This is a genomic window from Ellagibacter isourolithinifaciens, from assembly GCF_008831035.1.
GTDB lineage: Bacteria > Actinomycetota > Coriobacteriia > Coriobacteriales > Eggerthellaceae > Ellagibacter > Ellagibacter isourolithinifaciens.
Window position 1 is genome coordinate 1 of record NZ_WAJR01000004.1, and the last position, 115,343, is coordinate 115,343.

A 115,343-nucleotide genomic window follows, 5' to 3' on the forward strand; every position below is an offset into this window, starting at 1 on the left:
GGGCTTGGGGTTGGGGTTTGGGCTTGGAGCTTTGCTCTGGGCCTTGGTCAATTGCTCCAATTCTAGCGCTAACGTGCTGCGCCGTCTTTCGCGGAATGAGCTCAGGCCGCCAAAAGCAGGAGGCGTGCCACAAAAGCCACCCCAACCTGCTACCAATATTCCATTTGTGGTATATCATCGACTAATTCGAAGGCAAGCTCGGCCTTGAGGACCAAAGCCCGTACTGGAAGATGGCCGCCGACTTCGGCAGAAGAAGCCTGCGAATGCACATCGACTGGGCCGAGCACTGCGCCACCGAACCGAGGAGCGCGAAATGAGAATTCTGGCAATCAACGGCAGCCCCAAGGGCAAGCAAAGCAATACCTGGCGCTTGACCAGCTCTTTCATAGAAGGCATTACCGTCCAAGAAGAAAGCTCCCACAAGCAAGCGCCCACAGTCGATGCCTTGAGCGTCGGCGCGCTCGACATCAAGCCCTGCCGGGGATGCTTCTCCTGCTGGAGCAAGACGCCAGGGAAATGCTGCATCCATGATGACATGCAGGAGATTATCGAGAAGATCCTGCAGGCCGACGTCGTCATCTGGAGCTTCCCGCTGTACTACTTCGGGCTGCCCGGCCCGCTGAAGAACCTGATCGATCGGCAGCTTCCCATGGCGCTTCCCTTTATGAGCGCGGAGGCGGAAAACGGCGGGCACCCGTCGCGCTACGACATGAGCGGCAAGCGCACGGTGGTGATTTCGACCTGCGGTTTCTACACCGCGAAGGGCAACTACAGCTGCGTGAGCGACCTGTTCGACCGGCTTTGCGGGAAGGACGGCTACACCGCAATCTTCTGCGGCCAGGGCGAGCTTTTCAGGGTGAACGAGCTGGCCGAGCGCACCAACGAGTACCTTTCCTGGGTCAGAAAGGCCGGGAAGGAGTTCGCATCCAGCGCCATCAGCGAGGAGACCCGCGGCAAGCTTGACCAGAACCTGTTCCCGCGCGACGTCTTCGAGACGATGGCGAACGCGAGCTGGGGAGTCGGCAAGTCCGGCGAGAAGGAAGATCCCAGCCTGGTGTTCACACGTCAGATGGCTGCCCTCTATCGCAGGCAGGCGTGGCCGGAGCGCGACGTCGTGCTCGACATGAACTACACCGACATCGGCAAGACCTACCGCATCGTTCTCGGCGAGGGAGGAAGCCACGTGGAGGAGGAACCCGCCGCAGGCTTTGCCGCGGATTTCACCACGAAGATCAACACGCCTCTAAGCGTTTGGCGCTCGATCGCCAGCGGCGAGGTTGCCGGCGATGAGGCGCTCATGAGGCATATGTACTCGGTCGAGGGTGACTTCGACCTGATGATTCACTGGGATGAGTTCTTCGGGGCAGCGAACGCAGGCGCGGCGGGCAGCACGGGCAACACGGCCGCGGGCGCGGGCGCGGACTCAGCAGGCAACACGGCCGCGGCGGCGCGCGGCAAGAACGAGGTCGAGCCGAAAACCAACATGATGCTGCTTCTCGCCCCCTGGATCGTCTTCTGGATCGCAGCCTCCATCGACGGGTTCTGGGGCAGCCTGGTCAGCGTGGCGGTATGCGTGCTGCTACCCGTATTGATGCATCGAACGAAGGCGACCCTTTACGACCAGATCTCGGGCTTGGGGGTCGGCGCCTGCTCCATCGCGCTTTTGGCAGGAGCCCCTCCCGTCCTGGTGATTCCGGCGTCGTACCTTTTGTTCGGGCTTATGTGGACGCTCTCCTGCTTCGCGAAGGTGCCGTTGACCGCGCATTACTCCAAGAACAATTACAACGGCGACGCGGCGCTGCGCAACCCGATCTTCATGAGGACGAACCGCATCCTAACTGCAGCGTGGGGAATTCTCTACCTGGTCACGCCCATCTGGACGTATCTCATCATGCAGACGGACGCGGCCAGCTTTGTCGGCGCGATTAACTCGGTCCTTCCCGCGCTCATGGGCGTCTTCACCGCGTGGTTCCAAAAGTGGTACCCCCGCCACATCGCCCGAGGATAGCGCCGACATCAAGCGAAACGCGCTAGAATGCTATTACATGAGAAAAGTCGAGCAACAGAGCACACACGCAGAGCAGCAAGGGGCAAACGGCCCCTCGCCAATCGCGCCGTCGCAGCACGGCGAGCGCGAGGCTTCCGCCGCCCTTGGAGGCACGTCGCTTCGCCGTGACGAGCAAGGACTTGCCCTTGTCGGCGACGGGATGGTGCTTCGCGGCGATTTCTCGCAGCTGCTGCCCCGCATCCGGAAAGGCCGCCTCTCAAGCGAGCTGCTCGTTCGCGCGGCGAAGGTCCGAGACTGCGCCGAGCCATGGGCGATCGACGCCACGGCAGGCCTTGGCGAGGACTCGTTTCTCCTGGCAGCTGCCGGGTTCCGCGTAAGCATGTACGAGTCAGACCCCACCGTCGCAGCCCTTGTGCGCGACGCGCTCAACCGCGCACAAGCCAACCCCAATCTCGCTGACATCGCCTGCCGTATGGAGCTTTTCGAGGAAGACAGCATCGAGGCAATGTCGCATCTTGGGGACACGCCCGACGTAATCTATCTTGATCCCATGTTCCCCGAGCGCCGCAAGAGCGCCGCCGTGAAGAAGAAGTTCCAGCTCATCCACCACCTCGAAGCGCCCTGCCAAAACGAAGGGGCGCTCCTCGCCGCAGCCATCTCCGCCGGCCCGCGCAAAGTAGTCGTCAAGCGCCCTGCGAAGGGCCCACATCTCGCAGGCGTGAAGCCGAGCCATTCGCTCGCGGGCAAGGCGGTGCGCTACGACGTCATCATCCCCGCAAGCATAAAGGTACCGCTCGCTTAAGTTCACGCCGCTTCTCCCTTGCACAACCTCCCTCAGCGCGGTAGAAAGGAGATTCGGCGAGTACGCATTTGCATAAATAATGCGAATATGCAGGCGCGCCAAAAACAAACGATCGAAGTATCTGGGGGATTTCGAATGTCGTCGCAAAACACTGCGGAGAAGAAGGCGAACCGCAACAGCATCGATATGCTGCATGGTCCGCTTGTGGGCAAGCTCTTCCTCTTCGCCATTCCGCTGGCCTTCTCAAGCATCTTTCAGCAGCTGTTCAACTCAACCGACGCCATCGTCGCCGGACGCCTTCTCGGCTCCACCGAGCTCGCCGCAATCGGCGGCGTCGCTCCGCTCACTGCGCTGTTCATCAGCTTTTTCGTAGGAGTCTCGATCGGCACGAACGCGACGATCGCTATACGCATCGGACAAGGCGACCGCTCGAAGATCCGCGCCGCCGTGCACACCACCGCGGTGATCGCGATTGTCTCCGCCGTGTTGGTAACCGTGATCGGCATCGCCATCGCAGGCTTCCTCGTCGACAGCGTGGGGATCCCCGACGAAGCGCGCGCCGAATCGGTTAGCTACCTGCGAATCTATTTCGCCGGCGTCGCCTTTTTCCTCGTGTTCAATTTCGGCTCGGCAATCCTGCGTGCAAAGGGCGACACGCGGCGTCCGCTCTATGCGCTCGCCATCTCCGCAGTGGTGAACGCCGTGCTCGACATATTCGCCGTGTCAGTCCTTCACCTGGGCGCCGCAGGTATCGCCGCCGCCACTGTTGCCGCCTACGCGCTCGCCGCGGCGATCGTAATCGTGATGCTCATGCACGAAGAGGAAGATTTCCGCCTGAACGTGCGGGAGCTTCGCGTCGACAAGCGGGCTCTACACCAGATTCTCTATATCGGCGTGCCCTCGGGTTTGCAGGGCGTTGTGTTCGCGGTATCGAACATCATCATTCAGACGTCAATCAACAGCTTCGGCACCGATGCGATCGCGGGATCGACCGCTGCGCTCAACTTCGAGTACTACACCTACTTCATCATCAACGCGTTTTCCCAGGCCGCCATCACCTTTGTCGGGCAGAACTTCGCGGCAGGGAACCTTTCACGCTGCGACAAGATCGTCGCCTGGTCGATGGGCCTCTCCCTTGGGCTTTCCTTTGCGGTATCGGTTGCGCTCGTCAGCCTGGGAAACACGGGCCTGAGCATCTTTACCACCGAGGCGGGCGCCCTCGTTTTCGCGACCGCGAGGCTCTGGCACGTCGAACTGCTCGAATGCCTTCCCAGCACTTACGAGATAACGGCAGGCGCACTGCGCGGCATGGGCTGGTCCATCCTCCCAACGGTCGTGGTCATCATCGGTTCGTGCGTGCTGCGCGTCATCTATGTGTTCACGCTGTTCCCGCTGCTCGGCAGCTTCGAGGCGCTGCTGAACATCTACCCTGTGACCTGGTTCGTCACCGGCACCACGATGATCGCACTCTATCTTTTCGCAAGGAAGCGCACCTACGCGAAGGAGCGCGCAAAGATTGCCGCACGCGAGCAGAAGCGGGCAGCGCGCATCGAAAACGCCGCATAACGGAAGGGGCCGACTCGCTCGAAAGCGAGACCGAAGCTCCCGGGGCCCGAATCAGCTCGCGCTTGCGTCAACGAGCACGCCTCCCGCGTTGACGTGGGGAAATGGGATAACTGAAAGCCCGCAAGATCACCTGCTAGGCAAGACTTCGATGCAGCCAATCGACAAGCATGCAGCAAAAGGCAGGCGCTCGCCTACGCGAACAGCATGAACAGCTTTGCCAGCACGAAGCCTATAACGCCGCATGCGGGGAACGTGATGACCCAGGCAAGCAGCATGTTCTTCGCGATTCCCCAGTTCACGCGCTTGAACGACTTCGAGGCGCCCACGCCCATGATGGCGGAGGTGTTGCAGTGGCTCGTGGAGACGGGCATGCCCGTCAGGCTTGCGAACAGGAGCGTAAACGTGGTCGAGAAATTCGCGGCGACACCCTGGTATTTCTCGAGCTTCACCATGTCCATGCCGACGGATTTGATGATGCGCTTGCCACCGACGACGGTGCCGAGCGAGATGGCGGCCGAGCACACGATCATGATCCACATCGGGAAGCCGCTCGAGTCGGGCGTCGAGCTACCGAAAGACAGGGCAACGCCGAGCATGGCGATGGACATGAACTTCTGGCCGTCTTGCGCACCGTGGAGAAACGAAAGCGCGATAGCGCACAGATCCTGAATGATGATGAACAAGCGGTTCGCATAGATGCGGTTCACACTGCGGAAGAGCGCCTCGATCGCCTTGGTGAACACCCATCCCAAGATGAAGCCAGCGACCAGGGAGAACACCATGCCGTAGATGACTTTCGCCCATTCGACGGGAACCACTCCCGCCCAACCGTTGAGCGCGATGGCGCCGCCGGTGATACCTGCGATAAGCGAGTGGGATTTCGAGCACGGGATACCGAAAATCCAGCAGACGATACCCCATGCAATTGCGCCAATCATAGCTGCTACCAGGGCTAAAAGCGCAGCATTCGTGTCTCCTGAAAAGTCAACCATCCCGAACATCGTCTTCGCGACGGCGGTGGAAATGAACGTCATGCCGACCAAGCCTACAAAGTTGAACACTGCGGCGAGCGCGATCGCGGCATTCGGCGTAAGACAGCGCGTGGAAACTACCGTCGCGATGGCGTTCGGCGCGTCGGTGGCGCCGGAAACGGCGGTCACGCCGATGACGAGGATCAAAATCACGAACAGGATGGGCTGAGCCATCGCTTGGGTGAAGAAATCTACGAACGTAAACGCCACGTGCAACCCCGTCTATGTTGTCGAACACCCTTTCGGGAGTTCGTCTTGGTCCCGTGCGTGTCAAGCGCGAGGAATATCGCCTCATGCAGACCGCTCTTTACACAGCCTTAATAATGTAGTGCATGCTGGGGAGTGCAAGGCTGCAATATCGGCAATGTGCACAAAACCCGCCGACGGCGGAGACTCACAGGCAAACCCTTAACGCCGAGAACCACGGGAAGCGGGAGCGTTCTTGTGCGCGGTCGAGGGTCTTCCCCTTCGAAAAACGAGCAAATATGCCCCGTTTCTGTGCAGCAACTGCACAGCAAAAGAAATTTGCGGGTGCGGCACGTGGGTTGGGGGCATCGTGCCGCAGAGCCGCCTTAGGGTGTTCATCGTCGTGCGGTCTTGCGTTACGCCGTAATCGAACAGCGTTGCATTTCGCCGATACCGCGAGGCTTCGCGCAGACGCTTTCCGCGCGGCCTCCCGTATCGACCTCCCAAAGATACTCGATGCATGTTTCCCGCGCGTTTCATCCAAGTTAAGGTTGGAAAGGGGCGCGTCTTTTCTTCGCATGCCCCGTTTTCGCGACACGGGGCATGCGGACCGCCAGTCTCAAATCACCCTATCACCTCCCTCTTCCAAAAACTTTCCGCAGAGAGGTTGAAGCCTGCCGCTTTCGCGCATACAATGCGTGCTAGATGAATTCTGTTTCAGGGCGGGGTGAGATTCCCCACTGGCGGTAACCAGAAGGCGAGCATGTCAAGCTGGAAGTCCGCGACCCGAGCAGATGAGGCGCCCCAGTGCTTCGTTCGCTTGGCTGATCCGGTGAGAATCCGGGACCAACGGTTACAGTCCGGATGGAAGAGGCAGAGAATCGCAGCGCGCCATGGCATTGCCGAGGCGTGTCGACACTGCGTATTCGCGGGCCCGTATGTAAAAGAATTCATACGGGCCCGCTTTTTTGTGCAGGGTGAGAAGCGGACCCGCAGAAACCCACCTTGCGAGAAGGAGGCTGTCATGTCAGCCACACAAGCAACCAAGCAGGTCGAACTCGAGAACACGAACCGCTGGAGCACACGCCAGCTCGTCACCATGGCGCTCATGTGCGCCATCGCCGCGCTGTTCTCCTTCATCCAGATCCCCCTCCTGCCCGCCGCGCCCTTCCTCACCTACGACCCCTCGCTCATGCCCGCGATGGTCTGCGGCTTCGCCTTCGGCCCGGGCGCGGGCTTCGTCGTCGGCTCCATCGCCGCGGTGATTCACGGCCTTATCCTGGGTGAATGGGTCGGGTCGCTCATGAACATCTGTGCGACGCTGTTCTTCGTCGTCCCCTCAGCGCTCATCTACAAGAAGAAGCACACCCTCAAAGGCGCCATCCTCGGCCTTATCGTGGGCGTCGTGTGTGCGACCGTCGGCGCCATCATCACGAACCTCACGATCGGCGTAGCGTTCTGGTACGGCAGTGTTGACGTCATCATGCCGCTTCTGCTTCCCGCCGTCGTGCCCTTCAACCTGATCAAGACCGTGCTGAACTCGCTTCTGACGCTCATCGTGTACAAGGCGATCTCAAATCTCATCACGCCGAAGAAAAACCAGGTGAAGGGCCGCTAAACCATGACTGGGAAGCCTCTGCCCGAAGAACCCGTCGATAATTCCGCCCCCGCGTCCGCCGAGGTGCCCATCATCTGCATGCGCGACGTCTCGTTCACCTACGACGGCGAGGCGTTCGCGCTCTCGGGCGCAAGCGTGCAGATCGAGCGCGGCGAGTTCGTGTGCATCCTCGGCGGCAACGGATCGGGGAAGTCGACGCTCGCGAAGCATTTGAACGCGCTGCTCGTTCCCGATAAGGGGCAGGTGGAGGTTTGCGGCATGGACACCTCCGAGCGCGAGCACACCTACGCGATTCGCCAAAGCGCCGGCATGGTATTCCAGAACCCGGATGACCAGCTCGTCGCGTCGATTGTGGAAGACGACGTTGCCTTCGGGCCCGAGAACCTCGGCGTTCCCACAGCTGAGCTGCGGCAACGTGTAACGCAGCGCCTCGAAGACGTCGGTCTTTCAGGATTTGAGAAGCACGAGACGCACGCGCTTTCCGGCGGACAGAAGCAGCGCGTCGCCATCGCCGGCGCCCTTGCAATGAACCCGGAGATCCTCATATTGGACGAGGCATCCGCAATGCTCGACCCCCGCGGCCGCAAAGGCCTCATGCGCGTCGTGCGCTCGCTCAACAATCAAGGCATGACCGTCGTCATGATCACCCACTTCATGGAGGAGGCAGCCCTCGCCGACCGCGTCATCGTGCTCGATGAGGGGAAAGTGGCGCGCGTCGGCACGCCGCAGAAAGTGCTTGTCGATGTTGATGCCCTTTCCGCCCTCAACCTGGAGGTTCCCTTCGCAGCCGAGCTTTCCCAGGCGCTGCGTCGAGCAGGGGTGCCCGTGATCGCCGCTGTGACCGAAGAGGCTCTCGCAGAAAGCGTGTTTTCTGTTTTCTCCTCGCACGCAGCTGCCGCAAGCAGTGCGCACGAGAATGCAGCGCCCCAGGGCCCATCGGGAGGAAAAACGCTCACCGAGAAGGCGTCCGCATCGCCTTTTGCACCCAAAGCAAGCACAGCCGCAGGAGCGACCGAATGCGCGAAGTTCCCCGCTTCTCCTGCAGCGTCCACGGACGGCGATGTGCTCATCTGGCTGGAAAACGTATCGTTCACCTACGACGCCGCCGAGGCGCGCCGACAGCGCAAAGCAGGCAAAAAACCTGCACCTAAGCAGGCGAAATGGGGAAACTCCCCCGAGGCGCTCTGGGCGCTTGACAACGTTTCCCTCAAGGTGCGCAATGGCGAGTTCTTAGGCATTGCAGGGCACACCGGATCGGGCAAGTCCACCCTCATCCAGCACATGAACGGCATTCTGCACCCCACAAGCGGCCGCGTCGTCGCCTTCGGGAGCGACATTGCGGAAAAGGGCGCCGCCAACGACGTGCGCGGGCGCGTGGGCGTGGTGTTCCAATACCCGGAAAACCAGCTTTTCGCGGCAACCGTGGCAGAAGACGTCGCCTTCGGGCCGCGCAACCTGGGGCTTTCGGAAGAGGAGGTCTCCAAGCGAGTCGAACGGTCCCTGCGCACCGTAGGGCTCAATCCTGAGGAAATTGCCGCGCGCAGCCCCTTCGAGCTCTCGGGCGGCCAGCAGCGCCGCGTGGCGTTTGCGGGCGTGCTCGCCATGGAGCCCGAGGTGCTCGTGCTCGACGAGCCCGCAGCAGGCCTCGATCCGAAAGCGCGGAAATCCTTTCTTGACATGGTCGCCCGCCTGCATGAGGAGGGGCTCACCGTGGTGATGGTGTCCCATAATATGGACGACCTTGCGAATCTCTGCGACCGCGTCGCCGTGATGAGCGAGGGGAAGCTTCTCATGGAGGGGGCACCTGCCGAGGTGTTCACCCGTGCGGCGGAGTTGACCTCGGTGGGACTTGCAACCACCTCGCCCGAGCATTTCGCGAACCTTTTGCGTGAGGGAGGGCTCCCTATGCCGCATGAGGGGCTCGCCACCGAAGACTCGATCGTCGCCTATCTGCGAGGTCTCATATGATGCGCGGATTCTCTTTCGGAAGCTATGTACCGGGAACAAGTCCCGTCCACAAGCTCGACGCGCGCGCGAAGCTTTTGCTCGGATGCGCGTTCATCGTGATCACCTTGAACGCGAGGTCCTTTCTCGCGCTCATTCCTGTAGCGCTATTCGTCGTGGGAACCTATGCGCTTGCCCGCATTCCCGCAGGCAAAGCGCTCCGATCGCTCGCCCCACTCTTGTTCATCGTCGTGATCGCGTCAATCATGAACCTGTTCGTCGTGCAGGGCGGCCCCGTCTACTTCGAGTGGGCGTTCATCCGCGTTAGCGAGCAGGGTGTCTTCACTTGCCTTTTAATCGCCTGCCGGCTTTTGCTCATGATGGCGGGGATGAGCCTCGTCACGCTTACCACGATGACGCTCGATTTGACGGAGGCCTTTGAGCGGCTGCTGTCCCCCTTCGCGCGCATCGGCGTGCCGGCGCACGAGATCGGCATGATCATGGGCATCGCCCTGCGCTTCATGCCCCAGTTCGCAACCGAGTTCTCGAGCATTCGCGAAGCGCAGCTCGCGCGCGGCGCGGGGCTCAAGACAAGCCCTCTGCGCGGCGTACAGATGCTCTCATCGCTTATGACCCCCCTGTTCACCAGCGTTTTTCGCCATGCAGAGACGCTTTCTGCGGCAATGGAGGCGCGCTGCTACCACGGCAAGGAAGGGCGAACGAGGCTCCATCCGCTAAGCCTCGCCCCTCGCGACGGCGTCGCCTGCGCGCTCGTCGGCGTCCTTCTAGCGTGCGTAATCGCGGTGAACATCCTTCTGTAAGACTGTCGGGGCGGACTTGTATCCATCCCCGCAGATTATTTCGTACCCTATCGTTTAAGAAAGGTACCCCCATGACTGGAAACGAGAAGATTCTGCAGTACTTAAGCGCCGTGCCCGCGTGGTATCTCGCCACGAGCGTGGACGACCAGCCGCACGTGCGTCCCTTCAGCTTCGCCGCCGAACAGGACGGCAAGATCTGGTTTTGCACCGCGACAACCAAAGACGTGTGGGACGAGCTCGTCGCTAATCCGAAGTTCGAGGCAACGGCCTGGTGGCCGGGGCATGGCTGGCTTATCCTCCGCGGGCGCGCGGGGCTTGAGGACAGGGTCAACGACGACATCCGCTACGCCGGCTTCGCGCACTTGAGCGGGCTTGGCGAGACCTACGACGGGCCGAACGACCCCACGCTCACGTTCTTCAGCGTGGAGGAACCGCAGGCTTGGATTTGCAACCATGAGGAATGGGTTCCCGTAGAACTCTAGATGGGTTTTGCGCCGAGCAACCCTAGGCAGTCAGTCGTTTTGTGGCACAATAGCAAAACGAAAATCAACGAAGGAGAACGGCTCATGGCAAACGGCATCGAAACGGGTACACGCCCCGTCAATTTCCGTAAAGTTGGCATCGTGGGATGCGGGTTCGTAGGATCTGCATCCGCGTTCGCGCTGATGCAAAGCGGACTGTTCTCCGAGATGGTGCTGATCGATGTCGACCGCGACCGCGCCGAGGGCGAGGCGCTTGACATCGCACACGGCATGCCGCTCGCATCGCCGGCGAACATCTACGCGGGCGACTATGCCGACATCGCCGACGCCGGCATCGTGATCATCACAGCGGGCGCAAACCAAAAGCCAGGTGAAACGCGCCTTGATCTAGTTAGCAAGAACGTCAGCATCTTCAAATCAATCGTGCCGCAAATCACGCATAGCGGGTTCGACGGCATTCTGCTCGTCGTGTCGAACCCGGTCGATATCCTCACCTACGTGGCGCTCAAACTCTCGGGACTGCCCGCGAACCGCGTCATCGGGTCGGGAACGGTGCTCGACACCGCACGCTTCAAGTACGTGCTCGGCGAGCATCTCGGCGTCGACCCGCGCAATGTCCACGCGCGCATCGTCGGCGAACACGGCGACTCCGAGATCGCCATCTGGAGCCTTGCGAACGTCTCAGGCATCCCGATTGACGTCTTCAGCCGCCTGCGCGGGCGCGAGCACAGCGCCGAGACCATGACAAAAATCGAGAACGACGTGAAAAACTCGGCGTACGAAATCATCGAGAAGAAGCACGCCACCTATTACGGCATCGCCATGTCCGTGAAGCGCATCTGTGAGGCCATCGTGCGCGACGAGAAGCCCATTCTTCCCGTATCGAACCTGATGGAAGGAGAATACGGCATTTCCGACATCGCGCTTTCGATGCCCGCCGTTGTTGGAGCCGAAGGTATCGAATACAAGGTTCCCGCGCCTTTCTCCGATGACGAGCAGGCACGCCTGCGCGCATCCGCCGAGGTGCTCAAGAGCGTCATCGAAAAGCTCGACCTGTAAGGATAGAGGCGGTTTCCTGCAGCTGCAAACAAGTAGCTGCGAATTGCAAAACGAACGCAGCGAGCGCACAGGGGGTACTCGTAAGACGCGCCAAGTTGAGCACGCTTGCAAAACGAACGCGGCTACACCTTCTCTTTTGAAGATGCAGCCGCGTTTTTGGTGACAGTCGCCTCGGTTACGGGCGCGCTATCAGGCTATTTGCCCTTCGCGGGCTCGTCGAAGGCGCCGGTGCAGTGCGGACAGCGCGTCGCGCCCTCCTTCACCTCTTCTAAGCAAAAGGGGCACACGGGCGGCTTCTTTTCTTCTTCCTTTTCCTTGCCCGCGAGCTTATCGGCAGCCTCCTGCGCCTTGTTGACGGCCTTCACCAGCAAAAACACGATGAACGCCACGATAAGGAAGTTGATGACCGCCGAGATGAAGGCGCCGAAGTCGATTTCGGTACCCGGCACCACCAGCCCCGAGAGCTCGCCCGGAGTGCCGCCTGCGATAAACGAGATGAACGGATTGATGATGTTGGTGGTGAGCGCCGTCACGATGGCCGTGAACGCGCCGCCGATGATGACGGCGACGGCCAGATTCATCACGTTGCCGCGGTTGATGAACTCTTTGAACTCTCCCAGGAACTTCTTCATGCCCTCCCCTATCGGTCGAAATGGAAATACGGGAACGTATTGCGAGATACTATAGCAAAAAGTCCCGCACGCCTTCCGTCAAGTACAGCAGTCTGCCTTTCGCCGAACGCAAAGGGGGTCGCCTGTTATTTACGGCTCCCAAGCTCCGCATTGCATTCCGCAAGCGTCGCAACGAAGCGATCGACGTCGTCAGGCGTCGTCGCGCCTGAGAAGCTCACGCGCAGCGTCGTGTTGCCCTGCGAGAGCGGGATGCCCGCCGCTTGGAGCGATAGCGGGTGCTTCTTGCGCCACGTGCCCGCCGCCACATGCTCGTGGTTCGACTCGCACGCCGATGCACGCGATGCATAGACGCCGCGATCGCTCAAGTATGCGACCGACTTCGCGTTGCGCAGCCCGGGTACGCTCACGCTCACGATGAAGGGCGACGCGTCCTCGGGCGAGTTCACGATAGCATCGGGGACAAGGCGCGCGAGCTCAGCGCGGATCTGCGCGCTCAGTGCGCGCACATGCGCGAGGGTTTCCTCATGCTCGGCCTGCGCCAACTCGACGGCACGCGCGAAACCGGCAGCAAGGAACACCGGCTCTGTGCCCGAGCGAAGCCCGCGCTCCTGCCCGCCGCCGAATGCGTTTGTGTGCATCTTCACACCGTCACGCACGTACAGCGCGCCGATACCGCGCGGCCCGCCGATCTTGTGCGAGGCGACAGACGCCAGCTCGGCGTGCCACTCGCGCGGTTTCGGAGAGAGCTTGCCGAACGCCTGAGTGGCATCGACGTGGTAGAGCGCGTCGGGGGCGAGCTCGTCGCGCATGCGGCCGATCTCCGCCGAGGGGAAGATGTAGCCCACTTCGTTCTGCACGTTCATGATAGTGATGAGCGACGTGGGGCTTTCCGTGAGCGCATCGCGCAGTTGCCCCAGGTCGAGCTTGCCATCGATAGCATCGATGTAGGTAACTGGCCAATTCATTTCGCGGCGCATACCGCGCACGCTTCGCGTGACCGACGCATGCTCAAGCGTCGAGGTGATGATCTTGGCAGGGTTGTCGCGTCGCGCCGAGCACACGCCGCGGACGGCAAGGTTGTTCGATTCGGTAGCCCCCGAAGTAAAGTACACCTCGCCAGGCTCGACCCCGAGCGCGCCGGCGATGGTAGCACGACTCTCTTCGAGGACTTCCTTCGCGCGCATTCCCACGGCATGAACCGACGAGGGGTTTCCCCATGCGTCGCGCATCACCTCGTTCATGCGCTCGATGACCTCGGAACGCGTAGGCGTGGTCGCCGCGTTGTCGAGGTAGCTTTCAGCTATATGGCTCATAGCGGTTTCATTCACCTTTTTGCTCTTGCCTTGGTATCTCTCCCGTGCGATACGCCTTGAGCAGTCGCTCAAGATCTGCAATCTCGCGTTTCATCTGCTGTCCCTCGTCGGTATCCCCCATGAGCGTGCGCTTCTTCACCTGCTCCACCATATGTCGGGACGAGTGGATATCGATTTCCTTCTCTATCGCGGCCTGAGCCGATTCCAAAGGCTCATGTGCCGCCAGGATGAACCCGTAAGAGTTAGAGATGAGCGTATAGCCGGCGATTCCCGTGGTCGGCTGGTAGGCCTTCGAGAACCCGCCGTCGATCATGATGACCTTGCCGCCGCATTTCACAGGGTCTTCGCCGTCCTTCACCTTCACGGGCACATGCCCGCAGATGATGTGGGAGGTTTCGGGGTCAAGCCCGAAATCGCGGAAGATGTTCGAGACCACGGCCTCGTCGTCGATCAAGGTGTAGAAGGGGTTCTTCACTTCCTTGCGGGCGGCCTTGTCAGCGATGAGATAAAGCTCGAAGGTGGCCATCTTGCTTTTCGCGAACAACGGGCTGCCCTGCCCGAGCCACAGATACCACAGCATGTCGCGCCCGCGGCGGCGCTCTTCCTCGTCACGGCTGAAGAACGCAGCGCGCACGTGGCGCTCCATCACGTCGTAGAGCACACGGCCCTTGTACGTCTTGCCGTAGACGTCGACTTCTTTGAGAGAGCCGTCAGCATTGAGCGGCACGCAAGCGTGGAAAAGCAGATTGCCGTTGTGAACCTTGTACAGGCTTCCCGCCTCCAGGAAGAACTGCATATGGCGACGGAGCTTCTCGCATCCAGTGAAGGCGGAGACGAGGCGCTCCATCACGTCTTGCTCGGCGGGCGTGAGGGCGTAGGGGTCCTTCGGGTCGATGGTCGGGAACACCTTGTCGGTGAGCTCGTATTCGGTGCCGTCGAGCATCACCGTGCCACGCGCGTAGTCGATCTTGTCCAAAAGCTTGCGGTCGTCGAGGCCGAAAGCCGGGTTCTCGTCGATGAGCTGGCCTTCTACCTTGAACTGGATGATAGCCATCGCCTTTTGAATCTTCACGTTCATCTCGAGCTCGGAGGGGGGAAGATTGGGATTGCCCTTGAGCGCAAAGCCGACGCACGGGTCGTCGGCGTAGGCGTCGAGCGCGAACGTCGCAAGCGGCAGAATGTTGATGCCGTAGGCGTCTTCTAAGATGGAGAGGTTGCCGTAGCGGGCGCAGTTGCGCACCACGTGCGCGATGCAGCCACGCTGCCCAAGCGAGGCGCCCATCCACACGATGTCATGGTTTCCCCATTGGATGTCCACGGAATGGTACGCCATGAGCGTGTCCATGATGGTGTGCGGCGCAGGGCCGCGGTCGTAAATGTCGCCGATGATGTGCAGCTGGTCTACCGCGAGGCGCTGGATCATGGTCGAGAGCGCTTCGATGAGCGCGATGCCGCGGCCCGTGCGCACCGCCGCATCGATGATGGCGCTGTAGTAGGCTTCCTTGTCGACACCGTGGCGATCCTCGGTCAAAAGCTCCTCGACGATGTAGGCGAACTCGCTTGGCACGGCGCGGCGGATTTTGGAGTGCGTGTACTTGCGCGCGGCGCGCTTGCAGACCGCGACGAGGCGCGGCACCGTGACGGCGTACCATGCGTACTCGTCTTCCACCTGCGATAACGCAAGCTTCGCTTTCTCGCGTGGGTAATAGATAAGCGTGGCGAGCGCGCGCTTCTCGGCGTCGGTGAGCGTGTCGCCGAACACGTCGTCGACTTTCAGGCGAATCGAGCCTGAGCCGTTGCGCAGGATATGCGAGAAGGCTTCGAACTCGCCATGGATGTCGGAGGCGAAGAACTCCGTCGATTTAGGGAGATTCAAGATCGCCGACAAGTTGATGACCTCGGCAGATGCCTCGGCGATGGTGGGAAACGATCGGGAAAGCAATTCGAGATAGCGCTTTTCGCCGGCTTCCATGGGCTCCTCCTTCTTGCGTGCGCGTACGGATTTCATGGTACCTGGTTTCTGTGCTCGCAGGAATGAGCGATATAGCAAAGGCAAGATTGCTCGGCGAGTCCCGGGCGCGCGGGAAGGGGTTTCCCTTCCCGCCCGCATGCCCGCTGGCGTGGCGGCGAGCCCTGGAGCACATGGGAAGGGGTCCGAGCAAGGTCGTGTACAAAATCGACGATAAATTGTTCGAGAGCCGTGACATCACGGCAAAGAAAAAGCCCCATTGCTGGGGCTTGATTTCGAGATGGTGGACCGTCGGGGACTCGAACCCCGGACCTTGGGATTAAGAGTCCCCTGCTCTACCAACTAAGCTAACGGTCCAAGAAAACATATGTGAAAGTGCATCTTTGAAATGGTGGACCGTCGGGGACTCGAACCCCGGACCTTGGGATTAAGAGTCCCCTGCTCTACCAACTAAGCTAACGGTCCAAAGTGCATATGTCAAAGATACTGCGCGCGCTGGGGTGGGTGAAGGGATTCGAACCCTCGACCTCCAGAGCCACAATCTGGCGCCCTAACCAACTAGGCCACACCCACCGTGGCGCAAGTTGATATATTAGGGCAAAACAACCCGCAGTGCAAGATAAATTTCTAAATATTTTGCCTTTCACAAAATAACGGTTGCGGCCTGGAGTTTTACCACGACAAAAGCTCGTAGCCGTCGTCGGTCACCACAAGCTGCACTTCCCACTGCGCCGAAGGCTTGCCGTCCGCTGTGCGGATCGTCCAGCCGTTGGGGTCGGACATGTCGATGTCGTGTTCCCCCGCGTTGATCATCGGCTCGATGGTGAAGCACATGCCTGGCACAAGCACCGGGCCCGTTCCCGCTTCGGCAACGTGACTCACGAACGGATCCTCGTGAAACTCGAGGCCGATACCGTGGCCGCCAAACTCCTCGACGACCGAGAAGCCGTTCGCATGTGCGTGCGCGGAAACCGCAGCGCCCACATCGCCCAAGTGCCCCCACGGCTTCACCGCAGCCAAGCCCGCCTCGAGCGCCTCCTTGGTGACGCGCACGAGCTTCTGCTTCTCCTCGTCGACCTCGCCGATCATGAACATGCGCGAGGAGTCGGAGAAGTAGCCGTCGAGAATCGTGGAACAGTCCACGTTCACGATATCGCCCTCTTTGAGCACGTCATCCTCGGAGGGGATGCCGTGACAGACGACTTCGTTGATGGACGTGCATACGCTGTTGGGATACCCCTCGAAGTTGAGGTCGGCCGGCGTTCCGCCGTGCTCGACGGTGTAGTCGTAGATCCACTTGTCGATCTCGGCGGTGTTGACGCCTGCCTTGATGTGCTCGGCCACGTAATCGAGCACGCCGATGTTGATGGCGGCCGACTTCTTGATGCCCTCGATATCGGCAGCGGTCTTCAGAAGCGAGCGATGGGGAACCTCTTCGCCCTGCTCATAGAGCTCCTGCAAACGCTCGTCCAGGTTGAGGTGGCACTTCTTGTATTTCTTCCCGCTGCCGCACCAGCACTCGTCGTTGCGGCCAGGGGACTTCATTCCGTCGAACATGATCTGCCTTTCTACAGGGCGCCTCGCTCAGGCGCCGTTTTGTGTCGCCCTCCATTGTAGCCTTTGGGGAATACGGGAGATGTGGAGAGTTCAAGCAAGATTCTTTCCCAGTGCAACATATCGCTGGCCCGAAACGTGTTAGAGGTGAGACCGGTCGCAAGCGAAACAATATAAAGCCGTGGCGCCTTATGCGGCTATCATCAAGGAAGCAGGGGAAGGAGACGATTGAAAAGGACAGTGAACCATACCCTTGAGCAGACGATCGAGGCTTGGGGTGCCATGGTCTACCGCATTGCGCTCGCGTATTGCGGCAACGCACACGACGCAAGCGATGTTTTCCAGAACACATTCTTGAAGCGACACCTTCACAGCGGCACCTTCACCGATGCCGATCACGAAAAGGCATGGCTCATTCGCGTGGCAATCAACTGCTCGAACGACATCCTGCGACAGCGAGAAAACCGTTTGGCCGAACCACTCGAAAGTCCCGCTGCAGAAGCCAAAGCAGCGTCAGACTCGCTGCAGCAATTTGAATCGGAAAGCGGAACGGCAGCGCAGGACGTAATGCTCGAACGTGCACTTGCGGCACTGTCGCCGAAACAACGAGCCGTAGTGTACTTGTTCTACTACGAGGGATACTCAACAACCGAGATCGCCGAAATCATCGGAGACGCACCCACCACCGTACGCTCCCACCTACATCGTGCCCGCAAAGCACTGCGCATCGAACTGGAGGACACGCAATGAACGAACACGACTTTTTCACCCGCTACGCCGAACTCATGAAAAGCATAGAGCCCAGCGAGGAACTTGTCGCCGCAACGCTCGCCCGCGCGAAGGAGCAGACCACGCACTCGGGACGCAAAACACGATTCCGCAAGCCGCACAAGCCGTATGCAATTGCCGCCTGCTTCGTGGCGGGAGTGTTGATCGTCGGCGGCGTCGGATACGCTGCCTCGACAGCGGGCGAAGCCATCCTTTCGCCGCAGTCAGCAACACAGGCAGCCGCTCGCAGCTTCACCGTTCGCGCCTGGGCGAGCGATGGCGGGACCATCCTCCCTACCGAAGACGGGCAGATTGTCTTCGACCGCACGCACTCCCAATGGACGCAAACTGGCGAAGCCGAAGGGTACTTCACTGGATGCACGTTCACCGTAGAAGGCGAGGGCATCTCCCGTGTGCAGGCGAGCATATCGACGGGCGAGCTGTACCGACAAGATGTCACGACGATTTCCCAGACCAGCGACCCGATCGCCTTCAATCGCGCCGTCAATTGGGACGATCGTTTTCGCGGACTCGACGGTACACTTTCGAGCAGCGACTCGGTAATCGTCGTAAAATGGGACGCCGAGGAAGGCGGAGACCTGAACGGCGAGGAGCCGCGAAGCAACCAGGAAATCCAAGCCGCCCTGTTAAAGCGTTACGGATCGGTAATCGACCTTGCACTTGCAGACGCACCCGGCATCGCAGATGGCACGACGTGCTTCGGCCTGTTCAACCCGGATGCTGAAAGTGACCCCTTATCGCTTTTCGACGGCGCCGCGCTCACCGTAACGGCCACTTTCGAAGACGGAAGCACATCAACCCAAGTCATCACGCTGCATGAAGCGATGTTCCGCGTAGAACCTCGCTATGCCGACAACTCAACTTACTTCGATATGACCTCCGAGATCACAAGCCGCATCGTCGACGCGAACCTGGTCAAAACGCATGCTGTCACCCCTGCCGAAAACGCCGACGGGACCTACTCGCTCGCATCGGTATATGGCGAGATTGCTTCCACCACCAGCGACCCCTTCCCCAGCAGTGACGAAACAGCCAACGAGTTCGCAAGAACGTTGATGCCGAACAGCGTCGATGAAGATGTGAGCTTGGTCGACGAAACTAAACCTATAGGCAAAAGCTCGGGTGAATTGGAAATAATGGGAGCCAATGACTCAGTTGCAGCGCAAACAATCGCCATGTCAAGTGATAAGTATGGCAACCCACATGTGTCCCTTATCGACTGCGACTCCGTTGTCGTTCATGCACCGACCGTCATGTTCGGAAACGAACCGCCGCTCGGCCGAGCAAAGAGCGAGTTCGCTTACTTGAGCGGATTTGGAGGCGATTCGTCTTATGCCGACAAATGGCTCAAGCAACGCTTTGGTATGACGTTCAACGACGACGGAACACTTGCAACGGACGGGTTCACCTTCGCAACAATCACGATCGATGTCGAGAACACCGGCGGCGCCGACGAAGACTTCGTCGGCGGATGTGAAAACCTTGCTACCCTCGTGGTAATCAGCGATGAGGGCAGCGTGTCTCGCATCTCGCGCACATCCTACGAACTCGTCGAAGAGGTAGCGGCGCCATCGCGAGCCGACGATTTCGTTGGATCAATCTATAGCGCTCCCGCAAACAGCCATGTGACCTGCATATTTGCCTATGCAATCCCCTCTAACTTCGCGGCGGACGAAAACGTGTATGTCATGGTGAGCGGCAAGCTCTTCCCCGTTAACGCGTAAAGGGCGCGAGGGAGCTGGCGGTTGAAGGGGATATACTTGGCTTCATGAAGAAGCGGGGCGGCGGGTCTCTTGGGACCCTGGGGATTCCTGGGACCCTCTGGCTCCTGGGGTTCCCCTCGGTGCCCTGGGGCTCTTCGGGGCCCTGAGGCTCGCCAGCCCGAGTTTATGTATGTGGGGGGATTTGCGTGAGAATTGCTGTGAGCGCGTGCCTTTTGGGTGAAACGTGCCGTTATGACGGGCGCTCGAAGCCCTGTGCGCGCGTGCAGGAGCTTGTTGCACTCGGACACGAGCTTGTGCCCATCTGCCCTGAAGTAACGGGCGGCCTTCCCACACCGCGCACCCCCTGCGAAATCGTGCGCGCCCCGCGGATGAAGGGCAAGAAAGCGCACACGGCAAACGAGCACTCTTGGACGATCCTCGACGCGAGCGGAGCCGACCGCACGGCCGCTTACGCCCGCGGCGCGCAGGCCGAGCTTGCACGTGCAAAGGAAGCAGGCTGCGAGCTGGCCATCCTCAAGGCGAAGAGCCCCTCATGCGGATCGGGGGAAGTCTACGACGGCACGTTTTCGGGCACGCTCGTGCCCGGATGGGGCATCGCCGCAGCCGCATTCCGCGACGCGGGCATCGCCGTGATCGACGAAACCGCCGACTTCAGCCGCCTGGCCAACGGCTAGCGAAGCCAGCGCCCCCTCGGCCACTTCTACTCCACCGGGCTCAGCAGGTCGACCAAATCGTCGCGGGAAAGCGAGGCGAGCGACACGCCGGACGCGCCAACGACCTGGTCAGCCAGGTCGCTTTTCGCCTCCTGAAGTGCGAGGATGCGCTCCTCAATCGTTCCCTTCGCAATCACGCGCTCGACGCTCACCACGTGCGTCTGCCCGATGCGGTGCGCACGGTCGGTCGCCTGATCCTGCGCCGCCGCGTTCCACCAGGGGTCGGCATGGATGACGACCGACGCGCCCGTGAGGTTGAGTCCCGTGCCGCCCGCCTTGAGCGAAATCAGGAACACGGGCGTATCGTCGGCGTTGAAACGGTTCACCAGCTCGAGCCGCTCCTCCTTAGGCGTTGCGCCCGTAATCGTGAAGTAGCGCACGCCAGCTGCGTCGAGCTTGTCGGCAATTAGCGACAAGAAGCTTGTGAACTGGGAGAACACGAGCGCCTTCTCGCCGCCGCCCATCGCAGAGTCCACCAAGTCGCAGATGGCGTCGAGCTTCGCCGCAGGTCCCTTATAGTTCTCGTAGAGCAGACGCGGATCGCAGCACAGCTGGCGCAGACGCGTGAGCTCGGCCAAGATCTGCACCTTGCTCTTGTTGAACTCCGCATCCGACATGCCGCTCTTGCGCCCACCGTCCTTGGCAGCCTTGTCGCTCTTCTGGCGGGTGAGCTCCTCGCGAAGTCGCTGCTCATGCGCGGAATACAGCTTCAGCTGCTCGCCGGTCATGGGCGCGTACACCACGCTTTCGAGTTTCTCGGGCAAGTCGGAAAGCACCTGCGTCTTCAGGCGGCGCAGCATGAACGGGCCCACGAGCGCCTGCAACCTGCGCGCGATGTCCTCGTCTCCGCCGACGATCGGCAGCTCAAAACGCTCGCGGAAGCGCGCATAGGGGCCAAGCAGCCCCGGCATCAGGAAATCGAAAATGCTCCAAAGCTCGGAGAGGCGGTTCTCCATCGGAGTGCCCGTGAGCGCGAAACGATGTTCCGCCTCGACGCGCTTCACCGCGCGCGTGACAAGCGCCGCAGGGTTCTTCACGTATTGCGCCTCGTCGAGCGCGCACAGGAAGAAACGCTCCCCCACCCAGTCGTGGATGTCGATGCGGAGCAGGTCGTAGGAGGTCACGAGCACATCGCACGGGTCCGCGGCGGCAGTGCCGTCGGGCGCGGGAAGCGAGAGCGCCCTGATACGTCGGCGCTCGGCTTTCGGGCCCGCGACGGCGCGAACCGCAAGCTCGGGCGCGAAGCGGGCGAATTCCTGCAGCCAGTTGTACACGAGCGACGCCGGGCACACGATAAGGCTCGGCCCCACGCGGCGCGCCTCGTCGCGGCGGGCGAGCAGAAGCGAGATGAGCTGCAGCGACTTGCCCAGGCCCATCTCGTCGGCGAGGATGCCGCCGAACCCCGCATCGCAGCGCGCGGAAAGCCAGCGGAAGCCTTCCTCCTGATAGGGGCGCAGCACGCTCGAGAGCTGGGCGGGCGGCGTGTAGCTCTGCTCGTCGACCGAGCGGAAGTTGTCCACGTAGCTCTTAAAGGATCGATCGCGGTCGAGGTCTTTCTCCTCGTCGAGGTAAAACGCGCGATAGCTCGGCAGCTCGACCTTGCCGCTCGCGAGTTCCTTCAGAGAGATTCCCAGGTCAGACGCGATGCGATCGAGCTCTGCCAAGTCCATATCCTCGAGCGAGAGGTACGCGCCGCCCTTGAGCTTGTGGTAGTGCTTGCGCTTGCGGTAGCTCGACAGCAGCGCAGCGAGCTCGTCGGATTCCAGATCGCCCGCGCTCACCGTAAGATCGATCAGGTTGCCCGCAAGCGACACCCCCATGGAGATGCGCGGCTTGCCGTCGCGGATGAGACGGTCGAAGGCGGGCGTGGTGAAGACCTCGCCGAGCGCGCGGAACTCGGGCAGGCCGCCGAAGAGTAGGTTGCCCACCGCGTCGTCGTCTGCGTTCGGGATGATCGGGTCCCCCAGGCCGAAGTAGCGCTCGACAAGCGTCGTTGCCCGCGCTTCGAGGCGAGCGTCGCGCAAGGGCCCCGGCTCCTCGGCGCTCTCGGTCCTGCTTGTGAGGGCAATACCGCGCGCGGCGGACGCGGCACGTGCGCAGCGAACGGGCGCGGACACGGCGGCAACACCCGAAGCATCGATGAGATGGGCCTCCTCGCCGGCCAAGACGTAGCGGAAGTCGCCGTAGGTCGCCACCGCCTCCACGCGAACGCCCGCGCGGACCTTGTCGAAGTAGAAGGAGATTTCACCGGGTACGGGGCGGAAGCGCTCCACCTCGGGCGGCACGTCCATGTGCAGCGCCTTCTCCACCTGGGGTAACACGGCGGAACAGAAGAGCGGCATGTCCTCCTTCGAGATAAACAGGCGCACATCGGATCCTTCGTAGACCATGTGCAAGAAGTCGGCACAGCGAGCAAGCTTCGGCGAGCAGCGGTACACGACGTCGCCCATCCACAGGTACAAGCGACGGCCCTGCGCGGCAAGCACGACGTCGGAGCCGCGCTCAATGCAGTAACCATCCTCGGTGGATTTCTCGAGCGACACCTTGATCTCGGGATCCGCGTGCACGATGCGCGCCTCGGTGACCGAACGCGTGCCGATGTCGGTACCGCGAATGGTGAACGGCCCTCCGTCGAGCGCGTCGAGCAGCTCGACAACCTCCGCTTCCGAGAGGTTGATATCGCGACCGACGCCAGGCGTCGAGGCGATGCCCCAGCGGGTGGTCTGCACACTCTGCTCGCGCAGGGAGACGGCGCGGTCGAGGAACTCCGCCACGCGACGGCCGCGCTCGGTAAGGAGCGCCGGTGCGTGCGTGAAGGCGAGCTTCTTCCCATAGGAGTAGCGCTCGCCTGCGCGCATGCGCGAAACGAAGTCGGAAATGCTCTTCATGACGTAGGAAGACGTGGGGCTTGCCACCTTGAAGCTCGCCGACCACAGACGGTAGCCGTACGTGAGCGTGCACTCGAGGTCGATCGAGCCTTCCATGTCGCTGTCGTCGGCGAACTGCTCGCCGCGGCGCATGAGCTCGGTGATGCAGGCCGACGTCGCCACACGGCGTTTCGGCGTGTAGCCCATGAACTTCTCGGGAGCGCGGGAGAAGGAGAGCGTGAGCGCCGCGCAGTGCTTGCACAGCCCGTCGTATTCCACCACCGCCGGGCAGGTGCACGACCAGTCCTCGATCGTTTCCTCGTCAGGCGACAGATAGACGGACGCACGATAATGGTCATCCCATCCGCTTGAGCTTGCGACCTGGGCAGACAGCACTGTCTCCCCCACCTCGTAGCGCACGCGCTTCGTCAAGATGTTGCGGTCGCTCGCGGCTATCCGCTCGGCGCGGGCGAACGTACGTGAATTGCAATTGGCAGCTATTTCGCGTTCCGAAATCACATGACTCCTTTTTTTCGTAAACGCTAGTGTAGCACGGCGATGCAAGCGCAAACGCACGCCCCCGCCGCTTGCAACGACGGGCGCACGAGCGGAGCGGCGGGCCCCCGGCGGAGAAGGGCGGCGGTTGCGGGCAAATGGGCGGCGAGGCCCTGCAAAGATGAGCGCACTCAGGCAACGCGCGGTCGGAAGAGAAAGTCAGACGCGCGAAGGGGCCGTGCGGCGCTACAATCAGACGGAGGGAAAGGCAGGGACAACATGGCGATTGAAGACGACATCGCGGCATACGAGCCGGCAAACGAGCAGGAAGAAATCGACAAGCAGGTGATTCTCTCAGTGCTCGGCACACGCGAGAACGCGTTTTCCCGCGAGGCGCTCGCACATATGGCGTGCTCCATCTGGGTCGTGAGCCCCGATTGCGCGCAAACGCTGCTCGTGTTCCACAACATTTACGGCTCGTGGTCGTGGATTGGGGGCCACGCCGACGGCGATCGCGACCTTGCTGCCGTCGCGCTGCGCGAGCTTCAGGAGGAAACGGGCGTGTCACACGCGCGCATGGTGACGCTTCCCGCGGGGAACATCTACTCGCTCGAAGTGCTCACCGTCGACGGGCACGAGAAGCGCGGGAAGTACGTCGGGTCGCACCTGCATTTGAACGTGACGTATCTCGCTGTGGCTTCCCCCGACGAGCCTATCCGCATAAAGCCCGATGAGAACAGTGGTGCGAAATGGGTGCCCACCGAAGACGCCATCGCGCTTTCCACCGAGCCCTGGATCCGCGAGCGCATCTACCGCAAGCTCATCGATAAGTTGGACGACCCTGTTGTGAGAGCGGCAATCGAGGAGATTGGAAGCCAGAAAACTATTCGCTAGAACGAAGGGTTTTTCTTTCGGCATTCGCTTGATAACCGTTCGTTTTCCCGAATAGTTTTGTTACAAGATACCAAAAACCGAACCGCCAAACGAGTCATCGGCCGCGCGTACTAACCGAATGCCGCCGAGCGCACATCTGCTGAACGCTCGGCGGAACTGAATTCCCCTTAGAACGCCTCGAAGCGAGCGCGACGCTGTTCTACCAGGTCATCGGCGGGAACGCTTGCCAGCTTGGCAAGCTCGTGGCGTACGTAGTCGCGCACCACATCGACCGCTGCATCGGGGTTCTCGTGCGCAGGTGCGGGCCCTTCGGAGAGCACGTCGTCCACGATCCCCATTCCGTGCGCCTCGGCGGCGCTCATCTTCATGACGGCAGCGGCCTCGGGGGCACGAGTGCGGTCCTTCCACAAGATGGACGCGAAGCCCTCGGGCGACAGCACGGAGTACACCGCGTGCTCCTGCATGGCGACGCGGTTCGCAACGGCGAGCGCGAGCGCACCGCCCGAGCCGCCCTCGCCCAGAAGCACGCTTACGATAGGAACCTTCATGCCCGCCATGGCGAGCAGGTTGTCCGCGATGGCGTTGCCCTGGCCGCGTTCCTCGGCTTCCATGCCGCAGAACGCGCCCTGCGTGTCGACGAAGCACACGATCGGACGCCCGAACTTCTCCGCCTCGCGCATGAGGCGCAGGCTCTTGCGGTACCCCTCCGGCTGCGGGCACCCGAAATTGCGCTTGATGCGGTCCTTCAGGTCGCAGCCCTTTTCCTCAGCGATCACTGTGACTGCCTGGTTGCCGATCCAGCCGACGCCCGCGACAATCGCGCCGTCGTCGCCGAACCCGCGGTCGCCGTGGAGCTCGATGAACCCGTCAACAATGCGGTCAATGTAATAGCGCGACGTGGGCCTGTGCACGTTGCGCGCAAGCTGCACGCTTTCCCATGCGCTCGAGGTTTGCGCGCCCGCGGCGGCCTGTGCATCGGCATCGGCAGCGGGCTCGGCGGCAGGGGCTCCCGCGGTGGGCGCGCACGCGGCAATCTTCTCGTCCGAGATGTTGCCCGCATGCGCGTCGGCAGCGGCGCGACGGCGATCCGCCTCGCGCTCGAGCTGCCTCGTCTTGCCCCCGAACCATCCGAAGACGGTCTCGGCGAGCGACAGGGGAAGCGAGTCGTCTTCCTCGTCTTCGCGCAGCAGCCCCTCGTCAACGGGGAGCAGGCCGTACGTCACCTTGTTGTAGGTGTCGGTGCCGTGCTCGAGGTTCGACTTCACCGAATCGTACGTGACAATCATGCGCTCCTCGCCCGCAACCGGCTCGCCCTGCGCACGCGTCGCGTAATGGAGCGCGAGCAGCTGCGCAAGCGTCGCGCGCAAATCGGAGCGCGATACGACGGCGTCGATGAGCCCGTGTGAGAGCGCGAACTCGGCGGTTTGGAAGCCCTTGGGGAGCTCTTGCTTGATGGTGTCGCGAATCACGCGCTGGCCCGCGAAGCCGATAAGCGCATGGGGTTCCGCGAGGATGATGTCGCCTTGCATGGCAAACGATGCGGTGACGCCGCCCGTCGTCGGGTCGGTGATGACCGAGATGTAGGGCAGGCCGCGCTCGGCCAGGCGGGAAAGCGCGCAGGACACCTTCGCCATCTGCATGAGCGACGCCAAGCCCTCTTGCATGCGCGCGCCGCCCGAAGCGGTGAACGCCACGACCGGCAGCCCTTCGTCGGCCGCGCGGCGCACGAGGCGCGCCATCTTCTCGCCGACAGCCGTGCCCATCGACCCCATGAGGAAGGTGGACTCCATAACCGCGAACGCCGTGCGGATGCCAGCAATACGGCCTGCACCGGTGCGGATGCCCTCGTCAAGCCCCGTTTTCTCACGCAGCGCCGCCAGCTTCTCGGTATAGCCCGGGAACTCGAGCGGGTCGGGCTCGGGCATATGGGCGTCCCATTCCTCGAAGCTGCCGGAGTCAAGCAAATCGGCGATGCGCTCGTCGGAGGTCATGCGGAAATAGCCGCCGCACGTCGGGCACACGTAGTGCGAGGCGGCGAGGCTTTCCTCGGCGAACTTCAGCCCGCAATGGGGGCATGCGCGCCACTTGTCGACCGCGGGCGCCGCCTTCTCCGTGGTGCACAGCACCCAGCCGAGCGCCGGGGTGTCGTTCTTCAGCGGGCGGAAGACGTTCACGCCGCGCGAGATAGCACGCGAAAGGAAGCCGTCGACCTCGCCGAGCGGCTGCGACTCATCGCACAGGAGCACCGTGCCCGCGCCGCATTCCTTGGCCGCATCGAGCACGGCATGGGCGTTGCAGAACAGGGCGTCGGAGTATTTCTCGCCCAGGCACACCGTGCCCGCCGCCTGGCGCAGATAGGGTTCGAAGCGCTTGTCGGTGGTGAAGGGCAGCCACACCGAGAAGCCGGCGTCGGTGGCAGCCTGCACATATTGCCTGGCCATGCGGCCGCGCGACATGAGCAGCACGCGAGGGCGGGCATCTTCGTCTTCCTTAGCGTCGACCGGGGAGTACGCACTCGCGTCGCCCGAGGGAACGACGTTGTACCCCGACGAATCGGCCGCGTCGACGGCGTTCGGGGCGAGCGCGCCCTCGGCCGCCGCCTCCTCGGCGATCCGCGAGAGGCGGTACGCCACGCCCGCCTCAGGCGCCGACGCCTGACCCTGCTCAGACGCCGAGGCTGCGGGAGCGAACGCCCCGTCTGCGTTAAACGTCACATACCCTTGCTTTGCGATCTTCATGCCAACCCTCTTTGACTACCTGTTTTCCCTGGAAATGGGATTATTCCTCGGAACGTGCAAGCACGTATTTCTGCGTCGCCGTGGCGCATACCTTATCCCCGACGCGCGCTTCGACGTCGGCCACGACCATGCGGCTCGAAGACTTCACGATTCTCGCCGAGAGCGTGAGCACGTCGCCAGGCAGCACCTGGTTGCGGAATTTCGCCTTGTCGATGCCCGCGAAGAAGCCGAGCACTCCCTCGTCCGCGCGGTCGACGAGCGCGCAAAACGATGCCGCCTGCGCGAGCGCCTCCATGATGATGACGCCCGGCAGCACCGGGTGCGTCGGGAAGTGGCCGTGAAACAGCGGCAGGTCGGGGTCGACATCGAGCTCGGCCGTAATCGACTCGCCCGGCGTGCATTCCACCACGCGCGTCATCCACACGAAGGGGTCGCGATGCGGGAGCACCCGCTCGATGTCCTCGCGACCGCAAGGGAACTGAATATCCATCAAGAAGAACCTTTCTCTTTCGCAAGCGCGGGCCGCAAGCCCGAGACAGCGCTGCTCGCGGTTCGCAAATGCGCGAGCAGCGAGCGCCTCTATTCCGCCGCAACCTCGTACGGCGAGATGGCCAGGCACGCGTTGTGCCCGCCGAAGCCGAGCGAGTTCGACAGCGCCACCTTCTGCTTGTAGTTCTCAAGCGGCTCGGCGAGCACGTTGGCGGGAGCCTCGGGGTCGGATGTTTCGAAGCCGGCCGTCGGCGGCACGCAATCGTTCGCGACGGAAAGCGCCGTGACGATCGCCTCGACCGCGCCTGCCGCGCCGAGCGTGTGGCCCGTCGTGCCCTTGACCGAGCACACGGGGACCTTAAGGCCCGCCTCTTCGCCGCACAGTGCGCGCAGCGCCTTGGACTCGGTGAGCTCATTGGCGTGCGTTCCTGTGCCATGCGCGTTGAAATGCCCCAGGTCAGCGGGTGTAAACCCGCCTTCCTCAAGCGCGATTCGCATCGCGCGGACCACACCTTCCCCCTCCGGGTCGGGGGCGGTCATGTGGTAGGCATCGCCCGTCGAGCCGAAGCCGGTGATTTCCGCTAAGGGTTTAGCGCCGCGCGCCAGAGCGTGCTCGAGCGACTCCAAGATAACCGCACCCGCGCCCTCGCCAGCGACGAAGCCCTCGCGGTTGAGGTCGAACGGACGGGAAGCGCGCAGGGGGTCCTCCTCACGCGAAAGAGCACCGAGATTCGCGAAGCCCGCGATGCAGATGGGGTTCACGCTTTCCTCCGCACCACCCGCAAGCGCCACGTCGGTGTAGCCGTGGCGGATGTCGCGCACGGCCTGCCCGATGCAGTGGGCGCCCGTCGCGCACGCGGTGACGACGTTGATGCACTCGCCTTTCATGCCGTAGCGAATCGCCAGGTTGCCTGCGGCGATATTGCCGATCATCGTGGGTACGAACAACGGGCTCACACGCTTAGGACCCTTCTCGAACAGCGTCTTGAATCCGCTCTCGAGCTCGTCGATGCCGCCGATGCCGCTACCGAAGATGACAGACACGCGCGAAGGGTCCTCGTCTTCCATGGAAAGGCCCGCCTGCGCGATCGCCTCGTCCGAGGCGACGATCGCGTACTGCACGAAGCGCTCGAAGCGGCGCGACTCCTTCTTCGTGAGGCCGTGCTCGGTGGCATCGAAGCCGCAGATTTCGCCAGCATTGTGGACCTCGTAGTCGGTCGTGTCGAAGCGCTCGATGGGGCGGATGCAGCATTCACGGCCCATGACCGCCTTCCACAGCGCCTCCACGCCGACGCCTGCGGGCGTGATTGCGCCCATGCCGGTAATCACGACGCGGTTCGATCCGTCGGGTCGTTTGGTGTTCACGGTTGCCTCGCTCATAGCGCCATACCTCCGTCGATGCAGATAACCTGACCGGTAATGTAGCCAGCCTCGTCGCTGGCCAGGAATTTCACGAGATTAGCCACGTCCTCGGGCTGTCCGAGGCGCCCGCATGCGATGCGCGAGGAGATAGCCTCGCGTTGCTTGTCGGAAAGCGCGTCGGTCATGTCGGTCTCGATGAACCCGGGCGCCACGGCGTTCACCGTGACGTTGCGCGGCGCAAGCTCGCAGGAAAGCGACTTCGTGATGCCGATCACGCCCGCCTTCGACGCCGCGTAGTTCGCCTGCCCGGCGTTGCCCGACACGCCCACGACGCTCGACATGTTGACGATACGGCCCGAGCGCTGCTTCATCATGATCTTCGTGGCGGCCTTGCAGCAGTTGAACGTACCCTTCAGGTTCACGTCGATCACCGCGTCGAAGTCCTCTTCCTTCATGCGCGCCACGAGCCCGTCTCGCGTGATGCCCGCGTTGTTCACGAGGACGTCGAGCCGCCCGAAAGCGACGTGCGCAGATTCCACGAGCGTCTGCGCCTCTTCCGCCGAAGCGACGTTCGCCACGAGGGCGAGCGATTTCACGCCGTAGGTGGCCGAAATCTGCGCGGCGAGCTCCTGCGCGGCAGGAAGACTTCTCTCGCTCGAGCAGTTCACGCACACGTTCATGCCCGACTCGGCGAGCGAAAGCGCAATCGCGCGGCCGATACCGCGGCTCGATCCAGTGACGAGCGCTCCTTTGCGCTCGGGTTTAACCTGCTCAGTCATGGGTTTTGCTCACTTCCCAACTAATGGACGGGTGTTTTAACTTGCGTCGGGCGCAAGCGATTCGAGCGCCGCGTCGAAGCTTGCCAGGTCCTGCACGCAGGCCCGCGACGCCTTACGGTCGATTCGCTTGACGAGGTTCTCGAGAACGCCGCCGAAGCCGACTTCCCAAAACGTTGTGTGGCCCTGTTCCTCGAGCGCCTCGACGCTTTGCTGAAAGCGGACCGGATGCGTAAGGTGCTCCGCGAGATGCTCGCGGGCGCAGGCAGCGGAAAGCGGCGACGCGTTGACGTTGCAGATAAGCGGGATGGCGGGCTCGCTGAACTCAACACCCGCCAGGTACTCGGCGAGCTTTTCGGCCGCGTCTGCCATAAGCGGGCTGTGGAAGGCGCCCGACGTGGCAAGGCGCGCGAAACGCTTGCCCGAAGCAGCCCACGCCTCTTCTGCGCGCGAAACGGCATCGGGCGTGCCAGAAATGACAATCTGACCTGGGCTGTTATAGTTTGCAGGAACGAGCACGTCGCCCTGGGCGCACGACTCGCACACAGTTCGGACAGCTTCATCGTCGGCCTTGAGCAGCGCGCTCATGGCGCCCGCATGGGCGCTTGCGGCCTCGGCCATGAATTCGGCACGCGCCTTCACAAAGCGGTAGGTTTCCTCTTCGGAGAGCATGCCGGAGACGGCGAGCGCGGACACCTGACCGAGCGAGAAGCCGAGCACGGCTGCCGGCACCACGCCGCGAGCCATGAGGGCGCGCGCGATACCGACCGAGAGCACGCAAAGTGCAGGCTGCGCGTAGCGCGTGTCGTTGAGCTTTTCGGGGGAAGCCGTTGCCACCAGGTCGGCAAGATCGTATCCGAGCACGTCAGAAGCGCACTCGAACGACGAAGCCACCTCGGGGACGCCCATCAGGTCGGCGCCCATGCCGGGCTTTTGCGACCCTTGGCCGGAGAACAGGAATACGGGGTTCATGCGATCGATACCTTCCTCCACATCGACTACAGGCCCAAGCGACGGCGTTCGGCATTCGCGTCCGCCATCTGCTGGAGCGTGCACCCGCCAAGCGCTTCCGCCTCGCTCATAAGCTCGGAAATGACTTCTTTCGCGCTCTTGCGCTCATGCACCACGGCTGCGATCTGGCCGGACATGATGGTGCCGTTGTCCACATCGCCCTCGACGGCGCGGCGCAGCGAGCCCACGTACATGCGCTCGAGCTCGTCGCCGTTCTTCGCGAGATCGCCCTCGAGCTTTTTCACCGAGCGGGCGAACTTGTTCTTGAGGCAGCGCACCGGATGGCCCGACCCGCGGCCGGTAACGATCGTATCGGAATCCTTCGCGGAGAGAATCTTCTCCTTGTACGCGTCGGCCACGGTGCACTCGTCCACCGTGAGGAAGCGCGTGCCCATCTGCACGCCCTCGGCGCCAAGTGCGAACGCGGCGGCGATGCCGCGGCCGTCGGCTATGCCGCCTGCGCCGATGACGGGGATAGACACCGCGTCAGTCACCGAAGGCAAGAGCGCCATCGTGGTGAGTTCCCCCACATGGCCGCCCGATTCGGTGCCCTCCGCCACGACGGCATCGGCACCGAGCCGCTCCATGCGGACCGCGAGGGCGGTCGACGCAACGACGGGGATGACCTTGATGCCCGCAGCCTTCCACATCTCCATATAGTTCGCAGGGCTGCCGGCGCCCGTGGTGACCACGTCTATCTCCAGGTCGACGAGCAGCTTCGCGAGCTCGGCGGCATTGGGATCCATGAGCATCACGTTCGCGCCAAGCGGCTTCGACGTGATCTTGCGCGCGGCTTCCACCTGGTCGCGCACCCAGTCGAGCGGCGCGCCACCGCAGGCGATGATGCCAAGGCCGCCCGCTTCGCTGACCGCGCCTGCAAGGCTCGCGTCCGCGATGCGCGCCATGGCGCCCTGAATGATAGGCACCTCAATGCCCAGGAGTTCGGTAACACGAGTTTTCACGTTCAAAATTCCTTTCCAAAACTGGGGATATCCCAGTTCGAAGCCGCTTGGATGCGGCAGTTCGATTCTTTGCGTCAGCAGTTCATGGTAAATTTGAGCCCATTTGAATGCAAGCGCCATGCGACCCCTTCACGAGAAGAACGGCCTGCGCGGCCGCAAGAGCCGACTTGCTTTCACACTTGTTAACAGGTGTATAAATAACGTCATAGCGATTCAATTTTACTCCACATTATTCGTAAATTTGGGGAGATGTTCGACCCAAGAAAGCTCCCCGATGAGCGACTGCTGCAAAGGAAGATGCGCCTCTCGTTTCTGCTCCCTAGCCGAAAACCCGCGACGCCCAAGCCCTTCTGGACGGCCATCATGCGCGCTATTGTCGAATCGGAGATGATGCGGTAGTCATCACGGCGGCCCTCCCCTCCGTAAAGCAACTCAAACCAACACATAGCTTTACGAAGCAGCACGCTGCAAGCATTAATTGATGAAGAGGTCCGCAAGGACACCGTCCGACAACGAATCGGGGAGTTTCTGGACAAAAAAGGCCGTTTTAGGGGGGTGTGCCGCTCGGAAAGGGGCCAGGGCGTGCGTTCGGTCGCGCGGGGGGCCTAGGGGCCCTCGCGGGAGGGAGCGACCCCCCTAAAACGGCCTTTTTTGTCCAAGGTTGAGGGATTCTCGTGTCGGCGGCGGCGCAGCGCATGCCGGCCGAGTGGCCCGAGGGGCGGGCGGACGCCGAAGAGGCCGGTCGACAAGAAGAAGGGCGGGCCTCGCGCTCCGCAAGCGCAGGGCCCGCCCTTCCGCAGTGAGGGAGACTACCTCAAGACGCCCAGGTTGAAGGCGCGCATGAGCACGGTCGCCGCGCGCTCGCGGGATGCGTTCTCGCCGGGGGCGAGGCGCTTGCCGGCGGGCTCGTCGTAGCCCTCGACGAGCCCCTTGTCGGCGGCCCACTTGAGGTAGGGGGCGGCCCATCCGCTCGCGTCGGCGCCGTCCACGAAGGCGGACAGGTCGCTGCCCGCGGCCTCGAGCTCGCCGGGCGCGGCGCCGAGGCGGCCGAGGATGGTGGCCAGCTGCTCGAAGGTCACGGGCTCGTCGGCGGCGAAGTCGAGCGCGCCGCCCGGGCGCTCGATGCCGGTGATGACACCTTTCTCGACGGCCCAGTTCGCGGCGGCGGTGTAGAACATGCCGTCCGCGGAGCCCGCGATGCCCGTGGTGTCCTTGGCGGCCGCGGGGTCGTACGCCGCGGCCTCGTCCGGGCAGGCGTTGCGCCAGAGGATCGTGACCAGCTCGCCGCGGGTGAGCGCGCTGCCCACGCCGAAGATCGTCGTGCCCTCGTAGCCCCTCATGAGGCCGCGGCCCGCGACGAAGTCCACGCCGGGCGCGTACCAGGAGTTGTAGTCCACGTCGGTGAAACGCGGCGCAGGCGGGTAGAACACCTCGAGCGCGCCTTCGGCTCCTCCAATAATCTCGTACTTGCTGCCCCAGTTGTTCTCGTCCACCTTGATCTTGGCAATCGGGACGATTCGGTAGGCTCCTGCCTTGTTGCACGCCTCTTCAGCGCTCACCACGTTACCGTCGGCGTCGATCAGCTGGTAGCCATAGGCGTTCTCGAGCACCTCATCCGCCGAATCGCCGTCAGCGAAAGCGGAGTATACCTTGCCGTTGCGAACGAAATCGAGATAGGTCACTGCGATATCGGGAAGCGCATCGCCGATAGTGATCCTCGCGCTGCTGGGCTGAGGCTCAAGAGGTCGCTTAACGACGTTGCCGCCGATGACCACATTGGCGTCATCGGGCGTCGCAGGCTCGGACGTCCCGCCCACGGTGTCGGACAGATACGTCACGTCGATGCGCGCACGCCCTTCCCCGTTCGCTTTGAACGTCACGGTCGAGTTGCTATCCGAATCGGACTGGCCGACAACCGCGAGCACGTCGGAGTCGCTGCTTGTCCAGGTCCAGCTGAAGTTCGCCCCAGGGTTGTCCAGCGTCTTCATAAAGTCGACAACCTCGCCGTAAACCCAGGTCGAGACGCAGGATGCCTCATCGAATCCCGCACGAGCCAACTGTCGCACGGAAAGCGGCGCGGAGCCCATGTAGTTTTTGGCCTCGATGGCGACGTCGTAGCCGCTCGTCTTGAACGCGCTTTCAGAGCTCGCCGCCTTCGAATAGCTGAGCGTTCCATCGTCGGCAACGCTCACGCTATCGAGAACAGTCTCGGTAGTTGCCTTGCCGACCGCCACGATCTTCGCACCGTCAGGCACCTCGCCTTCCGCGAAGAAATCGTTCGCCGTCAGCGTGCCGGAGATCGGACCGTAGCCCTCACCGCGCCAAATCACCTGAATGGCCGGGTCAACGAAGGAAGCTGCGGAAAGCTGCGCCTTGGTGATCTTAGCGCGATCGAACGTGACGCTCGGAGATTCAAGCGTGTACTTGTCGGCATCGGCGCCCGTCAAGGAAAGCTCGAGCGTCACGGTCTTGTCCGTTCCAGCGTCGACGTCGCCATCGGCATAAGGACCAGGGGTCGCCACGATCGAGACGTCGTCATCGCCGCACTTCCCCGCGAAGCCGACAGCGCCGTCAAGGATACCTGCGCCCGTAGTGCCGTCGTAGACCTTCACGACGGTGATATCGGAGAAGTCAAGGTCGCTTAGCTGCTTGGGGCCGATCGTGAACGTCCAGCTCGAATCGGTGAGCGTGGCAGCATTGTAGCTGTCGCACTCCTGAACGTCGAGCTGCACGGTATAGGTGCCCGGATCGACCGCTTCGGTTACCGTGGCGCCGTTGCTAAGGTAGCTTACCGTCTGCGCTCCGTCACAGGAAAGCTTGCCTGCGAACTCGAAGCTTGCCTGCTTGGCACTTCCGTCGTAGGCAAGGTCACTCGGTGCCGCGAACGTGAAATCCGAGGGCGCAAGGGTGCGCCTCACAACGTCGATGTCGATGCTGCCGACCTGCGCCGCGTATTCCTCTGTTGCGAGGAAGTTGAAGATTACCTCGTAGCGGGCGGCCTTCGCGAAGGTGAAGCAATCGGCGGGATTGGTCGGAGTGAGATAGCAGCCGTTGGCTTCGCTCCAAGTGAGGCTCTTAGACCCTGCATAGCAAGAGACGGAACCTTGAAGGTTTTTGACAGGCGCGCCGTCCGCCTTGTAGCTGACCGCGAAGACGACCTCATCGCCGCAGGTGAAGGTCGCATCAGGCGATTCGACGAAAAGTCCGGTGTCCGCGTCCACCGTGCCGGCCTTGATCTCGGTCGCGATGACAGGGGGCGCATAGGCCGCAGGCTCGATCGTGCCGGGGATGACCTTGGTCATACTGGCGCCGCCCGTCTGCAGCGTGACGGTCGCCGTGAAGCTGCCCGCTTCGCCGTCCTGGTTCGCGAAGGTTCCCGCCGTGGCAGCGCGCACGTCGCTCACGGCAACCGAGCTGTTGTCTTCGGTGATGCCCTCGATCTTCCGGATTTCGCCCAACACCCAAGCGGCAAGGCTGCTTTCTTCGTTGGCATCGGTCATCGAGACGGTGAAGGAATCGGGCAAGCTGTCCACAAGTTCGCTCACCACAGGGGCGATGCGGATATGGGGGTACATCCGGTCAATCGGATAAGGATAGCCCTCCACGTAGCGAGACGTCGTGAAGGCGTCTACCTGCACGAGGCCGCTACCCTGGTCCTCATAGAGCTTTTGGGCATTCGAGCTGGGAAGATTGATGGTTTGGACGGGGTTTCTCATCGCAGAGTTATCGCCCCGCGAAACGGCGTCGAGCATCGCCTGCGGCGAGGTGAAGGTCATCGTGTAGCAGAAGGCAAAGGCGCTGTCTGCACTGACCTTCAGCGAGACGTCGCCCTCGAGCGTAAGCGAGGACACGTCGATGCCGAACTCCCCGTATTTGCCAGTCACCGTAACGGTTGCCGAGGTACCCTCGGGCGCATAAATCTTGAGGTTGCCGCTGCCGCCCGCTGAGCCCAGGTCGATGATGCACGGGCCCGTGCCGACGTTCTGGGAGGATTGGAATTTCACGTCGCCGTCAACGCACAGGTTGATATCGCTCTCGGAGTAGAGCAGTTTTTGATTGTACGCGGAGGTTACGACAAGGCCGTCATGCAGGAAGAGGGTACTCGTGGCCTTATCATAGGACGCGAGGCCGTCGCTAAGGATGTCGGCTTCATTTCGCTCGCTCACACGCACGCCGTCAAGCCAGATGTCGTAATACACGGTGTTGTCAACGAACGTCTCACCCGTAGGAATCGGATAGCCGTCGCTGTTCAGCACCCACTTGTTCAGGTTCGGTTCGGCATCCATGTTGTAGAGGTTCTCGTTGAGCGCAGCGAGGAGTTCCCCATCGCTCCCGCCACCGAGGTTGCCTTTACCCGTGAAGTGCGGGACATAAGAGCCCTCGCCTTCTGCGCCGATGTCGTAAAGGCCCGAGCCATCCTCGGCATAACAGCCCTGCACAGCAACGTTCTTGCTATTCATACCTGCAAGGGTCGCCACATAGTTCCGGCTTCCATACTCTTTGATGCCGGAGATATCGCTTGTGGTGTAGCAGTTCTTCATCTTGCCGGGAGCCTCACCAGCAATGCCGCCGATGCGGCTACCGCCATGAAGGTACCCCAGGTTCGCGCAGTTGTAGAATTCGGAGCTGTCCGCCATAGCAGCGATGCCGCCGCTTTGGACGACCGAGGGTTTGGCATTATCGATGTTCATCTCGTTCCAGCAGTTCTTGAAGGTAGCGCCATTCGCGCGTCCCGCGATGCCAGCGAGCGCACCCGAACCCTGAATGGACCCTGAGACATGCACGACGTTGAAACTGTCGCCGCCATAGGACCAGCCAACGATACCGCCAGTGAGATAACAGTTATTTGTAACGGCGATATTGTTCTCACCAGCGCAGTTAGTAAAAGACGTCCTACTGCTTTGTCCTACGAATACACCGATATAACCTTTGTAACTCTGCGGCGCTTGAGATGAGGTGACGTAGCTATTCTTAATGGTAAGGTCCCGAATGTACCCGCTACCTGTAATCCTGCTGATCAAGCCAACCTTCTCTTCGTTGCACTTGATATACATTCCCGAAATCGAATGGCCGTTGCCGTCGATGTGCCAGCTAGCCACGCCCATCGGGAGCCATTCGTTGGGCTGAGATGTTGTCGTGGCCCCCCGCTTCGTGAACGCGCCGCTCTTGTCGAACGTGCCGTCGTTCAAGACGATGTCGTTCGTGAGCTTCACGTAGCAGCTGCCGAGCTCCGCCGCACGAGAGTTATCCGCCAGCAGCTTGAGCTCCGCGCCCGTAGATATGAGGTACGGATCGTCCTCGCTCTTTCCGCCGCCCGTAAGGCTCGAGGCGGTGCTACCATCCCAAACGTCCGGGGTCGCCGCATGGGCAACCGCCGGCAGCAGCGCGATACAAAGTATCGATGCAAGGAGCATGATCAGGGTTTTCTTCTTCATGGGCAAACCTTTCTCATGAATGACGAACGTGGTCATGTCTGACGATCTTGCCGAGCTGCCCTCGGCGGGGCGTTACTCGGTTTCGGCTATAAGCGCTTCGAACCCCGCTTCAGCCTGCTGGATAGTTTTCTGGATGATGCCTTCCGCCATCGAGTGCAAATCCATGCGGAGAATCGCTTCGATGATACATTCGCGCTTCGCCTGGGGCACGTCGTAGAGTTTGAGCGAGCAGTCGAGGAAGCGCCGAATCTTGGCTTCCACCGTGAAATACGGGTCGCACGGCACGGACATGAAACCGCGCATGATGCTCCCGGACGCGATTTCCATCTCGAAGAAGTCCTTCGGCTGCGCGTCAGGCAGATAGTCCGCGAAGATGACCTGTAGCCTCTTTGACGTGGTGCGATAGAGATAATCCGCCGTCGTCGGCAGCGTATACGCCATGACATAGAGCTCGCGCAAGGGCTCGGTCAGCTCCGCGATATGCAGCTGCAACGCCGTCTCCACCGCGTACAGGAATATCGGTTCTTGTCCGTTGTTGTGCTGTTCGGCCAGGTCAAACTGCCCGCCGAACATGCGGCGCACCAATTCGAGAAGAAGCGCTTCTTTACTGGGGAAGACATGGAAAAAAGAACTCTGCCTGATTCCCGCCGCCACTGCGATCTCGGCGGTCGTGGTCTTGGCGTAGCCTTTCTCCAGAAAGAGCGCCACTGCCGCGCGCAGCACCTTCTGCTGAGTCAAAAGGCCGCTGGCCTGTTTCCCCCTCGCCACGTCATCACCTCCTTATCGTGAGGTTCCTTGTCGGGAGTCCTCGTGTTTGGAGTCCGCTTGCGATTACAATCCCTATTTTGCATTGTTTTACGGGGGACCGCAAGAGAAAACTTCGGGAAATGACCATGCGCAAAGATTGTTTTTCGAAATGCGCTGCGATGGGCGGGGCGCGGGCGGGGTCTTCGCGAAAAGACGCTTATCGGCATCGCGGGAAAGAAGAAGGACGCCGCCGCGGACGCCCCGGCTATCGCTTTGAACCCTGAACGACTACGAGCACACGGAACTCGACGCCAAGCCATGAGTGGCGGGCCCCCTGATTTATCGCCTTGAGCTCTGCGCGAGCCGCAGGTCGATCAGGGGAACACGGGGATCGACCGCGAAGAGGACCACGGCTATGCGCTGCCCGAGCCGATAGCGCGCGCCCGTTTCCTCGCCCGTGAGCGTATAGCGCGCCGCGTCGAAGCTAAAATAGTCGTCGCCAAGTGTGCGAACAGGAATAAAGCCTTCAGCGGTTTTATCGAGCCGCGCGTACAGGCCGCCCTGCGAAACGCCCGATACGATGGCGGAAAACGACTGCCCCACGAACCGCTGCAGGTACTCCGCCAACTTGAGCTCCTCGGACTCGCGCTGCGCGTCGTCCGCCTCGCGCTCCATCCCCGACGAGTGCTCGCAGATCCAGCCGAGGTTCGTCGTCATCTGGTCGAACTTCTCGGGGCGCCCGAAGAGCTCGGCTTTCAGCATGCGGTGCACCATAAGGTCGGGATAGCGCCTGATGGGACTTGTGAAGTGGCAGTACGTCGCACTCGCGAGGCCATAGTGGCCGCAGTTCTTCTCGCGGTATACCGCGCGTTTCATCGATCGCAGCACAAGAGACGAGACGAGCTCGCCCTCGGCGCGCCCGCGCGATGCAGAAACCGCCTGCTGGAGCGCATGCTGGCTTCCCGTGAAAAATCCCACGGGATCGATCTTCCCGAACCAGGGGAACTCCTCGAAGATGGGAACGAGCTGCGCAAGCCCCTCTAGGTCGGGTGCCTCATGAACGCGGTAGACGCAGGGAAACTTCGCTCGGGAAAGATGCTCGGCGACGACCTCGTTTGCCCAGATCATCATCTCCTCGACAAGCGATGTCGCAGCGTTCTTCCGGCGAAGTTCCACGCCCTGCGGCCTTCCCGCCTCGTCGAGCTTGACGCGCGCCTCGGGCTGGTCGAAGTCGATGCCGCCCTTGCGCTCGCGCTGCGCATGTCGAAGCGAGGCGAGGCGCGACAGTTGGAGAAGACGCTTTCGAAGGGAAGTCTCCCGTTGTTCCTGAGAATGCGGGGCATACTCCGTGCTCAGACAGTCCTGAGCTCGCGCGAACGTGCCAGAGGGCACGTTCGGCTCGTGCGGAACTGCGCGCGGAGCACGCCCCGCATTCTCAGGAACCGTTGCGCGATAAAGCCCTTCGACAGCGACGGGCTGGTCTTCAATCCCCGAATGAGGGCGGGAAGCGTGCTCCGCGCGCAGTTCCGCACGACGAGAACAGCCCAGTGGGCTGTTCTCCAAAGCAGGACTGTCTGAGCACGGAGCATGCTTCCCGCCCTCAGGTGCCGCAGGTTCGCCTTCCCCTTCGAGCATTTCGAGCGCCTCGCCGTAAGTAAGGCGCGCGTTCGAGCAGATGAGGGCAGGGTAAATCTCATAGCGCGCAAGCTGCGCCCGTTCGTTGACATACAAATCGACCGTCATGGAGCGGCGAACCTCGCCCGGGGCGAGCGAGCACAGCCCGCACGAGAGCTCCTCGGGAATCATCGGGATCACCCGATCGACCAAATACACGCTCGTGGCGCGGCGCCGCGCCGCTAAGTCGAGCGCGCTCCCCCATTCCACGTAATGCGAGACGTCGGCGATGTGCACGCCGATGCGCCAGAGCAAACGGCCCTGGCCTTCCACCTGCTCGATGGAGAGCGCGTCGTCAAAATCCCGTGCATCATCAGGGTCGATAGTGAAAACGAAACGCTCGCGCAAGTCGCGATAGCCCGACGCGAGCGCCCCGACCTCATCAATCGAGGCACCGTGCGCCTCCGCGAGCGCAGCGTCGGAGAACGCAGTCTCAAACTTATGGCGGGCTACGACGGCATCCACCCCCTCGTCGAGCCCATCGACATGCTCGAGCACTTCCTCGATATGCCCCGTTGCCGCGGAATTGCGGGAGGGAAACTGCGCGATGCGGACGCGGACGATCGCGCCGTCTTCCACATCGGGCGCTTCGGAGAGCTGGGTGAAGATGTCGTAGGGAATATGCGGGTCGAGCGGCACGACGACGCCGAACGGCTCGGCCGCCTCGAACCTGCCGACAACGACCTCATGGGCGCGCTCGATCACCGAGACAACGCGCGCGGCGGGCTTATGGCCGTACCGTCCGCCGCCAAAGCCTTCATGCGAGCGGCCCTTCGAGGCATTCGCAGGCAGCGGGGCAACCTCGACCAGATCGCCGTCGAAGGCGCCGCCGAGCTTAGCGTGAGGAACGAAGAACTCTCCTTCTGACGTGCGAACGAAGCCGTAGCCCTCAGGATTCAATTGCATGATGCCACGCGGGCGCGAGCGAGCGACCCGTCGCGTGTGGTTCTTGGAACGGGGCATGCGCCTCTAGGCTTTCTCCTTGTTTTGCGCGGTCTCGACGGCAAGAACGAGCTGCGGGTCGGTGCCGCCTTCGCTTGAGGAGATGGCGATGTCGGGAATCACACCGACACCATCGATGTCGTGGCCGAGCGGGCTTTTGTAGTAGCCGGCGGTGTAGCGAATCGCCCCGCCGAAGGAGAGTTCGTGGACAACCTGCACAGAGCCCTTGCCGATCGTGGTCTCGCCGACAATGGTGGCGCGCTGGTTATCCTGAAGCGCAGCGGCGAGCACCTCGGCAGCGCCTGAGGTATAGCCGTTCGTGAGTACGACGAGGGGCAGGTCAGTAACCGTCTTTCCAGAAGCCGACTTCGGGGAGGTGCCCGTGGAAGTCTGCACCTCGACGATGACGCCTGTCTTGATAAAGAGGTTCGCCACGTCGACCGCTTGCGTAAGATAGCCGCCCGGATTGTCGCGCAAATCCACGACGAACGACGTCGCTCCCTGGTCGATCAGATCGGCAAGCGCTGCGGAGACATTGTCGGCAGTGTCCTGCGTGATCTGGCGCACCCTGATGTAGCCGACCGTGCCGTCAAGCGAGTAGGTGACATTTTGCTCCTTGTACGAAGAGCACGTGAGCGCGGTGGTGTAGGAGGTGCCCGTCTCGGCGCCGACCGAGGAGGGACGCATCCACGTGACCACGACCGTCTCGCCCGCGTTGCGAGAAAGGCCGCTGATGGCCTCGGTGACCGACCAGTCATGCGAGGTGTCGCCGTCGATGCCGATGAGCACGTCGCCCTGCTGGACGCCGGCAGCTTCGGCAGCGGAGCCCGAGAACACATCGGAAACGAGGGCGCGACCGTTGTAGTCCGAGAACAGGACGCCGACGCCGTTGTAGGCACCGTCGGAGCTGTCCTTCACGAAGGACGCATAGCGCGAGGGGTCAAGATACTCGAAGTATTTGTCGTCGCATGCGTTCGAGAAGCCCTTGAAGACCTCCTTGGTCGCCTCGTCGAGGTCGTAGCCGTTGAGGTCGCTCTTCGCGAGGACGTCCTCGACTTCGCTCAAGCGGGCGGAGATAGAGTCATACGGGGACTTCTTCACATCTGTCGACTGGGTGCCAGCTTTCTGAACGCCGGGGATGGAGAACCCGAGCGAGACAAGGAACTGGTCCTGGCTGCGCAGGGCGAACCCGGCGACGAAGGCCACGGCAATTGCCACGACGAAGCACAGCAGGCGCAGGATGCGCTTGTTCCGTCTGTGCTCGCGCTCGGCCATCGCCGCGCGCTGCTTGGTATCACCGTGCTTCGCCATGGGAATCTATCTCGTTTGCGCTTTCTACACCTTAAGGTAACGACGCATCGCGAGCGCCGAGCCGAACAGGCCGATGATCAGGCCCGCAATCACGAGCGCAACGTAGATGATCACGAAAGTGCCTGCGTTCACGTCGATCGCGAGGAACTTGAGCGCGCCCGCGAGCTTCGGAAGAGCCAGGTTGCGCAAAAGCTCGAGCACGCCGACCGCGAACAGCGAGCCGATAATGGCGTGCAGAGAGCCTTCCATGAGGAAGGGCCCGCGAATGAAGCCGTTCGACGCGCCGACGAGACGCATGATGGCGATTTCCTTGCGACGCGCGAGGATAGCCAGGCGAATTGTGTTGTTGATGAACACAAGCGCGATGAAGATGAGCAGCACGATGAGCGCAATGCCGATATAGCGGACGTAGGACGTCAGCTGGAAGAGCTGTGCGACCGACTTCTGACCATATTTAAGCGACTCGGAAGGCGAATCGTAGCCGCAGATGGAAGCGAACGTGGAGTTCTGCTCGATCTGGCTCGCCACATCCTCGACGAGCTTCGGGTCCGAAAGCTCGACCTCGATGGAGGCAGGCAGCGGGTTCTGCCCGTCGAGCGCGTCGACGATGTCGGAGTTCGACGTGGCCTTGAAATTCTCGAGCGCCTGGTCCTTCGTGGTGAAGTCGACCGATGCGACGCCGTCGATGCCGCGGATGAAGTCCTCGACCTTGTCGATGTCAGACTGCGATGCGTCATCGGAGATGAACGCCGAGATGCCGACCTCGTTCTCGACCGACGACATGACGTTGTTCACCACAACGCCGCCCACGAGGAAGATGCCGATGATGAGCAGCGAGAGGAAAATCGTGACGATGGAACCCAAGGTGGTGGAGAGGTTGCGCGTGAACCCGTGCAGCGACTCCTTGAAGAAGTAACCGAGACTACGCATCGAAACCGTACACCCCCCTGTCCTGGTCGCGGGTAAGGCGGCCGCGATCGAGCGCGATGACACGGCGGCGCATGTTGTCGACCATCTCGCGGTCGTGGGTTGCCACGAGCACTGTGGTGCCCGTGCGGTTGATGCGCTCGAGCAGATCCATGATGCCGCGCGAAGTTTGCGGGTCGAGGTTGCCCGTAGGCTCGTCGCAGATGAGCAGCGGCGGGCGGTTCACGATGGCGCGCGCGATGGAAACGCGCTGCTGCTCGCCGCCGGAGAGCTGGTCGGGGCGCTTGTTCAGCTTGTCCTGCAGGCCGACGAGGCGAAGCACCTCGGGCACCTGCGTCTTGATAACGTGGCGCGACTTGCCGATAACCTCGAGCGCGAAGGCAACGTTCTCGAAGACCGTTTTGTTCGGCAGGAGCTTGAAATCCTGGAACACGCATCCGATATTGCGGCGCAGGTACGGCACACGCCAGTTGCGCATGGTCGTCAAGTCCTCGTTTGCGATGTAGATATGGCCTTCCGTAGGCGTGACCTCGTGAATCAGCATGCGGATGAACGTGGTCTTGCCGGATCCCGAATGGCCGACGAGGAAGATGAACTCGCCCGCGTAAATCTGCAGGGAGATGTCGGAAAGTGCCGGCTTGTTCGGCTGCGCCGGGTAGATCTTCGTGACATGGTCGAAGGTGATGACGGGAGACGACGTTTGCTGAGGCGTGTCCGCGACATCGAGTACGGGAAGCGACTGGGAGAGCTGCTGGGTTGCCTGAGCCTGACGGCTGTGCGCGCCCGCCCTCGAACGCGGGCGCGGCGCGCCCGACTGGGCAGCGGGACGCGAGGCGTTCCCGCGGCTGGAAACATCTGTCACAGTTTGCTCCGTTCGAATAGTGATGTACTGAGACAGTCCAATTCTAGTAGTAATGCATCCCGCGCGCCACCGTCCCAGCTCACGCTTGCGCAAAAACCACAAGGGCGCACCTCCTGCTGGAGATGCGCCCTTCTTTCATGAAATGCAATCGGCACCGTGAGAGAACCGCCACCTGTAAAGCTACTTGCGGCCCCGGGCACGCTTCACGGCTTCGACGATCGCCGCGGCATCGAGGTTGAAATAGCCGAGCAGCTCCTCGAACTCGCCGGACTTGCCGAAGCGGTCCTGCACACCCACGAACTCGCAGGGAGCGGGGTTCTTGCGGGCGAGGCACTCCGCCACGGCGGAACCGAGGCCGCCATGCACGCTGTGCTCCTCGGCGACCACGCAGCAACCCGTCTTCGCAACGCTTGCCGTGATCGTGTCCTCGTCGAGCGGCTTCACTGAAAACGCGTCGATTACCTCGATGGACACACCTTCCTCGGCGAGCATGTCGGCCGCCGCGAGCGCCTCGCGGATTTCCACGCCGCAGGCGACGACGGTCGCGTCGGAACCCTCGCGCAGCACGTAGGCGCGCCCGATCTCGAGCTCGACGTCGTCATCGTAGACGCACGGCACGGCAGCGCGGCCCATGCGCACATACACCGGGCCCGGCGTCTTCGCGGCGAGCTTGATGGCAGCGCGCGCAGCGGCATAGTCGGCGGGAACGAGCACGCGCATATTGGGCAGCCCGCGCATGAGCGAGACGTCTTCGAGCATCTGATGCGAGCCGCCGTCGGGGCCGACCGAGACGCCCGCGTGCGTCGGGCAGATCTTCACATCGAGGTTGCTGTAGCACACGGTGTTGCGGATCTGGTCGTAAGCACGGCCGGTGCCGAACACGGCAAACGACCCCGTGTAGGCGACATGCCCCGTAAGGGCAAGGCCCGCCGCGACGTCAATCATGTTCTGCTCGGCGATACCGCAGTTGAAAAGCTTGTCCGCGTTTTCGGGCGCGGCAGCGGCGAACTTCTTGGTAGTGGTGGAACCGGTGAGGTCGGCGTCGACCGCGACGACGGGCACACCCTCCTCCGCGAGTTCGGCGAGCGTCGCACCGAAGGCGGCGCGGGTCGCGAGTTTCTTTTCGGCCATTTCGGCGCTTGCGAGCTTAACCACGGCAAACCTCCTCATCACACGCCGCTTCAAGCTCGGCGAGCGCGGCTTCAAGCTGCTCGGCGGACGGCGCCTTGCCGTGCCAACCAGCCTCGTTCTCCATAAACGACACGCCCTTGCCCTTCACCGTCTCGGCGATGACGGCATGGGGCTTCCCCTCGCGGGAGCTCTTGCAGGCGTTGAGCACCTCGATCAGCGCGTCGATATCGTGGCCGTCAACGTGGCGTACATCCCATCCGAACGCCTCGAACTTCACGCCCAAGTCCTCGGGACTGCACACCTCGGTCACCTTGCCGTCGATCTGCAGGCCGTTATGATCGATGATGGCCGTGAGGTTGTCGAGCTTGCGGTGTGCGGAGAACATGGCCGCCTCCCACACCTGTCCTTCCTCGCATTCGCCGTCGCCGAGGAGCGCGAAGACCGAGCCCTCCTCGCCGTCGAGCGCAAGGCCGCACGCCGTGCCTGCGGCAATGGAGAGGCCCTGGCCCAGCGAGCCAGTGGACACCTCAACGCCCGGGCAGAGGTTGCAGTCGGGATGGCCCTGCAGGCGCGTCCCCAGCTTGCGAAGCGTCATAAGCTCCTCGATGGGGAAATAGCCCGCATGGGCGAGCGCAGCGTAGAGCGCCGGCGCCGCATGGCCCTTTGCCAAAAAGAACCAGTCGCGACCCTCCATCTTGGGATTTTTCGGGTCGTGCTTGAGCACACCGCCGAAGTACAGCGACGTCAAGATGTCAGTACACGACAGCGATCCCCCCGGATGCCCGCTTTTCGCTTCCGCGATCATGCGCAGAATGTCGCAGCGCAGATCTGTCGCCACACGCGTAAGGTCGGTCATTGCAGTCCTTTCTTTATTGCGAAACTCGCCACTTGTGATAACCGATCACGAATTGCTCGATATCGCCCGCGAGCACAGCGTCAACATTGCTCGTCTCAACGCCGCTGCGCAGGTCTTTCACCAGCTGATAAGGATACAACACGTAGTTGCGGATTTGGCTGCCGAACGAGTTTTCCATGCGTTCGCCGCGCAGCTCGTCAATCTGCTCCTCGCGCTTGCGCTGCTCGATTTCGTAGAGCTTGGCGCGCAGCACGCGGAAGGCGGATTCCTTGTTCTGCAGCTGCGATTTCTCGTTTTGGCAGGTCACAACGATTCCTGTGGGAATATGGGTCAGACGCACGGCGGAGTCGGTCGTGTTCACGCACTGCCCGCCGGGGCCGCTTGAGCGGTACACGTCGACGCGCACGTCGGCGGGGTTCAAGTCGACCTCGATGTCGTCGGGAAGGACAGGGAGCACCTCCACGCTCGCGAACGTGGTGTGGCGGCGCTTCTTATCGTCGGTCGGGGAGATGCGCACAAGACGGTGGACACCGTTTTCGCTTGTGAGCATGCCGTAGGCGTTTCGCCCCTCGATCTGGATAGTCGCCTTGTCAAGGCCGATGCCCTCGCCGGGAACCGCGTCGAGCACGGTGACCTTCCAGCCCTTGTCCTCGGCGTAGTGCAGATACATCTTGTAGAGCATCTCAGTCCAGTCCTGCGCCTCGAGCCCGCCCGATCCCGGGTTGACCGACAAAATAGCGTCGCCCGCGTCGAAGCGCCCGGAGAACCACGAGGAGACTTCAAGCCCGTCGAGCTCCTCGTCGAGCTTCGCGAGCAGGGATTTTGCTTCCTCGGCGAACGACTCGTCTTCGTCTGCGAGCTCCGCCGCCGCGCGCACGTCGTCGAGCAGCGCGCAGGCGCCGTCGTATTCGGCGATAACATCGCGCAAGTTCGACGCCTGCTTCGAGACGCTTTGCGCGCGCGACGCATCGTCCCAAAAGCCCGGCGAGGCAATTTGAGCGTCGAGCCTCTGCAGCTCGACCGTCTTGTCGTCGATGTGCAGATACGCATGCGAGTCGGCAACGCGCTGTGCGGCGATGTCAATGTGTTCTATCAATTCTTTGTCAGCCATAGCTTGTTTATGTTACCAGCAAAAACGCCCCACCGTATATGGCGTGGCGCGTCGTGCATAGTTTCTTCGCGGACGGACGCCTGTATGCGGCGGCAGGCGGCACCGCCTCACAGCAGATGCGCCATATACAACGGCAGGCGCACCAGATCGCCCTCCGCCTGCATGGGTTTCGGATGCAGAATATAGCGCACACCCACTCGCGAGCCGAACTTGGCCTTGAACTTCTCGAGCGATTTCGCGCCATAGCGTTTCGTCGACTTCACCTCGATAGGCGAAACGCGCATGCGCCCGGCGGCGTCATCGTAACCAGCCGTGATCAAGAAGTCGATTTCCATGGTGTTTGCGCTGTTCTCGCGGTCGCGCCTCGAATAGAAGTACAACCCATGCCCGTTCGAGGCGAGCTGCTGCGCCACCACGTTTTCCGTGAACATCCCCTCATTGATCTCGAGCTTTCCCAGCAGGATGTCGCGATAAAGCTCGTGAGGGGTCTCGGCGTTGTCAGCGAACAACTGGCAAATCAAAAGCCCCGTATCGGCCATATAGCACTTGAACGTTCCTTCATCAGCGGTTGCCGCAAGGCCCACCGACGGATCGTCGACGCCGATGCACGTGGCGCTTATGCACGCATCCGCCAGCCAGAAGAAGGCGTCCGCATACTCCCTGCTACGTGCGTTGCTGTCGAGCGAGGACAACACAAACTTCTTCTCGTGGCGTGCCAGCTGACCGGGCAAGGTCGAGAACACGCGGCGGATGCGCAGCGCGTCGGTACCGCCGAACTTCTCGATGTCGCCGCGGTACAGCGACAAGATGTCGCGCTTAACCTTATCCACTTTTCCGAAATCCTTTTCGGCAACATATGCGCCAACCACCTGAGGCATGCCTCCAACCAGCATGTATTCGCGGAAAAGCCGTTCCGCTTTGCGATGAATAGCCTCGGGCAGCGGGGCATTCCCCTCAAAGGAAGCACGAATAACCGCAGCAAGCTGATCTTCGCCCTCCGCCCAAAGGAACTCTTCGAAGTTCAGCGGATTCAAGCGAAGTGCAGTCTCCTCGGAAGGAATGACGATGCCCTCGACGTTGCGCCGAATGGATATGAGCGAACCAGTTTCGAGGTAGTCGTACCGACCGTCCGCAACAAGCTGTTTGATGAACTCCCGTGCAGGCGGGAAGCGTTGCACCTCGTCGAACACGATGAGGGAATTTCGACGCGGCAGCGAAACGCCCGTGAATGCCTGCAGGTACATGAAAAAGGAATCCACGTCCGCGCGATAGTCGCGAAACAGCATTTTGAGGTCATCGGACGCTTCGGAGAAGTCTATGACTAGATGAGCGGCGTACTCCCTTTCGGCAAACTTCCTTGCGAGCGTGCTTTTGCCAACGCGACGCGCACCCTCTAAAAGCAGAGCGCGCGCGCCTCTTGACTCGCGCTTCCAGCGAAGAAGATCGTCGTATGCACGGCGTTTGAACATGGTCGCTCCTCGCTCCGATTCATGGCTACATGCCATTCATACACGAATGGCACGGTGTAAGTGGCTCTGAATATACACGGATGGCACGGTCAGAACGCACTATATTATACACGAATGGCACGGTGTAAATGGCTCTGAATATACACGAATGGCACGATCCCGTTGCGATGGCGCGAGAACAGTCTATGCGCAAAGGTACGAAAAAGGCCCACTTCCCTGGGGAAGCGGGCCTGAGCAGGTGGACATGGCAGAGCGTGGCAACCGCTGTATATAGCCTTACGCCAAAATAAGCAATGCCGCGAGAGCGCTAATCCTGGTACATGCCGTGGCACTTCTTGAATTTCTTGCCGCTGCCGCAAGGACAAGGATCGTTGCGACCGACGTTCGCGAAGGGGTCGTCTTTGTCCTTGACATACGTCGTGGGCTTCGGCGCGGCGGGCTTGGGCGCCTCTCCGGCTTGAACCGCCTGCGCCGCGGCCGGCGCCGCCTTGATGTCGGACTCGGTGAGCGCGTCTTCGGGCTTCGAGTAGCTCAAACGGCCCTCGAGCGGATTTCGCTCCTCGGGGATGGGTTCCTGCTTCACGGCAATCTGCAGGCGCAGAAGCGTGCGCAGGTAGTCCTCGTACATGCTGGCGGTCAGGCGCTGGAAGGCGGCGTACGCCTCGTTCTTGTACTCGACGAGCGGGTCGCGCTGGGCGAAGGCACGCAGACCGATGCCGGTTTTCAGGTAGTCCATCTCGGCGAGGTGGGCCATCCAACGCGTGTCGATGATACGCAGCATGACCTGGCTTTCCAGGTTGCGCATCATGTCGGCACCAAGCAGGTTCTCCTTCTCGGCGTAGATGCCCTCGAGGTACTCGGTGAGCGCGTCGGCGACGTTTTCCGGCTCGTCGTCGTGTTCGATCGACGCGACGTGGAAGTCGTTGTTGCCGGTCATGCCGGCGGCCCACGTGTCGACCGCCTTCACGTCCCAGTCGTCGAACGCGGCGCGCTCGGGGCAGTTCTCCTCCACCACAGCGGAGGCGGCGTCGGAGATGATGCCGGGGATGCGACCGTTCATGTCCTTACCGTCCAAGATGGAGTTGCGCTCCTCGTAAATCACCTTGCGCTGCAGGTTCATGACGTCGTCGTATTCGAGGACGTTCTTACGCGCGGCGAAGTGCATCGTCTCGACCTGGCGCTGCGCGCTCTCGATCGCCTTCGATACCATAGACGCCTGAATGGGCTGGTCGTCGGGCATGTTCGTCTTCTCCATCATGCTGGAGATGGAATCCATGCGATTGCCGCCGAACAGGCGCATGAGGTCGTCTTCGAGCGAGAGGTAGAACTGCGTCGTGCCCGGGTCGCCCTGGCGTCCCGCACGGCCGCGCAGCTGGTTGTCGATACGGCGCGACTCGTGGCGCTCGGTGCCGATGACGCACAGGCCGCCCGCGGCGAGCACCTCCTCGTTTTCCTGTTTGCAAATGGTGCGCGCACGAACGAGTGCCTCGTCGCGTTTCTCATCCGACGGCGCAGGGGCTGCGTTCTCGGGGACCTCCTCGCCCTCGGCAGGCTCGTCGCCGATATGGCGCGAGGGATCAAAGCCCCACTCGCGCAGCACGTCCTCGGCGAGCACGTCGGGGTTGCCGCCGAGCAGGATGTCCGTGCCGCGGCCTGCCATGTTGGTCGCGATGGTCACGGCGCCCACGCGGCCGGCCTGCGCGATGATGTGAGCCTCGCGCTCGTGGTTCTTCGCGTTCAGAGTCTCGTGCTTGATGCCGCGCTTGTCCAAAAGGCGGGACAGGCGCTCGGAGCTCTCGATCGAGACCGTGCCGATCAGGCAGGGCTGACCCGCCTCGTGGCGCGCCGCAACGTCGTCGGCGACGGCGTTGAACTTCGCGTCGATCGTGCGATAGACCAGGTCGTTCTCGTCGATACGGGCGACGGGCCTGTTCGGCGGGATGGCGACGACCGGCAGCTTGTAGATTTCGCGGAACTCCTTGTCCTCGGTCATGGCGGTACCGGTCATGCCCGAGAGCTTCTCGTAGAGGCGGAAGTAGTTCTGCAGCGTGATGGTCGCGAGCGTCTGGTTCTCCTCGCGAACGAGCACATGCTCTTTCGCCTCGAGCGCCTGATGGAGGCCCTCGGAGTAGCGGCGGCCCTCCATGATGCGGCCCGTGAACTCGTCGACAATCTTCACTTCCCCGCCGACAACAACGTAATCGACGTCGCGATGGAAGAGGAACTGCGCCTTTAAGGCTTGCTGCAGGTGGTTCGCGAGCAGGCCGGACGGGTCGGCGTAGATGTCGTCGATGCCGAGTGCGGACTCGATCTTCTCAAGGCCGACCTCAGTGGCGTTGATCGTCTTTTTGGCCTCGTCCATCTCGAAGTCCTCGTCGCGCACGAGGTGCGGCATGACGCGGGCGAACTTGTTGTAGGTGTCGGCCGCGCGCGTTCCCGCGCCCGAGATGATGAGCGGCGTTCGCGCCTCGTCGATGAGGATCGAGTCGACCTCGTCGACGATGGCGAAATGGTGGCCGCGCTGCACGCGGGCGGAGGCCCTCGTGACCATGTTGTCGCGCAGGTAGTCGAAGCCGAACTCGGAGTTCGTGCCGTAGGTGACGTCGGCCTTGTAGGCGGGGGTCTTCTGCGCGGGGCGCATGCCGTTTTGGATCAGGCCAACCTCCATGCCGAGGAAGCGGTAGATCTGGCCCATCCACTCGGAGTCGCGGCGGGCGAGGTAATCGTTCACGGTGACGATGTGGACGTTGTCGCCCGAAAGCGCGTTCAGATAGCCCGCAAGGGTGGACACGAGCGTCTTGCCTTCGCCCGTCTTCATCTCGGCAATCTGCCCATCGTTTAGAGCCATGCCACCGATGAGCTGCACGTCGAAGTGGCGCAGCCCTGTCGTGCGCACCGACGCCTCGCGCACCGCGGCGAACGCCTCGGGAAGAAGGGCGGCCGTATCTTCGCCCGCAACCGCGCGCTCGCGCAGGGAGTCGGAGAACGCGCGCAGCTCGGCGTCGGTTTTCGGCTTGATTGAGGCCTCAAGGCCGTTGATGGTATCAACGATGGACTGGTAGCGCTTGAGCTGCTTGCCCTCGCCCATCGTGAGAAGCTTCGATAAGAAACCCATGTATGCCGTCTTTCGTAAGAGCCCTATGTTCGTGAGCACCGTGCGAGAGCACGGCACGCAACCTCCTGTACTCTAGCATAAGGCTTGCATGGGCCTGGGAAATCCACTACACGACCAGATGCTATGATTCTCGCTTAAAAATGATGCTGTTGTGGGGAAATATCGCGAATCGACTACTCGAGCGCCTCCTCGGCCTCTACCGCGCTGCGGTATAAGGCAACGATCGACGGCGACGGGTCGATGCCGAGCTCTTCTGCAAGATACCTTCGGCACGAGAGGTAGGTGTCGATTGCGGCGGCGCGCTGGCCGGCACCGAGCTGCGCCTCCATGAGCGCGGCGCACGCGTCCTCGCGAGAGCGGTCGCGACCGGCCGCCTCGCGCGCGAACCACAGCGCCGCGCGGGGCTCGCCTGACTCCAAAAGCCGCCCCGACGCGCACACAAGCGAGTCGACGAGGTTAATGCGAAGGCGCCTTCGCGCAGCCGCGATGTCATCGTTAACGCTTTCGCTCGGCAGAAGGTCTCCCGAGTACGATCCGTCAATCGCCTCGAGGTGATCCCGCCAGCGCTCAAGGTCGATCTCGCCGAAGCTCAAGGCGCGGCAAATGGAATCGAGCTCGGCAACGTCGCTTCGCAGAAGCCGAGCGTCAAGGCGAACACCGCCCTGGTCGCGAAGGAGATAGGGGCACGTGCCCTCGTAGTCGAGCCCCCGCTTGAGCTGGCTCCACACCGAGTAGAAGTTCTTGATTGCGCAGCCGTGGGGGCTGTCGGGCCAAAGCGTCTCCAGCAGGCGCTCGCGGGAGAGCTCGCGGCCGCGGGCGAGCACGAGAAGCGCAAGGAGCGTCTTCGTTTTCTGCCTGCTGAACGCTTGCATGTCGACTTGCTGCTCGCCGATACGCACGTCGAGCCCGCCGAGGAGCCGCACGTAGAGAATCGGGGCCGAGCTTCCAGGCGCACCCGGCGTCTCCGAGCGGATCGGGCGGGCCTCATAACGATCGCGCGAGGAGCGCTCACGTTCGGCCCGCGCGCGCTCCTCTCGAAGCGAATCACGCCTGTGAGCTGCACATTCGGTGAAGCGGGCAGCCTCTATGGCGCGCGCTGCCGCAAGCGCGTCGGCAGCGGGCGAGAATCGCGTCGGCAAGGAACCCTCCTCAACCGCCCGGGAAAGCGACATCACCAAGAAGGCGCACTGCCAGGACATGGCGGCAGAAGGCGTGCGCGCGGCCAGGTCGCAGGCCCACAGGGCGACGCGCTCGACCGCGGGTGCGTCCTCGGGCGACGCGAAGCCCGGCGTCTTCTTCTGCGCAAGAGCCCAGAACGCCATGGCGGCGGCGAAGACGAGCGGCCCGTCGGGCGCGCCGCGCGAAGCGAGCTCGCCCCACGCCTCCACAAGTGACATCACCCCCTTGCCAACATGTGCCGCGACGAGGGAAAACGCGGGAGCGGGAGCGATTGGACCCCTGACTTTGGCGCGGGCGGCGAACTCGGCTGCCACTGATTCCGCGCGGCGGCGGTCCTCGTCGTCTCCCAAACAGGAGGCAACGAGCAGCAACCGCGAACGCGATTCGGGGTCGATGCTGCGCGAGAAGGCGAACTTGCGCGCGAGGAAAAGCGCACAGGCGGCATCGTCGAGCGCGGCCAAACGCACCGCCTCGTCGGCAGCGAGGAGGATCCTGTTCTGGCGCGCGTTCTTTCCTGCGTAAACAAAGAGCTCGTGAGCAGGCTTGAAGCACGCCGCCGAGAGGAGGTCGGCACCGTGAGCGGCAAGCCAGCTCGCGCAGGCCGGCTTCGTCGCGAAAAAGCGGACGACGGCGCATGCCCGTGCGGCCGCCCCGCGTTCGAGCAGCATCGCCGCAATGCATACCGCAAGCTCGCTCGCGTCCCCGCACGTCGACCCGTCGACGACCCGGTCCACCGCCCGCGAAAAGCCCTGGGCAAGCACGGAAACATCGATGGCAACAGCATCGAAGGAGTCCTCCCGAGCGCAGACGCCGAGGAACGGATAGTCCTCCTCTATCAGGGAAATCGCCTCGTTCGCATGACGCGCGCCCACAAGCGAAACGAGCTCGGAGAGGCTTCCCTTCCCCATCGCCAGCATGAGAAACGCCGCGAGCAGAACGCTTGCAGGCGGCTCTTCGGCGGCCATGCCCGCGACGAGGCGGCCTCCATCGTCCGAGCCCCACGCGACGCACGCCGCGCGGCACTTCGCATGTGGGGAGTCCGTCGCCCGCACAGTATGCTTCATCTCATCGTCAGTAAGCAGAAAGCGGCGCGCTGAGAGCTTCACCCTGTCGCGATGCAAATCGGAATAGGCGTCACAGGTTGGCGTGCACGTTACGAGGACCTCGATTCCCGCCGCGAGCAGCTCGTCTACGACCTCGGAAAACACCTCGACCCGCGAGGCATCCATGCGCGGCAGGTCGTCGAACACCACAAGCGAGCCCGCGCCACCGATTTCGGCCACGCGCGATGCGATGATACCGGCGTCGAGGTCGCGCAGGAAGCACGGGCTTTCGCAGTTGACCCAGAATGTTTGCCTGAACGAGAAGACGACCTGCGCATATTCCGCAGCAACCGTCGATTTGCCGAAGCCTGTTGGAGCGACGAGGAAGCGCGCGACGTCGCGGGAGCGCAGAAGGTCCGCGATGAGATGGGGGCGGGAATGGGTCGCAGAAGAAGCGACGTGCTTGGGGCGGCGGCCCTTGCATGAGCACGACATCAGAAAGTCGGACATTGGTGTCCCTCTCCCAAAAGCAAAAGCCGCAGTAAGCGAGTCTACGCGCCGAACCGATGAGCCGCCATACCGTATGCACGAAAGAGGCCTTCGCGACCGCGGGCGCCTTTCGGCTTTGTGTCCCGAAAAGAACCCTGGCCCATGAGGTCCTGAAAGCAAGAAAAGCCTGCAGCGCGCCTTCTGCCGGCGCACTGCAGGCAACTAAAGCGAATTGGGAAGATACCGAAGGAAACAGCGCACGACCGAGCGCGCTTCAGCAGACGATTGGGCGCGATTTTGCCGCGTTCGCGCCAGACCCCTGTCGCCTGCTCGCCGCGTTCGCGCCGCGATTTCGCCGCCTGTCCGTCGAGTTCTTGCCAGGTTTCAGCCTATTTCTTGGGCAGAAGCTTCGAGATGCGGTCGGAGTACTCGACGTCGCAAAGCCCCGCCTCCTTCGCCAAATCGAGCACGGGGGCGTCGTTCCACAGCTCCTCGAGGCGATAGTACTCGCGCGTCTCGGGCTGGAAGACGTGCACGACGATCTGGCCGTAATCGAGCAGCGACCACGATCCGTCCTGCGTTCCTTCGACATGGAAGGGCTTCACGCCGCCCTTGTCCCGCAAATCTTCCTTGATGGCATCGACGATCGAGTTCACCTGGCGGCTGTTGGACGCCGTGACGATCACGAAAAAGTCGGTCTCGCCGACAAGCTCCGCCACGTCCTGCACGAGGATGTCGGTTGCCTTCTTCTCGTCGGCCGCCTGGGCGGCGATAATCGCGAGCTCTCGCGAGGTTTTCTGTTCGTTAGCGCTCACTTGCGCTCCTTTCGTTTTGCGTTTATGTACGGTTTCTCGTTTTTCACCGCGTAGGCGTTCCAAATATCTACCGTGCGCGGATGCAGCGTCTTTCCTTGCTCGATGATGAGAATCGTCCAGTACCCGAGCACTGCAACGTAGAGCTCCTCGAGCGTCACGCGGCCGATTTGGGCACGCAACTCGTCAACGCGCCCGAAACGTCGGTTCGGCTCAAGCGCATCGGCACAGTAGAGTACCATATCGAGCGGCGTCATATCGATCTCGCCCGTGGTATGGCGCTCGATTGCCTGCAGGATGCCTGCGGGAATAGCGGGGTACTCCCGCCCGAGCGCGGCGGCGGCAGTCGGACCGTGTAGAAGGCGCGGCTGGTGCTCCAGAATCCACGGGTTCACCCGAAGTCCCAGCTCGCGGACGCGTTCGCGAATCTCCTCGTCATCGTAGGCCTTGTCCCAGTCGTGCAAAAGCCCCGCAAGCCGGGCCTCGCGCACATCGACCCCGTAGGCTCGCGCGAGAATCTCGGCCTCCTCGACCACGCCCATCACATGGGTAAAGCGCTTCTTGCTGACGCGCTGTTCGAGCTCCGCCTTGCGTTCTTTGAAGAACGCCTCGCCGAGCACCTCGGCGGAATCGCCGCCGCTTTCCTTCCCCACCGTTTAACGCTCCTTTCGGTACAGGCCATGCTCGCATACGTAATCGCGCACGCGCGACATGGTGAGGTATCTGATTGATTTGCCCTCGCTGACACGGCGCCGCAGGTCGCTTGAAGAGACCGACAGCCCCGTGACCTCGAGAAAGTCAACTGTGAAGGGGCTTTTCTCGAAGGTGGCTCGCATCTCGTCGTTAAGCGTATAACCCGGGCGCGTCACGGCGACGAACCGCGCGAGCCCCGCGACCGCTTCGCTTTCATGCCAGCGGAAGATCTTCGCAACCGCGTCGGCGCCCGTGATGAACACGAGCTCGACGTTGTCGGGATAATGCGCCCGCAGCTCGCGCAACGTGTCGACGGTGTAAGTGTCGCCGCCACGCTTGATCTCCATCGCGCTCACGTCGAAGGCGGGGTTGCTCTCGGTCGCGAGGCGGCACATGGCAAGCCGATCGTCCGCGGGCGTGACGTCGCGGTCGCGCTTGAAGACGGGGCTGCCGGCGGGAATGAACACCACCGCGTCGAGCCCGTACGCCTCGCGCACCTGTTCGGCGCAGGCCAGATGCCCGATGTGGATGGGATCGAAGGTGCCGCCCATGATTCCCAGCCGGGCAGGCGCACCGTCCGCCCCCAAGTTGTCAAGCCCCTCGCTCACGACGGGCGAACGGCGCGAGGCCACCTCGCCAGGGCGCGAGACCGCCTGGGCGGGCTGCACCTCGCACCGGCCGGGCCGCGATGCAGGTGCGCTCGATTCGCTTGCCAGCGTTTCCTCCCTCATGCGCTAGGACCTCACCTGGCCGTCGCCTCGCAGCACGTACTTGTACGAGGTCAGCCCGTCAGTCGCGAAGGGGCCGCGCACGTGCAGCTTCTGCGTGGAGATGCCGATCTCGGCGCCGAGGCCGAACATGCCGCCGTCCGTGAAGGCCGTCGAGGCGTTCGCATAGACCGCCGCCGCGTCGACCTCGTTCAGGAAGCGCTCAATCGCCGCGGCACCCTCGGGGTCGCTCGGGTTCGCCACGATGGCCTCAGAGTGCATCGTGCCGTAGCGGTTCACGTGGGCAATGGCCTCGTCGACGCCCGCGACGCACTTCACCGCGATTTCGGGACCTAAGTATTCGGTTTCCCAATCTTGCTCGCTTGCGCGGTCGACGCGCAGCGCGCTTTGCCCCTGCCCGCGCAAGGCCCCCGCGGCAAGCGCAGCCTCGCAGGCCAGCTCGTCGGCATGAATCGCCACCCCGCGATCGGCCAGCTCGGAGAGCGCCTTGGGAAGAAAATCGGCGGCGATGGACGCATCGACGAGCAGCGTCTCGCAGGCGTTGCAGACCCCGAAGCGGCGGCACTTCGCGTTCACGAGGATCTCGCGCGCCATGTCGAAGTCGGCGGATTCGTGCACGTAGACGTGGCAGTTTCCCGTTCCCGTCTCGATGACGGGGACCTTGGCCGTCTCCACGCAGTGGCGGATGAGCCCCGCGCCGCCGCGGGGAACGAGCACGTCAATCAGGCCGTGGAGCCCCATAAGGACGTCGGTCGCCGCGCGATCGGTCGAGGCGACAATACCGATCGAACCCTCGGGCATGCCCGCCTGCTCCGCCGCAGCCGAGAGCACGCGCGCGATGGCCGCACACGAGCGGGCCGCCATCGACCCGCCGCGCAAGATGCAGGCGTTTCCTGACTTCAGGCAGATGCCGGCGGCGTCGGCGGTCACGTTCGGACGCGCCTCGTACACGACGGCGACGACGCCGAAGGGGACGCTCACGCGCTCGAGGCGGATTCCAGACTCGAGGGTGCGCCGCTCGAGCGTGCGCCCGAGCGGGTCGGGAAGCTCAGCTAGGCTCTCGAGCGCGGCGGCCATGTCCTCGATGCGCGCGTCGGTGAGGAGCAGCCGGTCGATGAGGCTTTCCTTCGTGCCTTTTTCGCGCGCGGCGGCAACGTCTACCGCGTTTGCCTTAAGAACTGCAGGCGCGCTTTCGCGCAGCGCTTGCGCCATGGCGCGCAGGGCGCCGTTGCGCTCGTCGTCGCTCGTGTGGGCCAGGCGCACGCTTGCCGCGCGAGCCCGCTTGGCGAGCATCTCAATCTCTTCGTACATGCCTGAACCTTTCTCTCGCCCGTTCCCCTCGATTACCCCAGCTCACTGGGTGGTTCTCAATCCCTACTCGAAGGCGATCAGCTCGTCGCGGTGGATGACCGGCTTGTCGGCGAACGCCGCGAGCAGGCGGTTGCGCTCAAGCTCCTCACGCGTACGCCCGCAGGCAAGCTCCACCTCGTCGCTCGAGAACGCCGTGCGGCCGCGGGCGATCACATGCCCCGTCGCGTCTTTCACGTCGACGATGTCGTCGTCGTTGAAGCGCCCCTCGACACGCGAGATGCCCACCGACAGAAGCGAGCTGCCGCGGTGTAGCAGCGCGTTCTTCGCGCCGTCGTCGACGATGAGCGCGCCGCGTGCGGAGTCGCCGAGCGCGATCCACAACTTGCGCGGCGTAATCTCGTGCGGGCGCTCGCTCGCCGCGAAACGCGTGCCGATGCGGTCGCCGAAAGCTGCGTGCACGATAGCGTCGGGAGCGTGGCCCAAGCAGATGGTCATGGGAATGCCCGCCGCCATAAGCACGCGCGCGGCCTTGATCTTGGTGATCATGCCGCCCGAGCCGACGACGCTTCCCGCGTCTCCCGCGACGCCCATGATGCTCTCGTCGATGCGCTCGACGCACTCGATCAGGTGCGCGCCTTCGACCTTCGTCGGGTTTGCGTCGTAGAGCCCGTCGATATCGGAGAGGATCACCATAAGCTCTGCCTCGACAAGGCACGCCACGAGCGCCGCGAGCGTATCGTTGTCGCCGAAGCGGATCTGCTCGACCGACACCGTGTCGTTCTCGTTCACGATGGGCACGACCCCCATCTCAAGCAAGCGGGAAAGCGTGTCGCGAGCATGGAGATACGCCGTGCGGTCGGCCGTGTCGCGCCTGGTCAAAAGCACAAGGGACGTGGTAATCCCATGCTGGGCGAACGCGCGGGCGTAGCCTGCCGAAAGCGCGCTTTGCCCCACCGAGGCCGCCGCCTGAAGGCTCGGCATGTCGGTGGGCCGCCGCTCGATGCCAAGCGCCTCGAGCCCGCACGCGATGGCCGCGCTCGTCACGATGATGGGCGAGAAGCCCGCCTCGCGCACGCGGGTGACCTGGCGCGCGACATCGTCGAGAAACGCGTAGTCGATCTTGCTCTCCGACGTGGTGAGCGTCGAAGAGCCGATCTTAACCACGAGCGGGCGCAGATGGGCGGCAAGGTGCGCCTCGCGCGCCCCATGGTTTCCGCAGACACCGCAGCCCTCGCCCGCGGCGGGATTGTCGATTTTAGCCTCGTCCATTAGATGTCGAGCTCCTCGAACGCGTCGTCTGCCGTCGCCGACTCAAACTCGAACGCGCGCCCCACGATGCGGATCTCGTCACCGTTGCGGGCGCCCGCCTTCGCAAGCGCGTCCTCCACGCCGATGCGCTTGAAACGGTGTTGCAGGAAGGCGATGGCGTCCTCGTTTTCCCAATCCGTCTGGATAACCATGCGCTCAACCTGGCCACCCTCCACGCGGAAGACGCCGTCGGAGAGCTTGCGCACGGTGAAGCGACGGTCGCGCATCTCGCGCTTGTGCTCCCACACGTGGTCGAACTCCGGCTGCTCGGCGGCCTTCGCGCGAGCCTCCTCGCGCAGCTCGTGCACCTTCGTCGCAATGGCGGCCTTGAGCGAGTCGACGCCCTTGCCCGTGAGCGCACTGATGCAGTAGAGCTTCGGGTCGATGGGGCTGTCCGCGAACTCGTCGCCGCCGGCCGCGGCGATGGAGTCGGCTCGCACGCGTTCGGCGAGCTTCTTGCAGATCTCCTCCGTGCCGGGGACGTCGATCTTGTTGGCCACGACGATGCGCGGGCGGGACGCGAGATCGCTCGCGTACAGCTCGAGCTCGCGGTTGATCACCTCGTAGTCGTTCAAAGGGTCGCGCCCCTCGTAGTCGCCCGTGAGGTCGACCACGTGCACGATGAGCGCGGTGCGCTCGATGTGGCGGAGGAACTCGTGCCCAAGCCCGCGCCCCTCGTGCGCTCCCTCGATAAGGCCGGGGACGTCGGCGCAGACGAAGCTCAGATCGCCGCTCGTCGCCACGCCCAAATTCGGGACAAGCGTCGTGAACGGGTAGTCGCCGATCTTCGGTCGGGCCGCCGAGATCTTCGAGATGAGCGAGGACTTCCCCGCCGAAGGCATGCCCACAAGCGCCGCGTCGGCCATGAGCTTCATCTCAAGCTCGACCCACTGCTCCTGCGAAGGCTCTCCCAACTCGGCGAACGCGGGAGCGCGGCGCGTGGACGTGACGAAGTGCACGTTTCCGCGGCCGCCGACGCCGCCGAGCGCCACGGTGATGCGCTCGCCGTCGTGCGTGAGGTCGGCGATGAGCTCGCCCGTTTCCTTCGTTTCCTCGAAGTACTCGTGGATCACCGTGCCCACGGGCACCTTCAAGATCATGTCCTCGCCGTCGGCGCCGCGCATGCGCGAGCCCTTGCCGTGCGTGCCGCGCTCAGCCTTGAAGTGGTGCTTGAAGCGGTAGTCAATCAGCGACGAGACGCCCAGGTCGGCCTGGATGACGACGTTGCCGCCGTGACCGCCGTCGCCGCCGTCGGGGCCGCCTTTAGGGACGTGCGCCTCGCGACGGAAGGACATGCAGCCCGCGCCGCCGTCGCCGCCTTTGACGTATATGCGTACCTTGTCTACGAACATGGGGGATCCTTCGCTGCCAGGGCGGGCATCATGTGCGCCCGCGTTGTCTGGATTGTAAACGAAAGGCGCCCTCTGATATGCAGGGGGCGCCTCGAAAACCGACTATCTATGCTGATTGCGCGGTAGCGTGCTATTCCTGTGCCTCGGCATCGGGGCGGACGTGCACGCGACGCTTCACACCGCGAGTGAACTCGAGGGTGCCGTCGCACAGCGCGAACAGGGTGTCGTCCTTGCCGCGGCCGACGTTCTCGCCGGGATGGAACTTGGTGCCGCGCTGACGAACGATGACGTTGCCGGTGCGAACATGCTGACCGCCGAACATCTTCACGCCGAGTCGCTGTGCGTGAGAGTCGCGACCGTTGCGGCTGGAGCCTAAGCCTTTCTTATGAGCCATGGTGTATGCCTCCCTTTATCTATTCGGCGACAGCGGTGCCGACGGACTTGATTTCCACGCGAGTAAGCTGCTGACGATGGCCGCGCAGCTTCTTGTAGTTCTTGCGCTTCTTGAACTTGAAGACGAGAACCTTCTCGCCCTTGAACTGCTCGATGACAGTTGCGACCACCTTGGTGGCAGCGGCCTTGGCGGGATCTGCCTCGACGGTCTCGCCGTCGACGACGCAGATGACAGGAAGCTCGACCTCAGCGCCCACCTCGGCATCGAGCTTCTCGATGTTGATGCGGTCTCCAGGGGCAACCTTGTACTGCTTGCCGCCCGTTTTCACGATTGCGTACATTCACTTCTCCTTATGCGAAATAACTGCATGCGATAACTTTGAAGCGTGGCCGTAGCAAGACTCCGAAGAGCGCATATGCACCGCCTCCGCGTATCATCGCACTTATTCCCGATTGCGCCGTCCTTAGCGCAACCTATTGAATGATACCAGAACTCATGGCTACGCGCGAGCGCGTTGCATGGATTTTTCATGAGAAAACACGGAGGCTTCACTCAGAGGCGAACAACGGGAAGACAGGGCTGCATGTTGTGTTGGGACGGGGCATTTTGCGAGAGCGAGATCGCAAGGAAGGAGGCCCTGCATTATGCGGAGCAGCGTCAGGCCTCCGCGAGGGCGAGATCGCAAGTAAGAAGATCGACAGCCCCGAACGGCGATGCCGTCAGAGGCGCGGGAAAGCGAGACCCCCGATTCCGCGCTCCTTTTTGTGGGGCGTCATCTTTCGAGGGGGCCCTGCCAGAAATCGGGTAGTCGAGGCTGCGCCCAGGGTCGCGCCGTACAAGCGACACGGATAACGCTAAGGCCAAATCGTGTACTCGGGCGTTATGTCGACATAGCCCTCGCCTGGGGAAACGTTAGTCGGAGTAATGACGTCGCCCACCCATACACCGTCCGGCGCCTCTTCGCCGTTCCGCTCCAAACGGCCAGTGTCGCCCAGCAAGGCGGGCGTCACGTCTTCGAGGATGTCAACGCCATTGACGGTGCAAAGGAGGCGGCCGCTAAACCTGTCGAGATATTCCCTGCGCGTTTCGTTGATGACATAGCGGTAAACGACGGCCTCCTGGTCGAGCGGCCCCGTGTAGGGATGCAGGTATTCGCCCTCGGGGTCATCTTCGGTCGGCAGATACCACTCGCATCCCTTGAAGCAGGCGAACAGGGAGCCAACGTCCTCCCCGTGGTCCTCGACATAGTCGCGGGGGTTCTCCGGGAAGAACTCCGCCATCTGGGCGAGCCCCTTGCCCTCGCAATTCGCCAAAATCGTGTAGTCGCTCACGTAGGCGACGAGATCTCCGTGCCAGCGGTCGGCGAGCAACGTGAGCGCAACGTCAGTTCGATCGTTGGGAAAACGGCAGTTCTCCAGCATCTTCACCCCATAGCGAAACGGCATGTTGCCAAGATGCTCCATCTTCGTTGCGTTCACCCATGCATAGTACGCGCCCATTGATCGCTCCTCTCTTAGCGGCGGAAATCATGCATCCATCGCCGCAAAGCGCCTCTAATCTATCTTCCCCATCACCTCGAGCAGGTCCTCGTACGTCGCCACGTTGTGGTAGCGCACGTCGCTGGTGCTCATCTCGTTGAAGAGCTTCTTCGCGCAAGCGATCTTGGCGTTCTCCACACCGGAGAGCTCCAGCGTGTCCATGGTGCCCTTGGTCTCGGCGACGAAGAACACATGGCGCACGCTGCCTTCCTTGAAGGCAATCGCCCAGTCGGGGGCGTAGTTGCCCACCGGCGTGGGAATCTGGAACGCTCGAGGCAGCTTGGCGTAGACCGCTACCTCGGCGGCGGCGTCCATGTCCTCGGCGAACCTGCGCTCGCCGTCGGAGTCGGGGAACACGAAGCGCTGGATGTTCTTCTTCGCCTCGTACGCCTTGCTCGCGTTGTCGGGCATACGCTCGGTGAAGATCGCCTCGTCGTAGGCGTCGTCGATCTCGTGGTAGCTGATGTGCTCCACAATCATCGTCGCCTTCTCCGACACGATAAGCGCAGCGGCCTTCTTGATGAACTCCTCGGGGTTCACGCGGTAGAGCCCGAACACGTTGGCGTCGATGCCGGCGAGGATAGCCGCGGCACTCCTGCGCGTGATGGCGGCGGCCTGCGCCACCTCGCCCACGAGGTCGTACGTCACGCCCACGGACGCCGTGCCCGCGTCCACATCGCGGGTCTCGGTTTGCGTGCGGCCGAACGATGAGCCGCCCTGCACCTCGTCGCGCGTGGTCTGTGACTTCTGCCCGCCGACCGTCAGGGTGTACTGCAGCCTGCTCACGCGCAAATCGCTGTTGATGCGCTCTATCGACTTGCGCCTCAGCTCGTCGTCCGAGAAGCTCACCGTGTAGGCATGCTTGCGGTTGATGCGCGCCCACAGTTCCTTGAACTCGCGTTTGGCGAAGTTGTCGGTCAGCGTGTTCTCGGAGATCTTCTCCTGGGCACGCCCGATCATGCCGTCGAGCGCGTGCACGTCGTAGACGCTTCTCACCAGCGCCTCGACCGCCTTGGCGTGGGCAGCGTCGGCGATTTTCTCGGGCAGCTTCGCGACGAAGTACTCCACGAAGGTGCCGCCCTCGACGGCCTTGCGGAACTCGGCGGTCGGCTTGTCGTCGTCGTCGATGAGGTCGCACTTGTAAAGAGCCTTATAAATGCGCTTCGACTCCTCCTCGGTGAAGGAGACCGTCTCGCCGTCGAGCACGACGTCGCGTCCGCTGAACAGGTTCATCTCCACCTTCTTCGGGCGCTCGCGCAAGCTCTTGCTTATATCGGTCTGCAAATCCCTCACGAACGTCTCGTAGCTCTCCGACGCGATCACGGTGAGCAGGTTCACACGGTGCACCTCGTCGGGTCCCAGCAGCGCCGTGTCCTGGCGGTTGCCGTCCTGGTCGACCGCCAGGCGCATGCCGCGGCCGACCTCCTGGCGCTTGCTCGTCTCGGAGCCGGACTCCTTGAGCGTGCAGATCTGGAAGATGTTCGGGTTGTCCCAGCCCTCGCGCAGCGCCGAGTGGCTGAAAATGAAGCGCACGGGCTCATCGAACGAAAGCAGGCGCTCCTTATCGCGCAGGATCAGGTCGTATCCGCGCTTCGCATCGTCGTCGTTGATGCCGATGCCGTCCTCGCGCTCCGCCTTCTTCTCGGTCTTCGATTCGACGGCGTTGCCCTTCTTGTCCACCGAGAAGTATCCGGAGTGCACCGAGTGCGCCTCGAATCGCCCGAGGTACTGCGCGTAGGAGGGGTCGAGGATGTCGTCCTGCGTCGGGTGCTTCAATCTGTCGGAGACGATGGCCTCGTACTCCTCCTCGAAGATCTTGCCGTAGCCCACGGTTTCGCCGTTGCCGGAGAGGTCGCGGTACTTCGCCACCTGGTCGATGAAGAAAAGGCTCAGGCACTTGATGCCGCGGCGGAACAGCGCCTCCTCCTTTTGCAGGTGGCTCATGATCGTCTCGCGTATCTGTATGCGCTGCATGTCGTCGGCGGCGGAGTCGCCGTAGACCTCGCCGATGTAGATGCGCCCGTCGTTTCCGATGGAGCCGTCCAGGAAGCGCACGTAGCCCGCGCGCCCGTCCTGGGGCGGGACCACGCCGTCGTTGCCGCTCGCGATGGTGTAGCCGCGGTACGCCTCGAGCTTCGTCGAGCCGCTGGCGTCATAGATGCTGTCGCCCTCGCCGAAGCGCGCGGTCTTCTTGCGCACCTTGCCGCCAGACCCCATGCACTTGAACTCGATAACGGCCTCCGGCGCGCGGTTCTTGGACACCACGATGTCACGCAGGTACAGGTAGCCGTCGGTTCCGCGCATGTTCTTGAGGGCGAAGCTCTTCACCTCGATGCGCTTGACGAACTTCTGGTTGTAGGCGTCCAGGGCGTCCAGGGCATACACCAGGTCGTGCTTCTCCTTGTGCGTTGCCGAGTAGCTCAGCACGAACAGCGGGTTGAAGCGGGCGATGCCCTTCTGGGTCGCGCCCCCCTTCTTTCCCATCTTCTGGGGCTCGTCGCAGATGACGATGGGGCGGTTCGCAGCGATGACGTCGATGGGCCTTCGGCTGCTGAACTCGTCGCGCTCGTCGAAGATGATGCGCGCCGCCTTGTTCTTGGCGCCCTCCTTCATCGACGCGTTGAACGCCTGCATGTTGATGACCATGCAGTTGACGTCGCTCGATTGGGAATACGCATCCAGCTCGGTCAGGTTGTCCGAGTCGTATATGAAGAACCTGATCTTCTTGTGGTATTGGGAGAAGAAGTGCTCCTGGGTGTTCTCCAGGCTCTTGGCCACTCCCTCGCGGATGGCGACCGATGGCACCACCACGATGAACTTGCACCAGCCGTACAGGCGGTTGAGCTCGAGCATCGTCTTGGTGTAGACGTAGGTCTTGCCGGTGCCCGTCTCCATCTCGACGTCCAGCTGGCAGGCTCCCATGCCGCGGAAAAGCTCCTCCGACTCGGGGATTTGGTTGCGTCGCTGCACCGCGCGCACGTTTGCCAGTATGTCGGCGCCCGAAAGCGCGACGGGCGCGTTGGCGTACCCCTCGGCGCTCTCGTCGCCGAAGTCGATCTCGCCCTGCGCGCGCGTGGGCTTGCGGCCCAGGTCGCGCAGGTACACGGAGGCGCCCTGGTTGGGCTGCCCCTCGAAGACCGAGGCCACCGCGTCTGCGGCGTCGGTTTGGTACTGTTGTACTTTGAACTTGAACTTCATGTCGACGCCTTAAATCACTTGGGGAACGGTGTCGGGGCTGTAGGTGCGGAACAGCTCCTCGTAGTTGGCGTGCGTGGCGTCGTCGGCCATGGACGAGTCGCGGATGACGGCGTACCAGGGCTTGGCCTTCGCCATCTCCTCGATGGTGTCGGAGCCGACGTTCGCATCGAAGCATGCCGCCAACTTGTCGCCGTCCACGAAGAAGACTTTCTTGTCGGCGAGCACGCGCTCCTCGATCTTCGCAGAGTACGGGATGCCGAGCTTTGGCAGCACCTCGAAGAGCAAATCCAGGTCGGAGCGCCCCTCCTTCACGTTGTCGGCGAAGTCGAAGAGGCTCTCCTGGGCGGTCTCGCCAGGCGTGAGGTAGAAGTCCTTGAAGTTCGAGGAATCGATGCGCAGCACGCGGAAGCCCAGGTCGGGATAAGGCTTTGGCTCGGCGCCGAGCTCGAGCTGCTTATTGGATTCATCGATGCCTGCGGCGATTTTGGCACCCGCACGGCGAATACGCTCCTCTCCGATTTCGGTCAGCGTGGAGAACTGGCCTGTGGTCATCTCGGGAATCTGAACGAGCACAAAGCGACGACTTCCACTGTCCTCGGCGTTTTTCTCCATGACAGCTTGAGCCATGGAGGCCGAGCCCGAGAAGAAATCAAGCACGGTGCAGTCCTTAGAGGAGGCGATGTCGAGGATGCGCCTCATTAGGCGTACGGGCTTGGGCGTATCGAAGGGGGCGGAGCCGTCGAAAAGCGCCTTGAGCTGCTTCTTAGCCTCGTCGGTATGACCGACTTCCTCATGGAGCCAAAGGTTATCGACTACACGTCCCTGAGATTCGTCGAGGTAGCGTTTACGGCGCATTCCGCCTGTCCCACCTCCCGTAAAGTATAGAAGGGGCCACGAGCCTGCATCGTATCGTCTTTGAGCAATAGTACGCGCCTCATCAAAGGAAACCGCGAGCATGACAGCCTTGACGCCTTCGCGGACTTCGCCCTCTCCGATGCCGCATACCTCGGCGCGCCTTTGTGCATCGTCGATATCGCGCAGCTCATAGGGGGCCCATTCATTGAGAATGGATAAAAGGCCGGGTTGTCCGACCCGCCAATGGGAACCCATTGGCGGGTAAAACACCTCACCAGTGAACGGGTGTTGGATGCCATATACCATGCCTTGGTGGCTCGCGCCGCCCGCGGCGGCCGGGTCGCCCGACGCCCACAGCAAGCCGTCGCCGTCGGGCGACCCATAGCCTGCGTTCATAGATTCCGTTCTGGGTAAACGCTTCGGTACCCATCCCGATGATTTACCGTAGCAGAGCAAATGCTCTGCTACGGTAGGGATTCCCTTGGAGTCGTTTCTGGGCGAATACGTTTTCTGCCAAATCACATCGCCGACAAAGCAAGCTGCCCCGAAAACCTCGTCGCAAATCTTGCGCAGGTTCGAACTCTCGTTATCATCGATGCTGATGAAGATGGCGCCGTCTGCCGCGAGCAGATCACGCGCCAGAAGCAGTCTCGGGTAAATCATCGAGCACCAATCTGAGTGGAACCGGCCGTTGCCCTCGGTGTTGGCGACCAGGCGACCGCCCTCCTCGTCGAAATCTCCGCTCTCCGCGTCATATTCGCCGCGCGTTTTGGCGAAGTCGTCGTCGTAGACGAAGTCATGGCCCGTATTGTATGGCGGGTCGATGTAGATGAGTTTCACCTTGCCGGCGTAGGTTTCCTTCAGAATCTTGAGCGCGTCGAGGTTGTCGCCCTCGATGTAGAGGTTCTCCGTGGTGCCCCAGTTATTGGACTTGGCTAGCTCGGGAATCATCGTCTTGTAGATAGGGCGGCGCGCCTCGGCCTTGGCCTCGCGCTTGCCGGGCCAAGTGAACTGGTAACGCTCGCGCTGGCCTTCGGCCACATCACCCAAAAGATCGCGCAGCGCGTCGAAGTCAACGGCGCGTGCAAGCTCGCCGTCGGTGTTCTCTACCTCGGTCACCACCTGTGGGAACAGCTCGGCAATCTTCTCGATGTTTTCAACGGCACCGTCGGGCGTGCCTAGCTCGATCTTTTCCATCTATCTGCCTTCCTCTATGGCGGCAATCTGCCGTTTGAGTTCCTGTACCTGGTCGAATAGCGCGTTTTTTCGCGCCAGCTGCCGCTCCTTGCGCCCGCGGGCTTCGGTCTTGGCAAGCTCCTCGCGAAGCGCCTTGAGCCTGGCGTCCGCCGCGAAGCGCTCGTCCACGGTAGCGGTCTCGCTGCCCGTATCGCCATACGCAACCTGCGAGGCGATCGAGTCCCAGACCCCGTCCATGCTCGTCGCTTTCAGGGTGAGGGAAGCATCCTCGACGCTTCGCCATTCTCCCACAGCGATTCCCTTGAGCATCACCGCGAGGCGAACCTCGTCGTTGAAGGTGCACGCGAAAAGCAGCTTATGGGGGTTCGCCTGAGCCACAAGCGCCAGCACCTCTTCAGGGACGCGGCGAGCCTTGAGCGCCACTTCCACCACGAGCACCTCGTGCACGCGCTCGCCGTCGGGAATACCGGTCGTGGAGGTCTTTATCGAGTTTGCGACTGTGAAGCGCTCGACGTCGTCGATGAAGGACTGGCGCAGCGCGGCGCTCACCTTCAGGCGGCCGTAGAAGGCCTCCTTGGGTATGCGGCGGCCCACCTCGGTCGTGCTCGGAAGCCCTAGCATCTGGGCATCACCACCAGGAAGCACACGAGCTCGAAGTCGTCGAGCCCCTCGATGTCGTTCTCCAAGAAGCCCGTCGTGCCGCTGGCGAAGAAGCTGTCGACGTCGGACTCCTCCTTGGAGTCCACGATCGACGCCACCGCGTCGCGCAAGAGCCCAGCCTCGCGGCGCATGTCGCGGCCGTTCTTGGTCTCGCGGTTGTAGGCGCGGCACAGGGCCATGTCGGGCTCGGACTTGCCGCGGCACAAAAGGCGCATGTCGTCGAGCACCGCCTTGGGCTCCAGGTGCCCGTGGACCACGGATTCGTCTGATCCCATGCGAACCACGTAGAACGGGTGCAGGTGGTTCGCGCCGTCGCGGTCGATTCTGCTGTTGACGTTGCGCAGCACGAAGATGACGCCGGGCTCGTCGCCCTCCACCACGGCGTTGATGCCGCTCGGAAGGCGGTCGACGTCGGGGTTGTCGCGGTAATAGCCCACCAAGTCCATGCGGAACTCGTTGAGGCCCAGGTCGGTGATGGACACGCCGCCCGAGACGTCCTCAAGGTCCACGACCTCGTCGCGCATCTGCTCGAGCTGCTGGCGGCGGTACTCCAGGTCCCCCGTCTCGTCGGGGTTGATGTAGTCGTCGTCGCCGGTGGAGGTCATGACGGTGATGCGCATGCGCTCCTCGACGCGCGCCTTGAGCTTGATGTACTCGTCGAGCTCCACGTCGGGCCAGTAGTTCACCAGCTGGATGCGGGCGTTCTTCGAGCCGATGCGGTCCACGCGGCCGAAGCGCTGCACGATGCGCACGGGGTTCCAGTGGATGTCGTAGTTCACCAGGTAGTCGCAGTCCTGGAGGTTCTGGCCCTCAGAGATGCAGTCGGTGGCGATAACGATGTCGACGTCACAGCCCGCAAGCTGCGGCGCCACCACGTCGCGCTCCTTCGACGCGGGCGAGAAGCAGGCGAGCACCTCCTGCATGTGCGGGGGCACGGCCTTTATCGTGCAGGCGCAGCCGTCGCCCGTGACCTTGGCGCACTCGAAGCCGAGCTCGCGTTTCGCGAAGGCCGAGACGTTCTCGTAGAGGTAGTCCGCCGTGTCCGAGAACGCGGTGAACACGAGCACCTTGCGGTTGCCCGGGTTGATGGGGCCTTGCGACTTCCCTCGGATCTGCTCGCACAGCTCGATGAGCTTGGCGTCGTGGGCTGGGTCGATGTCGCGCACCATCGAGATCAGGACCTCGATGACGGCGACGTCCGCCTCGATGTCGCGCTCCCAGCTCATCCAGTCCATGTCCTCGACGAGGATCTTCGTGACGCCGCCCACCTCGAAGCCGCTCTCGTCGTCGGGGTCGAAGTCGAACCCGCCCGGCAGGTCGCCGTCGGCCACACTGGCGCCCGAGGCGAGGCCCCTGCGGTAGTCGTCTATGGTCTCGAGGGCGGCGTTCATCGCCGCCAGCACGCGCTCGAGCGTCAGGCGGAACGAGCACACCGAGCTTTCCAGGCGCTTGAGCAGGTTCGTCGTCATGAGGCGGCGCACGCCCGTCTCGCGCCCTCCGAGCGTGAGGTTTCCGCCGCCGCCCATCTTTGCGTACTTCTCCATCTTGCTGGGGTGCACGTACGAGCTCGGCATGTACACGGCGAGCACGAGGGAGTCAAGCTCCTCGTATATCTCGCGGTAGTTGATCGCGTTCGCCAGCGTCGAGAGCTTGGGGCGCTTCGATATCGGCGGCAGGCGCTTCGGGAAGGGCCCGATGGCGCTCATGTCGTAGTAGCGCTGGATGTGCTTGCGGCTGCGCGCCACGGTCACCTGGTCAAGCACCTCGAAGAAGTCGTAGTCGAGCATGTCGGTGAGGGCATGGGTCGTCCGCTGCTCGGCGGGCAGCTTCGACCAGCGTGCGTAGACGGTCTGCGCGTTGCGGAAAACCGTCTCGATGTCGTTCTCCAGGCGCAGCTTCTCGGACCAGCCGGTGGGGTCGCCCCAGTACGCCAGGGCGAGCTGGTTGCGCAGGTCACGGAAGCGGTTGTTCACAGGCGTGGCGGACAGCATGAGCACCTTGGTCTTCACGCCCTGCTTGATGACCTTCTCCATGAGCAGCTGGTAGCGGTTCATCCTGTCTTCCGACGCCGAGTCGCCGCCGTTGCGGAAGTTGTGGCTCTCGTCGATGACGACGAGCCCGTACGCGCCCCAGTTCAGGCGGTCGAGGGGCAGGCCGGTCTCCGACGTGCCGCGCGTGCGCGAGAGATCGGTGTGGTAGAGCACGTCGTACTGCAGGCGGTCGCCCGCGATGGGGTTGTTCACGACGTTCGAGTTGTAGGTGATCCAGTTGTCGCGCAGCTTCTTGGGGCACAGCACGAGCACGTCCTTGTTGCGGCTCTCGTAGTACTTGATCACGGCGAGCGCGGTGAACGTCTTGCCCAGGCCGACCGAGTCGGCCAGGATGCAGCCGTTGTAGGTCTCTAGCTTGTTGACGATGGCGAGCGCCGCGTCCTTCTGGAAGTCGTAGAGCTTGTTCCAGATGAGGCTGTCGCGGAAGCCCAGCCCCTCGTTGGGCAGCACGTCCTCGGAGACATCGTCCAGGAACTCGCTGAATATGCGGTAGAGCGCCATGTAGTAGATGAGCTCGGGCGCGTTCTCCTGGTACATGGCCGTAATGCCGTCGATGACGGCGTCGGTGACGTCGTGGAGCTCGCCCGAGTCCCAGGCGTCGTCGAACTGCTTGAGCAGGGCGCGCGACTGGGAGGCGTCCAAGCGCATGGTCACGTCGGGGACGTCCGTGGAATTGTCGCAGCCGAGCTTGCGCGTGGTGAAGCCGTCGAAGGGCATGTAGGCCACGTTGTCGTCCGTCTTGTCGATATCCATGAAGCCGCTCATGCGCCCCTCGCCCTCGAAGGAGAGGAAGCGCGCCTTGCGGCGGATCCAGTCGGCGCACTCGGTCGCGACGGCCTTCTGCGTGAGCTCGTTGCGCAGCTTGATCTCGAAGTCGGTGCCGCAAAGGCCCTGCTCGCGGGAAAGGCGCGGGATGTAGAACTCGCGCTTCTCGCGCGCTGGGCGCTGCTTGGTGAACGCCTGCGACGTGAAGATGAAGCGCAACTCGTCGATGCCCTCGAGCTGCTCGGCGAGTTCCTGGTAGGCGTACATGGAGAAGACCGACGCGGCTATCGCCACGCGGTCGCCGGCGGCTATGTTGGCGACGAGGTCGTCCTTGACGATGCGCGCCCTGTTGTCGAAGAAGTCGGGCTGCATGGGTTTATGCCCCCTTCTTCGCGAGCTCTTCGATCATGCACGTGCGCACGAAGGCGGAGAAGCTCATGCCCCGCAGGGCCGCCTCCTCCTTCGCCGCATCGCGTAAAGTGTCGGGGGTGCGCATGGTCACGGAGACCTGGTCGCCTTCAACCAGGAAACTCCTAATCTCGGTCTCGTCTGGATTGCTCTTGATGAGCTCCTTATAACTGCTAGGCACCTGCGCTCCCATCAACCAAAATGCAATACAAATGCGTTTCGAGTTATTACCGATTAATTATAGCGTTGCGACGCAATGCAGCGAGAAGCGATGCGCTACAGCGTGACGCAATGCGGCGCAAGCGCGATATCAACTCGAATGATCCGCTTGTCGCAACGACAACTGCAACGGCCTCTCGGATCGCCTGCCTTCAACACAGCACGTCGCCGTGCCGCGCGGGTATAACCCTATGGGGCTCAAGGAGCAGTTCCCGGGCATTCGATTGCACTGGGCAAACCCCCAGCTGTGCAGCCTAGGCTTGCAGACAGCGACAACGCCCGCAGGGAACACGGTGAAATGCTACGACGCAGAGCGCTCTATCGTTGACCTCCTCAAGCAAAGAAAGACCGAAGGGGCTGACGCTTAGCTCGTACGAGATGCAGTCACTGGGTATTTCAAGCGCGGCGAAAAGGATCTACCGAAACTTGCAACGATGTGCGAGAGCTTGGGAGTCAGGGAAGAACTCCAAGTTCATTTGGAGATACTGCAGATGGCGATAATCGAAAACGACGCAATCCTGCGCGGAAAGATACGTGCCGTGGCCAGCAAGCGCGGGCTGAGAGCTCATGAGGTCTTGCAGATGCACCTCTTCGAGCATCTCCTACTCAGACTAGAGAGAAGTTCCTACTCGAACGTATTCGTCCTAAAGGGCGGACTGACCATATCCTCCATAATCGGACTTGCTCGACGAACCACCATGGACATGGATACGACAGTGGCCGGCATGCCAATGGACTGAAAAAGCGTCGAACGAGCAATCACCGAAATCTGCACCATTTGCGTGGACGACGAGATGGAATACTGGTTCGAGCGAGTGGAACCCATTAGAGAGCACGACGAGTACGCCAACTGGCGCGCCCATATCAGTGTGCTGTACGGGAGGATGAATCCGCCCGTTAAAATCGATATCACAACTGGAGACTCTATTACACCGGCGCAGATTGAATACCCCTATCCCAGGATGTTCGACGAAGGCTGCATCGCGGTTATGTCTTACCCTATGGCGACCACACTCGCCGAGAAATTCGAAACCGTGGTTAGTAGGGGCAGCGCCGATGGGCTTATTGCAACCATGAATGCTTCAGATATCTGCATCTTCATCAGGGAAAACAGCCTTTCCTTGAAAACTTGCGACACTCACAACCTGGATGTCGCACCAGCTTTTCACTAACAGCGCGATACTTCTCATTAGAAGGGGTGCGCACCCATACATCCCGATTCCGCGGCCCCAATGCGCACGGAGCCGTCGGATCGGAAGTCGAGAGAAAGGTTTCTCCCATGCCTCCCAAATCAGTTCTCATCAAAATCGCGCTCTTCGCCGGCATAGGAACAGGCCTCGTCTGCCTGGTAGACGGCCTCATGCGGGATTTCACCCCGTTCAACAAGTACCAGGGAATGTTCTGGCTCACTTTTATGCCGCTCATCCTGTTCTTCATGAAGGAGAAACAAGACCGCAAGTACCTGCTCAACATGTGGCTTTCCTTTATATGCGGGCTCGCCTGGGGTCTTGTCGCCATCGGCGCCATCGCAGCCTTGTCGCCCGCAGGCCCGGTTATCCTCGACATCATCATCGACTTTCTCATCTGCGCAGCCATCGTGTTCGTACACAAGGGTCTGTTCAATCGCACGCCATTGAACGCCGTGGCATGCGTGTTTCTAGGATTCGCAGAAACACTCGGCTGCCTTCAGACATCATTCCCCATCGCGGGAGAGCTGCTGCCCCCTATGAGCTTGAACGGAATCGACATGCTCGTCATCTTCACCTGGGGCGCACTGGTCACGTTCGCGCTTTCCTGGGTAAGCGACGCTCTCATCGGAAAATTCGTCATGGGCAAGCACTCCTCCCCCGAGGGAGCAAGCGCGCAAGGTCCCTCAACTGAAAGAGGCGAATAATCCCGCCGCTCATTTCATCAAACGACCCGAAAGGAAGAATCATGTTATTCGGACGCGAGCAATTCGCAGTGAAAACCGAGATGGGTGGGGAGGTTATCGACAAGCTCTACGCCAAGGAGCTCGTCCCCGCCCCGATCGAGGAGTTCGAGAAACTCCCCGAGGACGAGAAAAAGCTCCGCAAGCCCTACCCCTTTAACCAGCGCACTTACGAGGCGGCACCCGGGATTATCTGCGACCAGGACGTAGCGGTCCCCATGCGCGACGGGGTCATCCTGTATGCCGACATCTTCCGCCCCGCCGACTCGACGGCCAAGGTTCCCGTCATCCTCGCCTGGTCGAACTACGGCAAGCGCCCCAACGAGTACCGTCCCGACGAGCTCAACGCCTACACCCCGGGCGTCCCCAAAGGGTCCATTTCCGACCTGGCGAAATTCGAAGCTGCCGATCCCGAGTTCTGGGTGCCCAGCGGCTATGTCGTCGCAAACGTGGGCATCCGCGGAATCGGCTACTGGGCCGATAAGATCCCCGACTTCTCGAAGGTGGTCGTACCCGCCTACGTGACAGCCGGTTGGAACCATTTCCACCTGCGAGGTTCTGTCAACGGCTGGCGCAAGATCGCCAGCGAGCAGAAGTGGCTGCGCGCGCACCGCGAGTTCGAGTGGCCCGATTTCTACTCCTCCACATACCTGCCCGAGCTCAAGATGTTCTTCGACCGCTATTGCAAGGGCATCCGCAACGGCTGGGAGTCCACGCCCCGCGTGCGCATCGAGGTACAGGACCGCTTCGACATCACTGTCAAGGAATTGTCGGAGCGTTGCGCAATAGCTCGTACCACGTTCTATCGTTTTTTCGAGGACACCTACGACCTGCTGGATCGTCTAGAGCAATACCTCTTAGGGGAGCTCGTGCTTTATCGCCCCCTGATGAACGGTAGCACCACCGGGCCCCAATCAAGCGGCGTTGCCGGAAAACCCTATGAGAGCATCAGGCATTTCTTCGGGATGGGAATCTACCTTCGCAAACTTGCAACCAATTATGAACGAGAACGGCGACCCTTACTTCAAGGACAGACTTGCGAGACGACTGCGAGAAGAGCTTGGAGCCATGATGAGCGACGAGGGGGTTCCAAACGATGAGCTCCGCTCCTATTTCGTTGCCGCAATCGCAGCTTCATACATCGGCCTGCTCGCGCATGCCGCTACGACCAATCGAGAAGACTCTCCTGGCATCGACCAAATCGCGTTCATTGCCAACTCGATGAGGGTGGCCTATTTCCGTTCCAACGATTCCGCCCCCGCCATATCCGACCGTCAATTGCTCGGCAATTTGAAGTCTTCGATTTAATTTGAAGATTGAAGTGGTGATTTCAAGCAGCTCTTCGTAGAGAATGCTTCTCGACAAAATACCGCCCATCGCAAAGCACGTTCGAGACTGAGGCCTCCCGCCTATGCGCTACAATTAGCAATCAGGGTTGGAGGCGAAGGAAAAGTGCACAAAACTATTGCTGCGACAATAGGCCTTATGCTGTATTGGCCGATGCTGCGTGGTCCCTATTTCCAAAACCTATTCTTTACCCCTTGCCCCACTGGGCTTGATGGGCGTGAGGCATATGCCATAGCAAATATTCTTATAGTAGGACTCGCGGCTCTCGCGCTGCGAAAAGCCAGCCAATTCCCACACTATGCAATACGATCAGCACGCCCAAGCTTCTCGCTTCTTGCCGGATTCGCTTGCGCGATAGCAGCCGCACTGCTTTTCTCCTCGTCCCGGCTTACATCGACATTCGCCCCTGCCATGCAGCTCGCAGGAATCGTCTCATTTGCCATAGGCTTTTCCGCAATCACCCTCGGGTGGTTTTCTCATCTTCTTTCCAGCCACGAAAATTGGAGCTTCATTGCGTCAGTCTCTTTCGCCGCCTCCTTTGCTGCGGCAAGCATTGAGTACCTTCCCGACAGCGCAGTCAAAGCATCACTCGCAATGCTTCCACTTGCCTCCTCTGCGCTTCTCGCGCTTGCAAACTGCGTTGCGAAACAGCCAGAAAAAAGCGCGCCACCATCCTTCCGCCACCAATATTCCCCTCACGCCAATATAATCGTTCTTGCGGCAACATGCTTCTGCCTCATCGCGAGCACGCCGACTCTTTGCCTGTTCGCACCAACTGCTGGGTATATGCCCACGCTGGAAACGCCGAAATCATACCTTTTCTCATTTCTCATTGCCATCGCGATGGCGGGGATTATGAAGCTGCATAAGCCGTTCCCAATTAAGCAAGGCATCATTTTAATCATCCTAGGAGCGCTCCTCATTCTGAGCTCGCTCGCCCTCGCTCTAACTGACAATGCGATGCCGTTCGCAGCAACCACCCACACTTGTTTCCAGTTCTCATTGTTCATCTCACTCCTTTCATTTTGGACCGAGAAGCGAAGGGGAGAACTTGGAGGAGCGGGGACGTTTCTCGCGATTACTTCCTTGACCACAATCGTGTCCCGCTATTTACTCCCCATCGCGTTTCCCAGAGAATCGTCGGAACCCATCGCCGCGATTCTCGGCATGCTATCAATCGTCATCCTATCCGCAGCAGGCATGTGCCTCGCACTATTCGCCATGATGCATTTACCATCGTTTAAGGATCAAATGCCAGTAGCAGATGATGAGAGCTCCCGAAAGAAGGGCAATCTTTCTTCGGTCGTCAATACAGAAGCCCCCGTCGTACCGCCGGATTCACCGACTCAATCTGTGGCGCAGAATAGCGACGACGCGTTGCGTACCTGGCTAGCCAGTGGCTTCTTTCTTTCGCCGCGCGAGACAGACATCGCACTCCTCGTGGCACGCGGGTACACCGTCAATCGCATCGCCGAGGAACTGTGCTTGGCGAGGGGAACAGTGCAGAGCCATACGAAAAGCATCTACCGCAAGCTTAACGTTCATTCAAAACAAGAAGTGATTGACCTTGTTCGATCGCAATCATCTCGTTAATCAAGTATCTAAATTCTTCTTTTGACCTGGTGATAATCGAAATTACCATATTTTATGGGTAGCACTTTCACCGCCAATTCCATACCTTTCAACCTGTGCGAGGGGATACGCACAAACCGAAATGAAAGGGGAAACCAATGGACAACTCTATGACTCGGAGAGATTTGCTCAAAGCCGGCGCTTTCATGGGGATGGCAGCTGTTGGAGCCAGCATGATCGGCTGCTCAACGCAGACTACTACGGCTGCTGCAGCTGAGCCTTTTAATGACACGAGCAAGGCTGCGTCGGGCACGGCATCCGCATCCCTCACCGAGGCGACAAGCGACAATGTTCTCAACATAGAAGTTACCGACCTCACTATCAACGAGATTCAGGGCATCGTCTATAAGACGGTCAATGCGGCAAATGCCACCACCAACCTCAAGCTCGACCTTCTTCTGCCCTCGGCGGGCGAAGGAGAAACACTTCCGCTCGTTGTTTTCGTAAACGGAGGCGGCTTCACGAGTTCGAACCCCCAGGGCAACATTGTTCATCGCATGGCTTTCGCAAAAGCGGGCTACGCCGTTGCCTCGGTGCAGCATCGAGTCGTACCGACCGTCAAATTCCCCGAGCCTCTGCTCGACGTGAAAGCCGCAGTGCGCTGGCTCAAGGCAAACGCGGACACCTACAAAATCGACAAAAACCGCGTGGCGGCTGTGGGCAACTCCTCAGGTGGGTATTTCGCAACGATGCTCGGCGTGACAGGCGACATCGCCGACTTTGACAAGGGCGACAACACTTCCGAGGATTCGAAGGTCAACGCTGTTATCGACTTGTACGGAGTGTCCGACCTAACGCTTATCGGCGCAGGTCTCCAAGAGGAGATTGAGCAGGGCCACCATTCTCCCGCGACCACTGAGGCCATGCTCGTGAACGGAACGGCTTTCGGCAACAACAAGGGTGCATCCGTGTTTGACACACCCGATACCGCAGCACCCGCAAGCCCCTTCACCTATATCGACGGGACCGACCCCGCCTTCCTCATCCTGCACGGCGACAAAGACACACTCGTCTCCCCCGTCGCCAGCATGGAGCTGTACAAACGACTGGTCGATGCCGGAGTCGAAGCCGACCGTTACGTAATAGCTGGCGCATCGCACGGCGGCCCGCTGTTCAATCAGCCGCAGGTGATCGATATTATGGTTAGCTTCCTAGACGAACACCTAAAGAACTAGCGCCATAATCGCTATGCAAGATTAACAGGCCGCTGGTTGCGCAGTTCACTGCCGCGCAACCAACGGCCCACCTTAGTTGGTTGAGTCTTCTTCTTGCGCCAACTGATCCAGCCGTCCGATGCCCCCTGGGATTCTCTCAAGACACTCGTTGGACGCGTCCCATGTCCCCCTGCCAACTTCCACAGGAGCGAGTTTGCTAAGCGGCCATGCGCGCCACGGATGCGCAAGCGGCGCCAACAACTAGCGGCGCGTGCCGAAGAGTCCGCGGACAATCTGGTTGTCGGCGGTACGGCCGGCGGATCCCAAGATGCTCGTGGCGACGCGGGCCACGGCGTCTTTCTGCTTCTGGCGCTCCCGCTCGGCGGCCTTCGCCTGGCGCTCAGCCTCGCGCTCCGCTGCCCCCGCCTGGCGTTCCGCTTCCCGTTCAGCCGCCCTTGCCTGGCGCTCCGCTTCCTTTTCCGCGGCCTTTTGCCGACGCTCGGCTTCCTTCTCGGCCGCCTTCTTCGCCTCTTCCTGCTGCTTGGCAAGCTCCGCCTTCTGCGCCTCAAGCTCGGCCCGTTATGCCGCGAATCCGCAATCGACCGATTCCGATAGCCCGCGACCATCCCGCTCGCCTTCCTGATATATACTTTGCTCCAACGAAGAAAGGTTTTGCCTTGCTTACAATTCACTATGGAGACATGGACGGCGTTATCTACAATACGTCTATCTTTTTCAACAACGTTTACTCGGCCGAGTGGCTCGAAGACCCTTTCGCCCAAAAGATCATCAAGGCAGTCGATCGCGGCGTTGTCTTGGGGCCCAATGCCATCGAAACGAAGGTCCTCGGCGTCATCCCGCCCGAAAAACTCTCAAGTGGCACAAAGACTTTGCTTCTCATGCATTTCATGCCCGAGAACATCTACAACGCCTCCAATTGCGGAGATAATTGCGCACGGTGGATTCTAGCCATCGGCAAGGCCCAAGATGTCACCGTCAATCTTTATCACCTCATGAACTTCGGTGAAAGGCGGTTCACCATCCATGTCGCCAACACCGACGAAGTTGTCCATTCGATGGACGAGCTTGTTCTCGTTGCAGCCAAATGCCTGAGGGAGTCCGCAAAATGAGAGGAGTCCACGATGTTGTAGTCCGCAACAACAAAGTGCAGATCAAGCTCACCGTTTCAAGGAACCTCACCATTCTTCAAGGCAAGAGCGCAACCGGGAAGACAACTCTTCTCGAGCTCATTGCCGCCTATGACGAGCTTGGAGCAAACAGCGGCGTGGTCATTAATTGCGATGTTCCCTGCAAAATACTCGCAGGGCGCAACTGGCTGCGTGATCTTTCGTTCATCGAGAACAGCATCGTGTTCATCGACGAGGACAGCAGCTTCATGAAATCGCACGAATTCGCGCACGCGGCACGCCGTAGCAGCAACTATTACGTGTTGGTCGCGCGCGAATCGCTTCCACAACTCCCCTACAGCGTCGACGAGATTTACGGCCTTAAGAACACCAACCGCTCAACAACGAAGTACCCCGTCTATTCACGAACCTATGCCTCCACATACCGCATTTACGGGAAAAGCGAGTTCGACGGCGCAAAGCCGCAAGTTGTCATCGTCGAAGACAGTAACTCTGGCTACGAATTCTTTGCCGTACTTTGCAAAAATAGCGGCATACCCTGCATAAGCGCAGGCGGGAAGTCGAACATCTACGATATTGCGCTCAATAGGAAAGAGCGGGACATCCTTGTAATCGCCGACGGAGCAGCATTCGGACCCGAAATGGAGTTCCTTGTATCGCTTCAACGATTCAAGCGCATTAAGCTCTTCCTGCCCGAATCATTTGAGTGGCTTGTCCTGAAATCGGGCCTATTTCCCGACAAACGAACGCAGGAGATGCTTCGGAGTCCAGCCTCTTATATCGAAAGTGCCGACTTCTTCAGCTGGGAGCAATTCTTCACACATGAGCTTATCGAGAAAACGCGCGGTACTTTTCTCACATACAGCAAATCGAGACTTAACGAATCATATCTCGCTAAGCATACGCGTGGAGCAATAGAGAAAGGCTTGCCGAATTTGGGGATTCTTCCCCAAACGGAGCAGTAAGCACTCCGAGCGCGGCCTCACCTCTGTACAAGATTGACGATAAGTTGTGAAGAAATGGTGATGGTTGCCAATATATCGCCTTGCCTGTACCGATAGTATCGCAGGCAAGGCGAAACGCAGGCGAGTTATTCCACGTTTTTGCATTATATGTGGAATGAAGCACAGTTCCTTCACAACTTATCGCCATTTTTGTACAGGTTCGCCCGAGTCGATCCGCAAGAAAGGCAAATCGGCGCGAGAGAAGCTGGGCAGAAGCATCCTGAAGGCAGAAAACCTCCGGACAAGCGGAAAAAAACGAGCAAAGCGACCAGCAAACCCCAACGGGAAGGAGCGCGCAGACGCGGGCGCCTTGGCGCGACGTGCGCACGCCCTCCCCTGGCTCCCTAGTGTGCTTCCGCCCAGGTGGGAGCGTTCGAAACGTCGGCGATGAGGGGAACCTTGAGCTCGACGACGCCCTCCATCACCTCACGCACCATGGCCGAAAGCGCCTCGACCTCGCCACGGGGCACGCTGAAGTCCAGCTCGTCGTGCACCTGGATGAGCAGCTTCGCGGCGAAGCCCTCTTCCCGCAACCTGCGCGACACCTCGATCATCGCGAGCTTGATAATATCGGCGGCCGAGCCCTGCATGGGATGGTTCATCGCCGTGCGCTCCCCAAACCCGCGCAGGTTCGCGTTGCCCGCATGGAGCTCGGGAATATGGCGCTTGCGGCCGAACATCGTCTCTGCGTACCCGCGCTTGCGCGCCTTCTCGACCGTGGCGTCCAGGTACGCGCGCACGCCGGGATAGGCCTCGAAGTAACGGTCGATCATGTCCTTTGCCTCCCCGAACGGTACGCCAAGGCTCTGCGAGAGGCCGAACGCCTGCTGCCCGTAGACGATGCCAAAGTTCACCGCCTTCGCGCGGGAGCGAAGCTCGGGCGTCACTTCCTCCACAGGGATGCCGAACACGCGGCTCGCCGTCGATGCGTGGAAATCGGCGCCGCTGTTGAAAGCCGCGACCAGGTGCTCGTCACCCGACAGGTGCGCGAGCAGGCGAAGCTCGATCTGCGAGTAGTCAGCCGAGAGAAACAGCGAGTCCTCGTCGAGCGGCACGAAGCACTCTCGAATGTGGCGGCCGAACTCGGTGCGCACGGGGATGTTCTGCAAATTCGGGTCTGACGAGGACAAACGGCCCGTCGTCGTCACCGTCTCGTTGAACGAGGAATGGACGCGCCCGTCGGTTGCGCGCATGCGGGGCAGCGCATCGATGTAGGTCGACTTGATCTTGGCGAGCTCGCGGTAGCGCAGGACGAGCGCAGGCAGCTCGTGAACCTCGGCGAGCTCCTTGAGCACCTTCGCGTCGGTGGAATATCCGCGCTGCGTCTTCTTTTTCGGCGGCAGGCCCAAGACCTCGAACAGGATATGACCGAGCTGTTTGGGCGAGTCGACGTTGAACTCCTCGCCGGCAAGCTCGATGATCCGCGCGCGCAAGGCATCGATGTCGCCCTGCGTGCGCTCGCCGATCTCGTCGAGGTGCGCGACGTCGATCGCGGCGCCCGTGCGCTCCATCGCGGTGAGCACAGGGACAAGCGGCAGGTCGATCTCGGCGTAGGTGCGCATCGACCCGTCGTCTTCGAGCGCGCGGGAAAGCGGCTCCTCGAGCGCGCGCGCCGCCGCGGCGAGCACGCAGGCGCGCTCCTCGTCGGTCTTCACCTCGGGAAGGGCCCCGCCTAAGTACTCGTCGGCGAGCGATTCGAGCGTGTAGTCGGAAACGGACGAGTTCATCACGTAGCCTGCAAGCCCCACGTCGAAGATTTCAGCCGCAAACAGCTCCTCGTCGGTGATGCGAGCCTCCTGCGCCGTGTCCGCGGGATACACCCGGTGCAGCATCTCCTTCGCGTCGAGCGCGGCGAAGCGCCCCTGCGCCACGACCTGGGCAAGCACCGAAAGCGCCTCGTCGCCTTCGAAGGAAGCAGCGCCCTTCGAGGTGGAAAACGCCGCGAATGCGCCCGCGTCGAACAGCGACGCCTGCTCGGGCTCGACGAACGCGATGCCCACGCGCTCCCCTTCCGCAATCGCGCCCTTAACGGCGGCATGCGCGTCGGCACCGTGCAGAACGGGCTCCCACGAAAGCACGGCTCGCTCGGCAGGCGCCTTCTCCCCCACGAGGTTCAGCACGTGGGCCAGATGCGCATTGAAGCGGACGCTCTTGAAGGCGGCCGTCACGCGCGCGGCGTCGAACGAGGGGAACGCCGCGTCCTCCAAGTCGAGCTCGAAATCGACATCGCGCGAGATGGTCGCCACCTTCCGGCTCGCGAACGCCTGGTCGCGATTGGTCTCGATCTTCTCCTTCTGCTTGCCTTTAAGCTCGCCGGTGTGCTCATAGATGCCCTCAAGGTTGCCGTAGGCGGAAAGCAGCTTCGCGGCCGTCTTGTCGCCCACGCCGGGCACGCCGGGGATATTGTCGGACGCGTCGCCCTTAAGCCCGAGGAAATCGGGGAACTGGGCGGGTGTGACGCCATAGCGCTCGAAGACCTCGTCGGGGCCGTAGATCGCGACATCGGTGATGCCCTTCTTGGTCGTGACGACGTGGGTGAGCTCGCTCACGAGCTGGTAGACGTCCTTATCGCCCGACACGAGCAGCGTGCGGTACCCGAGCGCCTCGTCGCGCGCGGAAACGGTGCCCAAGATGTCGTCGCCTTCCCAGCCAGCCACGCGCACAACCGGGATGCTCATCGCTTCGAGCAGGCCTTCCATCAGGGGAAACTGCACTTTAAGCGCGTCGTCCATCGGAGGACGCTGCGCCTTGTACTGCTCAATAGCCTCCATGCGCCACTTCGGGCGCCCCGCATCGAAGGCGCACACGATGGCATCCGGATGCGCCATCTCCACGAACTTCAGCAGCATAGCGACGAAGCCGAAGCACGCGTTGGTCGGCGTGCCGTCAGGCGCGTTCATCGTGGGCGGAACGGCGTGGTAGGCGCGGTGCATGAGCGAATTGCCGTCGATGACGGCCACGGTTTTAGACATGGAAGACCCTCCCGAGTCGCGGTGTTCTCGGCGAATCAGTGTAGCACGGAATCGACCAGGGCCGCGTCTTCTCCAACGCCTCTGCGCGTCTCGCGGGCCTCGCGCGCCTCTCGGCCTCCACGCGCGTTGCGGGCGGCGCGGGGGTCGTGCACCTCACGCGTCTCTCAGGCGTCGCAAGTGTCGCGCTCCTCCCGGACAGGCGGCTGCTCCTCCCGGTCGACCAAGTCGATCAGGCGCTGCTGGGAGTTGATCCCCATCTTCCGGTAGATATGCGTGATGTGCGTTTTCGCGGTGTTCGAGCTGATGAACAGCTTCTGCTGAATGTACTCGGCGTTCCTGCCCTTCGCAAGACACGTGAACACCTCCGCCTCGCGCGGCGAGAGATCGAACTGCTCGGCAATGGCGCGACAGCGGTCGCGGAAGGGCGACGCGTTCTTCGGCGGGTCGATCGAGGGCGGGCATTCGGCGCTCGCCGTCATGAGGGACAACAGGGCGTCCTCGGTTTCGGAATCGTCGGCGCCGTAGAGCGAGAAGGCTGCGACGACGATGATCGCGATCACGCAGGACAGCTCGCCAAGACCCTCGATCGCCACGTCGCCCGCGCGGAACGCGAAGAACGCGACGACGACGCCGAGTGCGAAGCCGGTCCACTGCGCGAGGCGCCCCATCGCGTAGCGTTTCACCGGGTAGAGCTGGAACTCGGCGTTCGACACCACAAGGTCGGTCCACTCCATGAGCGTCGCATAGGCGAACGCCCCCACGGCAATCGCTCCGCACACGATGCGCCCAGCATGCCCGAAATAGGGAATGAACAGGATGGATGCGGCTACAATCGGAACGGTGAGTCGCTGCATGCCGCTCATGTCCCAGCGAGATTTCGTCCGTTTCGTCGCCCAGAAGATCGCAACGCCCGAGCCTACGATGCCCGCCGCCGAGGCAATGAGCACCGCCCCGACACCCGAAAGCGCGAGCATCACGACGACGAACCCATACGCCATCCCGTTCGCGGCGATCGAGGCCGCAGCCTTGAGCGTGATGGAGGGGTCGCGCTGGAAGCCTTCCATCGCCTCCAAGGTGTCGGGGTCGACGCGGGAGACGAGGACGGAGGCGAGCACCATGCACGAGATCACGATGAACGCCAGGCCGAACAGGCCCATGAGCGGGCTTCCGGCGCCTGCGACCAAAAGGAAGAGCGGGGTGGCCAACGCGCCGCCGACCGCAATCGACATCGCCGTCCATTTCGGGGCCATCATGCTGAAGAGCACCGTCCACACAAGCGAGAGCGAAAGCTCCCCCGCGCCAAGCAGCACCCAGACCGCGATCGCGCAGGGCATGCGCCACCCCTCCGGGACAAGCCCCGCCCAGCTCGCGCCCGCCAGAAGGAACGCCGGGGCGAACAGGAACAGCGAGCCGGGCAGCACCAAGGGCCGCATTCTCCTGAACACGAAGTCGGGAAACCTCGAGCAGAATGCGAGGCACGCGTCCATCACCACGCGCGAGACGATAAGGCACAGGATGGCGATTTCCATCGGCTCGAAAGACAAAAGCGGAAGCGCAGGCGAGAACACGATATAGGTGCCCCACACCGTGAGGCACGCGAAGCCGATCGCGGCGAGCACGCACGCGGCAGACGTTTGCATCACCGGTTTTCTCCGGCCCTTGTCATCCGTCGAATCGAGAATCAAGAGCGCACCGGACGCGGCGAGCTTGCCGCCGGATGGGGCGCCAGACGCGGCGCCGACCGTGCCGCTCCCGCTTTTTGACGCGGTGCCGGACGCGGCGAGCTTGCCGCTGGATGCGACGCCAGAATCATCCACTCCCATGAAATCCCCCGTTACAAGTATGAATCACTATGCGAAGGTGACGGCATTTCCCCAGTTCAGCGGGAATCACCTTCTCGATGTGATTCATTCTTTCCCCCTGCAACCCATGATAGCAGCATCGCCAAGTCATCGAGAGGCAATTTCAAGATGCGGCGAAGCATCGGTAGCCAAGACGGCGCCGCGAAAACGAGAGGAGAAAGACATGGCTGAGGTCGAGAGGGAAGTCAAGAGAGCATCGTGTTTTCTGTGCCATCTGAACTGCGGAGTTCTCTGCACGAAGGAAAACGGCCGAGTCGTGAAGATTGAGGGAGATCCGGACAACCCGCACAACGAGGGATATGTGTGCTCCCGACTTGAACATGACCGCTGGAAGGATTTCGAGTACAACCCCAACCGCTTAAAAAGACCCCTCAAGCGCGTCGGCGAGCGCGGAAGCGGCCAGTGGGAAGAGATCACCTGGGACCAGGCCTTCGACGAAATGGCCGGGCGCCTTGCCGATCTTCGCGACAAATACGGCGCCGAGACCCTGTGCTTCCTCGAGGGAACGTACCGCACGCAGTCCAACCTGCACTACAAGTTCACCAACCTGTTCGGCACGCCGAACACTGGCGGCAACGGCACCATCTGCTACAGCTCCGACATGTGGCTCGAGCCGTGCACCTACGGCGGCTTCTGCTCTGATAAATCGGACTGGATGCGCGCTGACCTCGTCGTTTTGTGGGGCCGCAACCCTGCTGCATCCGAGCTTCTGAATTGGCAGTGGACACTGCGCAACATGCAGGAGCGCGGCGCGAAGCTCATCGTCATCGACCCCCGCTTCTGCGAGGTTGCCCAGAAGGCTGACCTCTTCCTGCAGATCCGCCCCGGCACCGACGCGGCGCTCGCCCTCGGCATGATCAACGTGATCATTGAGGAAGACCTCTACGATCATGAGTTCGTCGAGGAATGGTGCTATGGCTTCGACCAGCTGAAAGAGCGCGCGGCGGAATACCCCGTCGAGAAGGTCGCCGAAATCACCTGGATTCCCGCCGGCAAGATTCGCCAGGCGGCTCGCATGTACGCGACGACCAAGCCCGCCTGCCTGCCTTGGGGCGAGAAGGGCGGCGACGGCTGCGGCCTCAACGCCTCGAGCGCGATTCAGGGCAAGGCCATCCTGCGCGCCATCACGGGCAACATCGACAAGGTCGGCGGCGACCAGCTGACCATGCCGGGCGACCGCGGCAACACCGAGGACATGAACTTCTCCCACGACGCCCTCTCCCAAGAGCAGCGCGACAAGATGGTCGGCAACGACATGTACCCGGGCCTCACCTTCAAGGGCTGGGACATCATCTCGAAGGCCTACCCGCGCTTCTATCCCTACAGCAACGCGCCGACGATGTTCCGCCAGATGATCAGCGGCGACCCCTACCCCATCAAGGCATGCATCGTGCAGGCGGACAACCCGATGCTCGCGTTCAGCAACACGAAGCTCGTGCATGAAGCGCTGAAGAGCCTTGATTTGCTCATCGTGCACGATTACTTCATGACGCCGACGGCGGCGCTGGCCGACTACGTGCTGCCCGCGGCGACGTGGCTCGAGCGCTGCAGCATCGGCTACCCGACCATGGACGTCGAGCAGGTGAGCATGGCCGGCAGCATGCCCGTCCTCGAGCGCTTCGAAGGCGGCACCGACATCGACTTCCGCGACGACTACGAGTTCTGGTACGAGCTTTCCGAGCGCCTTGGCTTCGCCGACAAGTGGTGGGGTCCGAAGTACGAGGACATGATGAACGACCAGGTGGCGCCCTTCGGCATGAAGTTCCGCGACTTCTGCGAAAAGGTGAAGTACCTGAAGGTTCCCAACGTGCCGGAGAAGTACAAGGAGCCGGGCTTCAAGTTCCTCACCCCGACGGGCAAGGTCGAGCTGTACTCGACGGTCATCGAGAAGCTCGCGAAGGAGACAGGCCGCAACTTCGACCCGCTGCCGAGCTTCACGTTCCCGCCGAACTTCCCCGAAGCGGACCCGGAGTACGCCGAGGAGTACCCGCTCTGCATGATCACGGGCGCCAGGTTCATGCCCTTCTACCACACCGAGCATCGCCAACCCGGCGCGTACCGCGACCTGCATCCGGACCCGATCTTCGACATCCATCCCGACACCGCCATCTCGCTTGACATCGCACCGGGCGATTGGTGCTGGATCGAGACGCACAAGGGCCGCATCAAGCAGCGCGCTCGCACCACGACGACGGTCGACCCGCGAGTGATCAGCGTGCAGCATGACTGGTGGTTCCCCGAGGAGCCCGAAGCTGAGCCGTCGCTGTTCGGCGTGTTCAAGTCGAACGTGAACGTGATTTTAGACGACGACGCGAAGTATCTCGATCCGCTGATGGGATCCTGGCCGCTCACGGGTGCGAGCGCCAAGGTCTACAAGTGCGAAGAGCAAGACTGATAAGGATTGATGAGCCATGTGTTTCAGACCAGCATCAACGACGATGGGCGCGCGGATTTGCATGAAGTGCCACTATGTATGCGATGACGTGAGCGCCGAGAAATGCCCGCAGTGCGGGGAACCCTTCGAGGCTCCCGCGGCCGGGGCACCGACAACGGGCGGCGCGGCCGGGGCTCCTGGTGCGCCGAGTGCTCCCGGTGCGCCTAGTGCGCCTCCGCAAGCGGAGTAAGGCCGAGAGCGCATAAGCTGCCACAATCCGACCGCTTCCACGCGGGCGGGAAGGGCGTCAATCCCTTCCCGCCCGCTATCTTTATGTTCGCGCGCGACATCCTTGAAGCTCCCCACGAACGCCCCATGCGGACGCTTCCACGCGCGAGCTCGCGGCTCCTCTCAACTAGCAGCAGAGCCCATCCGAGCGCAGCGTTTCCCCGCAAGCGGGCGGCTTTAGCCGCCATTTTCGAGCGCACCTAAAATGCCTGCCCCTCCACTGCACGGCCGACTTGTGTTTGCCCGCGCGCACTTCATGGGGTAAGGTGTGTTCCCGCTATTCGTCACGAGAGGAAGCCCGATTCCATGTTCAAGATCAACCACGCCATTTTGCACGTTTTCGATTTCGTCTCATGCGTGAACGTGTTTTCGCAGGAAGAGCTTGACCTTTCAGACAAGAACGTGAAATCCTACGTGCAGCGCGTCGCGAAGCATGCGCTGGGCAACATCGATAACAAGCGCGGCGAGTTCGAGGCCGAAAGCGGTTTCAAAAACGAGCTTTGCGCCTACCTGAACGGGGAAAGCAACTTTACCGACCTCTCGCTCATGATCGCCGAATTCTTAGGAAGCGAGCTTGGCCGCGTGGAGCAGCCGGCCTCGTGCGACTTGCTCGTCGTCGATTTCGAGGACTCGCCGCGTGCCCCGAAACTCTCTGCGGAAGACCTCGCGGAACTCTCCGAAGAAGAAGCCGCAGCTGCCCAGGCCGAGCTCGATGCAGCGTTCGCTGGGAGAAGCGCCCGCTACTTCGGGCTGCTGCTCCTCGAGAGCAAGCCGGCGTTCATGCACGAAGTGGGCAAGGCCGAAGACGGCGCGTCGGTGAATCGTATCGAGCGCCACCACGCCATCCTGCCGAGCCCCTCGCAGAAGATTTCCTCGTTTGGCCTGGTGGACGTGCGCACCATGTCGGTGCAGTTCGTCGACAAGGCACGCGAGATTGCCGGCGAGGAGCGCTACCTCATCCCGCAGGGCCTGCTTCAGTGCACGATGGAAGCGTCGAGCAAGGAGCTCATCGATACGACGATGCGCCTGGTCGAAGAAGTTGCCAACGAGTACGGCGCCAATGCGGCGATCGCCACGGCGAAGGCGAAGGCATACGTCGCCGAGAACGCCGAAGACTCCGATGAGGTGCCCTTCGACGAGTTCGTCGAAGAGGTGTTCGAGGACGAGGGGCCGCGCCGCAGCTTCGTCGAAGCGGCGCAGAAGGGAAACCTTCCCGAGCACGCGCCCGTCGAACGCGCGGTCGCCAAGCGCGTCACGCGCAACCACAAGATCCGCACCGACACTGGCATCGAGATCACCTTCCCGGCGGAGTACGCGCAGAATCCCGAGTTCATCGAGTTCACCAGCACGTCAAACGGGCTCATCCGCATCGAGCTCAAAAACATCGGAAGCATCGAGAACAAGTAGCGACGCGCGAAGGAGGCAAACGGGGGGAAGCGCGCAAAGGCTGACTCGGATTCGCCCAATCTCGCACCTGGTCGGTCAACCTGCGGATGCCAGCCTCAACCCCGCAGCTGAGCGTCCGCCTCACCTGATCGCTTCCGCACGATTCCCCTTCCGGCAAGCCTTTCCGCCGCAAAGATTCCTCACCTAGGGAGGATGAACCGTAGATAATTCAGCCAGATGGTAGGATGCAAACTATTGAATCATGATGGAACCATGGTCGTTTCGTGCACTGCATGCGCGCTAAATGTCACTCGTGGCATCTATAATTCCGCTGGCGGGCGAACCATTCAAATCGCGTTCCCCGCACGTTATCTTGGATACAACGAGAAGATTAGAGAAGGAACGTGATAGATGATTATTATCGTAGCATGCGAGGGTTTAGGCGTATCGCCCCATGCCGTGCATTGCGCGAGCTTCATGTGCTACACCGTCGAACGAGGGATTATCGCTGACTGCCGCAACCTGCCGAACCCTGGACTTTCCGCCGAGGACACCGCGCAGATGTTCATTGACCTGGGCGTCAGCACCATTATCACCGGCGGGATCGACTACGACTTCGCAAATATGCTCTGCCACGCCGGCATCGAAGTCGTCGCTGGTGTCGAAGGTTCGGCGCGTGAAGTGCTCGAAGCTTACATCAACCACACGCTCATCGGCGCCGACGAGCTGTGCCACACCCTTGCCTTCAACAACGACGAGGAAGAAGCAGAAGTCGACGATGCGTTCGCGAAGCTGGAAGCGAACTTCTTCACAGCGAACGCATAAAGAAGCGAAGAATCATACCGCGCAGAGAGCTCGCCGTTTGGCGAGCTTTTTTCTTCTAGGAACGATTTGGGGAAGAAGGCGCGCCCTTGCGGGTCCGCCTAGGGACCTGCAAGGGGCTTATAGGACAAACAGTGTGTCTGCCTTAGAGACATGGGGGTGCGCCCATAAAGTTGGAGAGCTGTCTCGAAGGAGGATTGGAGTGGTCAAGGTTTTCTGGACAATTATTTAAGCATCTTCAGGCGGCATCTCGCTCTAAGTCGCAAGGCGCCATATATCCGTTCTTGGAATGCAACCGCTGCCTGTTGCAGCAGGGCTCGATGTATTTGAACACCTCCTGCCTCGCCTCGTCCTTGGATTTGTATCTTGCGCCATTTATCAGCTCTCGCTTGAGCGTCTTGAAGAACGACTCGGCCACCGCATCGTCCCACGGATTTCCAGGCCTTGACATTGACTGGGCTATCCCGTGCGACTCGAGGCATCTCTGGAATGCGCGCGAGGTGCATTGGGACCCCTGGTCGTCGTGGAACACCAGCGAGAAGTCATCCGACGGGTCCTCCCTTCCGACGACCTGCTCAAGCGCATCGATGGCCAGCTTCTCCGCGATCCTGTCCGACATCGACCATCCGACGACCTTGCGATGCCACGCGTCTATCACGGCCGCGAGGCAGAGCCGGCCCTCGTCGGTGTCAATATAGGTGATGTCGCCGACCCAGAGCCTGTTCCTGGCGTCCACGTCGAAGACGCGGTTGATGAGGTTCACGCGCGGATCGCCCTTCTCGACCGGCTTCGCTCGCCTGTGCTTTCTCGTCGTGCCCTTAGCCTGGAGGCCCAGCCTGCGCATGACGGCTAGAACGCGCTTCTCGCTCACGGCTATCCCGTCGCGCCTGAGCTCGCGGTTGATGCGGCGGTAGCCGTGCCGGCCCTTGTGCAGCCCGACCTTCTCGACGACGAACCCTTCAAGCGCCTCCCGCTCTATCTGCGCGTTCGACTTGAGCCTGTTCAAGTAGTCGTAGTACTCGGATTTGGAAACGTGGAGAATCTCGCAAGCCTTCCTGATGGGGCCGAGTTCGCCCCTATGCGCCTTGATGAGCCCGCACCTCGCGCATGGTCTTGACTCAAGAAGGCCCGGAAATTTTTTAGCAGCTCGTTCTCGCGCTCGAGCTCCTCGACCTTCTTCCTGAGCTTCACGATCTCGTAGTCCTTGTTGACCTTGGGACTTCCGTTGCCGGGGAAGGCGGCATCGCCCATCTCCTCGTATTCCTGAGCCCAGCGTCTGAGCGTGGAATCCTTGATCCCAAGCTCCTTTGCGAGGTCGACGACTCTCATCTCTCCGCTCAGCACCACCCGGGCGGCCGCGACCTTGAACTGCTTGTCGTAGCGCTTCCTTCTTTGGGTCATTCCGAACACCTCTCACCCTTAACTTGGTGTCCAGAAAATTATCCCCTCTCCAGACGACAATGCCATAGCAGCGCTCACCTCGCTTAAGGGTATCGGCATCTGGACAGCCGAGATGATCTTGCTTTTCAGCTTGGGGCGCCCAAACATCTTCGCCTTCGACGACCTTGCCATCCAGCGCGGCATGCGCATGGTGTATCACCATCGCAAGATCACGCGCGAGCTGTTCGAGAAGTACCGTCGGCGCTTCAGCCCCTATTGCAGCGTGGCGAGCCTGTACTTCTGGGAAATGTCGCACGGCGTGGTGCCCGGGCTTGTCGATCACGCGCCAAAAAAGAAAACCATGAAGAAGAAATAGGCCCCCGTTTTCGAGACCAAGGCGCGCGAATTGCGTGAGACGAGGCCTCACGAGACGCTAGACAGCCAACTTGCGTCCGACCGGTGAAGCATCGGCCATACACTAGCCCCGCATAATGCGCCTGTGCCCGCGCGCCCACAGGCACAACCCAATTCCCCGATAACTTTCTTGTTCGTGGCAATTCCAACAGATTATTCTTAACCAACTGTTATTCTTATTTATGCTATATATCTCCTCGCACGAATAGGAATTCCCCATGCCCCTCAAGACAGCCAAGCACACCGCAGCATTCGCCATAAGCGGCGGCATCGTTGTGATGGTGGTCCTGTTTTTCGGCTCATTCATGCTTGGCCAATACCCCATCGACCCCATAGGCGTCGTGAACATCATTGGCTCTAAAATCTTCGGCTTTGATTGCACCGAAAGCGACATGGCGCAAACCATTGTGTGGAAAGTGCGCCTACCTCGCATTTGCGCCGCCCTTCTTGTAGGCGCCTCGCTCGCCGTAGCCGGCGCCGTGTATCAGGGCCTTTTCAAAAACCCCATGGTCTCACCCGACATTTTGGGCGCCTCGTCGGGCGCAGGGCTCGGTGCCGCTATTGCGATTTTGCTAAGCCTTCCCTATGCCTTCATCCAAGTCAACGCCTTTGTTTTCGGCATCGTCGCTGTTGGGCTTGCCTATTTTGTCTGCCAACGCGTGAGTCGCGGCAAAGACGCCATTCTCATGCTCGTGCTCGGCGGCATGATTGTGTCCACTTTGTTCTCGTCGTTCATCACGCTCACGAAATACATCGCCGACCCCGAGAGCAAGCTCCCGGAAATCACGTATTGGCTCATGGGTGGCTTATCGACCGTATCCCTTCAAGACGTGCTGTTCCTGCTTCCGCCTATGCTCATTGGCATAGCGCCCTTAGCCTGCCTACGCTGGCAATTGAACGCAATGGCCTTCGGCGATGAGGAAGCCCAGGCTATGGGCCTCAATGTCAAGCGCCTGCGCGGACTGTTCATCCTGTGCGCCACCTTGCTCACCGCCGCATCGGTTGCTATTGCGGGCATGATCGGCTGGATCGGCCTCATCATTCCCCACATGGCTCGATTCCTTGTGGGCCCGAACTGCAAAGAGCTGCTCCCCATGTCGTTTCTTGTAGGGGGAAGTTTCCTGCTCCTTGTCGACAACGTCGCTCGTCTCATGTTCACCGTGGAGATACCCCTGGGGATCCTCACGTCAATCATCGGGGCTCCATTTTTCTTCTACCTGCTACTTAAGCGAAAGCGAGGGCAACTGTGAAACTCGAAGCGCGCAACATATGCGCAGGGTATCGAAATGTCGACGTCGTTCGCAACGTGAGCTTCGAACTTGAAAGCGGTGAGGTTCTTTGCCTGCTAGGGCCCAACGGCGTTGGGAAAACCACGCTTTTCAAGTCTCTGCTGGGCTTCATTCCCTTCTCGAACGGCGGCCTCTATGTCGACGGAAAGCATATCGACCACAAGAACCGCCGGGAAATGGCCTCTTTGATCGGCTACGTCCCGCAAGTGCACGAACCGCCCTTTCCTTTCGTTGTTATCGACGTTGTGGTCATGGGCTCCATCGCCCGTGCCGACATGTTCTCGGGGCCTTCGAAAGACGCCTTCGACGAAGCCGACGAACTGCTCGAGCTGCTTGAGATCTCCTACCTCCGCGACCGCGTTTACACCGAGATCAGCGGCGGCGAGCGACAAATGGTGCTCATAGCCCGCGCGCTCATGCAAAACCCCGCGTTCCTCATGATGGACGAGCCCACCTCAAGCCTCGACTTCGGAAACCAAATGCGCGTACTCGCCCAGATATGCGCGCTTGCTAAGCGAGATGTTGGCATTATCATGACCTCACATTTTCCCGATCATGCGTTTCTTTGCTGCGACAAAGCCGCCGTCATGAGCCGGACGGAGCCCTTCCGCGTTGACACCATTGAGAATATCGTAACCGAGGAAACGCTCCAAAACGCCTACGGCATTCCCGTGCGCATCGCGTCCATTGACGTGCCCGATCATCCCGACAACTCGGTCACAACATGCGTGCCGCTGCTTAAGACGAAAGCAAATCCCTGCCCCTGCGACTCGATCGAGATGCCCGCGCGATTCGAGGGAGCACGCGCATGATTGCCGCAAGTGCGCCCGCAAACCTGCGCGAACTCATTGAAGCGACTCTTTCCCTCACCTGCCCTGACGGCGAAGTGCCCGTCATCGAGCAGCTGTGTTTCGCCGCACGATGGGCCGTTGTAGAACTTTCGGACGGGCGGGCGGGCCGCGCGTTCACGTTCAACGGCCAGCATGCCGTGTACGGTGCGCTCGATTTCGAGCACATGCGAAGCATGAAGCGCCTTTTGGGCATGCGCGCCGACAGGGCCATTGCCCAGCTGTTTCGCGAAGGCGCTTCCGCAGCAGAAGCGGCAAACAACCAAGGCGCTTCCGCGCAAGCGTCGCTCGCCCGCAGCGTGGCGCTCGCTATTGCCAACGCGTTGTCTTGCGAGCTGAATGCGCCGACGGAGCTCGAAGAGCGCGGATTCAACGTCTCTGCGCCAACCGATCGGTCGTTCCTGCACCCGGAAAATGCCGTTGTGCTCATTGGCGCGGGAATGATACTGCAAGAATCGGCCGCCACTTGCGCTTCGGTTGACGTTGTGGACATGAGGCCCCGTGCCACGTTGCAAAGTCTGCTGCTGAACGCGCATGGCGAGCGATACGGACCCGGCCAGGTGCGATTCCACGGCGTGGAAGACACCACAGACCTCGTAGCTCGCGCCGACGTCGTCGGCATAACGGGATGCGCCCTGGAAAACGACAGCTTGTTCGACATTGCCCGGTTGCCCCGAAAAGCACGCGAGTTCGTCATATTCGGCCCTTCCGCCCAGGTACCCATGGAGCTTTTGGCCGCACTTGGCGCCACACGCATCGTGACAAGCCGCATCGTCGATGCAAAAAGCCTGATAGACGGCATGCTCGCCAATTTCGACGCAGCAGGACCCCGTTCCGCAACCGAAGGATACGTCGTGACCATGTACACAAGCGCATCGCCAAGCGCTTAGTCACCCCCCAACAGAAAGGAATACCCATGACCCAGCAACGCCAACAGCCGGCGAACACCATGAGCCGTCGCCGCTTCGTCGAATTGCTCATTGCGGCAGGCGTCGTATCGACGGGCACCATTGCCCTCGGCGGATGCTCAAGCGACGGTGCGGCAAGCTCGTCGAGCGCCGCATCGAGCTCGACAGCGCAAAGCGCAAGCAACATCGTCATCGACGCCAAGGGAAACGAGTTCACCATTCCCGAGAGCATCGAGCGCATCGCCATCACCTGCAACGGTGGCACCACACACGAAGTGGCCATCTTCGGCGGGGCCGACAAGATCGTCGCGCAACCCTCCATGAAGAAGTTTCCCCAACTGCTCAAAATGTACCCGCAGTTCAACGATGTCATCAACGCTGGTTCTTTCGACGACCTCAACATTGAGACCCTCATTGCGCAAGAGCCCGATATTGCCCTTGTGGGCATCAGCTCCGATAAGGGCAACGCCCAAATCGCCGATGTCGGAATCCCAACCTATGTCATGCTCATAGGCTGGGCTGCGATTGACACGCTCAAGCAGGAATTCCTCAACGTCGGTCAGATTCTCAACAACAAAGAACAAGCGGAAAAGCTCGTCGAGCATTGGGACACCACGCTTGAGGACCTGGGGAAGAAAATCGCGAACGTGCCCGACGCCGAGCGCAAAAGCGTGTACTACATTAGCAACGCAACCATCACAAAGGCGAATACCGGAGATTGGGGTCGCACCTGGATCGACGGCGTCGGTGCCGATTTCGCCGTTCCCGAAACCGACCTCAATGGCGAGGTAACGGTCGAGAAGGTGCTCGAATGGGACCCGGACGTCATCATCGTCCAAGGAGGAAGCGACCTTAACGACCTTTATACATCCGAGCAGATCAAAGACCTCAAGGCTATCAAGAACAAGCAGGTATTCTCTATTCCCATCGGTGGTTTTTGGTGGGATCGCCCCAGCCCCGAGGCAACGCTGGGCTTTCTGTGGCTTGCGAAGACCGTCTATCCCGACTACACCGAGGATATTGACCTTGAAAAGGAGACGAAATCGTTCTTCAGCGAGTTCTACAGCTATGAGCTCTCAAGCGAGGAATACCAGTCGTTCTTCTAAGGCAAGCACCCGCACCCCGCGCGATTCAGCGCCTCTCGAAAGTCGGGCGCAGAGAACGCGCGGGGCAGCGCCGAGGTGCCTGGCGCCTCACGAGACGCAGTGCAGCTCGAAATGGCCACGTGTGTACGAAATGAGCCCATCTTGCTTCAGCTTGCTCAACTCGTGAGACAGCGCGCTGCGCTCGACGTAAAGGGCATCGGCGAGCTCTTGGCGACTATAGGGAATATCGAACACCGTCGAACCGTTGAGGCGCGCCTGCTCCGATAAGTACGCGAGCACCTTCTCGCGCGTCGTGCGGTTCGACACAATGCCGAGCTTGCCGATAAGATCGGCGTTCATCTTCATGGCGATACAGGCCAAATTCGACCTGATGCGATTGACGTGAACCATGCAGCAAGGCTTCGCCTCGACTTTCTTCTCGAGGTTGAACTGCAACAGCGTGCACGGCTCATCGGCAACGACGTCGGCCGGGCTCGCGTAATCGAGCGCGAAGAACTGCTCGGCCGCAATGACGAACCCAGGCTTGTACTCCCCCAAGATGGAGCGATTTCCCCAGTAATCGTTGCTCAAGATGAACGCATTGCCCGAGAGAAGGTAGCGCGCATACTTCCCCTTCTCGCCCTGCGCGAGAATGCGCTCCTTGCTCTCGAAGGTCGCAATGGTAGCATTGAGGCACTTGAGGACATGGGGCACTTTCTCGGGGGGAACGCCCTCGAAAAGAGGAAGGTCAAGGGGTATCTCTGCAAAATCCGACATCGCACCTCTCCTGTTGGTGGTAAAAGCAACGGAATGTATCTTTGATTCAGATTATAGTTATTTAAGTAAAAAATTCTAACACCTCAGTGCCCAATGGCAAACAGAAAGGAGTCGCTCCCCCATGTTGAGAATCGCGATATACGGAAAGGGCGGCATCGGCAAGTCGACAACGGTGTCGAACCTCTCGGCCGCACTTGCGCAGCGAGGACTCACCATCATGCAGATCGGGTGCGACCCTAAAGCCGACTCAACGCTTTTGCTCATGCATGGGCAGCGCATCGATTCCGTGCTCGACACCATGCGCGCGCACGGCGACCCCGCCCTCGACGACGTCGTGCACAAAGGGCATGCCGGCGTTCTGTGCGTCGAGGCGGGCGGGCCAACACCAGGGACAGGCTGCGCGGGACGCGGGATTATCACCGCCTTCGAGCAGCTCGACGAGCTGAACGCCTATGGGGTATACCGGCCCGACGTGGTTCTCTACGACGTTCTCGGCGACGTGGTGTGCGGCGGGTTCTCGCTTCCCTTGCGCGGCGAGCACTCCGACATCGTTTTCGTGGTCACCTCCGGCGAGATGATGGCGATGTACGCCGCATCGAACATTGCTTCGGCAGTTGAGCGCTTCAAGACGCGCGACTACGCGCAATTCGGCGGGCTGATTCTCAACAAGCGAAACGTCGAGAACGAAGACGAGTTTGTCGAGCAACTCGCCCGCGAGCTCAACACCGAGGTCGTGGGCACCATACCACGCTCCTCCGACATCCACGAATGCGAGCAGCGGCAGTGTACCGTGATCGAGGGGGCGCCCGATAGCACTGTTGCCCACGCATACGAAACACTCGTCGATGCCATGCTCGCCAAAGCGGCCGCACTCGGCTTGGGCGAGGTGGGATCAAGGTGAGTCGCGACCTCTCGCTGTTCATCCCCCATCGCGGACGCCCGAAGATATCGCTGGGCATTCCCGAGAGCTTCGATTTATACCTCTGTCCACCCGCATGCGTGCGCCGTGTGTCTATTCGCGCCATTCGAAACGACGCGCGCGGGCACATGGGATTTCTCTACATGAGCGAGGCCGATTTAGCCACCGGCGCATACGAGCAGCGCCTCTTCGAGGCCGTCGACAACGTGCTCGCATCGCTCGATAGGCAGCCGCGCGCGTTCTTCATCCACCTCAACTGCGTCGACGATTTTCTGGGAACCGACGAAGACGCCATGCTCGCAAAACTTCGGGAGCGCTTCCCCGCAACGGGGTTCGCCACCATGCACATGAACCCCATTGCGGCCGATAAGGGCCTCTCCACGGGGCTGCGCATCCACGAGCGCCTCTACAGCATGCTCGATCCCATCGGCCCCGCAAGCGGGCGCGATGATGCCGTCAACCTCATCGGCAACTTCGCATCGCTTGAGCGAGACTGCGAGCTGCCTCGCATTCTCGAGGCGTGGGGAATCGGCGAAGTGCGCCAGCTTTTTGCCTGCACGACGTACGAGGAATACCAGGCGCTCGCGAAAAGCCGGCTTAACATAGTGCTCGCCAACATTGGCTCATACGCCGCCGAATGCATGGAGAAGCGCCTGGGCATCCCGCAGCTCAGCGCACCTGTCGACTACGAGTTCGCCAACATTGAGGCATGCTATCTGGCCCTAGGAAAGGCGCTTGGGGCGATTCCCGCCGAGCAGATATCACTCGAAGCACCGCACTGCGAGGGTAGCGCACGACGAAACCCTGCGGACGTCATCATGACCCAAGCAAAAGACCGCGCGCGAAGCGCCATTAAGCGCGCACGCAAGCATTTGGGGGATCGCGCCGTCATAGTGGACTCGTCCGCCGCGATGCGTCCCTTCGCACTTGCAAAGGCCCTCATGGGTTACGGGTTCAACGTGTGCGCCGTGTTCGCCCTGCACGAAAAACCCGAAGACGCCGAGGCTCGCGACTGGGTGCTGGAAAACGCCCCGCACGTCAACGTCGTTCGCAGCGAGAGCTATGACGACATAATAGAGCTCGGACTTCCCCGCAACGCCGTTTGCGTCGGGTTCGACTGCGCCTACCTGCTGAAGGCGCCGCATTTCGTTGCGCTGCAAAAAGACGAGGGGCTTTTCGGCTATCAGGCCGTATGGCAGCTCATGAAACTCATGATGGACTCGCTTACGAGCACAACGGAATGGGAGGGGTAGCCTTGTCTCGCCTGTCGCTTTTCCTACCCTCGTTCGCCGCCGACTACTCGGGCGTGTGCTCGTGCCTTTTCGATCTTGACTTCCTCGTGGTCATGAACGATGCGGCATGCTGCACGCGCAACTACGTCGACTACGACGAACCGCGCTGGTCGCGCGAGAAGGTAACCACCCTGTGCTCCCAACTGCGCACCCTTGACGTTGTCATGGGAGACGAAGCGGGAACCATCGCCAAAATTGTCGATGCGGCGCGCAGCACCTCGCCACGCGGCATCGCCGTGCTCGGCAGCCCCGTTCCTGCCATTACCGGCATGGACACATCGGGCATGGCGAAAGAAGTCGAGGTCCTTACGGGCATTCCCTCGATCGGCTTTGCCACCACGGGCTTCGCAACCTACGAGCAGGGCATAGATCGCGCATGCCGCGGGCTGCTCAAGAAATTCTGCTCGTCGCCCGCAAACCGCCCCCGCGCGTGCCGCCCCGGCGAGCCTTGCGAGGGCGACGGCCGCGAGCAGCCCGCCTCGCCCGCCCCGAGGCCGCGCGTCAACGTTTTGGGAATTACCCCACTCGACTTCGGCACCGTTGGGACCGAGCACGACCTTACGAGTTGGCTTCAGAACGAAGGTTTTGAAGTCGGTGCTTGCTGGTGCATGGGTTTCTCGCTCGAAGACGTGAGGCAAACGCCCAAAGCAGACGTGAACCTCGTTGTTTCGGCGGGCGCGCTCAAAGCGGCCACCACCGCAGAAGCGCTGTTCGGCACGCCGTTCGTGGTGGGGCTGCCGTGCGCCGGCAAGCAGGCGGCCTACGTGGCCGCAAGCCTCAGGCAGGCTGCCACAAGCGGGTCTTCCGCTTATGCCCTGGTGGGAAGCGAGAGCGAAGGCGCGGGCGGCAATGCGGGTACGGACGGCAACGTGGGCGCGGGCCCCCAGAGGGCCAACGAGAGCGCGCTCATCGTAGGCGACTGGGTTTGCGCCAGCTCCCTGCGCTCGGCGCTTCGCTTGGAGGGATGGCCCGGCAAGATCACCGTCGCGAGCCTTTTTGGGAAGCGCCCCGTGTTCGCGGGGGCGGAAGACGCAGCTATCGCATGCGAGCGGCAACTCGTCGACCTCGTGCGCAACGGCAACTTCTCCAGCATCATAGGCGACCCTTTGCTCGGGCGCATTCCCGGCGCGCGGGCGAGCAGGCACGTTCGCCTTGCGCATCCCGCGCTTTCGAGCAACCTCTTCGAGGCCGAGATGCTGCGCTACCTAACCACCGACGTATCGAAACTGCTTTAACCGCACCGTTCAGGCAAAAGACAGGAGCATCCATGAAATTCGACATCGAAAACGCGCTTTCACGACCCGAGGCGCTTGAGGCCATTATCTCGCGTTGGACGCCTCAAAGGGAAACCGAGACCGTTCCCATTGAGCGCTCGCTCGGGCGCGTCCTTGCGCAAGACTGCCACGCTCAGCACAGCCTTCCCGTTCACCGCACGTCGGCAGTCGACGGCATTGCCGTTCGCTCGTCCGACTTCGAGGAAGGCGCTCCCAACACGGCCCTCTGGAAACGAGGGGAAGACTTCGCCCAGGCCGACACCGGCGACGACTTCCCCGACGAGTTCGACTCCGTCATAGCCATCGAGAACGTCACGCTCAACGAAAACGGCGGCTTGACCCTTCCTGCAGCCTACGAGTTCAAGAAGGAGTCGGGCATCAAGCGCGCTGGGTCGTTCATGCAAGAGGGCGAGCTTTTGTCCCGCGCGGGAGACACCCTCACGCCGAAGCTCATGGCGATCCTCGCCGCTGGTGGCTGGAGCTCAGTTCCTGTGATCTGCAAGCCGAAAATCGCCTATATCCCCACGGGCAACGAGCTCGTCTCCGTGGGAACCGCCCCTTCGCGCGGGCAGAACATCCAAACGAACTCCGTGATGCTGCGCGCTTGCTTTGAGCAGCTCGGCGCCGAGATGATCGAGTTCGGCATTGTGCCCGACGTGCGCGAGCAGCTGGGAGCTGCCATAGACGAAGCCCTCTCGAAGGCCGACATCGTCATTGTCAACGGCGGCTCGTCGCGCGGGTCGGAAGACTACAACTCCGAGCTCCTCGAGGAGCGGGCGACGTATTTCTCACACGGCATCAAAGCCGTTCCCGGTAGGCCCATTGGCTTGGCCATCGTTAACGGCAAGCCGGCAATCAACGTACCCGGCCCCATGATTGCCGCCGCTCTTGCGCAAGACTGGCTTATATCTGGGCTGATCAGGGCTTTCTACGGCCAAACCGCCGCACCGCGCGTGAAACGGCCCGCTGTGCTCGACGCGCCACTGAGGGGTCGCCCCAGCTTCGAGCACCTTGCCCGGCTCGTCGCGCACGAAGTCGACGGCGTGCTTCACGCCGCTCCCGCGCCGAACGGCTGCACGCTCGCGCAAAACATCAGGGAAGTGAACGCCTTTGCGGCGGTTCCCGCAGGTGTCAAGCTCGAGGCGGGGCAAACCGTCGAAATAGAGCTGCTCGACACCGTCGATTGGGCGTAGCGGTGCGAGCTATTGCCGCACCGAAGCGCACATCCGAATCGAAACCCGAAGCGCCCACGAAACGCAAACAATAAGGAAGCTTGCGCTTGTCGAACCTAGTCGCAAAGCCCCTTTCGCTGCACTATTGCCACGTGAAGCCGCACTACTGCCACTCGCCTTCGCTACCGCTCCCCCTCGGGTTTGATGGCCACGTGAACCGCGGCGATGCCGCCGGTGTAGTTCTTCCACGTCACCTCGGCGAAACCCGCCTGCTTCATTAAGTTGGCAAGGCCCTGCTGGTCGGGAAACGCCTTGATGGATTTCGTCAAGTACACGAACCCCGCCTTGTCGCCGGTGATAAGACCGCCCCAAAACGGAATGAGGTGCTTGAGGTAGAAGTTGTACAGCGCACGCCACGCGGCGTTCGGCGGCGTGGAGAACTCCAGGCACACCAGCGCACCGCCGGGCTTGAGCACGCGATACATCTCGAAAAGCGCGCGCGGGCGGTCAGGCATGTTGCGAATGCCATACGCCATGATCGCGGCATCGTAGCTTTCGTCGGCGTACGGTATATCCTGCGCATCTACCACTTCGAACGCCGCGGGCACGCCCGCACACGTCGCGTCGCCTGCGGGCGTGCGCGGCTCGCTTGCCAGGTGTGCGCGCGCAACATCGAGCATCTCGGGAACAAGGTCGGTGCATTGAATGTGCGTCGGGTGGCTCGCGCGAAGCACCGCGAACGTCACATCACCCGTGCCACCAGCAATGTCTAGCACGTCGTCGGCTAGGCTAATAGGCGCCTGGCGCATCATGCCCGCAAGCCACAGCTTATAAGCGCCAAAGCTCGAAATGACGTTGAATCGCTCGTATTTCTTCGTAATGGACGAGAAAATATCCTTCACGCGCTCAGATGAAAGGGGTCAGTCACTTTTTTCGTGGGATTGGCCGCTTAGGCACCGCCCAGATACCGTGACAGCCCTGAGGTGAAAGGTGTCTTCCTATATGATGTGGTTTCATCCTCCACGATGAACAGACCATCAAAAGAAAGACACCGAACGGACTATGCCATGCTCGCGGCCCCCGCGGGCCATCTGACCATGCCGTCCCTGCTCCCCGGCTTCATCCAAGACGGGGTCGGGACCGCCACGCTGCCCTCCGGCCGCGCCGCCGCCGTGTTCAAGGGGTGCCTCGACGACGCATCCGTCGACAGGGCGTGCGCCGTGGGCCAGGCACGGCAAGAGAAGCAGGTCGTCTACGACTTCGTGGAGCACGTCGGGCTCGGGTGGATGGCCAAGGACGAGGCGGTAACCTGCGACGCGAACCCGGACCTCTGCGAGGGCCTCCCGGAGAGGCGCCCTCGCGCGAGACGCCGCTCGGGAAGGACGGCGAGGCCGCGGAGGGCAAGGTCGCCAAGAAGGGCTCCACGCTGTTCGGCGCGGAGGACGCCCGCCGCGGCGGCGGGCGCGTCGGGCGCTGCGAGGCACTCCCGGCGTCGAACTCGCCGCTGCTCACCCTGGAGCCGGTGAAAGAGCAGCTCGACGCTGCCTACAGGCTCCGCGACGAGCACGGCATGCGGCTCGCCGTCGACGACATCGTGGCCGTGCGCGGGGACGCGGGCGACAGCCGCTTCCGCCGGTTCGCCAACCTGCTGGCCAACCACATCGACGGCATCGCCGGCCATGCGACCCGCGCCATCTCCTCGGGGAAGGTCGAGGGCGCGAACAACCGCATCGAAACGATAAGACGGCAGGGATACGGCTACCCGGACGGCGAGTGCTTCTTCCTGAAGATCATCGACTCAAGCAGGAGAAGACACGTCGAGAACCCCAAATCCCACAGATTTTGCGACTGACCCAAAACAAAGAAGCCGATGCCTCTAAGGCAGGCACACTTTTTGTCCTATAAGCAGAAGCCGAGGGATTCCTCGGCTTCTCAGTGATTGCGATATGATGCGTAAGCTGGACTTACAGGGCCTTCTTGGCAACCTCGACCACAGCGGTGAAAGCGGCAGGGTCGTTCACAGCCATGTCGGCGAGCACCTTGCGGTCGAGCTCGACGCCGGCCTTCTTGAGGCCGTTCATGAACACGGAGTAGGACAGGCCGTTGATGCGGGCAGCAGCGTTGATGCGGGTGATCCAGAGGCGACGGATGTTGCGCTTCTTATTGCGACGGTCGCGGTACATGTACTGAAGCGAGTGCTGGACCTGCTGCTTCGCTGCACGGTAAGAACGGGACTTCGCGCCGTAGTAACCCTTTGCACGGCTGAGAACGGTGCGGCGCTTTTTGCGGGCGTGGATAGAACGCTTGATGCGTGCCATAGTATTATCTCCTTAAAGAACTGAAAACGAACTAGCGGATGCCGAGATTGCGGCCGACGACCTTGGCGTCTGCCTTGGAGAGCTCGGTCTCGTTGCGGAAGTTGCGCTTGCGCTTCTGGCTCTTCTTGGTGAGGATGTGGCTCTTGAAAGCCTTCGCACGCATGATCTTGCCGGAACCGGTGACGCGGAAACGCTTGGCGGTACCGCGGTGGGTTTTCATCTTAGGCATTATTCGTCCTTTCCTTCTGCTTTCTTGTTGGTCTCTTTTTTCTTCTTCGCCGCACCGGGCAAAGGAGCGATGAGCATGTGCATGTTGCGCCCTTCCATCTTGGGCTGGTTCTCGACAACCGCAACGTCTTTGAGGTCGTCAGCCAAACGCTCGAGAATGGAAAGACCCTGTTCGGGGTGAGCCATTTCGCGACCGCGGAACATGATGGTGATTTTCACCTTGTTCCCCGCGTCCAAGAAGCGAAGCACATGCTTCTTCTTGGTGGTGTAGTCGCCCACGTCGATCTTCGGGCGGAACTTCATTTCCTTGGTCTCGATCTTGCTCTGGTTCTTGCGAGCCTGCTTTGCCTTGATGGCCTGATCGTACTTGAACTTTCCGTAGTCCATGATGCGGCAGACCGGCGGCTCGGCGTTCGGGGCGATCTCGACCAAGTCGAGATTCTGGTCATCCGCGACACGTTGAGCTTGCGCCACCGTGTAGATTCCCAGCTGCGCTCCGTCAAAGCCGATCAGACGGCATTCACGTGCAGTGATCTCGTCATTGAGCCGTGGCTCCTGAGCAGCTATCGCGCTCACCTTCCTTCCTCTTGCGCTTGTGCGCAACAAAAAACCCGCAGGCACGGCCGCGGGTTTCGCAATTCAAAGGATGTGCGCAAGGCACGTTATTGAAGCGACCCATCAGCAGCCGAAGCGCCGAAACAGGTGGAGAGCTTTCGCCCTCGCTTGAATACAGCCGTTACAGTATAGAGCCCTCGCGCGGCAAACGCAAGGGCTCATTTGCTATTTATGCATTGATGTACACATAAATGATGCGGATCGTGTCGGCGAGGTTGCCCGAGGCGTTCGCCACCGAGTAGTCATAGGAAAGGACCGCCGACCACGTATGGGAGACGCCGTTGATATCGATGTCACCCGAGAACGGGCAATATTCCTTCACCAACGTGGTTCCGTCCGACGCGTAGGTGGAATACTCCGTCTTGTCGGCTGGGAGCGACACCGTGCCCGCGGGGACGGAGATGCCTGCCTCCTGAAGCGTCTTCTCGATGATCGACTCGTTTTTCACCGCGTCTGAGAACGAGAGCGTGCCGTAGCCGAGCGACGCCGTGCCGGCGGAATAGCCCGCCTGAACGACCGCCCCGTCCTCGTCGAGGCCCAGATACAGCGTCGGCGTGCCCGTGCGCGTGTCGGCAGGCTCGTCGGTCAAGGCCACGCGAACTTCGGTCTTGATGGGGTTGCCCTCCTCGTTGACCTCGTTCGACACGGTAACCTGAGCGCCACGCCCAACCTTGGCGAGCGCATCGTCTTGCGTGCAGCCCAAAAGCTCGGTCAAGTTCGGTGCGCTCGTCTTCTTCACGGTCGACGTGGCGTCGTTTCCTTCGCTTCCCGCCTGCAGCGAGCTCGTATCCTGGTTCGATTGCTGCTGCTGGGTCTGCTGGTAGGCGGCCGTCTGCGCGGTTTGGAACAGGCGGACGGCGAAGTACCCGCCGGCGGCGAGCAGAAGCACGAGCAGCACCACGACCACAATGAGGATGCGACGCATGCGGCGCGATTTGCGCATGTAGGAGGGGATTTCCTCCTTTGCAGCCGAAGAGTGGCGCCCGCGCGCGGGAGCGGGGTCGGCGGGAACGTCGGGGTCGAACGTCGAGGGCTCGACCACGGGCTCGAGGCTCTCGAGCGCATCGGGGTATTCGTCCTCGTCGTCGCCTTTGTAGCTGAAACCGCCCGCGTGTGCCCCCTGGGAAGAGCCGCGCGCTTCGCCTGCGGTATAGGCATCATCCGCGTCAAGCGGCGCGCCCGCATCGGAAGAGCCGTCCTGCGCGTCCCACGCATCGGCTGCGTAGGGGTCGTTGCCCGCAATCGGGGCAAAGCGGTCCGTCCTCCCTGGCTTATCGTCCGCGAAGGCGTCTTCCTCGAAGGCTATCTCGCCCTCCTCGCCGGAATAGGCGTGCCGGCCCCCTTCCGACCAGCCGTCATCGCCTATGGGCGCGAACGCCTGGGTCAATCCGATGTCGTTCGAGCGATCGACCTCGCCCTTGCGCATCGCCTGATCGTCTCTGCCTTCTGTTGCTTTTCCAGTGTGTTTCGGCATTGCGATACCTTTCAATCTCTTCGCAGGTCACAGGCCCTTCTAGCCCATAAACGCCACGTAGTACACGATGAATGCGGCGATTCCTATGAGGGCCACCGCGATAATGCCCTTCTGCATGCCGGACATCTTGGTGCCCTCGAGGTCCGCAAGCGTCGTCTCCTCGTAACCCTTGCGAGCAGGGGCGGACGCCTTACGAGCAGGCTTGTCGGCTTTCGCGGCACGCTCGGGAGCAGGGGTGGAAACTCTCTCGGCGGGAGCGGCACCTGCCGAAGCGCGATCGGCGAAGCCTTCCCCACCGTCAACCACGGACGTCTTGTTCGCCGCGCTCGCTGCCGCCTCGTCTCCTGCGGGCTGCGCTGCGGACTCGCCTTCCCCATAGCTGCGAAAACGGGGGGCGCCCGCTTCGATCACAACATCGTCCTCGTCGTCGGACGCAACGCTGATATGCGAGAATTTTTGGGCGTCTCCAGTCACGGCCTTATCCTTTCCGTCGTCTTCGCACGATTATAGATGATTGGCCCAAGCCGTTGCGTCTTCCCTGCGATATATCCACGTTGCCCCCAGGCGGCGGGGCGCGTTGTGCGACAATAGGAAGCGAACGAGAAGCCCTTCCGAGAAAGACGTCCTATGGAACTCACCCCTTGTAAAACCGTGCACGGGTTCACCGTGCGCACCACCTCCGACCTGCCCGAAATCGACGGGCGCGCCTACGTGCTCGACCACAACGCCTCGCGCGCGCAGCTGCTCTACCTGCAAAACGACGACGCGAACAAGGCGTTCTCGATCGCTTTCAAGACACCGCCCGCGAACGACACGGGCGTCTTCCACATCCTCGAGCACTCGGTGCTTTGCGGCTCGGACAAGTTTCCCGTGAAAGAGCCCTTCGTAAACCTGCTCAAAAGCTCGATGCAGACGTTCTTGAACGCTATGACCTACCCCGACAAGACGATCTACCCCGTGGCGAGTACCAATGAGCAAGATCTTTTGAACCTCATGGACGTCTATCTCGACGCCGTGCTACACCCCGCCATCTTCCACAAGCGCGCGATCTTCGAGCAGGAAGGCTGGCATGTGGAACTCGCCGGCGAGGAGGGCTCGGGCAAGCTCGCCTACAACGGCGTAGTGTATAACGAGATGAAAGGCGCGCTCTCCGACCCCGAGTCGATTCTCTACGACGAGCTTTCGGCGACGCTGTTCCCCGACACGGCGTACCGCTTCGAGTCGGGCGGCAAGCCCTCCGCCATCCCGACGCTATCCTACGAGGAGTTCCTCGACACCCACCGCCGTCACTACAACCTGGCCAACGCGAAGATCGTGCTCTACGGGAACATGGATATCGAGAGGTTCCTCGCTTTCCTCGACGAGCGCTATCTTGCGCCCGATGCCGCCGAGGCAGGCGCCGATGGTGCACCGAACCCGCTTGAGCTGCAGGCGCCCGTCATGTCATTCGGGAACAAGACGCCCATGAAGACGGCGCCCGAGAACGCCTGCTGCGCGGTCGGCTTCGTGGCGGGAACCGCCGCCGACAGAGAGCGCATGATCGCAATGGACATCCTGCTCGACGCGATCTTCGGCTCGAACGAAGCGCCTGCGAAGCGCGCGCTGCTCGACGAGAACCTCGCCTGCGACATCGTCGCCTACATGGCCGACGCCATGTTGCAGCCTTTTGCCGTCGTGCAGGCAAAAGGCCTTGAGGAAGACGCCGCCGAGCGCCTGCGACCTGCGCTTTCTCGTGTGCTTACAGAGCTTGCGGACGGCGCGCTCGACCACGACGTGGTGGCGGCTGCTCTCTCGCATGCCGAGTTCGTGATGCGCGAGCAGAACTTCGGGATCGCCGACGGCGTGGCGCTCGCGTGCTCGTGCATGGCCGGCTGGCTCTACGACGACGATGCCGCGCTCGATTATCTGCGCTACGAGGATGCGTTCGAAAGCCTGCGCAAGAAGCTCGACGAGGGCTACTTCGAGCAACTGATTCGCGAGGTGTTCCTGGAGAACAACCACGTAGCCGACGCGGAGGTTGTGCCTGTTGACAAGGCCCCCGATGACGACGATGCCGCGGCCACCCGCTTGGCCCAGATGGAACGCAAGCTCGACGACAAGCGGATCGCCGCGATCGAAGCCGACGTCGCCGCCCTTCGCCGTGCACAGGAGGAGCCCGACTCGCCCGAAGCGCTCGCGACCCTTCCCCGCATGCGCGCAAACGACATCGAGCAAGCGCCCGCAGAGCCCGCTTTCCGCCTCGACGAATCGGGAGAGATTCCCGTGATCAGGCACGATGTGGCGACGCGCGGCATCGTGTACGCGTATCGCTACTACGGCCTGGAGCGCCTTGCCTTCGAGGAGCTGCCCTATGCGAAGATTCTCGCCATGGTGCTCGGCAAGCTTGCGACGAGCAAGCACACCGCGACGGAGATCGACACGCTCACGCAGGCGAAGCTCGGAAACCTCGCCTTCTACACCGAGGCGCACGAGCGGGAAGACGACCGCAGCGCGCTTTCCCCGAAGCTGACCGTGTCGTGCTCGACGCTCGCCGAGAACGCCGAGTGGGCGGCGACGCTACCGAGCGAGATCATCGAAGAGACGCTTTACGACGACTTTGGCAAGATCCGCGACATCCTCGTGCAGAAGCGCGTCAGCATGGAGCAGAATTTCGCGAACGCTGGGCACACTGCAGCGATGGCGCACGTCGCGTCCTACTACCTGCCCGCCGCCGTCGTGCGCGAGCAGATCGACGGAGTGGGTTTCTATCGGTTCCTGAAGCGCACGCTCGCCACGTTCGACAATGAGAAGGAAACTCTCGCCACGAAGCTTACCGAAGTGGCGCGCCGCATCTTCACCGACGACAACTGCACAATCGGCTTCACGGGCAAGGACGACGATTTTAACCGCGTGATGGGCGCGGGAATGGCCACGGGCCGCACCGGGGAGCCGGGCTGCACGGCGCGCCTCGTCGTGCCCGAACCGCAGGTCCCCGCAACCGGCGAGGCGTTCGCCGTGCCGACGGACGTGACCTACACCGCGCTCGGCTTCGACCGCCGCTTGCTCGGAGTCCCCTATTCGGGCGCCTGGCTCGTGGCGTCGAGGGCGCTATCCTACGACTTTTTATGGAACGAGGTGCGCGTGAAGGGCGGCGCCTACGGAGCAGGGTTCTCGCCCACCCGCACGGGCAACCTGCGCTTCTACTCGTATCGCGACCCGCATGTCGACGAGACCCTCGAGCGCTTCCGCGCGGCAGGCGCGTGGCTTTCCGATTTCAGCCCGAGCGAACCGGAGATGGACGGCTACATCGTCTCGACCGTCGCGGGCCTCGACGCGCCATTGAAGCCCCGCGAGCTCGCGCGGCGCCAGGACGGCTACGTGTTCGCGCACATCGACCCGGCAGAGCGCCTGGTCACGCGTTCACAGGTAGCAAATGCGACCATCGAAGAGGTGCGGGCGCTCGGAGACGCCGTGAGCCAGGCGGCGAGCAAGAACATTGCCTGCGTGTTCGGCAACCGCGAGATCATCGAGAGCGCGAAGGCCGACTTCACTGTGGTGGACTTGCTCGGAGAGTAAGGCTTGCTTGTCGGGTGCGGGCCGAAAGCGCCTGCGCCCGAGGCGTGCCCAACCGCGCCCGCATGATTCGAGCCCGCATTGCGAGTCGGAAAAGTACATCGAATTGAAGAGATTCTGGCACGAAATCGCTGCTCTAAATGCGAAACGCCTCCGAAAGGAGGCGCTTCAACTAATGAAGCATTTCCACTTGTGAGTTGCGGATCGGGCAATGGCAAGCCGCCACCTGAGGTGGTGCAGCTTACGAAGCCTTCACGGCGTTCGACCCAGCCGAGGACGCGCCTCCCGACGTCGTATCGGTCGAGGTAGCACCCTGCGCGCTCGCACCAGCAGACGCCGCGTCGGTCGAGGTTGCGCCGTTCGTCGTCGAGTCCGATTTCGCCTTCGCGCCCGATGTCGCCCCAGCGGTGAGCTTCACCGACGAGAGGTCCATGTTGCCGCCTAGCCACTTCGACTGGATAACACTCATCACTCCATTGGAGTTCAGAGAGCTCACGGCGTTGGCGATGGCGGTCTTCAAGTCAGAGTTGCTATCGAGCACACCGACGCAATAGCCACTCGGCTGCTGCATGAGCGCGATAATGCTCGCGTTGATGTTCGACCCGTTCGCATAGTACTTGCCGATGACCGCGTCGGCGGCAACGTATTGCACCTGTCCCGAGCTCAAAGCCGCGAACGCCTCTTTCGGGCTGGAGGTGGAGGTGAGCGACGTGTCGCCGAACTCGTTCATGACGGCCCAAGCGCTCGTGGAGGAAACCTGCGCGGCGAACTTGGCACCAGTCGTCGCAGTCGGAACAGCAGCGTTCTCCGACATGGCGAAGAGCGCGATGCCCGTGGGCAGATAAGAGTCGGATTTCCAGAACGAACCGTCAGTCGAGGACTTGTCGATGCCGAGCACGATGTCGACCGACCCGTCCTTGAGCGCGCCTTCGGGATCGCTGCCCGTATCGACGATGGAAAGCTTCAGGCCGAGGCTGTCCGCAATGGCAGCGGCCACGTCGACGTCGATGCCAACGATCTTGTTGCCCGACATGCCGGCGAGCGGGGCGCGGCCCGTGTTCACGCCGACGCGCAAAACGCCGGCTTCCTTAATGGTCGGCGATTGAACCTGAGGGGTCTTCGTCTCGGGCTCGTAAGTGGAATCGGTCGAGCAGCCCGTCATTGCGAACGCAAGAGCCATGGCGCAACCGATCGCCACGCATAGGATAGCTTTCCGAAAACGCTTCGTCACCGTAACCTCCGTCTGTTCCTTTTCATGCGCTTCTTTCGGCTGACCTAGTCTTTGCCCCCACACTCGCGCACTGGGTCGTGAGCTTGCACCCGTAGTACCTCTCGCCCGCGGCGGCCTTGTGCCGCACGAAAATGGGATCGGGCGGTGCGACTTACCTCTAGGACGCGCCATGCTCGCTGCGCGCAAAACGCGCAACTTACGTGGATCCTTTCGACCGCGTCTGCCTTGGACTGAGAAACGCCCGGAGCGTTTCCGCAACTACAGACCCGAAAGAAGCACGTTTCAGTGTAGCAGAACGGCAACAGCGAATAGAAGCACACACATCATTCCACATGGAAGTGGGGAAAGAAGACGCTTGGGGTAATATGGGGGCAAACGAATGCATGGCAACGAGAAGGTCGTACGCCAAAGGGGGTTTCCATGCTTTTCCCACTCAGCATCATCGAACCCTGCCTCGAGAAGGCGGGCGTGCCCATCGAGGTCCCTCCCGATTGGGCTCTGCGCACGTTTTCCTATGCCAGCAGCGACACCTCGGCAATCGAAGAGGACGACGGAGAGCAGGCGCTTCTCGTCGCTTCCTTCAGCCAGGCGCTCAAGATGGCAGGCGACGGCCAAACACGCCCGGTTCTCGCGGTCACCGCAGCCGACGACGCGAAGGACCCGGCAATCGATAGCGAACGAGCAGCGTTTCCCCTCGTCGTCACCTCACTTTCCCCCGCCGCTGTCTGCAGCACGGTCAACCGCTACCTCGTGGGCATCCGGGAATGGGATGCCGAGATGTCGCGCCTTGTCCTCTCCAATTGCTCGACCCAGCAGCTCATTGACCTGAGCGAGAAAGTGCTAGGGAAATACATCGCCCTCTCCGATGCTCTCTATGCGCGCGTCGCCGCGACACCGCACTTCCCTCCGCTCGACAACATGAGCCGCGCGCTCATCGAGACGGGTAGCTATCCGACCTCGATGATCCCCCAAATCGAGCGCCTCGCCCAAGACCAGCGCTGGCATACGCAAAACAAAAGCCACCTCGACCAGGGAGGCAACGCCATCAACCCACTCCCCAACATGTCGCGGATATATCGCCTCGGGGGAAATTATGCAGCACATCTCGTTATGGTCTCTTCCGAAACATTCAAGCCTTGGCAGCAGTTCCTGTTTAACCTGCTCGCCGACCAAATCGGTACTTGCCTCGATCGATTTTGGCAAACGACCCTCCCCTCGCGAGATAAAGGGGCGGCGTTTCTTTCGTCGATACTGAACGATAACATCCACGACCCCTACGATTTCAAAGAGAAGGCTCGCCTGTTCGGCCTGCCGGTCGAGGGAGTTTTCGAGATAGCGGTAATCACGGGCGCCGAAGAGTGCGGCGGCGTCGCGCACATCGCACATCAGATTCGCACGGGGCTCCAAGCGTGCCGCACCGTGATAGCCGACCAACGCATCTATGTACTGATGATTTCGGCAAAGCGAAGTTCAAAGAAGATTGCCAGCATGGAAGAAGCGCTGTTCGAGGCAGTTTCCCGCCTTAAGGCGAAGATAGGGCTTTCCTCGCGTTTCGACCTGCTCGAGTACTGCCATATGGGGCGCATGGAAGCGGATGTTGCCCTGGAGTACGGCCAGAAGAACTATTCGAAGTACCTCGCCTTGCAGTCCAGCGAGCCCTACATCGACTGCGTCTTCCGATTCAACCGCTATTTCCCCTGCTACCTGGTTGATCCGTACGCTGACACCGCAGAGTTCATCGCGAAGTACGCCGCATCCCCCAATCTCGTGAGCAGGCTCCGCCGCGCCGACGAGGAGAACGGGACCAACGATTTCGGCCTCTTAAAGATCTACCTCTATTTCGACCGCAGCGTGAAGAAGACGGCCGAGCTTTTGAACATGCATCGCAATACCGTAGTGTATCGACTCAACAAGATCAAAACCGACTACCGAATCGACCTGGACAATTGCGACACACGTCTCTTCCTTCACTACCTTTTCGGAATCATGGATTAACGGGCCCACATTACCAAATCCCAGACTGCCTCGCCCCGAATCAGCCTTTATAGAGATGGTTGCCGTCTGGCCATCTGCAGGGATGGAGCGCGCCCACTTGATTCTCGCGCACATTGTACATGCAGGGGATGTCGCACAAAAGGCCCGTCCAATTGCAACGGAGTCGCTCGCGAGGAGGCAGGGCGGCGCCGCAGCGGGGGCATACCCACTTCTCGTAGCGACCGCGCATCACGAGCCTGCCGCACGCCTTGCAGACGACTGGCTTGGGATGAGGCGGCCGGCACTTCCCGCAAAAGGGATTGCAGCTCATACAGCCCATGGCAAGATTCCTTTCCCGCGACGCAAGTCGGCCCGCACACGAGGAACGGCCGACAGGCGCTCTGACGGATACGGCTCGCCATCGACGACACAAGCCGGCCCGCGCGCACGAAGCGAGCAAAGCCGGCTTGCATCAGGCGAGGTCGCTGTGAAGCTAGTGCTTCTCTACAGCGAGTAAATCATCGACTTCGGGTACTTCTCGGCGTATTTCACAAGCTCTTCGAGCGGCCCGTATTCCATGACGCCCGCCTGGCAGTGATGCACGCAGGTGGGAAGGCGCCCCTCCGCCGTACGCTCAGTGCACAGGTCGCACTGGTGCGAGGGGTATGGGATGTAAGTGAACTCCCATTTGCCATCGAGCATCTGGCGCGGTCCGTCCTGCAGCACGTGCATGCCGAACTGACCCTTGGGAAGCTTATGCTCCTTCTTGCACGCCACCTCGCAGCTGTGGCAGCCGGTGCAGAACTCGTAGTTGATGAAAAGGCCGTTTGCGCTCATTTCCTGCTCCTCCTATTCCGCATCCGCGATCATCTGGGCAACGACCTGGGTAGGCGTCACCTTGCTGTTCTCTTCAGTTACCGGGTAGATCTTGCACAGCAGACAGCGATAGGGAGCGCCGTAGCCGGTTTCGCCGACCACGCACTGGGTGGTCAGATTGTTGATATTGACGTCCCAGATGCCCTGCAGGTTCGGCGCCGCTTCCTCGGTTTCGGGGAACGACCAGCCATGATCGGCGCAGATGGTTCCTTCCTTCATCGTCGGCACCAGGTGGGCGATCTGGCGGCAGCGGCCGCGCTGATTCTCAATCCACACCCATTGTCCATCTTCGATACCGTACTTCTCGGCGTCAACCGGGTTGATGTCGAAGGTCGGCTCGGGGCGGAATTCGCGCATCGTGGGCATATTGCGATGCTCAGAGTGGAAGAATTCCCAGTGGCGCTTGCCGGTGGTGAGCACGAGCGGGTACTCCTTGTAGAGTTCGGGCGCCGAAACGGGGCTCTCGGGCGGCTCCTCGAAATACGGCAGATCGTGGTAGCCGAGCGCACCCAGAAGGCAACTTTGAAGTTCGAGCTTGCCCGTCATCGTGTTGAATCCAGGCTGTCCGTCGGGGCGAAGCTTGCCCGACTCGTAACGGCGGTAGCCCTGGAAGTTGTACTCGTACATCATGTCCTTGAGCTCGGTCCAGGTGCGCGGTGCGTTGTCCTTTGCCAGCACCCAGTTGAGCAGGGACTCGACATCGTGCCACGGCACGTTGTCGCCGTTCAAGCGCAGGGAGAGGTCAACGAGAATCTCCTCGTCGGACTTCGCTTCCTCGTATTGGGTGATCTTGGTGATCGCACGGCTTGGGGTCCACCATTCGCGGAAGGAGTCGCGCTCGCAGCTCATGGCAACAGGCAGGACGAGGTCAGCGCAGGCAGTCGCGGTCGGGGTCATCCACATATCGGCAACCACGATGAACGGGCAGTTGAGCATCGCCTTGTAAACGCGCGGAGCCTCAGCAGCCATGTTCACGATGGGATTCGTGCCTGCAAGGTACATAACCTTGATCTGATAGGGCTGCTCGGTCTCGAGCTGAAGCAGGATCTCATCGCCTACAGCGCAGGCCGCAGCGCCGTACTTGTGCATCGGGTACTTCTCGACGCCGATACGCTTCTCCTGAAGTTCGGGCGAGATGAAGTAATTGTAGCCGCAGCCGTACAGGGCGTCGACGCCATAGGGGCCGGTCGCCAGGTAGTTGCCGCCGGGCACATCGACGTTGCCAGTGATGCCTTCGAGCACCATGAACGCGTGCGCCTGGCCAACGCCGTTCGGCGTCATGTCGGTCGAAAGGCCCCAATGGAAGGCCGAGGGCTTACCGGATGCGTAGAGACGAGCGGCACCGCGAATATCCTCGGCATCGACCCAGGCGATCTCGGCAGCCCATTCGGGGGTCTTGTCCTTCATCTCATCACGCAGTGCATCGAAGCCGTAGCACCAGTTCTCGACGAAATCGTGATCATAGAGGTCCTCCTCGATGACCACGTTGATCATGGCCATCGCAACGGCAGCGTCGGTGCCGGGACGGGGCTGGATGTTGTACTCGGCACGCGAGCCCATCCAAGTAACGCGCGGGTCGACGTTGATGAGCTTTGAGCCGCCTTCCTTCATGCAGTCGACAAGCCAGTGGCCGAGGAAGCCATCAGCGTTGGTCTTGACGGCATTGCAGCCCCACTGGAGGATGACCTCGGGGAACTTGTACTCGGGATTATCGTAACGACGCGGGTCGTACTGGCCGCAGTCGACGACAGCAGGGCCGCCCATAACGCCCACGGAAGCCGAGCAGCGCGGCAGGTAGCACGAGTCGCCAGAGAGGAAGCCGCAACCGAAGTTCGGACTCTTGAACGCAGAATACTCAAGCAGGGGGATTTGCCACACGACGTTGCGGCCAGTGCCTTCAAGGGCGACGATCGCTTCGGGACCGATTTCGTCCCAGGCAGCGCGGACATGCTCCTCGATCATGTCGTACGCCTCATCCCAGGAAATCTGCTCCCACTTGTTCTCGCCGCGCTTACCCACGCGCTTCAAGGGATGGCCCAAACGAGTCGGGTTGTTGATGGCTTCGTCGACCATGTTCAGGCAGCGCATGCACAGACGGCCGCGGCTGAACTCATCATTGGGGTCGCCCTCGATGTGGTCGACCTTACCGTCCTTGACGTAGAACAGCACGCCGCAACCTTCGTGGCAGCCAGGGCCCGTCCATTGCATGTTGC

At 61.6% G+C, this 115,343-nt stretch carries 86 protein-coding genes, 3 tRNA genes, 2 pseudogenes and 1 riboswitch (1 of these 92 running past the window's edge); of the genes and pseudogenes, 35 read left to right on the forward strand and 56 right to left on the reverse strand.

All coding sequences use genetic code 11. The features are described 5' to 3' along the window. Positions 1 to 313 precede the first annotated feature (313 nt). From F8C90_RS02715 to F8C90_RS02725, 3 genes are all read left to right on the forward strand, one after another. Positions 314 to 2,008 (forward strand): flavodoxin family protein, encoded by a 1,695-nt coding sequence (locus tag F8C90_RS02715; protein WP_158048920.1) that lies wholly within the window; start codon positions 314 to 316, stop codon positions 2,006 to 2,008. Positions 2,009 to 2,045: 37 nt separating this feature from the next. Beyond that, entirely contained in the window at positions 2,046 to 2,810 is a 765-nt protein-coding gene (locus F8C90_RS02720; protein WP_158048921.1) for a class I SAM-dependent methyltransferase, read from the forward strand. Between the two features lie 135 nt (positions 2,811 to 2,945). Next, positions 2,946 to 4,376, forward strand: coding sequence for an MATE family efflux transporter (locus tag F8C90_RS02725; RefSeq protein ID WP_170264505.1), 1,431 nt, complete (start codon positions 2,946 to 2,948; stop codon positions 4,374 to 4,376). A gap of 191 nt (positions 4,377 to 4,567) precedes the next feature. Here the strand turns inward: F8C90_RS02725 and F8C90_RS02730 are convergent, their stop codons facing one another. Continuing rightward, positions 4,568 to 5,617, reverse strand: a complete 1,050-nt coding sequence (locus tag F8C90_RS02730; RefSeq protein WP_413588070.1) for an inorganic phosphate transporter — start codon at positions 5,615 to 5,617, stop codon at positions 4,568 to 4,570. A gap of 685 nt (positions 5,618 to 6,302) precedes the next feature. Then, positions 6,303 to 6,473: riboswitch (FMN riboswitch) on the forward strand. Positions 6,474 to 6,617: 144 nt separating this feature from the next. On the opposite strand from F8C90_RS02730, the gene F8C90_RS02735 reads away from it, so the two are divergent. From F8C90_RS02735 to F8C90_RS02755, 5 genes are all read left to right on the forward strand, one after another. Beyond that, complete coding sequence (locus F8C90_RS02735) at positions 6,618 to 7,211, forward strand: ECF transporter S component (protein ID WP_158048923.1); 594 nt, start codon at positions 6,618 to 6,620, stop codon at positions 7,209 to 7,211. 3 nt (positions 7,212 to 7,214) lie between these two features. Beyond that, positions 7,215 to 9,179: an energy-coupling factor transporter ATPase gene (locus F8C90_RS02740; RefSeq protein ID WP_246155753.1), complete on the forward strand. Its 1,965-nt coding sequence runs from the start codon at positions 7,215 to 7,217 to the stop codon at positions 9,177 to 9,179. Then, positions 9,176 to 9,976, forward strand: coding sequence for an energy-coupling factor transporter transmembrane component T family protein (locus F8C90_RS02745; RefSeq protein WP_170264506.1), 801 nt, complete (start codon positions 9,176 to 9,178; stop codon positions 9,974 to 9,976). Before F8C90_RS02740 ends, F8C90_RS02745 begins: the two co-directional genes overlap by 4 nt. Positions 9,977 to 10,047: 71 nt before the next feature. Beyond that, positions 10,048 to 10,458 carry a pyridoxamine 5'-phosphate oxidase family protein gene (locus F8C90_RS02750; protein ID WP_158048924.1) on the forward strand — a complete coding sequence of 137 codons (411 nt, stop codon included), beginning with the start codon at positions 10,048 to 10,050 and terminating at the stop codon, positions 10,456 to 10,458. A gap of 84 nt (positions 10,459 to 10,542) precedes the next feature. Continuing rightward, positions 10,543 to 11,517: an L-lactate dehydrogenase gene (locus tag F8C90_RS02755; protein WP_158048925.1), complete on the forward strand. Its 975-nt coding sequence runs from the start codon at positions 10,543 to 10,545 to the stop codon at positions 11,515 to 11,517. A gap of 194 nt (positions 11,518 to 11,711) precedes the next feature. On the opposite strand, the gene mscL is transcribed toward F8C90_RS02755, so the two are convergent. From mscL to F8C90_RS02790, 7 genes are all read right to left on the reverse strand, one after another. Further along, complete coding sequence (gene mscL, locus F8C90_RS02760) at positions 11,712 to 12,149, reverse strand: large conductance mechanosensitive channel protein MscL (protein WP_158048926.1); 438 nt, start codon at positions 12,147 to 12,149, stop codon at positions 11,712 to 11,714. A gap of 125 nt (positions 12,150 to 12,274) precedes the next feature. Further along, complete coding sequence (locus F8C90_RS02765) at positions 12,275 to 13,462, reverse strand: cysteine desulfurase family protein (protein WP_158048927.1); 1,188 nt, start codon at positions 13,460 to 13,462, stop codon at positions 12,275 to 12,277. A gap of 7 nt (positions 13,463 to 13,469) precedes the next feature. Next, on the reverse strand, positions 13,470 to 15,434 hold the full coding sequence (locus F8C90_RS02770) for a fructose-1,6-bisphosphatase (RefSeq protein ID WP_158048928.1): 1,965 nt from the start codon (positions 15,432 to 15,434) through the stop codon (positions 13,470 to 13,472). Positions 15,435 to 15,712: 278 nt separating this feature from the next. Further along, a tRNA-Lys gene (locus tag F8C90_RS02775) sits at positions 15,713 to 15,788 on the reverse strand. A 32-nt stretch (positions 15,789 to 15,820) separates the two neighbouring features. After that, a tRNA-Lys gene (locus F8C90_RS02780) sits at positions 15,821 to 15,896 on the reverse strand. A 31-nt stretch (positions 15,897 to 15,927) separates the two neighbouring features. After that, positions 15,928 to 16,004: transfer RNA gene (locus F8C90_RS02785), tRNA-His, on the reverse strand. A 99-nt stretch (positions 16,005 to 16,103) separates the two neighbouring features. Beyond that, positions 16,104 to 16,988, reverse strand: a complete 885-nt coding sequence (locus tag F8C90_RS02790) for a methionyl aminopeptidase (RefSeq protein ID WP_158048929.1) — start codon at positions 16,986 to 16,988, stop codon at positions 16,104 to 16,106. Between the two features lie 225 nt (positions 16,989 to 17,213). Between F8C90_RS02790 and F8C90_RS02795 the strand changes: the two genes are divergently transcribed. The 3 genes from F8C90_RS02795 (at position 17,214) to F8C90_RS02805 (ending at position 20,172) form a co-directional block, all read left to right on the forward strand. Continuing rightward, entirely contained in the window at positions 17,214 to 17,735 is a 522-nt protein-coding gene (locus F8C90_RS02795) for an RNA polymerase sigma factor (RefSeq protein WP_158048930.1), read from the forward strand. Next, positions 17,732 to 19,498 (forward strand): hypothetical protein, encoded by a 1,767-nt coding sequence (locus F8C90_RS02800; RefSeq protein WP_158048931.1) that lies wholly within the window; start codon positions 17,732 to 17,734, stop codon positions 19,496 to 19,498. The genes F8C90_RS02795 and F8C90_RS02800 overlap by 4 nt, the downstream gene beginning before the upstream one ends. A 197-nt stretch (positions 19,499 to 19,695) precedes the next feature. Continuing rightward, positions 19,696 to 20,172 carry a 2-thiouracil desulfurase family protein gene (locus F8C90_RS02805; protein WP_281350315.1) on the forward strand — a complete coding sequence of 159 codons (477 nt, stop codon included), beginning with the start codon at positions 19,696 to 19,698 and terminating at the stop codon, positions 20,170 to 20,172. A gap of 26 nt (positions 20,173 to 20,198) precedes the next feature. Here the strand turns inward: F8C90_RS02805 and F8C90_RS02810 are convergent, their stop codons facing one another. Continuing rightward, positions 20,199 to 23,597 (reverse strand): DEAD/DEAH box helicase, encoded by a 3,399-nt coding sequence (locus F8C90_RS02810; RefSeq protein ID WP_158048933.1) that lies wholly within the window; start codon positions 23,595 to 23,597, stop codon positions 20,199 to 20,201. Between the two features lie 255 nt (positions 23,598 to 23,852). On the opposite strand from F8C90_RS02810, the gene F8C90_RS02815 reads away from it, so the two are divergent. Further along, complete coding sequence (locus F8C90_RS02815) at positions 23,853 to 24,467, forward strand: NUDIX hydrolase (RefSeq protein ID WP_158048934.1); 615 nt, start codon at positions 23,853 to 23,855, stop codon at positions 24,465 to 24,467. A gap of 167 nt (positions 24,468 to 24,634) precedes the next feature. Here F8C90_RS02815 and accD read toward each other — a convergent pair whose 3' ends face one another. The 32 genes from accD to F8C90_RS02975 form a co-directional block, all read right to left on the reverse strand. Further along, positions 24,635 to 27,205 (reverse strand): acetyl-CoA carboxylase, carboxyltransferase subunit beta, encoded by a 2,571-nt coding sequence (gene accD, locus F8C90_RS02820; RefSeq protein WP_158048935.1) that lies wholly within the window; start codon positions 27,203 to 27,205, stop codon positions 24,635 to 24,637. Positions 27,206 to 27,245: 40 nt separating this feature from the next. Further along, positions 27,246 to 27,695: a 3-hydroxyacyl-ACP dehydratase FabZ gene (gene fabZ / locus F8C90_RS02825; RefSeq protein WP_158048936.1), complete on the reverse strand. Its 450-nt coding sequence runs from the start codon at positions 27,693 to 27,695 to the stop codon at positions 27,246 to 27,248. Between the two features lie 89 nt (positions 27,696 to 27,784). Further along, positions 27,785 to 29,074, reverse strand: coding sequence for a beta-ketoacyl-ACP synthase II (fabF, locus tag F8C90_RS02830; RefSeq protein WP_158048937.1), 1,290 nt, complete (start codon positions 29,072 to 29,074; stop codon positions 27,785 to 27,787). Continuing rightward, complete coding sequence (fabG, locus tag F8C90_RS02835; RefSeq protein WP_158048938.1) at positions 29,071 to 29,835, reverse strand: 3-oxoacyl-[acyl-carrier-protein] reductase; 765 nt, start codon at positions 29,833 to 29,835, stop codon at positions 29,071 to 29,073. Before fabG ends, fabF begins: the two co-directional genes overlap by 4 nt. Positions 29,836 to 29,871: 36 nt before the next feature. Beyond that, positions 29,872 to 30,825, reverse strand: coding sequence for an ACP S-malonyltransferase (gene fabD / locus F8C90_RS02840; protein WP_343030122.1), 954 nt, complete (start codon positions 30,823 to 30,825; stop codon positions 29,872 to 29,874). Between the two features lie 5 nt (positions 30,826 to 30,830). Next, positions 30,831 to 31,811 (reverse strand): nitronate monooxygenase, encoded by a 981-nt coding sequence (locus tag F8C90_RS02845; RefSeq protein ID WP_158048939.1) that lies wholly within the window; start codon positions 31,809 to 31,811, stop codon positions 30,831 to 30,833. 803 nt (positions 31,812 to 32,614) lie between these two features. Further along, the gene (locus tag F8C90_RS02850; RefSeq protein ID WP_170264507.1) at positions 32,615 to 37,240 is read right to left on the reverse strand and encodes an S-layer homology domain-containing protein; all 4,626 of its coding nucleotides are present in this window, start codon (positions 37,238 to 37,240) and stop codon (positions 32,615 to 32,617) included. Positions 37,241 to 37,312: 72 nt separating this feature from the next. Further along, positions 37,313 to 38,008, reverse strand: coding sequence for a TetR/AcrR family transcriptional regulator (locus F8C90_RS02855; protein ID WP_211360995.1), 696 nt, complete (start codon positions 38,006 to 38,008; stop codon positions 37,313 to 37,315). A gap of 318 nt (positions 38,009 to 38,326) precedes the next feature. Then, complete coding sequence (locus tag F8C90_RS02860) at positions 38,327 to 40,624, reverse strand: ribonuclease R family protein (RefSeq protein ID WP_158048941.1); 2,298 nt, start codon at positions 40,622 to 40,624, stop codon at positions 38,327 to 38,329. Between the two features lie 6 nt (positions 40,625 to 40,630). After that, positions 40,631 to 41,914: a S41 family peptidase gene (locus F8C90_RS02865; RefSeq protein WP_158048942.1), complete on the reverse strand. Its 1,284-nt coding sequence runs from the start codon at positions 41,912 to 41,914 to the stop codon at positions 40,631 to 40,633. Positions 41,915 to 41,938: 24 nt separating this feature from the next. Further along, positions 41,939 to 42,844: a permease-like cell division protein FtsX gene (gene ftsX / locus F8C90_RS02870; RefSeq protein WP_158048943.1), complete on the reverse strand. Its 906-nt coding sequence runs from the start codon at positions 42,842 to 42,844 to the stop codon at positions 41,939 to 41,941. Further along, positions 42,837 to 43,703 carry a cell division ATP-binding protein FtsE gene (gene ftsE, locus F8C90_RS02875; protein WP_276995410.1) on the reverse strand — a complete coding sequence of 289 codons (867 nt, stop codon included), beginning with the start codon at positions 43,701 to 43,703 and terminating at the stop codon, positions 42,837 to 42,839. Before ftsE ends, ftsX begins: the two co-directional genes overlap by 8 nt. Before the next feature lie 180 nt (positions 43,704 to 43,883). Continuing rightward, positions 43,884 to 44,834, reverse strand: coding sequence for a transketolase family protein (locus F8C90_RS02880; RefSeq protein WP_170264514.1), 951 nt, complete (start codon positions 44,832 to 44,834; stop codon positions 43,884 to 43,886). A 16-nt stretch (positions 44,835 to 44,850) separates the two neighbouring features. Further along, positions 44,851 to 45,690, reverse strand: a complete 840-nt coding sequence (locus F8C90_RS02885) for a transketolase (protein WP_158048945.1) — start codon at positions 45,688 to 45,690, stop codon at positions 44,851 to 44,853. Between the two features lie 13 nt (positions 45,691 to 45,703). Then, positions 45,704 to 46,801: a peptide chain release factor 2 gene (gene prfB / locus F8C90_RS02890; protein WP_158048946.1), complete on the reverse strand. Its 1,098-nt coding sequence runs from the start codon at positions 46,799 to 46,801 to the stop codon at positions 45,704 to 45,706. A gap of 107 nt (positions 46,802 to 46,908) precedes the next feature. Beyond that, a complete protein-coding gene (locus tag F8C90_RS02895; RefSeq protein WP_158048947.1) occupies positions 46,909 to 48,270 on the reverse strand; it encodes an ATP-binding protein in 1,362 nt (453 codons plus the stop codon). Positions 48,271 to 48,577: 307 nt separating this feature from the next. Beyond that, positions 48,578 to 51,385: a preprotein translocase subunit SecA gene (gene secA / locus F8C90_RS02900; RefSeq protein WP_158048948.1), complete on the reverse strand. Its 2,808-nt coding sequence runs from the start codon at positions 51,383 to 51,385 to the stop codon at positions 48,578 to 48,580. A gap of 173 nt (positions 51,386 to 51,558) precedes the next feature. Continuing rightward, positions 51,559 to 54,117, reverse strand: coding sequence for an AfsR/SARP family transcriptional regulator (locus F8C90_RS02905; RefSeq protein WP_158048949.1), 2,559 nt, complete (start codon positions 54,115 to 54,117; stop codon positions 51,559 to 51,561). Between the two features lie 368 nt (positions 54,118 to 54,485). Then, on the reverse strand, positions 54,486 to 54,911 hold the full coding sequence (rsfS, locus tag F8C90_RS02910) for a ribosome silencing factor (protein WP_158048950.1): 426 nt from the start codon (positions 54,909 to 54,911) through the stop codon (positions 54,486 to 54,488). Then, positions 54,908 to 55,561 carry a bis(5'-nucleosyl)-tetraphosphatase (symmetrical) YqeK gene (gene yqeK, locus F8C90_RS02915; protein ID WP_246155755.1) on the reverse strand — a complete coding sequence of 218 codons (654 nt, stop codon included), beginning with the start codon at positions 55,559 to 55,561 and terminating at the stop codon, positions 54,908 to 54,910. The genes rsfS and yqeK overlap by 4 nt, the downstream gene beginning before the upstream one ends. Positions 55,562 to 55,564: 3 nt before the next feature. Then, positions 55,565 to 56,332 carry a nicotinate-nucleotide adenylyltransferase gene (gene nadD / locus F8C90_RS02920; protein WP_158048951.1) on the reverse strand — a complete coding sequence of 256 codons (768 nt, stop codon included), beginning with the start codon at positions 56,330 to 56,332 and terminating at the stop codon, positions 55,565 to 55,567. Positions 56,333 to 56,335: 3 nt separating this feature from the next. Further along, on the reverse strand, positions 56,336 to 57,640 hold the full coding sequence (locus F8C90_RS02925) for a glutamate-5-semialdehyde dehydrogenase (RefSeq protein WP_158048952.1): 1,305 nt from the start codon (positions 57,638 to 57,640) through the stop codon (positions 56,336 to 56,338). A 63-nt stretch (positions 57,641 to 57,703) separates the two neighbouring features. Continuing rightward, a complete protein-coding gene (gene proB / locus F8C90_RS02930; protein WP_158048953.1) occupies positions 57,704 to 58,909 on the reverse strand; it encodes a glutamate 5-kinase in 1,206 nt (401 codons plus the stop codon). After that, positions 58,909 to 60,300, reverse strand: a complete 1,392-nt coding sequence (obgE, locus tag F8C90_RS02935) for a GTPase ObgE (RefSeq protein WP_158048954.1) — start codon at positions 60,298 to 60,300, stop codon at positions 58,909 to 58,911. Before obgE ends, proB begins: the two co-directional genes overlap by 1 nt. Positions 60,301 to 60,430: 130 nt before the next feature. After that, positions 60,431 to 60,694, reverse strand: a complete 264-nt coding sequence (rpmA, locus tag F8C90_RS02940; protein ID WP_158048955.1) for a 50S ribosomal protein L27 — start codon at positions 60,692 to 60,694, stop codon at positions 60,431 to 60,433. A 19-nt stretch (positions 60,695 to 60,713) separates the two neighbouring features. Further along, the gene (rplU, locus tag F8C90_RS02945; protein WP_158048956.1) at positions 60,714 to 61,034 is read right to left on the reverse strand and encodes a 50S ribosomal protein L21; all 321 of its coding nucleotides are present in this window, start codon (positions 61,032 to 61,034) and stop codon (positions 60,714 to 60,716) included. A gap of 514 nt (positions 61,035 to 61,548) precedes the next feature. Beyond that, positions 61,549 to 62,193, reverse strand: a complete 645-nt coding sequence (locus tag F8C90_RS02950) for a hypothetical protein (protein ID WP_158048957.1) — start codon at positions 62,191 to 62,193, stop codon at positions 61,549 to 61,551. A gap of 54 nt (positions 62,194 to 62,247) precedes the next feature. Further along, positions 62,248 to 65,430, reverse strand: a complete 3,183-nt coding sequence (locus tag F8C90_RS02955) for a type III restriction-modification system endonuclease (RefSeq protein WP_158048958.1) — start codon at positions 65,428 to 65,430, stop codon at positions 62,248 to 62,250. Between the two features lie 9 nt (positions 65,431 to 65,439). Continuing rightward, complete coding sequence (locus F8C90_RS02960; RefSeq protein ID WP_158048959.1) at positions 65,440 to 67,482, reverse strand: site-specific DNA-methyltransferase; 2,043 nt, start codon at positions 67,480 to 67,482, stop codon at positions 65,440 to 65,442. Continuing rightward, a complete protein-coding gene (locus F8C90_RS02965; RefSeq protein ID WP_246155756.1) occupies positions 67,483 to 68,127 on the reverse strand; it encodes a DUF4391 domain-containing protein in 645 nt (214 codons plus the stop codon). Then, on the reverse strand, positions 68,097 to 71,330 hold the full coding sequence (locus F8C90_RS02970; protein WP_158048960.1) for a helicase-related protein: 3,234 nt from the start codon (positions 71,328 to 71,330) through the stop codon (positions 68,097 to 68,099). Before F8C90_RS02970 ends, F8C90_RS02965 begins: the two co-directional genes overlap by 31 nt. Positions 71,331 to 71,334: 4 nt before the next feature. Beyond that, positions 71,335 to 71,547 carry a hypothetical protein gene (locus F8C90_RS02975; RefSeq protein ID WP_246155757.1) on the reverse strand — a complete coding sequence of 71 codons (213 nt, stop codon included), beginning with the start codon at positions 71,545 to 71,547 and terminating at the stop codon, positions 71,335 to 71,337. 619 nt (positions 71,548 to 72,166) lie between these two features. On the opposite strand from F8C90_RS02975, the pseudogene F8C90_RS02980 reads away from it, so the two are divergent. From F8C90_RS02980 to F8C90_RS02990, 3 genes and pseudogenes are all read left to right on the forward strand, one after another. Then, positions 72,167 to 72,757, forward strand: a pseudogene (locus tag F8C90_RS02980) (nucleotidyl transferase AbiEii/AbiGii toxin family protein). A gap of 107 nt (positions 72,758 to 72,864) precedes the next feature. Continuing rightward, positions 72,865 to 73,479 (forward strand): DUF1097 family protein, encoded by a 615-nt coding sequence (locus F8C90_RS02985; protein WP_158048962.1) that lies wholly within the window; start codon positions 72,865 to 72,867, stop codon positions 73,477 to 73,479. A gap of 41 nt (positions 73,480 to 73,520) precedes the next feature. After that, positions 73,521 to 74,615 carry a CocE/NonD family hydrolase gene (locus F8C90_RS02990; protein WP_246155758.1) on the forward strand — a complete coding sequence of 365 codons (1,095 nt, stop codon included), beginning with the start codon at positions 73,521 to 73,523 and terminating at the stop codon, positions 74,613 to 74,615. 34 nt (positions 74,616 to 74,649) lie between these two features. Here the strand turns inward: F8C90_RS02990 and F8C90_RS02995 are convergent, their stop codons facing one another. Further along, on the reverse strand, positions 74,650 to 74,892 hold the full coding sequence (locus F8C90_RS02995; protein ID WP_158048964.1) for a hypothetical protein: 243 nt from the start codon (positions 74,890 to 74,892) through the stop codon (positions 74,650 to 74,652). 381 nt (positions 74,893 to 75,273) lie between these two features. Here F8C90_RS02995 and F8C90_RS03000 point away from each other — a divergent pair, with 381 nt between their 5' ends. From F8C90_RS03000 to F8C90_RS03020, 5 genes are all read left to right on the forward strand, one after another. Continuing rightward, positions 75,274 to 76,455, forward strand: coding sequence for a LuxR C-terminal-related transcriptional regulator (locus tag F8C90_RS03000; RefSeq protein ID WP_170264509.1), 1,182 nt, complete (start codon positions 75,274 to 75,276; stop codon positions 76,453 to 76,455). Between the two features lie 137 nt (positions 76,456 to 76,592). Then, positions 76,593 to 77,669 (forward strand): alpha/beta hydrolase, encoded by a 1,077-nt coding sequence (locus tag F8C90_RS03005; protein ID WP_158048966.1) that lies wholly within the window; start codon positions 76,593 to 76,595, stop codon positions 77,667 to 77,669. A gap of 219 nt (positions 77,670 to 77,888) precedes the next feature. Continuing rightward, positions 77,889 to 78,263, forward strand: a complete 375-nt coding sequence (locus tag F8C90_RS03010) for a hypothetical protein (RefSeq protein ID WP_158048967.1) — start codon at positions 77,889 to 77,891, stop codon at positions 78,261 to 78,263. Between the two features lie 86 nt (positions 78,264 to 78,349). After that, a complete protein-coding gene (locus F8C90_RS03015; protein ID WP_211360998.1) occupies positions 78,350 to 78,778 on the forward strand; it encodes a DUF4869 domain-containing protein in 429 nt (142 codons plus the stop codon). Positions 78,779 to 78,813: 35 nt separating this feature from the next. Then, positions 78,814 to 79,761: a translation initiation factor 2 gene (locus F8C90_RS03020; RefSeq protein ID WP_158048969.1), complete on the forward strand. Its 948-nt coding sequence runs from the start codon at positions 78,814 to 78,816 to the stop codon at positions 79,759 to 79,761. Between the two features lie 383 nt (positions 79,762 to 80,144). On the opposite strand, the gene polA is transcribed toward F8C90_RS03020, so the two are convergent. After that, positions 80,145 to 82,772, reverse strand: coding sequence for a DNA polymerase I (polA, locus tag F8C90_RS03025; RefSeq protein WP_158048970.1), 2,628 nt, complete (start codon positions 82,770 to 82,772; stop codon positions 80,145 to 80,147). 164 nt (positions 82,773 to 82,936) lie between these two features. Then, positions 82,937 to 84,595, reverse strand: coding sequence for a helix-turn-helix transcriptional regulator (locus F8C90_RS03030; RefSeq protein ID WP_158048971.1), 1,659 nt, complete (start codon positions 84,593 to 84,595; stop codon positions 82,937 to 82,939). A 202-nt stretch (positions 84,596 to 84,797) separates the two neighbouring features. On the opposite strand from F8C90_RS03030, the gene F8C90_RS03035 reads away from it, so the two are divergent. The 3 genes from F8C90_RS03035 to F8C90_RS03050 all read left to right on the forward strand — a co-directional run bounded on the left by F8C90_RS03035 (position 84,798) and on the right by F8C90_RS03050 (position 89,507). Then, the gene (locus F8C90_RS03035) at positions 84,798 to 87,029 is read left to right on the forward strand and encodes a molybdopterin-containing oxidoreductase family protein (RefSeq protein ID WP_170264510.1); all 2,232 of its coding nucleotides are present in this window, start codon (positions 84,798 to 84,800) and stop codon (positions 87,027 to 87,029) included. A gap of 573 nt (positions 87,030 to 87,602) precedes the next feature. Beyond that, on the forward strand, positions 87,603 to 88,703 hold the full coding sequence (locus F8C90_RS03045) for a nucleoid-associated protein (protein ID WP_158048974.1): 1,101 nt from the start codon (positions 87,603 to 87,605) through the stop codon (positions 88,701 to 88,703). Between the two features lie 390 nt (positions 88,704 to 89,093). Then, on the forward strand, positions 89,094 to 89,507 hold the full coding sequence (locus tag F8C90_RS03050) for a NifB/NifX family molybdenum-iron cluster-binding protein (protein WP_158048975.1): 414 nt from the start codon (positions 89,094 to 89,096) through the stop codon (positions 89,505 to 89,507). A gap of 235 nt (positions 89,508 to 89,742) precedes the next feature. Here the strand turns inward: F8C90_RS03050 and F8C90_RS03055 are convergent, their stop codons facing one another. Both F8C90_RS03055 and F8C90_RS11190 read right to left on the reverse strand, forming a co-directional pair. After that, entirely contained in the window at positions 89,743 to 90,777 is a 1,035-nt protein-coding gene (locus F8C90_RS03055) for an IS3 family transposase (protein ID WP_246155760.1), read from the reverse strand. After that, positions 90,666 to 90,905, reverse strand: a pseudogene (locus F8C90_RS11190) (transposase); the annotation flags it as partial. The pseudogene F8C90_RS11190 and the gene F8C90_RS03055, both read right to left, overlap by 112 nt. Before the next feature lie 112 nt (positions 90,906 to 91,017). Here F8C90_RS11190 and F8C90_RS10885 point away from each other — a divergent pair. The 5 genes from F8C90_RS10885 to F8C90_RS03075 all read left to right on the forward strand — a co-directional run bounded on the left by F8C90_RS10885 (position 91,018) and on the right by F8C90_RS03075 (position 95,449). After that, complete coding sequence (locus F8C90_RS10885; RefSeq protein ID WP_211360999.1) at positions 91,018 to 91,260, forward strand: DNA glycosylase family protein; 243 nt, start codon at positions 91,018 to 91,020, stop codon at positions 91,258 to 91,260. Positions 91,261 to 91,516: 256 nt separating this feature from the next. Further along, on the forward strand, positions 91,517 to 92,548 hold the full coding sequence (locus F8C90_RS03060) for a FecCD family ABC transporter permease (RefSeq protein ID WP_158048977.1): 1,032 nt from the start codon (positions 91,517 to 91,519) through the stop codon (positions 92,546 to 92,548). Beyond that, entirely contained in the window at positions 92,545 to 93,399 is an 855-nt protein-coding gene (locus F8C90_RS03065) for an ABC transporter ATP-binding protein (RefSeq protein ID WP_158048978.1), read from the forward strand. The genes F8C90_RS03060 and F8C90_RS03065 overlap by 4 nt, the downstream gene beginning before the upstream one ends. Further along, positions 93,396 to 94,325 (forward strand): Rossmann-like domain-containing protein, encoded by a 930-nt coding sequence (locus F8C90_RS03070; protein WP_158048979.1) that lies wholly within the window; start codon positions 93,396 to 93,398, stop codon positions 94,323 to 94,325. The genes F8C90_RS03065 and F8C90_RS03070 overlap by 4 nt, the downstream gene beginning before the upstream one ends. A gap of 26 nt (positions 94,326 to 94,351) precedes the next feature. Beyond that, positions 94,352 to 95,449, forward strand: a complete 1,098-nt coding sequence (locus tag F8C90_RS03075) for an ABC transporter substrate-binding protein (protein ID WP_211361000.1) — start codon at positions 94,352 to 94,354, stop codon at positions 95,447 to 95,449. A gap of 87 nt (positions 95,450 to 95,536) precedes the next feature. Here F8C90_RS03075 and F8C90_RS03080 read toward each other — a convergent pair whose 3' ends face one another. Further along, positions 95,537 to 96,205, reverse strand: coding sequence for a Crp/Fnr family transcriptional regulator (locus F8C90_RS03080; RefSeq protein ID WP_158048980.1), 669 nt, complete (start codon positions 96,203 to 96,205; stop codon positions 95,537 to 95,539). A 121-nt stretch (positions 96,206 to 96,326) separates the two neighbouring features. Here F8C90_RS03080 and F8C90_RS03085 point away from each other — a divergent pair, with 121 nt between their 5' ends. From F8C90_RS03085 to F8C90_RS03100, 4 genes are read left to right on the forward strand one after another with little or no spacing between them, the layout of a single operon-like run. After that, on the forward strand, positions 96,327 to 97,106 hold the full coding sequence (locus F8C90_RS03085) for a nucleotide-binding protein (protein ID WP_158048981.1): 780 nt from the start codon (positions 96,327 to 96,329) through the stop codon (positions 97,104 to 97,106). Next, positions 97,103 to 98,377, forward strand: a complete 1,275-nt coding sequence (locus tag F8C90_RS03090; protein ID WP_158048982.1) for a nitrogenase component 1 — start codon at positions 97,103 to 97,105, stop codon at positions 98,375 to 98,377. Before F8C90_RS03085 ends, F8C90_RS03090 begins: the two co-directional genes overlap by 4 nt. After that, entirely contained in the window at positions 98,317 to 99,651 is a 1,335-nt protein-coding gene (locus F8C90_RS03095) for a nitrogenase component 1 (protein WP_158048983.1), read from the forward strand. The genes F8C90_RS03090 and F8C90_RS03095 overlap by 61 nt, the downstream gene beginning before the upstream one ends. A gap of 32 nt (positions 99,652 to 99,683) precedes the next feature. Then, positions 99,684 to 100,883, forward strand: a complete 1,200-nt coding sequence (locus tag F8C90_RS03100) for a molybdopterin molybdotransferase MoeA (RefSeq protein WP_170264512.1) — start codon at positions 99,684 to 99,686, stop codon at positions 100,881 to 100,883. 161 nt (positions 100,884 to 101,044) lie between these two features. On the opposite strand, the gene F8C90_RS03105 is transcribed toward F8C90_RS03100, so the two are convergent. Next, a complete protein-coding gene (locus tag F8C90_RS03105; protein WP_158048985.1) occupies positions 101,045 to 101,764 on the reverse strand; it encodes a ubiquinone/menaquinone biosynthesis methyltransferase in 720 nt (239 codons plus the stop codon). Between the two features lie 380 nt (positions 101,765 to 102,144). Between F8C90_RS03105 and F8C90_RS03110 the strand changes: the two genes are divergently transcribed. Further along, entirely contained in the window at positions 102,145 to 102,714 is a 570-nt protein-coding gene (locus F8C90_RS03110; protein WP_158048986.1) for a transposase, read from the forward strand. A gap of 112 nt (positions 102,715 to 102,826) precedes the next feature. Here the strand turns inward: F8C90_RS03110 and rplT are convergent, their stop codons facing one another. The 5 genes from rplT to F8C90_RS03135 all read right to left on the reverse strand — a co-directional run bounded on the left by rplT (position 102,827) and on the right by F8C90_RS03135 (position 105,971). Then, complete coding sequence (gene rplT / locus F8C90_RS03115; protein WP_158048987.1) at positions 102,827 to 103,180, reverse strand: 50S ribosomal protein L20; 354 nt, start codon at positions 103,178 to 103,180, stop codon at positions 102,827 to 102,829. A gap of 31 nt (positions 103,181 to 103,211) precedes the next feature. Beyond that, positions 103,212 to 103,409 (reverse strand): 50S ribosomal protein L35, encoded by a 198-nt coding sequence (rpmI, locus tag F8C90_RS03120; protein ID WP_158048988.1) that lies wholly within the window; start codon positions 103,407 to 103,409, stop codon positions 103,212 to 103,214. Next, a complete protein-coding gene (gene infC / locus F8C90_RS03125) occupies positions 103,409 to 103,984 on the reverse strand; it encodes a translation initiation factor IF-3 (RefSeq protein WP_211361001.1) in 576 nt (191 codons plus the stop codon). The genes rpmI and infC overlap by 1 nt, the downstream gene beginning before the upstream one ends. Before the next feature lie 208 nt (positions 103,985 to 104,192). Then, complete coding sequence (locus tag F8C90_RS03130; protein WP_246155759.1) at positions 104,193 to 105,497, reverse strand: histone-lysine N-methyltransferase; 1,305 nt, start codon at positions 105,495 to 105,497, stop codon at positions 104,193 to 104,195. A gap of 39 nt (positions 105,498 to 105,536) precedes the next feature. Beyond that, a complete protein-coding gene (locus F8C90_RS03135) occupies positions 105,537 to 105,971 on the reverse strand; it encodes a hypothetical protein (RefSeq protein ID WP_158048989.1) in 435 nt (144 codons plus the stop codon). Positions 105,972 to 106,124: 153 nt separating this feature from the next. Here F8C90_RS03135 and F8C90_RS03140 point away from each other — a divergent pair, with 153 nt between their 5' ends. Continuing rightward, positions 106,125 to 109,052: an insulinase family protein gene (locus F8C90_RS03140; protein WP_158048990.1), complete on the forward strand. Its 2,928-nt coding sequence runs from the start codon at positions 106,125 to 106,127 to the stop codon at positions 109,050 to 109,052. A gap of 238 nt (positions 109,053 to 109,290) precedes the next feature. On the opposite strand, the gene F8C90_RS03145 is transcribed toward F8C90_RS03140, so the two are convergent. Continuing rightward, positions 109,291 to 110,229, reverse strand: coding sequence for a substrate-binding periplasmic protein (locus tag F8C90_RS03145; RefSeq protein WP_170264513.1), 939 nt, complete (start codon positions 110,227 to 110,229; stop codon positions 109,291 to 109,293). Between the two features lie 471 nt (positions 110,230 to 110,700). Between F8C90_RS03145 and F8C90_RS03150 the strand changes: the two genes are divergently transcribed. After that, positions 110,701 to 112,275, forward strand: coding sequence for a PucR family transcriptional regulator (locus tag F8C90_RS03150; protein WP_158048992.1), 1,575 nt, complete (start codon positions 110,701 to 110,703; stop codon positions 112,273 to 112,275). Positions 112,276 to 112,758: 483 nt separating this feature from the next. Here the strand turns inward: F8C90_RS03150 and F8C90_RS03155 are convergent, their stop codons facing one another. Then, positions 112,759 to 113,091, reverse strand: a complete 333-nt coding sequence (locus tag F8C90_RS03155) for a 4Fe-4S dicluster domain-containing protein (protein ID WP_158048993.1) — start codon at positions 113,089 to 113,091, stop codon at positions 112,759 to 112,761. 12 nt (positions 113,092 to 113,103) lie between these two features. Continuing rightward, a protein-coding gene (locus tag F8C90_RS03160; protein ID WP_158048994.1) for a molybdopterin-dependent oxidoreductase crosses the window boundary here: on the reverse strand, positions 113,104 to 115,343 show its 3' portion. Its footprint extends 67 nt past the window's final position; the window shows 2,240 of its 2,307 coding nt (coding positions 68-2,307); its start codon lies off the right edge, out of view — the gene reads right to left on this strand; its stop codon occupies positions 113,104 to 113,106.

What these genes read in the sequence shown, in the direction of transcription:
- F8C90_RS02715 (WP_158048920.1), top strand. Translation starts at nt 314, where the DNA reads ATGAGAATTCTGGCAATCAACGGCAGCCCCAAGGGCAAGCAAAGCAAT.
- F8C90_RS02720 (WP_158048921.1), top strand. Translation starts at nt 2,046, where the DNA reads ATGAGAAAAGTCGAGCAACAGAGCACACACGCAGAGCAGCAAGGGGCA.
- F8C90_RS02725 (WP_170264505.1), top strand. Translation starts at nt 2,946, where the DNA reads ATGTCGTCGCAAAACACTGCGGAGAAGAAGGCGAACCGCAACAGCATC.
- F8C90_RS02735 (WP_158048923.1), top strand. Translation starts at nt 6,618, where the DNA reads ATGTCAGCCACACAAGCAACCAAGCAGGTCGAACTCGAGAACACGAAC.
- F8C90_RS02740 (WP_246155753.1), top strand. Translation starts at nt 7,215, where the DNA reads ATGACTGGGAAGCCTCTGCCCGAAGAACCCGTCGATAATTCCGCCCCC.
- F8C90_RS02745 (WP_170264506.1), top strand. Translation starts at nt 9,176, where the DNA reads ATGATGCGCGGATTCTCTTTCGGAAGCTATGTACCGGGAACAAGTCCC.
- F8C90_RS02750 (WP_158048924.1), top strand. Translation starts at nt 10,048, where the DNA reads ATGACTGGAAACGAGAAGATTCTGCAGTACTTAAGCGCCGTGCCCGCG.
- F8C90_RS02755 (WP_158048925.1), top strand. Translation starts at nt 10,543, where the DNA reads ATGGCAAACGGCATCGAAACGGGTACACGCCCCGTCAATTTCCGTAAA.
- mscL (WP_158048926.1), bottom strand. Translation starts at nt 12,149, where the DNA reads ATGAAGAAGTTCCTGGGAGAGTTCAAAGAGTTCATCAACCGCGGCAAC.
- F8C90_RS02765 (WP_158048927.1), bottom strand. Translation starts at nt 13,462, where the DNA reads ATGAGCCATATAGCTGAAAGCTACCTCGACAACGCGGCGACCACGCCT.
- F8C90_RS02770 (WP_158048928.1), bottom strand. Translation starts at nt 15,434, where the DNA reads ATGGAAGCCGGCGAAAAGCGCTATCTCGAATTGCTTTCCCGATCGTTT.
- F8C90_RS02790 (WP_158048929.1), bottom strand. Translation starts at nt 16,988, where the DNA reads ATGTTCGACGGAATGAAGTCCCCTGGCCGCAACGACGAGTGCTGGTGC.
- F8C90_RS02800 (WP_158048931.1), top strand. Translation starts at nt 17,732, where the DNA reads ATGAACGAACACGACTTTTTCACCCGCTACGCCGAACTCATGAAAAGC.
- F8C90_RS02815 (WP_158048934.1), top strand. Translation starts at nt 23,853, where the DNA reads ATGGCGATTGAAGACGACATCGCGGCATACGAGCCGGCAAACGAGCAG.
- accD (WP_158048935.1), bottom strand. Translation starts at nt 27,205, where the DNA reads ATGAAGATCGCAAAGCAAGGGTATGTGACGTTTAACGCAGACGGGGCG.
- fabZ (WP_158048936.1), bottom strand. Translation starts at nt 27,695, where the DNA reads ATGGATATTCAGTTCCCTTGCGGTCGCGAGGACATCGAGCGGGTGCTC.
- fabF (WP_158048937.1), bottom strand. Translation starts at nt 29,074, where the DNA reads ATGAGCGAGGCAACCGTGAACACCAAACGACCCGACGGATCGAACCGC.
- fabG (WP_158048938.1), bottom strand. Translation starts at nt 29,835, where the DNA reads ATGACTGAGCAGGTTAAACCCGAGCGCAAAGGAGCGCTCGTCACTGGA.
- F8C90_RS02850 (WP_170264507.1), bottom strand. Translation starts at nt 37,240, where the DNA reads ATGAAGAAGAAAACCCTGATCATGCTCCTTGCATCGATACTTTGTATC.
- F8C90_RS02860 (WP_158048941.1), bottom strand. Translation starts at nt 40,624, where the DNA reads ATGCCCCGTTCCAAGAACCACACGCGACGGGTCGCTCGCTCGCGCCCG.
- F8C90_RS02865 (WP_158048942.1), bottom strand. Translation starts at nt 41,914, where the DNA reads ATGGCGAAGCACGGTGATACCAAGCAGCGCGCGGCGATGGCCGAGCGC.
- ftsX (WP_158048943.1), bottom strand. Translation starts at nt 42,844, where the DNA reads ATGCGTAGTCTCGGTTACTTCTTCAAGGAGTCGCTGCACGGGTTCACG.
- F8C90_RS02880 (WP_170264514.1), bottom strand. Translation starts at nt 44,834, where the DNA reads ATGGCCGAAAAGAAACTCGCGACCCGCGCCGCCTTCGGTGCGACGCTC.
- F8C90_RS02885 (WP_158048945.1), bottom strand. Translation starts at nt 45,690, where the DNA reads ATGACCGACCTTACGCGTGTGGCGACAGATCTGCGCTGCGACATTCTG.
- prfB (WP_158048946.1), bottom strand. Translation starts at nt 46,801, where the DNA reads ATGGCTGACAAAGAATTGATAGAACACATTGACATCGCCGCACAGCGC.
- F8C90_RS02895 (WP_158048947.1), bottom strand. Translation starts at nt 48,270, where the DNA reads ATGTTCAAACGCCGTGCATACGACGATCTTCTTCGCTGGAAGCGCGAG.
- secA (WP_158048948.1), bottom strand. Translation starts at nt 51,385, where the DNA reads ATGGGTTTCTTATCGAAGCTTCTCACGATGGGCGAGGGCAAGCAGCTC.
- F8C90_RS02905 (WP_158048949.1), bottom strand. Translation starts at nt 54,117, where the DNA reads ATGTCCGACTTTCTGATGTCGTGCTCATGCAAGGGCCGCCGCCCCAAG.
- nadD (WP_158048951.1), bottom strand. Translation starts at nt 56,332, where the DNA reads ATGAGGGAGGAAACGCTGGCAAGCGAATCGAGCGCACCTGCATCGCGG.
- F8C90_RS02925 (WP_158048952.1), bottom strand. Translation starts at nt 57,640, where the DNA reads ATGTACGAAGAGATTGAGATGCTCGCCAAGCGGGCTCGCGCGGCAAGC.
- proB (WP_158048953.1), bottom strand. Translation starts at nt 58,909, where the DNA reads ATGGACGAGGCTAAAATCGACAATCCCGCCGCGGGCGAGGGCTGCGGT.
- obgE (WP_158048954.1), bottom strand. Translation starts at nt 60,300, where the DNA reads ATGTTCGTAGACAAGGTACGCATATACGTCAAAGGCGGCGACGGCGGC.
- rpmA (WP_158048955.1), bottom strand. Translation starts at nt 60,694, where the DNA reads ATGGCTCATAAGAAAGGCTTAGGCTCCAGCCGCAACGGTCGCGACTCT.
- rplU (WP_158048956.1), bottom strand. Translation starts at nt 61,034, where the DNA reads ATGTACGCAATCGTGAAAACGGGCGGCAAGCAGTACAAGGTTGCCCCT.
- F8C90_RS02950 (WP_158048957.1), bottom strand. Translation starts at nt 62,193, where the DNA reads ATGGGCGCGTACTATGCATGGGTGAACGCAACGAAGATGGAGCATCTT.
- F8C90_RS02955 (WP_158048958.1), bottom strand. Translation starts at nt 65,430, where the DNA reads ATGAAGTTCAAGTTCAAAGTACAACAGTACCAAACCGACGCCGCAGAC.
- F8C90_RS02960 (WP_158048959.1), bottom strand. Translation starts at nt 67,482, where the DNA reads ATGGAAAAGATCGAGCTAGGCACGCCCGACGGTGCCGTTGAAAACATC.
- F8C90_RS02970 (WP_158048960.1), bottom strand. Translation starts at nt 71,330, where the DNA reads ATGCAGCCCGACTTCTTCGACAACAGGGCGCGCATCGTCAAGGACGAC.
- F8C90_RS02985 (WP_158048962.1), top strand. Translation starts at nt 72,865, where the DNA reads ATGCCTCCCAAATCAGTTCTCATCAAAATCGCGCTCTTCGCCGGCATA.
- F8C90_RS02990 (WP_246155758.1), top strand. Translation starts at nt 73,521, where the DNA reads ATGTTATTCGGACGCGAGCAATTCGCAGTGAAAACCGAGATGGGTGGG.
- F8C90_RS02995 (WP_158048964.1), bottom strand. Translation starts at nt 74,892, where the DNA reads ATGGGCGGTATTTTGTCGAGAAGCATTCTCTACGAAGAGCTGCTTGAA.
- F8C90_RS03000 (WP_170264509.1), top strand. Translation starts at nt 75,274, where the DNA reads ATGCAGCTCGCAGGAATCGTCTCATTTGCCATAGGCTTTTCCGCAATC.
- F8C90_RS03005 (WP_158048966.1), top strand. Translation starts at nt 76,593, where the DNA reads ATGGACAACTCTATGACTCGGAGAGATTTGCTCAAAGCCGGCGCTTTC.
- F8C90_RS03010 (WP_158048967.1), top strand. Translation starts at nt 77,889, where the DNA reads ATGCGCAAGCGGCGCCAACAACTAGCGGCGCGTGCCGAAGAGTCCGCG.
- F8C90_RS03015 (WP_211360998.1), top strand. Translation starts at nt 78,350, where the DNA reads ATGGACGGCGTTATCTACAATACGTCTATCTTTTTCAACAACGTTTAC.
- polA (WP_158048970.1), bottom strand. Translation starts at nt 82,772, where the DNA reads ATGTCTAAAACCGTGGCCGTCATCGACGGCAATTCGCTCATGCACCGC.
- F8C90_RS03030 (WP_158048971.1), bottom strand. Translation starts at nt 84,595, where the DNA reads ATGGGAGTGGATGATTCTGGCGTCGCATCCAGCGGCAAGCTCGCCGCG.
- F8C90_RS03035 (WP_170264510.1), top strand. Translation starts at nt 84,798, where the DNA reads ATGGCTGAGGTCGAGAGGGAAGTCAAGAGAGCATCGTGTTTTCTGTGC.
- F8C90_RS03045 (WP_158048974.1), top strand. Translation starts at nt 87,603, where the DNA reads ATGTTCAAGATCAACCACGCCATTTTGCACGTTTTCGATTTCGTCTCA.
- F8C90_RS03050 (WP_158048975.1), top strand. Translation starts at nt 89,094, where the DNA reads ATGATTATTATCGTAGCATGCGAGGGTTTAGGCGTATCGCCCCATGCC.
- F8C90_RS10885 (WP_211360999.1), top strand. Translation starts at nt 91,018, where the DNA reads ATGATCTTGCTTTTCAGCTTGGGGCGCCCAAACATCTTCGCCTTCGAC.
- F8C90_RS03060 (WP_158048977.1), top strand. Translation starts at nt 91,517, where the DNA reads ATGCCCCTCAAGACAGCCAAGCACACCGCAGCATTCGCCATAAGCGGC.
- F8C90_RS03070 (WP_158048979.1), top strand. Translation starts at nt 93,396, where the DNA reads ATGATTGCCGCAAGTGCGCCCGCAAACCTGCGCGAACTCATTGAAGCG.
- F8C90_RS03075 (WP_211361000.1), top strand. Translation starts at nt 94,352, where the DNA reads ATGACCCAGCAACGCCAACAGCCGGCGAACACCATGAGCCGTCGCCGC.
- F8C90_RS03080 (WP_158048980.1), bottom strand. Translation starts at nt 96,205, where the DNA reads ATGTCGGATTTTGCAGAGATACCCCTTGACCTTCCTCTTTTCGAGGGC.
- F8C90_RS03085 (WP_158048981.1), top strand. Translation starts at nt 96,327, where the DNA reads ATGTTGAGAATCGCGATATACGGAAAGGGCGGCATCGGCAAGTCGACA.
- F8C90_RS03095 (WP_158048983.1), top strand. Translation starts at nt 98,317, where the DNA reads ATGGCAGCTCATGAAACTCATGATGGACTCGCTTACGAGCACAACGGA.
- F8C90_RS03100 (WP_170264512.1), top strand. Translation starts at nt 99,684, where the DNA reads ATGAAATTCGACATCGAAAACGCGCTTTCACGACCCGAGGCGCTTGAG.
- rplT (WP_158048987.1), bottom strand. Translation starts at nt 103,180, where the DNA reads ATGGCACGCATCAAGCGTTCTATCCACGCCCGCAAAAAGCGCCGCACC.
- rpmI (WP_158048988.1), bottom strand. Translation starts at nt 103,409, where the DNA reads ATGCCTAAGATGAAAACCCACCGCGGTACCGCCAAGCGTTTCCGCGTC.
- F8C90_RS03130 (WP_246155759.1), bottom strand. Translation starts at nt 105,497, where the DNA reads ATGCCGAAACACACTGGAAAAGCAACAGAAGGCAGAGACGATCAGGCG.
- F8C90_RS03140 (WP_158048990.1), top strand. Translation starts at nt 106,125, where the DNA reads ATGGAACTCACCCCTTGTAAAACCGTGCACGGGTTCACCGTGCGCACC.
- F8C90_RS03145 (WP_170264513.1), bottom strand. Translation starts at nt 110,229, where the DNA reads ATGGCTCTTGCGTTCGCAATGACGGGCTGCTCGACCGATTCCACTTAC.
- F8C90_RS03150 (WP_158048992.1), top strand. Translation starts at nt 110,701, where the DNA reads ATGCTTTTCCCACTCAGCATCATCGAACCCTGCCTCGAGAAGGCGGGC.
- F8C90_RS03155 (WP_158048993.1), bottom strand. Translation starts at nt 113,091, where the DNA reads ATGAGCGCAAACGGCCTTTTCATCAACTACGAGTTCTGCACCGGCTGC.